The sequence below is a fragment of the Mycobacterium sp. 050128 genome (assembly GCF_036409155.1).
Classification (GTDB): Bacteria; Actinomycetota; Actinomycetes; order Mycobacteriales; family Mycobacteriaceae; genus Mycobacterium.
This window is the reverse complement of the sequence record NZ_JAZGLW010000001.1, coordinates 2,567,745-2,682,309: the sequence shown is the minus strand read 5'-3', so window position 1 is coordinate 2,682,309 and position 114,565 is coordinate 2,567,745. Positions and strand designations below refer to the sequence as shown.

109 protein-coding genes, 1 tRNA gene and 2 pseudogenes (2 of these 112 only partly in view) are annotated in these 114,565 nt (G+C 66.6%); 58 read left to right on the top strand and 54 right to left on the bottom strand.

Annotation, left to right across the window (positions count from 1 at the left end):
* Positions 1–861 carry the 5' portion of a hypothetical protein gene (locus SKC41_RS13025; RefSeq protein WP_330977961.1) on the bottom strand. Its footprint begins 696 nt before the window's first position, so 861 of the gene's 1,557 nt are visible here — the first part of the coding sequence; it begins with the start codon at positions 859–861; its stop codon lies beyond the left edge, outside the window.
* A 159-nt stretch (positions 862–1,020) separates the two neighbouring features.
* Between SKC41_RS13025 and SKC41_RS13020 the strand changes: the two genes are divergently transcribed.
* The 3 genes from SKC41_RS13020 to SKC41_RS13010 are packed head-to-tail and all read left to right on the top strand — an operon-like array spanning position 1,021 to position 4,412.
* Positions 1,021–2,211, top strand: a complete 1,191-nt coding sequence (locus tag SKC41_RS13020) for an NAD(P)/FAD-dependent oxidoreductase (RefSeq protein ID WP_330977960.1) — start codon at positions 1,021–1,023, stop codon at positions 2,209–2,211.
* Positions 2,208–3,101 (top strand): RNA polymerase sigma-70 factor, encoded by an 894-nt coding sequence (locus SKC41_RS13015; RefSeq protein ID WP_330977959.1) that lies wholly within the window; start codon positions 2,208–2,210, stop codon positions 3,099–3,101. Before SKC41_RS13020 ends, SKC41_RS13015 begins: the two co-directional genes overlap by 4 nt.
* Before the next feature lie 48 nt (positions 3,102–3,149).
* Positions 3,150–4,412: an aminodeoxychorismate synthase component I gene (locus SKC41_RS13010; protein ID WP_330977958.1), complete on the top strand. Its 1,263-nt coding sequence runs from the start codon at positions 3,150–3,152 to the stop codon at positions 4,410–4,412.
* Here SKC41_RS13010 and rsmI read toward each other — a convergent pair.
* Positions 4,409–5,248 (bottom strand): 16S rRNA (cytidine(1402)-2'-O)-methyltransferase, encoded by an 840-nt coding sequence (gene rsmI, locus SKC41_RS13005; RefSeq protein ID WP_330977957.1) that lies wholly within the window; start codon positions 5,246–5,248, stop codon positions 4,409–4,411. The genes SKC41_RS13010 and rsmI overlap by 4 nt on opposite strands.
* 24 nt (positions 5,249–5,272) lie before the next feature.
* Between rsmI and SKC41_RS13000 the strand changes: the two genes are divergently transcribed.
* Together SKC41_RS13000 and SKC41_RS12995 are read left to right on the top strand one after the other, a co-directional pair.
* Entirely contained in the window at positions 5,273–6,844 is a 1,572-nt protein-coding gene (locus tag SKC41_RS13000; protein WP_330977956.1) for a dolichyl-phosphate-mannose--protein mannosyltransferase, read from the top strand.
* A gap of 104 nt (positions 6,845–6,948) precedes the next feature.
* Positions 6,949–7,797, top strand: a complete 849-nt coding sequence (locus SKC41_RS12995) for a DUF559 domain-containing protein (protein WP_330977955.1) — start codon at positions 6,949–6,951, stop codon at positions 7,795–7,797.
* A 53-nt stretch (positions 7,798–7,850) separates the two neighbouring features.
* Here SKC41_RS12995 and arcA read toward each other — a convergent pair whose 3' ends face one another.
* Entirely contained in the window at positions 7,851–9,062 is a 1,212-nt protein-coding gene (gene arcA / locus SKC41_RS12990; protein ID WP_330977954.1) for an arginine deiminase, read from the bottom strand.
* A gap of 108 nt (positions 9,063–9,170) precedes the next feature.
* Between arcA and SKC41_RS12985 the strand changes: the two genes are divergently transcribed.
* Complete coding sequence (locus SKC41_RS12985; RefSeq protein WP_330977953.1) at positions 9,171–9,788, top strand: alpha-ketoglutarate-dependent dioxygenase AlkB; 618 nt, start codon at positions 9,171–9,173, stop codon at positions 9,786–9,788.
* On the opposite strand, the gene SKC41_RS12980 is transcribed toward SKC41_RS12985, so the two are convergent.
* The 3 genes from SKC41_RS12980 to SKC41_RS12970 are packed head-to-tail and all read right to left on the bottom strand — an operon-like array spanning position 9,785 to position 12,122.
* Positions 9,785–10,447: a DUF5642 family protein gene (locus tag SKC41_RS12980; RefSeq protein ID WP_330977952.1), complete on the bottom strand. Its 663-nt coding sequence runs from the start codon at positions 10,445–10,447 to the stop codon at positions 9,785–9,787. The two genes, SKC41_RS12985 and SKC41_RS12980, sit on opposite strands and share 4 nt — an antisense overlap.
* Positions 10,448–10,475: 28 nt before the next feature.
* Entirely contained in the window at positions 10,476–11,144 is a 669-nt protein-coding gene (locus SKC41_RS12975; protein ID WP_330977951.1) for a DUF5642 family protein, read from the bottom strand.
* Positions 11,145–11,171: 27 nt separating this feature from the next.
* Complete coding sequence (locus SKC41_RS12970; protein WP_330978868.1) at positions 11,172–12,122, bottom strand: GNAT family N-acetyltransferase; 951 nt, start codon at positions 12,120–12,122, stop codon at positions 11,172–11,174.
* Positions 12,123–12,290: 168 nt separating this feature from the next.
* Between SKC41_RS12970 and SKC41_RS12965 the strand changes: the two genes are divergently transcribed.
* The gene (locus SKC41_RS12965; protein ID WP_330977950.1) at positions 12,291–13,058 is read left to right on the top strand and encodes a WecB/TagA/CpsF family glycosyltransferase; all 768 of its coding nucleotides are present in this window, start codon (positions 12,291–12,293) and stop codon (positions 13,056–13,058) included.
* Here the strand turns inward: SKC41_RS12965 and SKC41_RS12960 are convergent.
* The 5 genes from SKC41_RS12960 to SKC41_RS12940 form a co-directional block, all read right to left on the bottom strand.
* Complete coding sequence (locus SKC41_RS12960; protein ID WP_330977949.1) at positions 13,045–13,569, bottom strand: D-glycero-alpha-D-manno-heptose-1,7-bisphosphate 7-phosphatase; 525 nt, start codon at positions 13,567–13,569, stop codon at positions 13,045–13,047. The two genes, SKC41_RS12965 and SKC41_RS12960, sit on opposite strands and share 14 nt — an antisense overlap.
* A 2-nt stretch (positions 13,570–13,571) precedes the next feature.
* Positions 13,572–14,189, bottom strand: coding sequence for a D-sedoheptulose-7-phosphate isomerase (locus SKC41_RS12955; protein WP_330977948.1), 618 nt, complete (start codon positions 14,187–14,189; stop codon positions 13,572–13,574).
* Positions 14,177–15,193 carry a GHMP family kinase ATP-binding protein gene (locus tag SKC41_RS12950; protein ID WP_330977947.1) on the bottom strand — a complete coding sequence of 339 codons (1,017 nt, stop codon included), beginning with the start codon at positions 15,191–15,193 and terminating at the stop codon, positions 14,177–14,179. The genes SKC41_RS12955 and SKC41_RS12950 overlap by 13 nt, the downstream gene beginning before the upstream one ends.
* 80 nt (positions 15,194–15,273) lie before the next feature.
* Entirely contained in the window at positions 15,274–15,975 is a 702-nt protein-coding gene (locus SKC41_RS12945) for a TIGR03943 family putative permease subunit (protein ID WP_330977946.1), read from the bottom strand.
* Positions 15,972–16,967: a permease gene (locus tag SKC41_RS12940; RefSeq protein ID WP_330977945.1), complete on the bottom strand. Its 996-nt coding sequence runs from the start codon at positions 16,965–16,967 to the stop codon at positions 15,972–15,974. Before SKC41_RS12940 ends, SKC41_RS12945 begins: the two co-directional genes overlap by 4 nt.
* Before the next feature lie 118 nt (positions 16,968–17,085).
* Between SKC41_RS12940 and SKC41_RS12935 the strand changes: the two genes are divergently transcribed.
* Positions 17,086–17,844, top strand: coding sequence for a class I SAM-dependent methyltransferase (locus tag SKC41_RS12935; protein WP_330977944.1), 759 nt, complete (start codon positions 17,086–17,088; stop codon positions 17,842–17,844).
* Positions 17,845–17,858: 14 nt separating this feature from the next.
* On the opposite strand, the gene SKC41_RS12930 is transcribed toward SKC41_RS12935, so the two are convergent.
* Both SKC41_RS12930 and SKC41_RS12925 read right to left on the bottom strand, forming a co-directional pair.
* Positions 17,859–18,110 (bottom strand): hypothetical protein, encoded by a 252-nt coding sequence (locus SKC41_RS12930; protein ID WP_330977943.1) that lies wholly within the window; start codon positions 18,108–18,110, stop codon positions 17,859–17,861.
* Positions 18,111–18,219: 109 nt separating this feature from the next.
* Complete coding sequence (locus tag SKC41_RS12925) at positions 18,220–18,573, bottom strand: ArsR/SmtB family transcription factor (protein WP_330977942.1); 354 nt, start codon at positions 18,571–18,573, stop codon at positions 18,220–18,222.
* A 99-nt stretch (positions 18,574–18,672) separates the two neighbouring features.
* Between SKC41_RS12925 and SKC41_RS12920 the strand changes: the two genes are divergently transcribed.
* The 7 genes from SKC41_RS12920 (at position 18,673) to SKC41_RS12890 (ending at position 26,317) form a co-directional block, all read left to right on the top strand.
* Complete coding sequence (locus SKC41_RS12920; RefSeq protein WP_330977941.1) at positions 18,673–20,622, top strand: heavy metal translocating P-type ATPase; 1,950 nt, start codon at positions 18,673–18,675, stop codon at positions 20,620–20,622.
* 75 nt (positions 20,623–20,697) lie between these two features.
* A complete protein-coding gene (locus SKC41_RS12915) occupies positions 20,698–21,195 on the top strand; it encodes a DUF732 domain-containing protein (RefSeq protein WP_330977940.1) in 498 nt (165 codons plus the stop codon).
* 75 nt (positions 21,196–21,270) lie between these two features.
* Complete coding sequence (locus SKC41_RS12910; protein WP_330977939.1) at positions 21,271–22,116, top strand: mycofactocin-coupled SDR family oxidoreductase; 846 nt, start codon at positions 21,271–21,273, stop codon at positions 22,114–22,116.
* A 59-nt stretch (positions 22,117–22,175) separates the two neighbouring features.
* Complete coding sequence (locus tag SKC41_RS12905; RefSeq protein ID WP_330977938.1) at positions 22,176–22,574, top strand: ArsR/SmtB family transcription factor; 399 nt, start codon at positions 22,176–22,178, stop codon at positions 22,572–22,574.
* A complete protein-coding gene (locus SKC41_RS12900) occupies positions 22,571–23,614 on the top strand; it encodes a cation diffusion facilitator family transporter (RefSeq protein WP_330977937.1) in 1,044 nt (347 codons plus the stop codon). The genes SKC41_RS12905 and SKC41_RS12900 overlap by 4 nt, the downstream gene beginning before the upstream one ends.
* Before the next feature lie 19 nt (positions 23,615–23,633).
* Positions 23,634–24,716 (top strand): NAD(P)H-dependent amine dehydrogenase family protein, encoded by a 1,083-nt coding sequence (locus SKC41_RS12895; protein ID WP_330977936.1) that lies wholly within the window; start codon positions 23,634–23,636, stop codon positions 24,714–24,716.
* A 59-nt stretch (positions 24,717–24,775) separates the two neighbouring features.
* Entirely contained in the window at positions 24,776–26,317 is a 1,542-nt protein-coding gene (locus SKC41_RS12890; RefSeq protein WP_330977935.1) for a molybdopterin-dependent oxidoreductase, read from the top strand.
* A gap of 4 nt (positions 26,318–26,321) precedes the next feature.
* Here the strand turns inward: SKC41_RS12890 and SKC41_RS12885 are convergent, their stop codons facing one another.
* From SKC41_RS12885 to SKC41_RS12875, 3 genes are all read right to left on the bottom strand, one after another.
* On the bottom strand, positions 26,322–26,522 hold the full coding sequence (locus SKC41_RS12885) for a hypothetical protein (RefSeq protein WP_330977934.1): 201 nt from the start codon (positions 26,520–26,522) through the stop codon (positions 26,322–26,324).
* Positions 26,523–26,595: 73 nt separating this feature from the next.
* The gene (locus SKC41_RS12880; RefSeq protein WP_330977933.1) at positions 26,596–26,952 is read right to left on the bottom strand and encodes a nuclear transport factor 2 family protein; all 357 of its coding nucleotides are present in this window, start codon (positions 26,950–26,952) and stop codon (positions 26,596–26,598) included.
* Positions 26,949–28,163 (bottom strand): cytochrome P450, encoded by a 1,215-nt coding sequence (locus tag SKC41_RS12875; RefSeq protein WP_330977932.1) that lies wholly within the window; start codon positions 28,161–28,163, stop codon positions 26,949–26,951. The genes SKC41_RS12880 and SKC41_RS12875 overlap by 4 nt, the downstream gene beginning before the upstream one ends.
* Positions 28,164–28,356: 193 nt before the next feature.
* Between SKC41_RS12875 and SKC41_RS12870 the strand changes: the two genes are divergently transcribed.
* The gene (locus tag SKC41_RS12870; protein ID WP_330977931.1) at positions 28,357–28,941 is read left to right on the top strand and encodes a TetR/AcrR family transcriptional regulator; all 585 of its coding nucleotides are present in this window, start codon (positions 28,357–28,359) and stop codon (positions 28,939–28,941) included.
* Positions 28,942–29,060: 119 nt separating this feature from the next.
* On the opposite strand, the gene SKC41_RS12865 is transcribed toward SKC41_RS12870, so the two are convergent.
* Positions 29,061–29,705 carry a S1 family peptidase gene (locus tag SKC41_RS12865; RefSeq protein WP_330977930.1) on the bottom strand — a complete coding sequence of 215 codons (645 nt, stop codon included), beginning with the start codon at positions 29,703–29,705 and terminating at the stop codon, positions 29,061–29,063.
* 606 nt (positions 29,706–30,311) lie between these two features.
* Here SKC41_RS12865 and SKC41_RS12860 point away from each other — a divergent pair.
* From SKC41_RS12860 to SKC41_RS12840, 5 genes are all read left to right on the top strand, one after another.
* Positions 30,312–31,007 carry a class I SAM-dependent DNA methyltransferase gene (locus SKC41_RS12860; RefSeq protein ID WP_330977929.1) on the top strand — a complete coding sequence of 232 codons (696 nt, stop codon included), beginning with the start codon at positions 30,312–30,314 and terminating at the stop codon, positions 31,005–31,007.
* Between the two features lie 96 nt (positions 31,008–31,103).
* Positions 31,104–31,763 carry a TetR/AcrR family transcriptional regulator gene (locus tag SKC41_RS12855; RefSeq protein WP_330978867.1) on the top strand — a complete coding sequence of 220 codons (660 nt, stop codon included), beginning with the start codon at positions 31,104–31,106 and terminating at the stop codon, positions 31,761–31,763.
* A gap of 267 nt (positions 31,764–32,030) precedes the next feature.
* Entirely contained in the window at positions 32,031–32,969 is a 939-nt protein-coding gene (locus SKC41_RS12850; protein WP_330977928.1) for a haloalkane dehalogenase, read from the top strand.
* A 7-nt stretch (positions 32,970–32,976) separates the two neighbouring features.
* Positions 32,977–34,494, top strand: a complete 1,518-nt coding sequence (locus SKC41_RS12845; RefSeq protein WP_330977927.1) for a molybdopterin-dependent oxidoreductase — start codon at positions 32,977–32,979, stop codon at positions 34,492–34,494.
* On the top strand, positions 34,461–35,066 hold the full coding sequence (locus SKC41_RS12840; protein ID WP_330977926.1) for a hypothetical protein: 606 nt from the start codon (positions 34,461–34,463) through the stop codon (positions 35,064–35,066). Before SKC41_RS12845 ends, SKC41_RS12840 begins: the two co-directional genes overlap by 34 nt.
* A gap of 121 nt (positions 35,067–35,187) precedes the next feature.
* On the opposite strand, the pseudogene SKC41_RS12835 reads toward SKC41_RS12840, so the two are convergent.
* From SKC41_RS12835 to SKC41_RS12810, 6 genes and pseudogenes are all read right to left on the bottom strand, one after another.
* Positions 35,188–35,319 (bottom strand): annotated as a pseudogene (locus tag SKC41_RS12835) (haloalkane dehalogenase); the annotation flags it as partial.
* Positions 35,320–35,500: 181 nt separating this feature from the next.
* Positions 35,501–35,573 (bottom strand) — tRNA-Ala (locus SKC41_RS12830).
* A gap of 49 nt (positions 35,574–35,622) precedes the next feature.
* Positions 35,623–36,648 carry a divisome protein SepX/GlpR gene (gene sepX, locus SKC41_RS12825; protein ID WP_330978866.1) on the bottom strand — a complete coding sequence of 342 codons (1,026 nt, stop codon included), beginning with the start codon at positions 36,646–36,648 and terminating at the stop codon, positions 35,623–35,625.
* 234 nt (positions 36,649–36,882) lie between these two features.
* On the bottom strand, positions 36,883–37,536 hold the full coding sequence (locus SKC41_RS12820) for a GNAT family N-acetyltransferase (RefSeq protein ID WP_330977925.1): 654 nt from the start codon (positions 37,534–37,536) through the stop codon (positions 36,883–36,885).
* Between the two features lie 21 nt (positions 37,537–37,557).
* A complete protein-coding gene (gene glp / locus SKC41_RS12815; protein WP_330977924.1) occupies positions 37,558–38,850 on the bottom strand; it encodes a molybdotransferase-like divisome protein Glp in 1,293 nt (430 codons plus the stop codon).
* Positions 38,851–38,944: 94 nt separating this feature from the next.
* On the bottom strand, positions 38,945–39,859 hold the full coding sequence (locus SKC41_RS12810) for a UTP--glucose-1-phosphate uridylyltransferase (protein WP_330977923.1): 915 nt from the start codon (positions 39,857–39,859) through the stop codon (positions 38,945–38,947).
* Between the two features lie 76 nt (positions 39,860–39,935).
* Between SKC41_RS12810 and SKC41_RS12805 the strand changes: the two genes are divergently transcribed.
* The 4 genes from SKC41_RS12805 (at position 39,936) to mscL (ending at position 42,254) form a co-directional block, all read left to right on the top strand.
* Entirely contained in the window at positions 39,936–40,526 is a 591-nt protein-coding gene (locus SKC41_RS12805) for a 5-formyltetrahydrofolate cyclo-ligase (protein WP_330977922.1), read from the top strand.
* 89 nt (positions 40,527–40,615) lie between these two features.
* Positions 40,616–40,984, top strand: coding sequence for an FmdB family zinc ribbon protein (locus SKC41_RS12800; RefSeq protein ID WP_330977921.1), 369 nt, complete (start codon positions 40,616–40,618; stop codon positions 40,982–40,984).
* Positions 40,985–41,050: 66 nt separating this feature from the next.
* Positions 41,051–41,728 (top strand): SAF domain-containing protein, encoded by a 678-nt coding sequence (locus tag SKC41_RS12795; protein WP_330977920.1) that lies wholly within the window; start codon positions 41,051–41,053, stop codon positions 41,726–41,728.
* A 64-nt stretch (positions 41,729–41,792) separates the two neighbouring features.
* Positions 41,793–42,254, top strand: coding sequence for a large-conductance mechanosensitive channel protein MscL (gene mscL, locus SKC41_RS12790; protein WP_330977919.1), 462 nt, complete (start codon positions 41,793–41,795; stop codon positions 42,252–42,254).
* Between the two features lie 33 nt (positions 42,255–42,287).
* Here mscL and SKC41_RS12785 read toward each other — a convergent pair whose 3' ends face one another.
* The 5 genes from SKC41_RS12785 to rpmF form a co-directional block, all read right to left on the bottom strand.
* A complete protein-coding gene (locus tag SKC41_RS12785) occupies positions 42,288–42,848 on the bottom strand; it encodes a MogA/MoaB family molybdenum cofactor biosynthesis protein (protein WP_330977918.1) in 561 nt (186 codons plus the stop codon).
* Positions 42,848–44,386: a S1C family serine protease gene (locus SKC41_RS12780; RefSeq protein ID WP_330977917.1), complete on the bottom strand. Its 1,539-nt coding sequence runs from the start codon at positions 44,384–44,386 to the stop codon at positions 42,848–42,850. The genes SKC41_RS12785 and SKC41_RS12780 overlap by 1 nt, the downstream gene beginning before the upstream one ends.
* Before the next feature lie 73 nt (positions 44,387–44,459).
* Positions 44,460–46,028: a HAMP domain-containing sensor histidine kinase gene (locus SKC41_RS12775; RefSeq protein WP_330977916.1), complete on the bottom strand. Its 1,569-nt coding sequence runs from the start codon at positions 46,026–46,028 to the stop codon at positions 44,460–44,462.
* A complete protein-coding gene (locus tag SKC41_RS12770) occupies positions 46,028–46,711 on the bottom strand; it encodes a response regulator transcription factor (protein WP_330977915.1) in 684 nt (227 codons plus the stop codon). The genes SKC41_RS12775 and SKC41_RS12770 overlap by 1 nt, the downstream gene beginning before the upstream one ends.
* A gap of 120 nt (positions 46,712–46,831) precedes the next feature.
* On the bottom strand, positions 46,832–47,005 hold the full coding sequence (rpmF, locus tag SKC41_RS12765; RefSeq protein ID WP_066821168.1) for a 50S ribosomal protein L32: 174 nt from the start codon (positions 47,003–47,005) through the stop codon (positions 46,832–46,834).
* Positions 47,006–47,253: 248 nt separating this feature from the next.
* Between rpmF and SKC41_RS12760 the strand changes: the two genes are divergently transcribed.
* The 9 genes from SKC41_RS12760 (at position 47,254) to SKC41_RS12720 (ending at position 59,654) form a co-directional block, all read left to right on the top strand.
* Entirely contained in the window at positions 47,254–48,984 is a 1,731-nt protein-coding gene (locus SKC41_RS12760) for an acyclic terpene utilization AtuA family protein (protein WP_330977914.1), read from the top strand.
* Positions 48,981–50,129: an acyl-CoA dehydrogenase family protein gene (locus SKC41_RS12755; protein ID WP_330977913.1), complete on the top strand. Its 1,149-nt coding sequence runs from the start codon at positions 48,981–48,983 to the stop codon at positions 50,127–50,129. The genes SKC41_RS12760 and SKC41_RS12755 overlap by 4 nt, the downstream gene beginning before the upstream one ends.
* 55 nt (positions 50,130–50,184) lie before the next feature.
* On the top strand, positions 50,185–51,774 hold the full coding sequence (locus SKC41_RS12750; protein WP_330978865.1) for an acyl-CoA carboxylase subunit beta: 1,590 nt from the start codon (positions 50,185–50,187) through the stop codon (positions 51,772–51,774).
* A 5-nt stretch (positions 51,775–51,779) separates the two neighbouring features.
* On the top strand, positions 51,780–53,795 hold the full coding sequence (locus SKC41_RS12745) for an acetyl/propionyl/methylcrotonyl-CoA carboxylase subunit alpha (RefSeq protein ID WP_330977912.1): 2,016 nt from the start codon (positions 51,780–51,782) through the stop codon (positions 53,793–53,795).
* Positions 53,796–54,962: an acyl-CoA dehydrogenase family protein gene (locus tag SKC41_RS12740; protein ID WP_330977911.1), complete on the top strand. Its 1,167-nt coding sequence runs from the start codon at positions 53,796–53,798 to the stop codon at positions 54,960–54,962.
* Positions 54,962–55,759, top strand: coding sequence for an enoyl-CoA hydratase family protein (locus SKC41_RS12735; RefSeq protein WP_330977910.1), 798 nt, complete (start codon positions 54,962–54,964; stop codon positions 55,757–55,759). The genes SKC41_RS12740 and SKC41_RS12735 overlap by 1 nt, the downstream gene beginning before the upstream one ends.
* Positions 55,760–55,833: 74 nt before the next feature.
* Positions 55,834–56,436, top strand: a complete 603-nt coding sequence (locus SKC41_RS12730) for a DUF1707 SHOCT-like domain-containing protein (RefSeq protein WP_330977909.1) — start codon at positions 55,834–55,836, stop codon at positions 56,434–56,436.
* A 359-nt stretch (positions 56,437–56,795) separates the two neighbouring features.
* Positions 56,796–58,274: a condensation domain-containing protein gene (locus tag SKC41_RS12725; RefSeq protein WP_330977908.1), complete on the top strand. Its 1,479-nt coding sequence runs from the start codon at positions 56,796–56,798 to the stop codon at positions 58,272–58,274.
* A gap of 3 nt (positions 58,275–58,277) precedes the next feature.
* Positions 58,278–59,654, top strand: coding sequence for a hypothetical protein (locus tag SKC41_RS12720; protein WP_330977907.1), 1,377 nt, complete (start codon positions 58,278–58,280; stop codon positions 59,652–59,654).
* Here SKC41_RS12720 and SKC41_RS12715 read toward each other — a convergent pair.
* The 6 genes from SKC41_RS12715 to SKC41_RS12690 all read right to left on the bottom strand — a co-directional run bounded on the left by SKC41_RS12715 (position 59,631) and on the right by SKC41_RS12690 (position 67,640).
* Positions 59,631–61,625 carry a vWA domain-containing protein gene (locus SKC41_RS12715; protein ID WP_330977906.1) on the bottom strand — a complete coding sequence of 665 codons (1,995 nt, stop codon included), beginning with the start codon at positions 61,623–61,625 and terminating at the stop codon, positions 59,631–59,633. The two genes, SKC41_RS12720 and SKC41_RS12715, sit on opposite strands and share 24 nt — an antisense overlap.
* Positions 61,618–63,003 carry an ATP-binding protein gene (locus tag SKC41_RS12710; protein WP_330977905.1) on the bottom strand — a complete coding sequence of 462 codons (1,386 nt, stop codon included), beginning with the start codon at positions 63,001–63,003 and terminating at the stop codon, positions 61,618–61,620. Before SKC41_RS12710 ends, SKC41_RS12715 begins: the two co-directional genes overlap by 8 nt.
* 53 nt (positions 63,004–63,056) lie before the next feature.
* On the bottom strand, positions 63,057–64,640 hold the full coding sequence (purH, locus tag SKC41_RS12705; RefSeq protein ID WP_330977904.1) for a bifunctional phosphoribosylaminoimidazolecarboxamide formyltransferase/IMP cyclohydrolase: 1,584 nt from the start codon (positions 64,638–64,640) through the stop codon (positions 63,057–63,059).
* A 7-nt stretch (positions 64,641–64,647) separates the two neighbouring features.
* Positions 64,648–65,277, bottom strand: coding sequence for a phosphoribosylglycinamide formyltransferase (gene purN, locus SKC41_RS12700; RefSeq protein ID WP_330977903.1), 630 nt, complete (start codon positions 65,275–65,277; stop codon positions 64,648–64,650).
* Positions 65,278–65,387: 110 nt separating this feature from the next.
* Positions 65,388–66,749, bottom strand: a complete 1,362-nt coding sequence (locus SKC41_RS12695) for a cell division protein PerM (RefSeq protein ID WP_442931599.1) — start codon at positions 66,747–66,749, stop codon at positions 65,388–65,390.
* Between the two features lie 39 nt (positions 66,750–66,788).
* Positions 66,789–67,640, bottom strand: coding sequence for a DUF5336 domain-containing protein (locus SKC41_RS12690; RefSeq protein ID WP_330977902.1), 852 nt, complete (start codon positions 67,638–67,640; stop codon positions 66,789–66,791).
* A 284-nt stretch (positions 67,641–67,924) separates the two neighbouring features.
* Between SKC41_RS12690 and SKC41_RS12685 the strand changes: the two genes are divergently transcribed.
* Positions 67,925–68,773 carry an LLM class F420-dependent oxidoreductase gene (locus tag SKC41_RS12685; protein ID WP_330977901.1) on the top strand — a complete coding sequence of 283 codons (849 nt, stop codon included), beginning with the start codon at positions 67,925–67,927 and terminating at the stop codon, positions 68,771–68,773.
* 28 nt (positions 68,774–68,801) lie between these two features.
* Here SKC41_RS12685 and SKC41_RS12680 read toward each other — a convergent pair whose 3' ends face one another.
* The 3 genes from SKC41_RS12680 to sucC all read right to left on the bottom strand — a co-directional run bounded on the left by SKC41_RS12680 (position 68,802) and on the right by sucC (position 72,545).
* Positions 68,802–70,325 (bottom strand): acetyl-CoA acetyltransferase, encoded by a 1,524-nt coding sequence (locus tag SKC41_RS12680; protein WP_330977900.1) that lies wholly within the window; start codon positions 70,323–70,325, stop codon positions 68,802–68,804.
* Between the two features lie 141 nt (positions 70,326–70,466).
* Positions 70,467–71,369, bottom strand: a complete 903-nt coding sequence (gene sucD / locus SKC41_RS12675; RefSeq protein WP_330977899.1) for a succinate--CoA ligase subunit alpha — start codon at positions 71,367–71,369, stop codon at positions 70,467–70,469.
* 12 nt (positions 71,370–71,381) lie between these two features.
* Entirely contained in the window at positions 71,382–72,545 is a 1,164-nt protein-coding gene (sucC, locus tag SKC41_RS12670) for an ADP-forming succinate--CoA ligase subunit beta (RefSeq protein WP_330977898.1), read from the bottom strand.
* A gap of 264 nt (positions 72,546–72,809) precedes the next feature.
* Here sucC and SKC41_RS12665 point away from each other — a divergent pair, with 264 nt between their 5' ends.
* Both SKC41_RS12665 and SKC41_RS12660 read left to right on the top strand, forming a co-directional pair.
* Positions 72,810–73,901 carry a M23 family metallopeptidase gene (locus SKC41_RS12665; RefSeq protein WP_330977897.1) on the top strand — a complete coding sequence of 364 codons (1,092 nt, stop codon included), beginning with the start codon at positions 72,810–72,812 and terminating at the stop codon, positions 73,899–73,901.
* A gap of 1 nt (position 73,902) precedes the next feature.
* Complete coding sequence (locus SKC41_RS12660) at positions 73,903–74,466, top strand: hypothetical protein (RefSeq protein WP_442931598.1); 564 nt, start codon at positions 73,903–73,905, stop codon at positions 74,464–74,466.
* A gap of 77 nt (positions 74,467–74,543) precedes the next feature.
* Here SKC41_RS12660 and pcrA read toward each other — a convergent pair whose 3' ends face one another.
* Positions 74,544–76,883, bottom strand: a complete 2,340-nt coding sequence (gene pcrA / locus SKC41_RS12655) for a DNA helicase PcrA (RefSeq protein WP_330977896.1) — start codon at positions 76,881–76,883, stop codon at positions 74,544–74,546.
* 298 nt (positions 76,884–77,181) lie between these two features.
* Between pcrA and SKC41_RS12650 the strand changes: the two genes are divergently transcribed.
* Positions 77,182–77,505, top strand: a complete 324-nt coding sequence (locus tag SKC41_RS12650; protein WP_279304562.1) for a chorismate mutase — start codon at positions 77,182–77,184, stop codon at positions 77,503–77,505.
* 109 nt (positions 77,506–77,614) lie between these two features.
* Positions 77,615–79,279, top strand: a complete 1,665-nt coding sequence (gene pgi / locus SKC41_RS12645; RefSeq protein ID WP_330977895.1) for a glucose-6-phosphate isomerase — start codon at positions 77,615–77,617, stop codon at positions 79,277–79,279.
* Positions 79,280–79,285: 6 nt separating this feature from the next.
* Here pgi and SKC41_RS12640 read toward each other — a convergent pair whose 3' ends face one another.
* Positions 79,286–79,861: a TetR/AcrR family transcriptional regulator gene (locus SKC41_RS12640; RefSeq protein ID WP_330978863.1), complete on the bottom strand. Its 576-nt coding sequence runs from the start codon at positions 79,859–79,861 to the stop codon at positions 79,286–79,288.
* A gap of 91 nt (positions 79,862–79,952) precedes the next feature.
* On the opposite strand from SKC41_RS12640, the gene SKC41_RS12635 reads away from it, so the two are divergent.
* A complete protein-coding gene (locus tag SKC41_RS12635) occupies positions 79,953–81,272 on the top strand; it encodes an oxygenase MpaB family protein (protein ID WP_330977894.1) in 1,320 nt (439 codons plus the stop codon).
* A gap of 2 nt (positions 81,273–81,274) precedes the next feature.
* Here the strand turns inward: SKC41_RS12635 and SKC41_RS12630 are convergent, their stop codons facing one another.
* From SKC41_RS12630 to cobF, 4 genes and pseudogenes are all read right to left on the bottom strand, one after another.
* Positions 81,275–82,024, bottom strand: coding sequence for an SDR family oxidoreductase (locus tag SKC41_RS12630; protein ID WP_330977893.1), 750 nt, complete (start codon positions 82,022–82,024; stop codon positions 81,275–81,277).
* Positions 82,025–82,065: 41 nt separating this feature from the next.
* Entirely contained in the window at positions 82,066–82,536 is a 471-nt protein-coding gene (locus SKC41_RS12625) for a zinc finger domain-containing protein (RefSeq protein WP_330978862.1), read from the bottom strand.
* Positions 82,537–82,686: 150 nt separating this feature from the next.
* Positions 82,687–82,929: pseudogene (locus SKC41_RS12620) on the bottom strand (DNA-formamidopyrimidine glycosylase family protein); the annotation flags it as partial.
* 43 nt (positions 82,930–82,972) lie between these two features.
* The gene (cobF, locus tag SKC41_RS12615) at positions 82,973–83,734 is read right to left on the bottom strand and encodes a precorrin-6A synthase (deacetylating) (protein ID WP_330977892.1); all 762 of its coding nucleotides are present in this window, start codon (positions 83,732–83,734) and stop codon (positions 82,973–82,975) included.
* A gap of 125 nt (positions 83,735–83,859) precedes the next feature.
* Between cobF and SKC41_RS12610 the strand changes: the two genes are divergently transcribed.
* From SKC41_RS12610 to SKC41_RS12595, 4 genes are all read left to right on the top strand, one after another.
* Positions 83,860–84,765, top strand: a complete 906-nt coding sequence (locus SKC41_RS12610; protein WP_330977891.1) for an AurF N-oxygenase family protein — start codon at positions 83,860–83,862, stop codon at positions 84,763–84,765.
* Positions 84,766–84,998: 233 nt separating this feature from the next.
* A complete protein-coding gene (locus SKC41_RS12605; RefSeq protein ID WP_330978861.1) occupies positions 84,999–85,991 on the top strand; it encodes a DUF4873 domain-containing protein in 993 nt (330 codons plus the stop codon).
* Positions 85,992–86,260: 269 nt separating this feature from the next.
* Complete coding sequence (locus tag SKC41_RS12600; protein ID WP_442931597.1) at positions 86,261–87,025, top strand: STAS domain-containing protein; 765 nt, start codon at positions 86,261–86,263, stop codon at positions 87,023–87,025.
* Between the two features lie 97 nt (positions 87,026–87,122).
* On the top strand, positions 87,123–87,989 hold the full coding sequence (locus SKC41_RS12595; protein WP_330977889.1) for an LLM class flavin-dependent oxidoreductase: 867 nt from the start codon (positions 87,123–87,125) through the stop codon (positions 87,987–87,989).
* A gap of 58 nt (positions 87,990–88,047) precedes the next feature.
* Here the strand turns inward: SKC41_RS12595 and SKC41_RS12590 are convergent, their stop codons facing one another.
* From SKC41_RS12590 to SKC41_RS12580, 3 genes are all read right to left on the bottom strand, one after another.
* Positions 88,048–88,848 carry an enoyl-CoA hydratase/isomerase family protein gene (locus tag SKC41_RS12590; RefSeq protein ID WP_330978860.1) on the bottom strand — a complete coding sequence of 267 codons (801 nt, stop codon included), beginning with the start codon at positions 88,846–88,848 and terminating at the stop codon, positions 88,048–88,050.
* Positions 88,849–88,937: 89 nt separating this feature from the next.
* Positions 88,938–90,869 carry a fumarylacetoacetate hydrolase family protein gene (locus SKC41_RS12585; protein ID WP_330977888.1) on the bottom strand — a complete coding sequence of 644 codons (1,932 nt, stop codon included), beginning with the start codon at positions 90,867–90,869 and terminating at the stop codon, positions 88,938–88,940.
* The gene (locus SKC41_RS12580) at positions 90,866–93,124 is read right to left on the bottom strand and encodes an ATP-dependent DNA ligase (protein WP_330977887.1); all 2,259 of its coding nucleotides are present in this window, start codon (positions 93,122–93,124) and stop codon (positions 90,866–90,868) included. Before SKC41_RS12580 ends, SKC41_RS12585 begins: the two co-directional genes overlap by 4 nt.
* Positions 93,125–93,254: 130 nt before the next feature.
* Between SKC41_RS12580 and SKC41_RS12575 the strand changes: the two genes are divergently transcribed.
* The 5 genes from SKC41_RS12575 to ku all read left to right on the top strand — a co-directional run bounded on the left by SKC41_RS12575 (position 93,255) and on the right by ku (position 99,111).
* Complete coding sequence (locus SKC41_RS12575) at positions 93,255–94,778, top strand: mannitol dehydrogenase family protein (protein WP_330977886.1); 1,524 nt, start codon at positions 93,255–93,257, stop codon at positions 94,776–94,778.
* Complete coding sequence (locus tag SKC41_RS12570) at positions 94,775–95,632, top strand: HAD-IA family hydrolase (RefSeq protein ID WP_330977885.1); 858 nt, start codon at positions 94,775–94,777, stop codon at positions 95,630–95,632. The genes SKC41_RS12575 and SKC41_RS12570 overlap by 4 nt, the downstream gene beginning before the upstream one ends.
* A gap of 59 nt (positions 95,633–95,691) precedes the next feature.
* Positions 95,692–97,101, top strand: coding sequence for a mannitol dehydrogenase family protein (locus SKC41_RS12565; protein ID WP_330977884.1), 1,410 nt, complete (start codon positions 95,692–95,694; stop codon positions 97,099–97,101).
* On the top strand, positions 97,098–98,000 hold the full coding sequence (locus tag SKC41_RS12560) for a carbohydrate kinase family protein (RefSeq protein ID WP_330977883.1): 903 nt from the start codon (positions 97,098–97,100) through the stop codon (positions 97,998–98,000). Before SKC41_RS12565 ends, SKC41_RS12560 begins: the two co-directional genes overlap by 4 nt.
* Before the next feature lie 205 nt (positions 98,001–98,205).
* Complete coding sequence (gene ku / locus SKC41_RS12555; protein WP_330977882.1) at positions 98,206–99,111, top strand: non-homologous end joining protein Ku; 906 nt, start codon at positions 98,206–98,208, stop codon at positions 99,109–99,111.
* A 16-nt stretch (positions 99,112–99,127) separates the two neighbouring features.
* Here ku and pstA read toward each other — a convergent pair whose 3' ends face one another.
* From pstA to pstS (SKC41_RS12535), 4 genes are all read right to left on the bottom strand, one after another.
* On the bottom strand, positions 99,128–100,051 hold the full coding sequence (pstA, locus tag SKC41_RS12550) for a phosphate ABC transporter permease PstA (RefSeq protein WP_330977881.1): 924 nt from the start codon (positions 100,049–100,051) through the stop codon (positions 99,128–99,130).
* Positions 100,048–101,019, bottom strand: coding sequence for a phosphate ABC transporter permease subunit PstC (gene pstC / locus SKC41_RS12545; RefSeq protein WP_330978859.1), 972 nt, complete (start codon positions 101,017–101,019; stop codon positions 100,048–100,050). The genes pstA and pstC overlap by 4 nt, the downstream gene beginning before the upstream one ends.
* Before the next feature lie 30 nt (positions 101,020–101,049).
* A complete protein-coding gene (gene pstS / locus SKC41_RS12540) occupies positions 101,050–102,165 on the bottom strand; it encodes a phosphate ABC transporter substrate-binding protein PstS (protein WP_330977880.1) in 1,116 nt (371 codons plus the stop codon).
* A gap of 185 nt (positions 102,166–102,350) precedes the next feature.
* On the bottom strand, positions 102,351–103,463 hold the full coding sequence (gene pstS / locus SKC41_RS12535; protein WP_330977879.1) for a phosphate ABC transporter substrate-binding protein PstS: 1,113 nt from the start codon (positions 103,461–103,463) through the stop codon (positions 102,351–102,353).
* A gap of 239 nt (positions 103,464–103,702) precedes the next feature.
* Between pstS (SKC41_RS12535) and SKC41_RS12530 the strand changes: the two genes are divergently transcribed.
* From SKC41_RS12530 to SKC41_RS12495, 8 genes are all read left to right on the top strand, one after another.
* Positions 103,703–104,494 carry an SDR family oxidoreductase gene (locus tag SKC41_RS12530; RefSeq protein WP_330977878.1) on the top strand — a complete coding sequence of 264 codons (792 nt, stop codon included), beginning with the start codon at positions 103,703–103,705 and terminating at the stop codon, positions 104,492–104,494.
* 105 nt (positions 104,495–104,599) lie between these two features.
* Entirely contained in the window at positions 104,600–105,676 is a 1,077-nt protein-coding gene (locus SKC41_RS12525; protein ID WP_330977877.1) for an NAD(P)H-dependent amine dehydrogenase family protein, read from the top strand.
* Between the two features lie 101 nt (positions 105,677–105,777).
* Entirely contained in the window at positions 105,778–107,007 is a 1,230-nt protein-coding gene (locus SKC41_RS12520) for an Nramp family divalent metal transporter (protein ID WP_330977876.1), read from the top strand.
* A 129-nt stretch (positions 107,008–107,136) separates the two neighbouring features.
* Entirely contained in the window at positions 107,137–107,457 is a 321-nt protein-coding gene (locus tag SKC41_RS12515) for a DUF732 domain-containing protein (protein WP_330977875.1), read from the top strand.
* 103 nt (positions 107,458–107,560) lie between these two features.
* A complete protein-coding gene (locus SKC41_RS12510) occupies positions 107,561–108,625 on the top strand; it encodes a poly-gamma-glutamate hydrolase family protein (RefSeq protein ID WP_330977874.1) in 1,065 nt (354 codons plus the stop codon).
* A 25-nt stretch (positions 108,626–108,650) separates the two neighbouring features.
* Positions 108,651–109,475 carry an LLM class F420-dependent oxidoreductase gene (locus SKC41_RS12505; protein WP_330977873.1) on the top strand — a complete coding sequence of 275 codons (825 nt, stop codon included), beginning with the start codon at positions 108,651–108,653 and terminating at the stop codon, positions 109,473–109,475.
* A 78-nt stretch (positions 109,476–109,553) separates the two neighbouring features.
* Positions 109,554–109,964, top strand: coding sequence for a type II toxin-antitoxin system TacA family antitoxin (locus SKC41_RS12500; RefSeq protein ID WP_133056264.1), 411 nt, complete (start codon positions 109,554–109,556; stop codon positions 109,962–109,964).
* A complete protein-coding gene (locus SKC41_RS12495) occupies positions 109,961–110,458 on the top strand; it encodes a GNAT family N-acetyltransferase (RefSeq protein ID WP_023363547.1) in 498 nt (165 codons plus the stop codon). The genes SKC41_RS12500 and SKC41_RS12495 overlap by 4 nt, the downstream gene beginning before the upstream one ends.
* Before the next feature lie 395 nt (positions 110,459–110,853).
* Here the strand turns inward: SKC41_RS12495 and SKC41_RS12490 are convergent, their stop codons facing one another.
* Positions 110,854–111,750 (bottom strand): pyridoxamine 5'-phosphate oxidase family protein, encoded by an 897-nt coding sequence (locus tag SKC41_RS12490; protein ID WP_046191501.1) that lies wholly within the window; start codon positions 111,748–111,750, stop codon positions 110,854–110,856.
* An 8-nt stretch (positions 111,751–111,758) separates the two neighbouring features.
* Complete coding sequence (locus SKC41_RS12485) at positions 111,759–112,328, bottom strand: TIGR03086 family metal-binding protein (RefSeq protein WP_023363549.1); 570 nt, start codon at positions 112,326–112,328, stop codon at positions 111,759–111,761.
* A gap of 100 nt (positions 112,329–112,428) precedes the next feature.
* On the opposite strand from SKC41_RS12485, the gene SKC41_RS12480 reads away from it, so the two are divergent.
* A complete protein-coding gene (locus SKC41_RS12480) occupies positions 112,429–113,025 on the top strand; it encodes a CGNR zinc finger domain-containing protein (protein ID WP_023363551.1) in 597 nt (198 codons plus the stop codon).
* A 189-nt stretch (positions 113,026–113,214) separates the two neighbouring features.
* On the opposite strand, the gene SKC41_RS12475 is transcribed toward SKC41_RS12480, so the two are convergent.
* Both SKC41_RS12475 and SKC41_RS12470 read right to left on the bottom strand, forming a co-directional pair.
* Positions 113,215–113,847, bottom strand: coding sequence for a class I SAM-dependent methyltransferase (locus SKC41_RS12475; RefSeq protein WP_023363553.1), 633 nt, complete (start codon positions 113,845–113,847; stop codon positions 113,215–113,217).
* A gap of 212 nt (positions 113,848–114,059) precedes the next feature.
* A protein-coding gene (locus SKC41_RS12470) for an arabinosyltransferase domain-containing protein (protein WP_023363415.1) crosses the window boundary here: on the bottom strand, positions 114,060–114,565 show its final stretch. Its footprint extends 2,470 nt past the window's final position; the window shows 506 of its 2,976 coding nt (coding positions 2,471–2,976); its start codon lies beyond the right edge, outside the window; the stop codon is at positions 114,060–114,062.

The window sequence follows — 114,565 nt, the reverse complement described above, 5'->3', positions numbered from 1 at the left end:
GACGTACTGGGAGTCACCGGACTCGGCCCAGGCGGGCAACGGCGATGCGACGCCGAGGCAATCCGAGCGGATGCCGACCGGGGCGGACAGCTTCTTGGTGACGTCGTCGGAGAGCAGTTCGCGCACGATCTCCGGGTTCTGCGGCGCGACCACTAATTGCGTGTGGCCGAAGGCGTTGACGTTCGCCGCGACCAGCTGCCGGATCGACGCGCCGCTGATGCGCTGGTCCCGAAACTGGTTGTATCCGGAGAATTCGAAGATGCTGAGCCGCTCGTCGCCGTCGTAGCGGCGGCCCAGCGCGGCGACCAGCTGGCCGAATGCGTCGAGATAGTGCGGGTCGTCCCAGTTCGGCACCACTTGCGGCACCCCGGGGCTGTTCGGCGGCGGGGGGTAGCTGGTGGCCAGCGGCCGCGCCCATTCGGGAACGGCGATGCCGGTGCCGTGCGGGTCCGGGTTGTAGACGTAGATGCGCAGGGCGAGCCGCATGTTGCGGCTGGCCAGCTTGTTCAGCGCGTCGTCGATCGCGCTGAAGTCGAACTTGCGGTCATCGGGCGCATCGGGCGGCAGCGTGGCCGGATCGGTGGGCTGCAACTGCCGCCACGAGATCTGCATGCTGGCGTCGTAGGACGCCGGCCACGCCGGGTAGCGCTGCTGGGCGGGATTGCCTTGCGGGAAAAGCGGATTCATCAAGTCTTCGTACTGGCCGCGCAGCGGGTTCGGGATGTCCGCGACGCTGGGCGGGATGGCCGGGCTGACCATGGCCGACAGCGGCCCGGGGCTGTTGTGACCACCACAGCCGCTCAACACGAGTACCGCGCCGGCGCCAACCGCCGCCGCGCTTCTCCTCAATGTCCGGACCATCGTTGCGATGCTAGAGGGATGCGCGCCTCGGTGTGAGTGGCGGCTTCGCCCCCTACCCGGCATCGAGTGATACAGCTCACAATCAACGGCCGAATTGTCACGCCCCGCGGTCCTGCGGTGTCTCCAGGGCACAAGTCCGAAAGAGAATGGGAGACAGCAATGACCAACAGCACTCGTGTCGTGATCGTCGGCGGCGGATACGCCGGCACCCTGGCGGCCAATCGGCTGCGGCAGCGGCCAGACCTCGACATCACGCTGGTGAATCCCCGTCCGGTCTTCGTCGAGCGGATTCGCTTGCACCAGCTGGTGGCCGGCACGGGCGCCGCGACAGCCGACTACGGTTCGCTGCTGGGTGACGGGATCCAGTTGGTCGTCGACGCGGCCGAGCGGATCGACACCGCTGCCCGTCGCCTGGAGCTGACGTCGGGCAGCGCGCTGGATTACGACTACCTGATCTACGCCGTCGGTAGCACGGGCGCGGTGCCGGCCCAGCTTTCGGTGCCCGGTGCCGCCGAATTCGCCCATTCGATCTGCGACCTCGAAAGCGCACAGCGGCTGCGCTACGCGCTGACCGACCTGCCGCTCAATGCTCCGGTCACCGTGGTCGGCGGCGGGTTGACCGGCATCGAGACGGCTTCCGAGCTGGCCGAGCAGGGCCGCCCGGTGACCCTGATCTGCGGTGGCACGCTGGGGACGTCACTGAGCGCACGGGGCCGGCGTTCGGTGGCCAAGCAGCTGCGCCGGCTCGAGGTCACCATCGCCGAATCCGTCGCCGCGAGCGAGGTCCGATGGGACAGCGTGGTACTCAGCGACGGCGCCGTGCTGCCCAGCGCGGCGACGGTGTGGACGGCCGGGTTCGCCGTGCCGGATCTGGCCGCCCGCAGCGGCCTGCGCACCGACGGGCTGGGGCGGCTGCTCACCGACGAGACGTTGACCAGCGTCGACGATGCTCGCATCGTCGCCGCCGGTGACGCCGCCGCGCCCTCGGGCCAGCCGCTGCGGATGAGCTGCCAGGCCGCCGAGCCGTTGGGCGCCCAGGCCGCCGAGACCGTGCTGGCCCGGCTCGCCGGCGACACCCCCGCGGCGCTCAACCAGGCGTTCGTCGGCCAGTGCATCAGCATCGGCCGCACCCTCGGCACGCTGCAGTTCGCGCGCACCGACGACACCCCGGTGAACGTGGCTGTGGGCGGCCGAGCCAGCGCCGCGATCAAGGAAAGAATCTGCCGGGGCACGCTGTGGGCCATCCGGCGCGAGGCCGCCAAACCGGGCTCGTACTTCTGGCTGAAGGGCGGTAGCCGGCCCGCTCAAGCAACCGGGCAATCGGCCGACGAGCAGGTCGCGATCAAATGATCGCGACCGGCGAGCATGCGCAACGTTTCACGCTGCTGCGCCCGCTGCTGTTCACCATCGCCTACGAAATCCTCGGCTCGGCCACCGAGTCCGACGACGTATTGCAGGACAGTTATCTGCGGTGGGCGGCCATCGACTTGTCGACCGTGCACGACACCAAGTCGTATCTGGCCCAGCTGGTGACCCGGCAGGCGCTCAACGCGTTGCGGGCCGGTGCCCGTCGCCGCGAGGAGTACGTCGGGCCGTGGCTGCCCGAACCGTTGCTGCTCGACGACCAGGACCCGTCGACCGATGTCGTTCTGGCGGAATCGGTTTCGATGGCCATGCTGGTGCTGCTGGAAACGCTGAGCCCGGACGAGCGAGCGGTGTTCGTGCTGCGCGAGGTGTTCGGTTTCGACTACGGCGAGATAGCCGACGCGGTGGGCAAACCGGCGCCCACGGTCCGCCAGGTCGCACACCGGGCCCGCGAGCACGTGCGGGCGCGGCGCAAGCGCTTCGATTGTGACCCGCACCGCAACGCCGAGATCACCGCGCAGTTCCTGGCCACCGCGGCCAGCGGCGACGTGGAAGGGCTGATGGCGATGCTGGCGCCGGACGCCACCTGGATGGCCGACAGCGGCGGCAAGGTGTCCGCGGCCCGGCGGCCCGTCGTCGGGGCCGACCGGGTGGCCCGCGCCGTCGCGGGGCTGATGCGCAAGGCCGCGGCGGTGCTGCGCGCGGAAATGGTGACCTGCAACAGCGCCCCGGCGGTGCTGCTGTACCTCGGCGACCACCTCGAGGGCGTGATCACGGTGGAGATCGCCGATGCCTTGATCACCAACTTCTACGTGATGCGCAACCCGGACAAGCTGGCCGCAGTGGCGACCGCGCGCGACATCAGCCGCGGCTGAGCCGCGGAGCTCTGGGCGCGAAAATTCACCTTCTGTCAAGCTAGGACGGTGCGGATTGACCGGCTGCCCAACCTCGGCGAGGCACCCGGTGTGCTGCGCGCGATCGGGGATGCCGCCCGCCGGCTCGGGTTGCCCCCACCCGCGGCACTGACCGGCGAGTGGTTCGGCGCGCTGGCGGTGATCGCGCCGAGCCTGGCGGTTCAGCCGGTGGATCCGGCGGGCGCCTTTGCCGTCCCGATGAGTTCGCAGACCCACGAGTCGCCCGCGGTGGGCGGTGGCTGGGTCGGCTACCTGTCCTATCCGGACGCCGGCGCCGACGGGCGGCCGCATCGCATCCCCGAGGCCGCCGGCGGCTGGACCGACTGCGTGTTGCGCCGCGACCGCGAGGGCCGGTGGTGGTACGAGAGCCTGTCCGGGGCGCCGATGCCGCAGTGGCTGACCGCCGCGCTGGCCGCGACCCCGGGGCCGGCGCGTGAATGCCGGATCGACTGGGGCGTAGCCGACCGCGAGGCGCACCGCGGCGCGGTGCTGGCGTGCCTGGAGGCGATTCGGGCGGGCGAGGTCTACCAGGCGTGCGTGTGCACCCGGTTTACCGGGACGGTCACCGGGTCCTCGCTGGACTTCTTCGTCGACGGCGTCGCGCGCACGTCGCCGGCCCGCGCGGCCTACGTCGCCGGCCCCTGCGGTGCGGTGGCGTCGCTGTCGCCGGAACTGTTCCTGCGCCGGCACGGTAACGCCGTGATGTCGAGCCCGATCAAGGGCACCCTGCCGCTGGACGCCTGGCCGTCGGCGCTGCGCGCCTCGCCCAAAGAGGTGGCCGAGAACATCATGATCGTGGACCTGGTTCGCAACGACCTGGGCCGGGTGGCAATCACCGGCTCGGTCAAAGTGCCCGAGCTGCTGGTCGTGCGGCGCGCGCCGGGCGTGTGGCACCTGGTGTCGACGGTGTCGGCGCAGGTGCCTGCCGAGCTGCCCACGTCGGTACTGCTGGATGCCGCCTTCCCGCCCGCCTCGGTCACCGGCACCCCCAAACATCGTGCCCGCCAACTGATTTCGCAGTGGGAATCGCATCGTCGCGGGATATATTGCGGCACAGTCGGTTTGGCATCGCCGATCGCCGGATGTGAGCTCAACGTCGCGATCCGCACCGTGGAGTTCGACGCCGCCGGCACCGCGGTGCTGGGCGTCGGCGGCGGGATCACCGCCGATTCCAAGCCCGACGCCGAATGGCAGGAATGCCTGCACAAGGCCGCACCCGTCGTCGGGCTGACGTGCACCCCGGCGACGGGAGCCGCGGCCGGCGTGGGCTAGTCCTCGCGACGCGAGCGCAGCACCTCGTCGTACAGCTGTCGCGAGCGCACGCCCGGGTGCGCCGCGGCCACCTCGTTGCAGGCGTCCTTGACGCGAACACCCCCCGCGACGAGGGTTTCCACCCGGGCCAGCAGCGACGCCACGTCGGCGGGCGGCGTCGCGCCACCGAGCACGACGGTGATCTCGCCGAGCACGCCGTTACCCGCCCAGGCCGCCAGCTCCTCGAGCGATCCGCGCACCACTTCCTCGTGCACCTTGGTCAGCTCCCGGCAGACCGCCGCGGGACGCGCACCGCCGAGCTGCTCGACGGCATCGCTCAGACACGCCGCCAGCCGGCGCGGCGACTCGAAGAACACGCAGGTGCGCCGCTCGTCGGCCAGCGAGGCCAGCCACGTTTTGCGCGCCCCGCTCTTGCGCGGCGCGAAGCCCTCGAAGCAGAACTTTTCCGACGGCAGACCGGACAGGGCCAGCGCGGTCGTCACCGCGGACGGCCCGGGCAAGCATGTCACCGCGACGCCGGCGTCGACACACGCTGCGACCATCCGGTAGCCGGGGTCGCTGATCAGCGGCATTCCGGCGTCGCTGACCACCAGCACCGTCGCACCGGCCTTGATCTCGTCGACCAGCGCCGGCACCCGGGCGGCCTCGACTTGATCGAACATGCTGACCACCTTGCCGGTGATACCAACGCCGAGCGCCTTGGCCAGCGTTCGCACCCGCCGGGTGTCCTCGGCCGCCACCACATCGGCCTCGCCGAGCGCCTTGATCAGCCGCGGCGAGGCATCCGACGGCTGACCCAGCGGGGTCGCACCGAGCAACAGGCGACCGTGGGACATGACGGACAGCCTACGATCGAGCTGATGACCGCCCCGCCCAGCAATGCCACGTTGAACGTGGCGGCCGCCGTCCAGGAGCGCTCCGTGCCCGTCGTCAGCCCGGGGCCGTTGATCCCGGTTGCGGATTTCGGGCCGGTCGACACCATCCGCGGGTGGGTGGTCACCGGCATCATCACCCTGCTGGCGACCATCACCCGATTCGTCAACCTGGGCTCGCCGACCGATGCCGGCACCCCGATCTTCGACGAGAAGCACTACGCGCCGCAGGCCTGGCAGGCGCTGCACAACCACGGCGTGGAGGACAACCCCGGGTTCGGCCTGGTGGTCCACCCGCCGGTCGGCAAACAACTGATCGCGATTGGCGAGGCGATCTTCGGCTACAACGGGGTGGGCTGGCGGTTCACCGGCGCGTTGCTGGGCGTCGTGATGGTGCTGCTGGTGATGCGTATCGTGCGCAGGATCAGCCGCTCGACGCTGGTGGGCGCGATCGCCGGGGTGCTGTGCATCTGCGACGGCGTCAGCTTCGTCGCCTCCCGCACCGCACTGCTCGACGGCATCCTCGTCTTCTTCGTGGTCGCCGCGTTCGGCGCGCTGATCGTCGACCGCGATGAGGTGCGACGGCGCATGCACGTCGCGCTGCTGGAAGGCCGCAACACCGCAACCGAGTGGGGCCCGCGCCTCGGTGTGCGCTGGTGGCGGTTCCTGGCCGGCGTCATGCTCGGATTGGCTTGCGGGACAAAGTGGTCCGGCCTCTACTTCGTGGTGTTCTTCGGTTTGATGTCGCTGGCGTTCGACGTGGCCGCACGTCGGCAGTATCAGGTGAACCGGCCCTGGCTGGGAATGCTGCGGCGCGACCTCGTCCCCACCGGATACGCGCTGGGGCTGATCCCGATCGCGGTGTACCTGGCCAGCTACGCGCCGTGGTTCGCGTCCGAGACCGCGATCGACCGGCACGAGGTGGGCCAGACGATCGGCCCGCACAGCGCCTTCCCGTTCCCCGACGCCCTTCGCTCGCTGTGGCACTACAGCGCGAAGGCGCTGGAATTCCATGCGGGCCTGACGAATTCGGCGGGCAACTACCACCCGTGGGAATCCAAGCCGTGGAGCTGGCCGATGTCGTTGCGGCCGGTGCTGTACGCGATCGATCAGCAGAACGTCGGCGGCTGCGGCGCGCAGTCGTGCGTGAAGGCGGAGATGCTGGTCGGCACGCCCGCGATGTGGTGGCTGGCGGTGCCGGTGCTGCTCTATGCCCTTTGGCGAGCGGTTATCCGGCGCGACTGGCGTTACGCCGTCGTCCTGGTCGGCTACTGCGCCGGGTGGCTGCCGTGGTTCGCCGACATCGACCGGCAGATGTACTTCTTCTACGCGGCGACGATGGCGCCGTTCCTGGCGATGGGCATCGCGCTGATCTGCGGTGACATTCTCTACCGCCCTCTTAGCCAGAGCTCGGAACGCCGGACGCTGGGCCTCATCGTGGTGTCCGGCTACGTCGCCTTGGTGGTGACCAACTTCGCCTGGCTGTTCCCGGTGCTCACCGGCATGCCCATCTCGCAACAGACCTGGGACATGGAGATCTGGCTGCCCAGCTGGCGCTGATGGCTTTCTGCGTCGAGATTGCCGCTATGGCTGTGATTTCGCGTCATCCACAACCCTGGCGGCAATCTCGCTGAGATGTCGGTCGATGGCCGCATCATCAGCACGTGGTGGGGGTCTTTCTCGGAAGCGAAGCAATAGCGCGCGGCAAGCTGACTCGCGGTCAATTGCGTTGGAACTACCGGCAAATCCATCGCGATGTGTACCTTGCGAAGGAGGCCCGGAGGTCTCTGTGGCACAACATCCACGCGGCCTGGTTGTGGTCAGGCCGTTCGGGAATCATCACCGGTCGCGCGGCCGCCGCACTCCACGGAGCCAAATGGGTCGACGATTTCGCACCTGTCGAAATCCTGGGGCCGTTCAACCATCCACCGCCGGGGATCATCGTTCGCCGCGAGCGGATCGAGTCCGACGAAATCGTAGAAGTGAACGGCCTCCGTGTGACCGGTGTCGCGCGGACGGCTTTCGATCTGGCGCGACATCTGCCACGCGGCGTTGCAGTCGCCAATCTCGACGCGTTGTCAGCTGCGACCGGTGTCATCGCGTCGGACGCAGCGGCGTTGATCGCCCGCTACGTGGGTGCAAGGGGTGTGCGCAGGTGCAGAGAGGCTCTCTCCCTGATGGACGGCGGGGCGCAATCGCCCAAAGAAAGCTGGTTGCGGCTCGTCCTCATCGACGCTGGACTACCGACGCCCGCCACACAGCTCAGAGTCTCCGATGGGCGTCTCATCGCATACCTCGACATGGGTTGGGAAAAGCCGATGGTGGCCCTCGAATACGACGGTGACCAACATCGCAGCGATCGACGCCAGTACGTCAAAGACATCCGCCGCGCCGAGATGGTGCAACGCGCCGGTTGGCACGTGATCAGGGTGGTCAACGAAGACCGGCCGAAGGCCGTCGTTGACCGGGCGCGTGACGCGCTCGCGCGCCGAGCCGCGTCGAGATTGCCGTGACGGCTGTGATTTCGCACCGACCGCGACCATGGTCGCAATCTCGACGCGAAAACTCAGAGCGCGTCGCGGGCGACCGGGCAGGACATGCACCGCGGACCGCCGCGGCCGGTGCCCAATTCTGAGCCCGCGATCGTCAGCACCTCGATTCCGGCGTCCCGCAGCCGGGTGTTGGTCTGCACGTTGCGCTCGTAGGCGACGACGACGCCGGGCGCCAGCGCCAGCGTGTTGTTGCCGTCGTCCCACTGCTCGCGTTCGGCGACGACGGGGTCCAGGCCGGTGTCGATCACGCGCAGCTTGTCGATGCCCATCGCCCTGGCCGCCGCTTCCAGAAATGGCGTCTCGTCACCGATGTTCACGCCATCCGGGGACGGCTGGATCGTGAACGCCGACAGCTTGTCGATGACGTTGGCGTACATGACCACGGTCTCGGTGTCGACCATCGTGCACACCGTGTCCAAGTGCATCTGCGCGCGCTGCTGCGCGATCGGCACGGCCAGCACGGTGTGCGCCAGGTCGTCGTCAAAGAGACTGCGCGCCAATGCTTCCGCGCCGGCCGGGGTAGTCCGCTCCCCCACCCCGACCGCGACCACGCCCGGGGACAGCAACAGCACGTCGCCGCCCTCTACGGGTGCGGATCGCGATTCGTAAGCCTTGCGCACCCCGGTAAACCGCGGGTGATGGGCGTAGATCAGGTCGGTCAACGACGTCTCGCGGATCCGGGCCCGCAGCGCCAGCGACGGGATCACCACCCGCGCGCCGATCCAGATCGACGAGTCCCGAGTGAACACCAGGTTCGGCAAGGGATCGATCACGAAATCCGCGCCGTGATGCATGCGAAGTACCAGCGACACGTCGCTTCGGGTATCCGGCGGCAGCTCGTTGAACGTCATACCGGCCATCAGGATGTGCGCCAGCCTGGCGGGGTCCAGTCCACGCAGGTAGGCCGAAAGCTCTTGCGCCAGCGGCGCTCCCAGTCGGCGCGCATCCACGGCGGCGGCAACGCCTTGCATCCGGGCGGCGCCGCTGTGGTTGAGCGCCTCGGTCAAAAGGTCGGACAGCAGCAGCACTTCCACCCCGCGCGACCGCAGCAGCTCGGCGAACTGATCGTGTTCGTCCTGCGCACGGTCGACCCACGGCAATCCATCGAACAGGAGCTGGTCGTTGTTGCGCGGATTGAGTCGCCGCAGCTCCGCGCCGGGACGATGCAGGATCGCCACCCGCAGCGCGCCTACCTCGGAATTCGTGCTGAGCTCAATATCACCCACAGCTAAACCGTAGCCGCGCGAAACAGGGCCGTCGCGTCACACCCGGGGCCGCGCTGGTAGCCCGGCGAGTCCCGGGCAGTCGAACGGATGTGCGATAGACTGTGCGGCGTGCGGACCCAGATATCAGGGGTACAGGGCTCGCTGTTCGAGCAGACCCAACGACGACACCTCGGCGACGGCGCCTTCATCGAGATCCGCGCCGGCTGGCTCAGCGACGACCCGTCCGGTTCTCAAGACCTGCTCGACGCGCTGCTGAACACCGTCGCGTGGCGGGCCGAACGCCGCCAGATGTACGACCGGGTGGTCGACGTGCCGCGACTGGTGAGCTTTCACGACCTGACCGTCGAAGACCCGCCCCACCCGCTGCTGGCGCGGCTGCGCCGCCGGCTCAACGACATCTACGCGGGCGAACTCGGCGAGCCCTTCACCACGATCGGACTGTGCTACTACCGCGACGGCGCCGACAGCGTCGCCTGGCACGGCGACACGATCGGTCGCAGCAGCAGCGAGGACACCATGGTGGCGATCATCAGTCTCGGCGCCACCCGGACATTCGCGATGCGCCCGCGCGGGGGCGGGCCGTCGCTGCGGCTGCCGCAGGCGCATGGGGACCTGCTGGTGATGGGCGGATCCTGCCAGCGCACCTGGGAGCACGCCGTTCCGAAGACCGCGCTGCCCAAGGGCCCGCGCATCAGCATCCAATTCCGGCCGCGCGACGTGCGCTAGGACGTGCGGATCGCGGCGACCGCTTTGACGAGCAGGTCGCGGGCGCGCTGCGTGTCGACCTTGGCGACGGGCTGGTCGGGCAAGACGAGCGGGTTGGCGATCACGATCACCTGGTAGTCGCCGAATTGCGCGGAGTAGTCGTAGAGCTCGCCGGTGCGGGGACCACTGGCGATCAGCGCCTGCAGGACGCGGTGCACGCCGAACGTATGCGTCCCGTCGATGTTCGGCGCGTCGATGACCTCGAGGCCGCCGCGCACGCCAGTCCCGGAGAACGCGACCTTGGTGCAGTCCTTACCCGGATCGTTGACCGGCAGCGGTTTGGAGGTTTCCACCGCGATCACGACATAGCGGTTCCCGCTACCCTCGGCGGATACCGCGGCCATGTTGCCCTGAACGTCCGGGGGCATGTCGGGTCCCGCCGCCAACTTCGCGCAGTTGGCGGGGTCGAACTTCAGCCCCTCGGGCAGCTTGCGGGCCGACAGTAGCTTGGGATCGATCGCCCGTTCCGAGATGTCGGTGACCTTGAACTCGGGCCCGAAGTCCGACTTCACACCGACGATCTTGGCGATGTCGGCGATGTCGGCGTTGGTCGGGGTGGCCTTCGATGAGCAACCGGCGAGCACGCACACCGCTGCGATCGCGCATACCAGTTTGGACACCGTGGCTAATCTACCCAAAGCCGGGCGTTCAGCCCCGCAACGTGGACACCGTTTTGACGAGCAGATCGGCGGCGAATTGCGGCGGCAACGCCGGCAGCGCCGACCCCGGATCGGTGGTCACCGTGGTGAAGGCGTAGTAGCCGCCCAGGTAGGCAATGAATGTGTATGCCCGCGAATCGATTTCGGTGCCCGACTCGACAGCGGATTTGATGTCGACGATCATGCCGAGGGTTTGCGCGTCGTCGATGCGCGGAGGGTCGGTGAGCTGGACGCTGGCGGTGGTGTGCTCGGCGGTCATGGCCCACTGGCCGCAGGCCTCGACGACGCCGCGGTCCAGGTCAATGTCTGGCAAAGTCACCACAGCCACGTTGATGATGCCGCCCGGACCCGAGGCGGACAGGCCCTGCGCGGATTGGTCGCGCCCCTTGCCGGGATCGGCGAGTACGGCGCATGACGCGGGCTTGGACGTCGCGTCCGGGTCAAGGCCCCAGATCACCCGCGGCGAGGCGCCGCTCGGAATGCCGGGCGTGGCCTCGTAATTGGGCGGCAGGTCACGAACGACTCGCTTGACGTTGGCGGGGTTGACGGTGGTGGAGTGCGCCGACGGCGTGGGCGTGACCGAGGGCCGGTGTGCCGGCGCGTGGCCGCATGCGGCCACCAACACCGTGAGCACCGCACCAAACCAGAACGGCCGCATGCGAAGTTGATATCACGAGACGCCGGATCAGCCGAGCGCCTCGATCACCTGTCGGGCAACGCGTTTGATTTCGTCGGCCAATCCACGCTTGATGCCCAGGTCGCGCCGGCGCGGCACGTCGATGACGGTGGTGATGACCCCGACGTCTTCGCGTTGCCAGATCGCGCCGTAGCGGTCCATGATCGTGCGCATCGGCAGATTGTCGGAAAGCATTCGCGCGGAGAACCTTTCGACTCCGTCAACCTCGGCGGCGATCGACAGCGCGCCGATCAGGAAGCTCCCGATCCCCCGGCCCTGGTAGGCGTCAGCGACGGTGAACGCGATCTCGGCGACCGTCGGATCCTTTTCGTCGCGGACGAAGCGCGCGTCGGCCACCGGGTCGTCGCCGTCGGTCACCACCCACACGAAATGGTCGACGTAGTCGACCTCGGACAGGTAGTGCATCAGCGCCGGCGAGGGCAGCCGGGCCGTCATGAACCGCCGATACAGCGTTTCGCTGGAGAACTGAATATGGCCGTGCACGGTGCGCACGTCGTCGCCCGGCAGCACCGGGCGCAGCAGCAGGTGGGTACCGTCGCGCATCCGTATCGGCAGGGGTGTGATGAAAGCGGCCAGCCGCTGGCGCACCATCCGCAGCAGCCGGGGCATGATGCCCGGGATGTGCACCAGCCGGGTGAACGCATCGTTGTCGCCGATCCAGCCGGTCAGCGGTTCGAGCGTGGTGACGGTCGCGATCCGGGGGCTGTCGCGCAGCAGGGCGATCTCGCCGATGATCGCGCCGGCGGAAGTCTCGCCGATCGCCACCGCGCCGTCGGCCCCGACGTGTCTGATCTCGGCGGCGCCCGAGGAGATCAGCAGAAACGACACGGCCTGCTCGCCCTGCTGCATCAGGACCTGTCCGGCCGCGGCGCGCAGCGGCTGCAGGGTGGCCGCCAACGGCTCCAAGTCTTCGATGGCGCATCCCTCGAAGATGTCCATCGCGGCGAGTTCTTCCGCCCGCGCACCGATCAGTTCGGCCACGGCGGCCCATCTTGCGGTCCGATTCGCTCAGGTTATGGCGTCGGCGGGCGGTGCAGCAACAACCGGACGAACCGATGTCGGGAGTTCGATGGAAGTTCGGCGCCAATCCGGTGAGAATCACGAGTCATGCAGCCAGCCAGGATCCGGGTGGGCGATCTTTGGTTCGACTCCCTCACCCTGCGTGACGCCGTCGACGTCGTGCGCAAGGCCTGGGCCGACGGCCGGGGCGGCTCGATCATCCCGGTGAACGTCGACGTGGCCGTCGCGGCCAGCCGCGACGGCGCACTCGCCGAGCTGATCGCGCGCGGATCCCTGGTCGTCGCCGACGGGATGCCGTTGGTGTGGGCGGCGCGGCTGCGGGGTGAGCCGCTGCCGGAGCGGGTGGCCGGTTCGTCGTTGATCCATCCGCTGAGTGCGGCCGCGGCCGCCGACGGCAAGTCGATCTATTTCTTCGGCGGCGCCGAGGGCATTCCGGAGCAGGCGGCCGCCGCGCTCGCCGCGCAATTTCCCAACCTGCGCGTCGCCGGCGCCCAGTCGCCGGCGTTCGGCTTCGACAAGACGGAGGACGGCACGCGGCAAGCGGTCGCGGCGGTGGTCGCCGCCAAACCCGATCTGGTCTTCGTCGGGTTGGGTTTCCCGCGGCAGGAACGCCTGATCGAACGGCTACGCGAAGAGCTGCCCGACGTATGGTGCCTGGCCTGCGGCGGCGGCATCGGCATGACGGCCGGCGCAGTCCGCCGGGCGTCCCCGCTACTGCAGCGACTCGGATTCGAATGGGTGCACCGGCTGATGCTCGAACCGCGCCGGCTGGCTCGCCGATACCTGCGCGACGATCTGCCGTTCGCGCTCGCGCTGGTGATCCGGTCGATCGTCGCCCGGTTCAGGCGAGGATGAGCCGCACGGCCGCGGCGAGGTCGTCGACGACGAAGTCGGCGTCCTCGCCGCCGCCGGCGCGCAGCAGGACGGTCGTCGCGCCGGCCGCTCGGCCGGCCGCCACGTCGGCGGCGCTATCGCCGATCATGACCGACTCGGCCAGATCGAATCCGTGTTCTGCCGCCGCACGAATCAGCATGCCGGCCAACGGTTTACGGCAGTCGCAGCTGTTCGCCGCGTGCGGGCAGTGATATTCGGCGTCCAGCCGGGCGCCCTGATCGGCGAGCAGTTGCCGCAGCCGGTCCTGGATGGTGTGGAAATGCGTAGGTTGAGCTGGCGGTTCGGACAGCCAGCGCTGGTTGGTCACCAGGACGGTGCGCAGGCCGGCCGCATTCAGCGCCGCGATCGCCTGGGCCGCGCCGGGCAAGAGAACCAATTCGTCGGGCGTCCGGATGTATTCGCCCTCGTCGGCCTTGACGTTGATGGTTCCGTCTCGGTCCAGGAAGACAGTACGGACGTTCTCCCAGCCCATCGTCAGGACGGACGGCGGAACAACGCGGCTTCGACCATTTCGCAAATGGTGTGGCCCAGGTGCAGGCACGCTTCCTGAATCCGGCCGGTGTCGGCACTGGGCACCCGAATGCAGATCTGGGCCACGTCGGCGACCTTGCCGCCGCGGGCGCCGGTCAGCGTCACGGTCGTCATCCCGGCCTGTCCGGCCGCCTCGAGCGCGCGCACCACGTTGGGCGAGTTGCCCGACGTGGTCAGGCCGACCACTACGTCGCCGGCCCGGCCGGCGGCCAGCACCTGGCGGGCGAACACCTCGTCGTAGGAGTAGTCGTTGCCGATCGCGGTGATCGCCGCGGTGGCGTCGGGAAGGCTGAGCGCGGCCAGGCCCGGTCGGTCGAACGCGAAGCGGCCCATCAGCTCGGCGGCCAGATGCCCCGCGTCTTGGGCGGAGCCGCCGTTGCCGAAGAAGATCACCTTGCCGTCGGCGCGCAGCGCGTCGATGATTACCCGCGCCACCTCGACGGTCTGCGCGGCGAATTCGCCCGACTGCAGCTGCTGCTTGACGGCGATCGTGTCGGCCAGCCGGGCCTGGACCGTCTCCACACTCGGCGCGACGACATCCGACCTACTCATGCCTGCCATGTGGTCAATCCCTTGCTCTCGAAAGCGAATTCGGTGATTCCGGCCCCCGCCCCCTCGAGGGCCTCGATGAGGCGGTGCTTCTTGGTGAAATCGCAGAACAGCAGGATGTAACCACCGCCACCGGCGCCGGTGATCTTGCCGCCGAGGGCGCCGTTATGCAACGCGAGGTCGTACAGCTCGTCGATGCGCGCGTTGGTGATGTAGGGCGACATCCGCTTCTTCTGGGTCCACGCCTCGCCGAGCAGGGCGCCGAAATCGTTGAGCTTGCCGGTCAGCAGTGCGGCCTTCATGGCCACCGCCAGCTCCTTCTGCGCGCGCAGCCCGGCAAGCGTGTCGTCGGCACCCGTGGTGGCGCGGCGGGTTTGGTCCTCGATCACGCGTGCGGAGTCCCGCGTGATGCCCGTGTAGCAGAGCAGCAGGCTGAGCTCGAGTTCGAACGCGATCTCGTCGCGCACGCGCAGCGGGTTGACGATCACCCGGTCGCTGAACTCGATGAAGTTGAATCCGCCGAATGTCGCGGCGTACATGTCCTGCAGGCCGCCCGCGATGCCGAGGTCGTCACGTTCGATGGCGCAGGCCAGCTGGGCGGTCTCGTATTCGCCCATCGGCGCGCGGTAGTGCTCGGCGAGCAGCCCGGTGAGCGCGACCATCATCGTCGACGACGAGCCCAACCCGGATCCAGGCGGAGCGCTCGACCGCAGCACCAAGTCGTAGCCGTCCGTCCCGTCGCGGCCGAACCGCCGTACCGCGGCCTTGATCAGGTCAAGGCTGCCGTCGTAGAGGATTTCGCTGTCGAGCGTCATCTCGTGGGTGGTCTTGAAGTCCACCGACTCGATGCTCACCTTGCGATCGGTACGCGGGGTCAGCGATCCGTAGGCGAAGCGGTCGATCGTCGCCGAAAGAACACAGCCACCTTCGAGCTCCGGGAAAGGCGGGACGTCGGTGCCGCCGCCGGCGAACGAGATCCGCAGCGGCGCACGGGCGCGGATCCGTGGGCGTGTCATCCAGAGTCCCCTCCGACGTGAATCGCTGAGCCGACCGTCGCGAGCCTAACAGGCTAACCAGCAGGTTTGTCCTGTTTGCGCTACGCGTAGGGGTTTGCCGGAGCGGGCACGGGCGTGACCGAGACGGCCCGCAGCGTCGGGATCGGCGGCGTATGGGGCTGGCGCTGTGCCGGCGTTATCACGCCCTCCACCCGCAGCCAGGTGTTGTCGGCGAAGTGCACCGTGTCACCGCCGTCGTGGTCGCGCAGGTGAATGCGGGCCAACTGGGCGTCGGCTGCGCAACAGATGATGACGATGCGGGCCAGGTCAACGCCGCCGGGTTCGTTGAGGGCGAAACCGGTGACGGTGATCAGCCGGTTGTTCAACGAGCCCGTGCTGTCGTTGGCCGAACGCACCACCGCCTCGGCCAGCGAGATCTCGGGCGCACGCCCTGGCGGTAACGGCGGAAATGCCACGCGCAGAGCGTCATTGGAGACGTTTGTCACCGTGGCGGCCTGCGGTCGCAAGGCCGGGGGCGTCACAAAGCACAGCACCACGATGGGCACCGCGAGCAACCACACCACGCCGCCGCGGTGGGCATGCCCGTCGTCGTGATCGCGGCCGCCGCGGCGGACGTCGCCGACGATGGACACCAGCGCGAGCGCGATCAGCAGCGCGGCGGTGAGAACCAGCCACGGCAACAGCGACGGCTTGACGTAGCGGGTGAACACGCCGGTGGCCACGATCAGGGCGATGCTCAGCCCGACCAGCAGCAGGATCGTGTTCTCGGTTTCGCGCTTCATCGAGAACCGCCCAGCAGCAGCACGCCGACTCCGGTGGCCGCCATCGTGGCCACGACGAAAGTCGCCGGGCCGAAGCGGGTGGCGAACGCCCGGCCGAACATGCCGGACTGCATCGCCAGCAGCTTGACGTCGACGGCGGGCCCGACCACCAGGAACACCAGCCGCGGAATCAGCGGCACCATCGTCAGGCTGGACGCCACGAACGCGTCGGCCTCCGAGCACACGGCCAGCGTGACGGCCAGCGTCGCCATCACGATGACGCCGAGAACCAGATGCGCGCCGACGTTTTCGAAGATCCACGGCGGCACCAGCACGTGCAGGGCCGCCGCGGCGGCGGCTCCCACCACCAGGTAGGCCGCCGCCTGCAGAAAGTCGTGCCGGGCCACTTCACAGAACACCAGCCACTTCGAGTCGGTCTCCGGGCTGTGCGAGCCGTGCTGCGGGAGCCGGCGGGTGATCCATTCGGTGCGCCCCCACCGCGACCACGCCCAGCCCATCACCACCGCGGTCAGCAGTGACGCGGCGACCCTGGCGATGACCATCTTCGGCTGACCCGGGAACGCGACGGCCGTCGCGACCACTACGACGGGGTTGATCGCGGGTGCGGCGAGCATGAACGTCAACGCCGCCGCTCCGGCCGCGCCGCCGTCGCCGAAGAGCCGCCGAGCCACCGGCACCGAGCCGCACTCGCAGCCCGGCAGCGCGGCCCCGGCCACGCCGGCGACGACGACCGCCGCGGCGGGTCGCCGGGGCAGCCAGCGCACCAGCCGTTCGGGTGACACGAACACCGCGATCAAACCGCTGACCACCACGCCCATGCCCAGAAACGGCACGGCCTGGACGAAGACACCGCAGAACACGGTGCCCGCGGTGGACAAGGCGGTGCTGTTGACGACGACGGCGCGCAACCACGTCCCCGCGATCGCGAACCCCACCAAACCGAAGACCAGGACTTCCATGGACCCGAAACGTGGTCGACGCTCGGCCCTCATCTAACGCACCCGACCCGAAATCTCATGATCATTGATGAAAATGATTATCACTATGACGGATCTCCGCCCGCACCCGGGCCGCGGGCGCGGCGGGGCTGTCCACTAGCGTCGGAACACGATGAGCCAGGATCCGGTCGAGACGACCCGCAGCCTGATGAGCCAGACCGCCCAGCTGCGACACGGTTTTCTCGACGTGCTGGGCGAATCGACCAGTGCGCCGGTGCCGACCGTCGCGCAGCGCGCCATGAACAGCCCGTTCGTCGCGACGGTCTACGAACGGCTGTGGCGACCGACCGCCTTCTACGCCGCCAGCGGCCTCACCCACCGGGCCGAACAGCGCCGGGCGGCGTCGGCCCTGCAGCTGCCGACCGCTCACCGACTGCTCGATGTTGCTTGTGGCCCAGGCAATTTCACCGCTCCCCTGGCCGCCGAACTGCCCGACGGCGGCCTGGCGGTCGGGTTCGATATCTCCGAGTCGATGCTGACGCGCGCCGTCGCCGACAACAGCGGGCCGCACACCTGTTACGTCCGCGGCGACGCCCGCGTGTTGCCGTTCGGCGACGAAACCTTCGACGCTGTTTGCTGTTTCGGTGCGCTGTACCTGATGCCCGAGCCGTTCCGGGTGGCCGCCGAGATGGTGCGGGTGCTGCGGCCCGGTGGCCGGATAGCGATCCTGACCAGCTATGCCCCCGACGTGGCCGCGGTGCGGCACCTGATGACCGCCGTCGCGCGCAGCATCGGTCTCACGGTGTTCGGCCGGCGCGACTTTGTCGACCTGTTCTCGTCGGCCGGGCTCGTCGACATCGAACAGCAGACGCAGCGCGCGGTGCAGTTCGTCGTCGCGGCCAAGCCGGCGGCAACGACCCAGGAGGCCTAGGAGGCCTGGGAAGCCTAGGACGCCGCCTTGGCGACGCCGAGAATCCGCACGACCGGCGTGCCCTCTTCGCACTCCAGGACCCAGGGATCGCCGCCGTTGACGGGCTCGGAGATCAGTGTGTACATGATGGGGGTGCCGACCCGATGCAACCTCTGGGTGCATTCGACCTGGAACAGCCGGTAGTCGCCGTCTTCATCGATGGCCAGCGAGAAACCCGGCTCAACGGATTCGACGGGAACCTTCTGCAGGTAGTACTCGATACTCATCTCCATCACATTAGAGCCGACAGCGTCTCTAATCCCGTGCCGAAACACTGTCTTATCAAATGTTCAGCTAAATTTTTCCGACCGCATCGCCAATTGCGGCCCTGACCAGCTAAGCCGTCGTGTCGGTGGCGCCGAGGCGCAGGTGCTCGATGTGGTAAACGGCCTCGTCGAGCAGGGAAGCGACGTGGTTGTCGTAGAGGCGATAGACGATGTTGCGGCCGTTGCGGTCGCCGGCAACCAGCCCGAGGGCGCGCAGCAGCCGCAATTGGTGAGACACCGCCGGCTGCTCCATGCCGACCGCCGTGGAGAGTTCGCCGACCGAGCATGGCGATTGCCGCAGCCGGGTGAGGATCATCAGTCGGTTGGGTGAGGCCAGCGCTTGGAGTGTCTCGGCGATTTTGATGGCAGAGACCGAGTCGAGCGTGGCCGGTGGCGTCACCCTGCCGTCGACTCCGTGTCCCATCGATCAATTGAAGCACGCGCCACAAACTGATGTGACATATGTAGAGCTGTACATGTATACATGGATGGGTAAGTTGCCGCCGGGGAAAGAGCCGCTTCGATGACGTGCACCACCGCGCAGCCGACGCGCACGCCCTTGTCGGACAGCGGGCCCGCCCGCATCTCGGGTCTGTGGTCGGTCGCATCCGTCCGATGGGCGACGGTCGCTTTGGTCCTGTTCATGGCCGGGCTCGCGACGCAGTTGCTTGACGCTCCTAGTTGGACCTGGTGGGTCTTGTACCTAGCCTGCTACCTGACCGGCGGCTGGGAACCTGCCTGGGAAGGCTTGCAGGCGTTGCGTTCTCGCACGCTGGATGTCGATCTGCTGATGGTGGTTGCCGCCATCGGCGCCGCAAGCATCGGCCAGATCTTCGACGGCGCACTGCTGATCGTCATTTTCGCCACGTCCGGCGCATTGGAAGACGCGGCGACCAAGCGCACCGAGGATTCGGTCAAGGGATTGCTAGACCTTGCACCCGATCGCGCCATCCGCCTCGACGCCAACGGTATCGAAGAATCGGTCAACGCCACCGACCTTCGTGTCGGCGACCTCGTCAGCGTGCGCCCCGGCGAACGCGTCGGCGCCGACGGTGTCGTTGTCGACGGCGTCTCCGATGTCGACCAGTCGTCGGTGACCGGGGAGCCGATGCCGATCGCAAAGTCGGCCCGCGACGAGGTTTTTGCCGGAACCCTCAATGGTGCTGGGGCACTTCGTATTCGCGTCACCAAAGACCCCTCCGACACCGTCGTCGCCCGCATCGTCGCCCTGGTCGCGGAGGCGTCGGCCACCAAAGCCAAGACGCAACTGTTCATTGAGAAGGTCGAGCAGCGCTATTCCGCGGGCGTCGTCGTGGCGACGCTCGCCCTGTTCGCGGTGCCCCTGATCCTCGGGGCCGACCTACGGTCCACGCTGCTTCGTGCGATGACGTTCATGATCGTGGCATCGCCGTGTGCGGTGGTGTTGGCGACCATGCCGCCGCTGCTCTCGGCGATCGCGAACGCCGGCCGGCGCGGTGTGCTGGTCAAGTCGGCGGTCGCGATGGAGCACCTGGCCGATACCACTGCGGTGGCCATCGACAAGACCGGCACACTCACGACGGGAACACCACAACTCACCGCCATCGCCGTGATCGAGGACCTCTGCTCCGATGACGATGTGCTGCGAATAGCGGCCAGCGCAGAGCAATTCAGCGAACATCCGCTCGGGCGCGCGATCGTTGCCGCCGCGCGCGCACGCGAGCTGCCCGTGGCGGAAGCCACCGATTTTCAGGCCCTTCCCGGTCGTGGCGTACGCGCACGTGTCGCGGACCGCAACATCGAAGTGCTGAGCCCGCGCGCATTTCACAGCAACCCGGCCGCGGCGGCCGACCTGGAACGCCAGGGCACCACGGCGGTTCTCGTCGTCGTCGATGGTGCGCCGCTGGGCGTTCTCGGACTCGACGACACCGTGCGCGAGGGAAGCGATGTGGTGGTCCGCGCCATCGCCGCGATCACCGCGGGACCACCGATCCTGCTGACCGGTGATACCCGCCCGGCAGCAGAGCATCTGGCCGCGCAGGTCGGGATCACCGATGTCCGCGCCGACCTGCTGCCCGATGACAAGGTCGCCGCGGTGCGCCAGCTCCAGGCCGACGGCCACCGGGTGTCGTTGGTCGGTGACGGCATCAACGACGCTCCCGCGATGGCCGCCGCGCACTCCTCGATTGCCATGGGCCGCAACGGAGCCGACCTCACCTTGGAAACCGCCGACGCCGTCACCGTCCGCGACGAACTCGCCACCATCCCGGCCGTCGTGGCGCTGGCCCGTCGGGCGCGCCGGGTCGTGATCGCCAATTTGGCCATCGCCGCGGCCTTCATCACCGGACTCGTCGTCTGGGACCTGTTCGGCCACCTGCCGCTGCCCCTCGGCGTCGCGGGCCACGAGGGGTCGACCATCATCGTCGCGCTCAACGGATTGCGACTCCTGAGCGGTCGGGCCTGGCCGACGGCTCCCGATGCACCCGGATCGTGATGTAACGGATTGACGATCGTTACCGAAGACAGGGGCAGTGCATGGTTGTGCACTCGCCTGACTCCTAGGAGCGATATGACCGCACTGACGATGTTCCGCCCATGGACTACCCAGACGGTTCGTCGCTCCCTTGCGGTTCGCCAACCGACGGCATGGGCAGGTTTCATCGATGCGGCGTCGGGGGTGGTTCGCCCACTGGCGGTTGCGGCCGGCATCCTCGCGGCCGGAGCAACGCTGCCTGCGCTCGCCCAGGCCGACACGTCCGGCGACGCGATCACCACCGCGCTGAACGGCGCGGGAATCGGCAACAACGGCTCGCAGAGCAACGCCATTGCCGGACTCGGCCAGTCAATTTGCCCGGCCTTGGTAAAGCCGGGTGCGACGGTCGCGACCGTAGCATCGCAACTGTCTGGGAAAACTGGGCTTTCGGCGACCATGGCCGGGCTGGTCACCAGCATGGCCATCCAGATGGAATGCCCGGGCGTGCTGACCTCGCTTGCCAACGGGAAGATGCCGTTCCCGCTGATGGGCGCCGGCCCCGCGCCCAGTCCGTTTCAGTTTCCCGGCCACTAACCCCGCAGTGGCCTGGCGGGCCACGATCAGGGCTATCGTCTCGGTGAAAGTTATCGATCGGTAGGAAGGGTCACGATGACGAAGGCCGTTGGCAGAGTGGCCGGCAAAGTCGCGTTCATCACGGGTGCGGCGCGCGGCCAAGGTCGAGAACATGCCGTCCGCCTCGCCGAGGAAGGCGCCGACATCATCGCCGTGGACATGTGTGGCGACATCGAGGGCGTGAGCTATCCGGGAGCCACGCAGGACGATCTCGACGAAACCGTGGCCCTGGTCGAGAAATTGGACCGGCGCATCGTGGCCACCAAGGCCGATGTCAGAAACCTCGTGAGCCTGCGCGAGGCGTTGCAACGAGGAATCGACGAATTGGGCCGGCCCGATGTCGTGATTGCCAACGCCGGCATCAGCGGCAGTCCCGCGCCCGCCGCGATGATCGAAGAAGCCGCCTGGCAGACGATGCTCGACATCAATCTCACCGGGGTTTGGCACACCGTCAAGGTGGCGGTACCGCACATGTCCGACGGCCGCGGCGGCTCCATCATCCTGGTGAGCTCCATGTTGGGACTCCGCGGCGGCGGGTACATGGCGCACTACGCCTCGGCGAAGCACGGCGTCGTCGGCTTGATGAACTCGCTCGCGAACGAGCTTGCGCCTCAGTTGATTCGAGTCAATTCGATCCACCCCGGCAACATACGGACGCCGATGATCGACAACGAGCAATTCCACCGCATGCTGCGGCCCGACCTCCCCAACCCCACGATGGACGACACGGCCGCCGTGCTCGGCCACTTCCATATGCTGCCGGTGCCGGTCATCGAGGCGAGCGCGGTCAGTAACGCCGTGCTGTTTCTCGCCTCCGACGAGTCGCGGTACATCACCGGCGCCGCGTTGCCGATCGATGCCGGGGCTGTCGCGAAGTTCTGACGGCCGCTCAGGGCGCCTTCGCGAAGGCGGCGCCGAGCCGGATAAGCTACTATCTACGTATGCATGCAGATAGTGGCGCAGCGGACCTTGCCGAGGATCAGGTCAGCCTGATCGTCGAGGTCTTCCGAATGTTGGCCGACGCCACCCGCATTCGGGTGTTGTGGGCGCTGACCGAGGGCGAGTCGTCGGTCAACGACCTGGCCGAAAAGGTGGACAAGCCCGCGCCGTCGGTGTCCCAGCATCTGGCCAAGCTGCGGATGGCTCGGCTGGTGCGCACCCGCCGGGCCGGCACCACGATCTTCTACAGCCTGGAAAACGAGCACGTCCGTCAACTGGTCATCGATGCGGTGTTCAACGCCGAACATGCCGGTCCCGGCGTGCCGTCGCACCACCGCAGCGACCCCAAAGTTCGGGCCATCACGACCGATCGACGGCCCCGAAAGGCCAACGCGCGATGAGCGATCACGGGCACGACCACTCGCACGGACACGATCACGATCATCCGAAGGGATTGCGGGGCGCGATCAAGGAGATTTTCGCGCCACATTCGCACGACGCCGCCGACAGCTTTGACAGCGAGTTGGAATCCAGCGCCGACGGTATCCGCGCGGTCAAGATCAGCCTGCTGGTGCTGGGCGCCACCGCCGTCGCGCAGATCGTCGTGGTGATCCTGTCCGGCTCCATCGCCTTGGCCGCCGACACCATCCACAACTTCTCCGACGCTCTGACCGCCGTGCCGCTGTGGATCGCGTTTGCGTTGAGCACCAAGGCCGCAACGCGCCACTATACCTACGGCTTTGGCCGGGCGGAAGACCTGGCCGGACTGTTCGTGGTCGCGATGATCACCCTGTCGGCGATAATCGCCGGGTACGAGGCCGTCGAGCGGCTGATCAATCCGCGGCCCATCGGGCACGTCGGCTGGGTCGCGGTGGCCGGACTGCTCGGGTTCATCGGAAACGAATGGGTGGCGCTCTACCGCATCCGGGTCGGACGCCGTATCGGCTCGGCGGCGCTCGTCGCCGACGGCCTGCACGCGCGCACCGATGGCTTTACCTCGCTGGCGGTGCTGGTCGGCGCCGGCGGCGTGGCTTTGGGCTTCCCCCTCGCCGATCCGATCGTCGGCCTGGCGATCACGGTGGCCATTCTGGCCGTGCTGCGCACGGCGGTGCGAGATGTGTTCCGTCGCCTGATGGACGGTGTCGATCCGAAGCTCGTCGACACTGCCGAGGCCGCGCTGGCCGCCCGGCCCGGCGTGCGCTCGGTGCGCAGTGTGCGGATGCGCTGGATCGGACACCGGCTACACGCCGATGCCGAACTCGACATCGATCCGGCGCTGAGTTTGGCTGCGGCACATCAGATTGCGCACGAAGCCGAACACGACTTGATCCACGCGGTGCCCAAGCTGACCACCGCGATGATCCATGCCTATCCCGCCGGCGGCACCAATGCGGCTCAGGAACATCGCGAGAGCGTCGCGTCGCACACTCATCACCACTGACGAGCCGGAAGGGACACCGATGACAGAGCCGCTGCGCATCATCCCGTGGGGCACCGGAACGGTGGGCTCCGAGATCGTCACGACCATCATCGATCACCGGCCCGACTTGCAAATCGTCGGCGCACGCGTCTATTCCGACGCAAAAGACGGAGTCGACGTCGGCACCCTGGTGGGTCGCGACCCGATCGGCGTCGCCGCGACCACTGATGTCGACAAGGTCATGGAGCTCGCCGCGGACTGCGTGCTCTACACGCCGCGAAACACCAACCTCGACGAGGTGTGCGCATTGCTGCCCAGTGGGAAAAACGTTGTGACAACGGCATTCCTGTTCCATCCGCGCCGCATCACACCTGCCGATCGCCATCGGGTGCTGGAGGCCTGCCGGGCCGGCGACACGACGGTTCACGGCAGCGGGTTGAACCCCGGGAACCTCTCCGGCGCACTACCGCTGACGCTTTCGGGCATGTGCCGCACCATCGACAAGATCACGCTCCAGGAACGCGCCGACTGGTCGGTCTACGAAAGCACGTCAATCACGTTCGACAACATGCGCTTTGGCCAACCGGTCGAGGAGATCAGTCCACAAGCCAGCGAGTTCCTCGCCTTCAACAGCGGTATCTTCACCGAACAGGTCTGGTTTCTGGCCGACACACTCAATGCCGACATCGACGAGGTCACCGCGACGGTGGAGGCGGTTCCCGCCCGCGAGGATCATCAGATATTCGATCATGTGCTGCGCGCGGGAACCACTGCGGGGCAACGGTGGAGGTGGTCGGGCCGGCGCCACGGCGAGGTGCTCGTCGAGATAGAGACGCTGTGGACCGTCGGTGGCGAGTACCCGGAGAACTGGCCCAAACCCCAGGACGGGTGGACGCTGACGATCGAGGGCGACCCCTCGATGCGGACCCACTTCTTCTGCCTGGCGAGCTTTACCCGCGCGGCGAGCATGGCAGAGCACGTCCGCTCGGCAAGCGTGGCCACCGGCATGCAGGTGCTCAATGCCGTCCCCGCGATCTGCGCAGCCCCACCGGGCTTCGCCACCGCGGCAACGCTGCCCCTGATTCGCAGCCATGTCGGATTCGGTAACACGGCCAAGGCGTGATTGGCTGCCCGGCAAGCTTTTTGCGGTGGCTTAGCTGACGCGCGAGTACAGTGATTCCGATGGCTGCCGCGACGTCGAATGAGCGGATGATCGCCGGGGTTGCCGCCGCGGCCGTCTCGCTCGGGGTAGCTGCGCTGGTGGGCATCCCGTTCGGCGCGCGGGCGGATGCTCGCGCCGCGACCGGCTCGGTGATCGTGGACCTGACCCCGGGGCCCGTCAAAGAGTGGGCGATTCAGACCCTGGGCTCGCTGGACAAGATCTTCTTGGCGATCGTCGTGCTCGTGGTGATCGCGACGATCGCGGCGGTCGCCGGCAGCTTCGAAACCAAGCGCCGTCCCGTGGGCAGCGCGGTAATCGCCGCGGCGGGCTTCCTCGGCTGCGCGGCAGTGCTATCGCGGCAGGGCGCGGCGTTGCCCGACACGATCCCCACGGTCGCGGGCGCCGTCTGCGGCGTGGCGGCCCTGCGCTTTCTCACCCGCCGGGTCCGGCCGAAAGAACCAACCGCCGATGCCGACGGCGACGAGCCGGACGCACGCAGACGCGCGCTGGTGGCGTACGGATTGCTCGGATTCGGCGTGGTGAGCGGTGTCGTGGGTGCGGTCCTCACACGGTTGGTACATTCGGTGGCCGCCGACCGCAACGCCGTCACGCTTCCCACCCCGCGGGTACCGGCTGCACCCATACCCGCCGATGTGCAACCGAAAGGCGTCGCGCTCCCGAGCTTCGTCACCGCTAGCGGCGACTTTTACCGGGTGGACACCGCGCTAAGTGTTCCGCAACTCAGCCACGGCGACTGGCGGTTGCGCATCCACGGCATGGTGGATCGCGAGGCTACCTACAGCTTCGAGGACCTGGCCCGTTTCGAAGTCGTCGAATCAGCGACGACGTTGACCTGTGTGTCGAATCCCGTTGGTGGAAAGCTGATTTCGACGGGCGTGTGGACGGGCTACCGGGTGGCCGACCTGCTTGCGGCAGCCGGTGTGCACGCAAACGCCGATATGGTGCTCTCCACCTCGATCGACGGATTCACCGCGGGTACGCCGGTGCAGGCCCTCACCGATGGCCGCGACGCGCTGCTGGCGGTGGGCCTGAACGGTCAGCCGCTGCCGGTCGAGCACGGTTACCCGGCTCGGCTGGTGGTGCCCGGGCTCTACGGGTATGTGTCCGCCACCAAGTGGGTCGTCGACTTGGAGCTGACTCGATTCGACAAAGCAAAGGCGTACTGGACACGGTTCGGCTGGGCAGCGCAGGCGCCGATCAAGACCGAGTCGCGCGTCGACGTGCCGACAGACGGCCAGAAACTGCCGAGAGGATCCGTCGTGTTCGGTGGGGTGGCGTGGGCACAGAATCGGGGGGTGCGGGGCGTGGAGATCCGCATCGACAACGGTGAATGGCAGCCCGCCGAACTGGGCGCCAGCTATTCCAACGCGACGTGGCGATTGTGGAGCTTCCCATGGCAGGCGAAAACCCCTGGGAATCACAGCATTACGGTGCGCGCCACCGACAACTCCGGAGCCACCCAAACAGCGGATCAGGTTGGCAGCATCCCCGACGGCGCCACCGGCTGGCACACGGTGGAGTTCACCGTGACGGAGAACTAGCGAACTATTTCGACTTGAGTTTGCGCCAACTGAATACCGCGATCCCGATGCCGATCACCACCGTGATCGGACCGATGATCGACCAGGTGGTGGTGTTGCTCATCGGGCTGCCACCCAACACCCCGAATCCCTGCAGTGCCCAGATCAGACCGAACACCGCGACGAGCAATCCGAACGCGAATGTGACAACGAAAGCCCTACTCATACGAGAAGCCTAGGCGCCGCAGCCCAGATGGCCCACCCTCCGGCCCGAATGAGCCGGCTGGCGTTCGTTGCAATCATGAACACGGGGCCGCTTGGCCAGGCGCACTACCGCCCACCCTCTTCATTCGCGATGTGGGCTCCCGCTCCGGCCTGATGATCACTTGCGCCTCATCTTCGTTGAGGTCGATCTCGGGTGTATGGACCTGGTGAGCGGTCTTTGACCCGGCCACAAGGGATTGCAGCAGCGCCAGTGTCTCGTCGCGTCCCACGGTCATTTGCGGTTCGGAATGTCCGTCACCCATCCCGAATTCGATGTCTTCGGTCATCAATGCCGCTAGGCCGTTCCAGTCCCGCGTGTCGAGGGTTCGGCAGTACTTGGCCTTGGCTTGGGTTAGCTCGTAGCAGGCGATCAACTCTGCTTGCTCGGTCATCTGACCGCCAGTTCGAGATGGTCGAGTCGGCGGACGAGGATGCTGGGCAGCCAGTGTCCGACGTCGGTTGCCTCGATCCAGGTCGTCTGTTCCAGCAGCGTCCGCAAGACGATCTGGGCCTCCAAACGTGCCAGTGCGGCCCCGACGCAGAAGTGTGCGCCCTTGCCGAAGGTGATGTGCCCTTTGGCGCCGCTGCGGTCCAGCCGGAACTCGTTGGGGTTGTCGAACTGCCGGGGGTCGCGGTTGGCGGCCCCCCACATCAACAGCAGGCGCGAATCGGCGGGCACGTCGACGCCGCCCAGCGTGGTGTCTCGTATCACGTGGCGGTAGTGGCCGCGAAACGGCGACTCGTAGCGCAGTGTCTCTTCGATGAAAGCACCCAGCAGGTCGGGATGGGCGCGGACCTGTTCTTGAATATGGCTCTGGGTCACCAGGATCCAGGCGGCGCTCCCCAGTAGCGACGCGGTCGATTCGCCCGCCGCGCTGAACAAGGTGAGCATGATCCCAAGCGCCGGGAACTGCTCCAGTTCGCCAGAGGCGTGGCGGGCGGCGAGGTCGCCGATGAGGCCCGGCGCAGGGCGTTCCCCGGCACTCGCGAAGTGCTCCATCACATACCCGGACAGCTCCATCGCGGCCACGCCCGCGGCTTCGAGTTGGGTCGGGCTCACGACGCCGTCGAGCAGAGTGGTGGTGGCATACCCCAGTCGGATCAGCATGTCGACGTCGTCGTCGGGCAGCCCAAGTAGGCGGGCGACCACCATCATCGGGAGCCGATTGGCCATGGCGCTCATCCACTCGATCCGACCGTCGACCAACCCGTCGGACCACAGTTTGATCGCCGTGGCTTCGGCGAACCCCTCGATGACACGTATTCGCCTGGCCGAGAGGTGGGGCAGCAGCATCTTGCGGTGCGCGTCGTGCACGGGATCGTCCGCGGTGGCCAGGGCGTGCATCGGACCGCCGAGTGGGCCCATGTCGAACGGGGTGACGGTGCCGTCGTCGTGGTAGACCATCGTCGCGGTGAGGTTCGACGAGAAATCCTCGACCCGGTTGACGGCCTCGGTGACGGCGTCCCAGCCGCATACCGCGTGGAAGACCGAATCCCCGATGCGATGAACCGGTGCTTGGTCGCGCATCCGGTCATAGAGCGGGTAGGGGTCCTGCAAGGCCGCGGTGCCGAAGAAGTCCGTCGCGTCCGCCAAGAGCGTCATGCGCTCAGGGTGAATGCGGCGTGCACCTGCGTCAACGGTGTACAGCGAACATGCAAACCGAGTCGATACGGGCGCCGCCGCGCGCTTCTCAGGCCGATCAGCCGACCAGCGACTTCCCTGATAAATCGACTGGAATTCTTCTCACAGTGATAAAACAACTTCATGGGTTCTCGGCTCTGGATGAACTGAAACGATGGCGGGTCAAGACTGGCTGATCGGGCGGGAGCGACATGACGAAGCCGCGGAACGCATCTACGCCGCAGCCGCCAACTTGATGTTGCGGCACGGCTACGACGCCTTCAGCATCGACGCCGTGGCCGCCGAGGTTCACTGTTCACCGGCGACCGTCTACCGCCACGCCGGAAGCAAGGCCGCAATCCGCGACGTCGTCCTGCGCCTGCAGGCCGAGCGCATCCTCGACTCGGTTCGGGAAGCCATCGCCGGGCTCACCGGTCCGGAGCGAGTCGTCACCGCCACGACGGTCGCCTTGCAGCGCCTGCGGGCTGATCCGCTCGCGAAGACCATGCGTTCGATGGCCGCACTCCCGGCAGAGGGCCTCACCGACTCACCCATCATCTCCCGCTTCGCGACCGAAATGGTGGGGCTGAGCGCGCCCGATCCCCTTGCCGCACAATGGTTGGTCCGTACATTCCTGGCTCTGTGGTACTGGCCGCTCAAAGACGCCGATGCCGAGAGCGAGATGGTGCGGCGGTTCCTCGGGCCGCCCTACGCCGTCGACACCATCGACTCGGCGCCTAGCTCGTCGCCGGCTACGTAACACTGAACCGATACGACAAAAGTCGGCATATTCGCGGGTGACTACGCTCCGTGACTTCACCACACCAGGGACGGCGTTCGTCAAACCTCAGTTCGTGCAGTCGGTTTGGTCGTCGCAATTCAGGGGAGAACGTGGATTCCCCACTTACCGAGCAACGGCTGCACAAGGGTGAAGTACGTCGTATGGTCGTCACCCTCCGGTGAAGACATCAAAATGCCAACGGCACTCACGGTGCCGTCATCGTTCTTCACGAAGCCAGGACTCCCACTGTCGCCATGGAGGCTGTACACGCTGGCTTCGATCACATCGTTGTCGATTTCTGTAATCGCGCCGCATGTCTCGCCAGTGACTGCGCCCAGCTTGCAGAACGGCATGCCAGCCTTAATTTGGGTGCGGCTCAACACATCTCGAACCAGCTTGCCACCGACATCACCAATCGGTGCGCCGACGCCGGGATCAAGGCGGATGATCGCAGCGTCCTTATTGTCGCCTTCATTCTCGCTGGCGGTAATAATCCCGAGCGGGACGTTCTGACCGTAAGTCCATACCGAACCGTCGTGGGCGTCGCAATGTCCACTGGTCAGCAAGTAGTAGTTGGCGTCGTTGCCTTGAGCCGCGAAACCCGCTGTGCACCTGCCGGTTTCATCATCGACTTCCACGCCGGGCATCGGCGGTCCTTCTGCCAGCGCCGAACTCGCGAACCCCGAGGCGGCCAGCACCACGGCACCGAATACCCCCAGGCCCCGCAACCACCGTATGGCCATGCCACTCTCCTCTGCGCATGTCGGCCCAAATGTTACCAGCCAGCAAACGCCTCATAGTGGACAAGAACAAGCTGCAGCAAATGTGCAGGCGGTGCCAGTAAGGCGACGGTCGGTCGGAGCACCCGTTGGGCCGCGTGCCGTGCAGTGGATCGCGGCGCACGGCTTCTTAGAGCTCCCACGCTGGCTGGTGGTGGCCGCGAGAGGAGACTTGTCGCCGGCCGATACACATCCAACTTCAGACCAACAATGACGCCTCTCATGTACTGTCCGGTACAATGAGTTCTCTGTGGCCACCGGGGCATCTGTGATTGGCCGCGAAGCAGCAGTGGATTGGGACCGAGTCGCAATTGTTCAGACGAGAGGACGTTCTGTGCCCGCGCAGGAAAAAGCAATTCGCCCTACAACACCCGACGATCGCATTCCTGCGGGGCGTCTGTATCCGTCGTAACCCAGCTCCAGTAGCGGCCCCCGCACGGCCGGCATATGCGGGCGCTGGCAGCTCGAAACGACCGCCGTTACGAGCGACGTTCGTCTGAGGTGCACCGATCCGCCACAACCGACCCGCCCTTGACCGGTATCGGTGCCGGTAAGTGAGACGAGGACCGCATGACTCCCGAGGACATCCGGACGGCTACGGGACCGGTGGACCTCATCTATCGCGCAGGCGCAGCTGGCGCCGTGTGCTGGGCTCGCGACTATCGCGGGCACGTACGGGAGCTGCCCATGGCCCGTTGGATCGGAGGCCCGCACGCCAGCCACCGCGATCGGCTCGCCGATGGGCACGTTCTGCGGCACTGCTCGGCGCGGCCAACCCTCGACCTCGGATGCGGCCCCGGACGATTCACCGCGTCGCTGAGACAGCGCGGCTGGGCTGCATTGGGCGTGGACGCCTCACGCGCCGCCGTCGACCTGACACGTGATCGTGGTGGAACCGCGATTCACGCTGACCTTTTCGCCCCGTTGCCCGCCGAAGGCTGTTGGGAACAGATTCTGCTCACCGACGGCAACATCGGCATCGGCGGAGACCCCGTCCGCATACTCAGGCGCGCCGTTGAGCTGCTCGCGCCCGGCGGAATCCTGGTTGCCGAGGTCGACCCGCCGACGACAGCGGCGTGTCACGAAGTACTGCGCTGGGAAACCGAACATCATGTCGGGCAGTGGTTTCCCTGGTCACGGGTCAACGCAGCCGCACTCGGCGACCTCGCCAGCACCGCCGGATTACTGGTCAGCAGTATCGTCGATTTCGATCACCGTGTGATCGCCGTGCTGCGGGCGGTAGCGCCTGGCGGGAGTAGTAGTTAGTGCACAGACATTGGTTGGAAGGCCGTTTGTGATTGCCCTGGTCAGTGGCGGCGGCGCCGCTGCTCGGCGCTGATTCGCAACTCTTATAGAGTGGCGATTGTGTCTGTGTCGGCGCGCTCCTCGACGGCACGCCCCCTGCCGGTAACGGAACGGGGGAGGCGCAGCCGTGCCGCAATCATCGACGCTGCGGCCATGCTGATGTATCAGCGCGGTGTGGGGCTGACCACCCTTGATGATGTGTTGGCCGCCGCCGGTGCAGGGAAGTCTCAGCTATACCACTACTTCGATAGCAAAGCCGACCTGGTTGCGGCGGTGATCGACAGGCAATTGGAGTTGGTTCTCGCCCAGCAGCCCACTTTGGAACACATCGACTCGTGGGAGGGAGTCGATGGTTGGGTCCAAGGCATTCTGGCTGTACACAGCGCGCCGGGAGGCCCATTTGCCTGTCCCCTAGGGACGATGGCCTCAGAACTGAAGAACGACAAAATCTTTGCGCCGCTACTGGATGCCGCATTTCGCCGGTGGGAAGCCGCGTTGGCGAGGGGGCTGCAGAGGATCCAGGACCGCGGTGGCCTAGTCGCCGAGGCCGACCCTACTCGGCTTGCGACCGCGGTGATCGCCGCGTTGCAGGGCGGTATGCTCCTCGCCCGGGTCCGCGGCGATGTCGCTCCCTTGCAGGACACGCTCTCCAGCGCCGTGGTGCAGCTGCATCAATGGGAAGGCAAAGCCACCACGAGAAATCGGCGGGCACGCTAACTGGTCAAGGAACATGCCGCCCGGTGAAGGTTCTGTCGGCGCGGTGTTAAACCTACCCAGAGCTTCCTGACGGCGTTATACCGTGCGGTACAGTCTGGGTGTGGTGCACGGGATGTTGGAAGCCCTACCAACGGCGCAGCCCGCGGCAGCCATGCGAGATAACGAGTTGAGGCGGCCGAAGTGCCGTGTCAGCTTTTCGCGGGCGGCTTCTGCTCCACATCAGCACGTGGCGGCAACAGCCCAGGACGGCCGCGAAAGGAGCCGACCATGCAGATCTTGCGGACCCCCGATGAACGATTCAAAGCGTTGCCCGACTACGGATTTCAACCGCGCTACGTGGAGGTAGCTGCCACCGATGGAAGCATGCTGCGTGTGCACTACGTCGATGAGGGCCCACGCGACGGTGAAGTGATCTTGTTGCTTCACGGCGAGCCGTCGTGGTCCTACCTATACCGTTGGATGATCCCAGTGCTCACCGATGCGGGGTTACGGGCAGTCGCTGTTGATCTGATTGGTTTTGGGCGCAGCGACAAGCCTGCCAGTCGCGACGACTACACCTACCAGGCGCATGTGGACTGGACGTGGGCGGCCCTTGAGGCGATCGGCCTTGATGCGATCACCCTGGTGTGCCAGGACTGGGGCGGACTAATTGGCTTGCGCCTGGTTGGTGAACACCCCGACCACTTCGCCCGGGTTGTGGCTGCGAATACATTTCTGCCGACTGGTGACATACATCCGGGAAAGGCATTCCTGGCTTGGCAACGGTATAGCCAGGAGGCACCTGTGCTCAATGTCGGCCGGATTGTCAACGGCGCCTGCGTGTCCGAGCTGAGTGCCGAGGTCATCGCCGCCTACGACGCCCCGTTTCCTGATGAATCCTTCAAGGCAGGCGCCCGACAATTCCCCTTGCTTGTTCCGACCACCCCCGAAGATCCCGCCTCCCCGGCAAACCGGGCTGCCTGGGAATCGTTGCGCCAGTTCGATCGGCCGTTTCTATGCGCCTTCTCCGACTCGGACCCCATCACCCGCGGCGCCGATGCGGTGTTCCGCGCGCAAATCCCCGGTGCCGCAGGGCATCCCCCGGTAACCATCGCAAACGCGGGACACTTCCTCCAAGAAGACAAGGGTGCTGAACTCGCCGCCGCTGTGGCCCGGTTCGTCGAGGCCACTCCCCAATCGAGTCCCCAAGCGAGCCGGTGCGGCTGAATACGAGATGACGTCCTCCATACCGTCGGCAGACGAACCTTGTCCGCCGTCGCGCCCGGTGCAGGCAGGACCCGACGACGCGACCGTGGATCCGGTTGCCGCGGCCGATGTGCCGGTGCCTGGTGGGCCATCCTCGGATCAGCTGCCCGAGGTGGATGCACAGGTGCCTGGTGGCACCAGCCATGGGACGGTCGCGGAAACCGACTCTTCCCTCGCTGGGCCGAGGGCCGGCTATGGATTCCCGGCGGCGTTGTGGCGTGCCCTGGACGATCATCCGCCGCCGGGTCTGTCGCGGATACGGTGGCGCAGTCCGCTGCGCGGGCCGTGGCTGACTTCGGTGTTCGGGGCAACGCTGCTGGTGGTGTTGCCGATCGTCATCGTGACCGGGCTGCTGTCGTACATGGCCTATGGGCCGAAGTACGGGCAGGCCATCCCGTTTGATGTCGGGTGGCTCAAGTTGCCCAGCTTCGACTGGCCGAGCAGCCCCTCGTGGCTGTACCGCCTGAGCCAGGGCCTGCACGTGGGTCTGGGACTGGTCATGATCCCCGTCGTGCTGGCCAAGCTGTGGTCGGTAATTCCCCGGCTATTCGCTTGGCCGCCGTCGCGGTCGCTGGCTCAGGTACTCGAGCGGGTGACGCTGCTCATGGTGGTCGGCGGGATCCTGTTCGAGATCGTCACCGGAGTCCTCAATATCCAATATGACTACATCTTCGGATTCAGCTTCTACACGGCGCACTACTTCGGGGCGTGGGTATTCATCGCCGGATTTGTGTCCCATGTCTGCCTGAAGCTGCCGACAATGGTGCGCAGCCTGCGGTCGCGGTCGCTGCGCTCGGTGTTCGGCACCTCGGTGGCCGATACGGTGCCCGAACCGCTCGACCCCGGCGGCCTGGTGGCACCCGACCCCGATCCCGCGACCCTGAGCCGGCGCGGTGTGCTGGCAGTCGTGGGCGGCGGCAGTTTGCTGGTCGGGGTACTCACCGCTGGACAAACCCTGGGCGGGTTCACTCGCAGCGCGGCCCTGTTGCTGCCCCGTGGTCGCAGCTACGGTAAGGGGCCCAACGACTTTCAGATCAACCGCACCGCTGTTGCGGCGGGCATCGACGCGGCCTTCGCCGCAGAACAGTGGCGCCTGCACCTGTTGGGCGGCCCCGAACAGGTGACATTGGACCGCGCCGCGCTCGACGCGATGCCACACCACACCGTGGAGCTGCCCATCGCCTGCGTCGAAGGGTGGTCGACTACTCAGACCTGGTCCGGTATCCGGCTTTCCGATCTGGCCGCCGCAGCCGGGACCCCCCACCCGGCTTCAGCTGTGGTGTCCTCGCTGGAACGCTTCGGCGCTTTCAACCGCGCGATCTTGCAAAGCAACCAAATCCTGAACCCCGACTCGCTGTTGGCGTTTCAGGTCAACGGCGCCGACCTCTCGCTGGATCACGGCTATCCAGCTCGGATTATTGTTCCCGCGCTTCCGGGTGTGCACTGCACTAAATGGGTGTCCGCAATCGAGTTCCGGGGGACCTGATGCGAGCACTCGGACAACGGGCGTCCCGTTTGTACGGAGATCGCCTGTTTCATCTCCTCGTGGTGCTGGCCGCATTGGCGTTAGGCGCCTACACGATCTCGGTGTTAGGGGTGCGAAACCTGTTTAACCCGACGGTGTGGTGGCAATCCATCGCCGTCTGGTTCGCGGTGGCCGTGATCGGCCACGACCTCATCCTGTTTCCGCTCTACTCGCTGGCTGATCGGCTCCTATCCGTGTCGCGACGCTCACCGGTAGACCACCGCGACCGCGCCGCCGTAAATCCGTCGCGGCGCATCCCGATTACGAATTACCTTCGGATGCCGACCCTGGCGGCGGCGCTGTTGTTGTTGATATTTTTGCCGGGGATCATCGAGCAGGGCGCACCCACGTATCGGGCCGCCACCGGGCTAACCCAGACGCCCTACCTGTCCCGTTGGCTACTACTCACCGCCAGCTTCTACGGTGCCAGCACAATGTGCTACACGATCAGAATGCTGCTACAACAACGACGCTCGAATGAGGCTCGTAGACCGCGTCACCCCGAAGCATCGAACCCGCCGCCCTGCAACTGACCTAGATCCCCTGCGCTATCGGCTCCCCGTTGCGGCCTCGCGCTCTCGGAAACAAAACGACAGCATGCGCGCCATTCTGTACTTGACAGTACGAGCCGTCCGCATCGCTGGCTTATGTGTTCTAGTCGTGCGACGTGGGACGCAGCTGCCGCACGAAATCAGCGACTGCGGTGCCGATCTGGTCGGGACTGTCCTCTTGAAGGAAATGCTTTCCTGGAACGGTGATTTCGCTTTGGTTGGGCCAGCAGCGGACGAGCTCGTGTGGGCGCCCGTGTAGGGGCCTCCTGGAGCCGGCAGCTCTTGATGGCCACCGCCTGCTTATCGCCGCCACGTCGGATTGGTTTCGCCCGGTGGGGCATTGCCCCGGCTGGGACACAGTTGACGCCGAATTGTGATTACTCCGATTTATCGGCCTTTAACCGCGATTTTGCTTGTGGAGCTAAGGGGAATCGAACCCCTGACCTTCTCGATGCGAACGAGACGCGCTACCAACTGCGCTATAGCCCCTTGACCGATAGAGGCTACCAGTTCCGCAACGGCGCCAGCACCAACGGCACTACTGGCCGACGGCGCGGGGCAGGTCCCGGGGCCAGCCGTAGTTCTGCTGCGGCATCGCGTAGTCCAGGTGCTCGAAGATCGGGTCCTCGTCGTCGATCTCGAGCACCACCGCGCCGGGCCGGCGCAGCCGCGACGGGACCACGTCGTGGTCGCGGTCGCGGGTGTTCTCCACGCCCATGCGCGCGCGGGCCATCCGCTGCGTGCGGCGGCGACGGACCTGCTCCTCGATCTTGGTCTGCCGGCGCAGATAACCCAGGTAGAGCACGGTGATCACGGTGGCGACGCCGCATACCCACCAAGCGGTCGGGCTGATCTCGAACGCCGCCGTCGCCGTGCCGACCAGGATGACGGCCATCACCATCAGCACCTTCTTGCGGAAGGCGTACTTACGGGCGGTGACGGCGGCCGCGGTCTTGGTGTCGAAGCGGCGGCGGCGACGGGCGCTCGACGGGACCACCCGCTCGCGCGGACCCGGGTCCTCTTCCTCGGCCTCCGGCTCCAAACCGGACGAATCCTCGACGTATTCGTACTCGTCGTCGAGGTGATCCTCGTCGGCTTCCTTATGCTCGTCCTCGTCCACCGGGGCGAGCACGGGTTCGGCGGTCGCGGCGCCGGCGCCCACCGGCAGCGCGTCGGAATCTTCGACGACGTCGACGTCCAGGTAGTCGGGCTCGGCCGACTCGGCGGCCGCCATCCTCATCACCACCGGACGGGCGGGGCGCAGTTCCTCGGTCTCGGCATCGTGTTCGTCGTCGGTCTCGGCGAGGTCGTCGAGGTGCTCCGCGTCGTCAATGTCGTCGTCCGCCGCGTCTTCCGGCGTCCAGTGCGGATCGCTGCGGTGACCCGAGGCCGGACCGCTGCGCCGCAGCAGGCGGGACCCGGCGCCATTGAGCACCCTGGTCGCCAGCGCCACGTCGCTGGTGCGTCGCACCGCGTCACGCTTACTGATCAGCATCGGTACCAGCACGAACAGCCAGAGCACCACGAGCGAAATCCACAACAACGACTGCGGGATGCTTGGCATGATGACCTGCTCCTTCTGGTCGGAATCCCCCACGAGGCCGATCGTTGACCTGCGCGGCCGGGACCTGCGACCAGCGCAATTACACACCTGTAATTTGCCTCAATCAAGCATCACACGCCACATATGTCACGCGAGCCACAGAAATATTGCGATTTGTCTACGGCGACGCGTCGTCGAGCACCGAAATTGCAGCCCGGTTCGCGGCCACCAATCTCAGCGAACGGCGCCGCGCGGTTATGCCCAGCGCGCGTATCCGGCGCGGACCAGCTTCGATGCCACCGATCCGTAGACCTCCTCGGCCGTGATGGCCATCAGGAGATGGTCGCGCCACGCCCGGTCGACCTCGAGGTAGCGGCGAAGCAGGCCCTCCTCGCGAAAGCCGACCTTGGCCAACACGGCCCGGCTCGCGACATTCTCCGGACGCACGGTGGCCTCCACCCGATGCAGCATGACCGGCCCGAAGCAATGGTCCAGGCCCAGCGCCAGCGCACCGGTGGCCACTCCCCCGCCGGTCGCCGAGCTCGGCACCCAGTAGCCGATCCACGCCGACCGCAACGCGCCATGGGTGACGTTGCCGATCGTCAGCTGCCCGCAGAACTGGCCGTCGAGCTCGATCACGTACGGCAGCATGCGGCCGTTGCGGGCCTCGGCACGCAGGCCGGAACACAGCGCCGGCCAGGCCGCGACGGTGTGCCGGATCGCCCAGTCACCGTCCGAGGTGGGCTCCCACGGCTCCAGATGCGCCCGGTCGGCCAACCGGTGGCGGCTCCACTGAGCGCCGTCGCGCATCCGGACCGCGCGCAGCCGGACCACACCGGCCGCGACCCGCAGCGGCCCCACCGACGACGGCCAACCGGGGTGACGGGCGCTAGAGCGCAAGAGGTTCACGGGCGTAGGCAGTCGGGTGAGTCAGCCGCGCTGGGCCAGGAACGCGACGTCGACGATCTCACCGGTGCGAATCTGTTCGGCACCACTCGGAACCACAACTAGACAGTTTGCCTCAGCCAGCGTCGCGAGCAAATGCGACGACGCCCCGGGGGCGCCGCCCAGCGCCTGCACCAGATACTCGCCGCTGTCCTGATCGCGCATCAGCTGGCCGCGCAGGTAACCCTTGCGCCCGGCCACCGACGTGATCGGCGACAGCGTGCGGGCCTGCACGATCCGCCGCATCGGCTGGCGCTTGCCCAGCGACAGCCGGATCAGCGGCCGCACCATCACCTCGAAGACCACCAGCGCGCTGACCGGGTTGGCCGGCAGCAGGAAGACCGGCACACCGTCGCGCCCGAGCTGCCCGAAGCCCTGGACGGATCCAGGATGCATGGCGACCCGGACGACCTCCATGTCACCGAGCTCGGACAGCACCACCCGCACCGCTTCGGCGGCCGCACCCCCAACCCCGCCGGCGATCACCACGACCTCGGCGCGATTGATCTGTCCCTGGACGATTTCGCCGAGCTCCTGCGGGTTGTTGGGCACGATGCCGATCCGGTTGACCTCCGCGCCGGCATCCCGGGCCGCGGCCGCCAACGCATAGGAGTTGACGTCGTAGACCTGCCCGTTGCTCGGCGTCCGCGAGATGTCGACCAGCTCGCCGCCCACCGCCATCACCGACACCCGCGGGCGCGGGTGCACCAGGACCCGCTCCCGGCCGACCGCGGCGAGCAGGCCCACCTGCGCCGCGCCGATGATCGTCCCGGCCCGCACCGCGACATCGCCGGGCTGGACGTCGTCGCCGGCGCGCCGCACGTAAGCCCCCGACGGCGCGCCGCGCAGAATCCGCACCTTCGACGTGCCGCCGTCGGTCCAGCGCAACGGCAGCACCGCGTCGGCCAGCGTGGGCAGCGGCGCCCCGGTCTGCACCCGGGCGGCCTGGCGCGGCTGCAACCGGCTCGGCGTCCGGGCCCCGGCCTCGATGGTCCCCATCACCGGCAGGACCAGGCCCCCGGCGTTGTCCTCGTCGGCCATCGGCTCGCCGGTTTCGTCGAGCGAAAGCTCGCTGCCCACCTCGCCGATGCCCAGCACGTCCACGCTGCGTACCGCATAACCGTCGATCGCGGCCTGGTCGAAGCCGGGCAGCGGCCGCTCGGTCACGACTTCCTCGGCGCACAACAATCCCTGCGCCTCCGCTATGGCAACCCGTATCGGGCGCGGGGCCACCGCGGCCGCCGTTATCCGGGCTTGCTGCTCCTCAACCGAACGCACTGGCCGCGCCTCTCTGCCGTCACCCTGACGGGCGCGCCGTATCGGGCGTTCGCCCGATCGCCCGGTCGTTCTCCAGGCCCGGCATGGCGGCCGGCTACTGCTCGTTCAGGCCCAATCGCGCTACCAACCACCGCCGCAGTTCCGGGCCGTAGTCGTCACGATCCAATGCAAAGTCAACCGCAGCCTTGAGGTAGCCGCCGGGATTTCCCAAGTCGTGTCGAGATCCGCGATGCACGACGACATGAACCGGATGGCCCTCTTTGATCAGCAGCGCGATCGCGTCGGTGAGCTGTAGCTCGCCGCCGGCACCGTGGTCGATGCGGCGCAGCGCGTCGAAGATGGCGCGGTCGAGCACGTACCGGCCGGCCGCCGCATACAGCGAGGGGGCCTCGGAGGCCTTGGGCTTTTCCACCATGCCGTTGACCTTGAGGACGTCGGAATTGCCCGCGCCGGGGATGGCCTCGACGTCGAAAACACCGTAGGCACTGATCTCCTCGGGCGTGACCTCGATGGCGCACAACACCGTGCCGCCGTACTCGGCGCGCACCTTGGCCATCGTCTCCAGCACGCCGGTCGGCAGCACCAGGTCGTCGGGCAGCAGCACCATGACGGCGTCCTCGTCGGGCGTCAGCGTGGGCTCCACGCAACTGATCGCGTGTCCCAGCCCGAGCGGCTCGGCCTGCACCACCGACTCGACCTTGATCAGCGCCGGCGCGCGACGGACCTTGGCCAGCATCGCCTTCTTGCCGCGGGCTTCGAGCGTGCCCTCCAGCACCAGGTCCTCGACGAAGTGCGCGACGACGCCGTCCTTGCCCTCGGAGGTGATGATCACCAACCGCCCGGCGCCGGCCGCGGCCGCTTCCTCGGCGACCAGCTCGATTCCGGGCGTATCGACGACGGGCAGCAACTCTTTGGGCACCGTCTTAGTGGCCGGCAGGAAACGGGTGCCCAGACCGGCAGCGGGGACGATCGCCGTGTACGGGATCGGGATTTCATCTGGCCGTGACATCGTTCACACCATAGCGCTCAGAGGGGTTGCCGCCGCTGCATGGCAGGCCGAATACCCGGGCTGTCATCGTTGATGCATGACGACTTCGACCAAGGCCGCACTGCGCGAGCAAGTGCTGGCGGCGCGAAGTCTGGTTGCCGACGACGTGCGCGCCGCGCAGGCGCGAATGCTCGACGAACAGCTCGCCCTCGCGGTGAGCAGCGGCAGCACCGTCTGCGCCTACGTTCCGGTGGGTACCGAGCCGGGTTCGGTCGCGATGCTGGACATGTTGCTGCAGCACGCGCGGCGGGTGCTGTTGCCCGTTGCGCGCACCGCCGGTGACGGCACGCCGATGCGGCTGCGCTGGGCCGAGTACCGGCCGGGTGAACTCGTCGTCGGCCGGTGGGGCCTGCTCGAGCCGCCGGAGCCGTGGCTGCCGGAGTCGGTCCTGGCCGAGGCGGAGATGGTGGTCGTCCCGGCGCTGGCCGTGGACCGCCGGGGCGTGCGACTGGGCCGGGGCCGCGGCTACTACGACCGCTCGCTGGACGCCACGAACCCGCAGGCACGGCTGATCGCGATGGTGCGCGACGAGGAGTTCGTCGAGGAGTTACCGGCCGATCCGCACGACGTGCCGATGACCCACGTGATCACCCCGGGGCGCGGCGTCGTGGCGCTGCGCGCGGGGTGAAAACGCCCGGGAATGAGACGGATTTCATGGCTGTTTTAGCACTCGGGCACTGTAGAGTGCTAACAAGCTTATCTAACGGAGGTTTTGGAGTGCCGACCTACAGCTACGCGTGCACGGAGTGCGACGACCGCTTTGACGTCGTACAGGCCTTCACCGACGACGCCCTGACCACGTGCGAGAAGTGCTCGGGCCGACTGCGCAAGTTGTTCAACTCCGTCGGCGTCGTGTTCAAGGGCAGCGGCTTCTACCGCACCGACAGCCGCGAGTCGAGCAAAAAGTCGTCGTCGAGTTCGAGCAACGGGTCGTCGACCAACGGCTCGGGATCTTCCGAGAGCTCCGGCTCGAGCGACAAGTCCTCGTCAAGCGACAAGTCCTCGTCGAGCGAGAAATCCAGCTCCAGTGACAAGTCCTCGTCCAGCGAGAAGTCGACGACGTCGGCCGCGGCCGCTTCCAGCTAGCGGGTTATCCACAGCACACATCCCGTTCGGGAGCTTCGCGCTGACCGCTGCGCCTACCGTTGCGGCGTGGGCGAACCATCGCTGAACCCGGCGCTGCTGCACCGGATATCGGTGTCGCTGCGGCCGGACTGGACCCGCACCGTACTGGCCCGCCGAGTGGCGGCGGCCGGACTCGTCGTGTTGGCCGGGATCGCGGCGGTGCGTTCGAACCCGGACGGCGATCGCGTCGACGCGGTGGTGGCCACCCGTGACCTGGCTCCCGGCGCGGCGTTGACCTCCGACGATGTTCGAGTCGAAAAGCGTTTGGCGACAACGCTTCCCGATGGCTCACAAGCAGACCTGGGCGCGGTGATCGGTTCGATGCTGGCCGGTCCGGCGCGTCGGGGTGAGGTGCTGACCGACGTCCGCCTGCTGGGCAGCCGGCTGGCCGAGGCCGCGATCGGATCGAACGCGGGGCCGGGCGCGCGCATCGTGCCGCTGCACCTGGCCGACAGCGCGCTGATCGACCTGGTGCGCGCCGGCGACGTGGTCGACGTGCTGGCCGCGCCCACCGATTCGCAGCCGGGCACCCGGGCGGCCAGCTTGGTGGTGGCCACCGATGCCGTCGTGGTGCTCGTGTCGCCGAAGCAGAAAGTCCAAGCCGCCGATGGTGACCGCGTAGTCTTGGTTGCGCTGCCAGCTCGCGTGGCGAACACGGTGGCAGGCTCGGTGCTAGGGCAGACAATAACTTTCACCCTGCACTGAGTGCCTGACCGCCGCTCGCCACAGAACCCGCAGCAAACTATGTCCAGCCCAGAAAGGACGTCGAATGCTCAAGGGGTTCAAGGAGTTTCTCGCGCGGGGCAACATCGTCGACCTGTCGGTCGCGGTGGTCATCGGTACGGCATTCACCGGCCTGGTCACCAAGTTCACCGACAGCATCATCACGCCGTTGATCAACCGGATCGGCGTCAACCAGCAGTCCGATGTCAGCATCCTGAAAATCAGCATCGGCGGCGGCCAGACGATTGATTTCAACGTGCTGGTATCCGCCGCGATCAACTTCGTCCTGGTCGCCGCGGTGGTGTACTTCCTGGTCGTGCTGCCCTACAACACTTTCCGCAAGCGCGGCGAGGTCGAGCAGGCCGACGACGCCCAGATCGTCTTGCTGACCGAGATCCGCGACCTGCTCGCGCAGACCAACGGAGGATCTTCGTCCGGAAGGCACGGCGGGACGGGCACCACGCCGCCGCCCGAGTACGGGCCGCGCGCGGACGCCGAATCGCGGTAAGTTCCCGCGGCTAAAACGAAGCGACGCGCGACGTTAGATCTCGAGGCTGGATAACTGCCCGATGATCTGCGCGGCGAGGGGATTCAGCGTCGCCATGCCGTCGCGCACCGCGTACCGGGAACCGGCAAGGTTGACCACCAACGTGCTTCCGGACACGCCGGCCAGACCGCGCGACAATCCGGCGTCGATGATTCCCGCCGACAGCCCGGACGCCCGGACGGCCTCGGCGATGCCGAGGATTTCCCGGTCCAGAATCTCGACCGTGGCCTCCGGGGTGACATCGCGCGGGGTCACTCCGGTCCCGCCCACCGACACCACCAGATCCACCCCACCGATCACCGCGGTGTTCAGCGCGTTGCGGATCTCGACCTCGTCGGCGGCGACCGCCACCACACCGTCGACGACGAATCCCGCCTCGGTCAGCAGCTCGGTGACCAGCGGCCCACTGTGGTCTTCTTCGTCCCCGTGGGCGGTGCGATCGTCGACCACCACAACCAGAGCCCGGCCGACTACCAATTCCGCACCCGTTTCCATGGGTGCCACCGTATATCCGAGCTCGGACAGTGGCTCGTTCAGAGGCTCGCCGACTCTCATCACTGATCCGCCTTGCCGAGGGTGACCTGCACGGTCCGGCTGCCACCGCCGGGATCGGAGAAGGTCAGCGATACCTTGTCGCCCGGCGCCTTGGACCGCACCGCGGCAACCAACGCGTCGGCGCTGCTGATCGGACGGTCGTCGACCTTCGTGACGACCACGTTCTTGGGCACGCCCGCGTTCGCGGCCGCGCCGCCGGTCACGACGTCGACGACCTTGGCACCCGGCGTGCTCTTGTCACTGGTCACCTGCACGCCCAGCGACGCATGCGACGCCTTGCCGGTGCTGATCAACTCGTCGGCAATGCGCTTGGCCTGGTCGACCGGAATCGCGAAACCGAGCCCGATCGAACCACTTTGGGCGTCCGGCGAATCCGAACCCAGGGTGGCGATCGCGGAGTTGATGCCGACCAGCTGCCCCTGCAGGTTGACCAGCGCACCACCGGAGTTACCCGGGTTGATCGCGGCGTCGGTCTGAATCGCGTCCAGCACCGTGTTCTGGTTGCCCGACTCGCCGGTGGTAGACACCGGCCGGTTCAGGGCACTGATGATCCCGGTGGTCACCGTGCCCGACAAGCCCAGTGGGGAACCGATCGCCATCACGGGCTGGCCGACCCGCACATCCGACGAGGAACCCATCGCGATGGGGGTCAGGCCGGAGACACCCTGCACGCGGATGACGGCGATATCGCTGGTGGGATCGGCGCCCACCACCGTGAACGGCGCGGTGCGGCCGTCCGAGAAGGTCACGGTCGTTTTCGGTGCCGGACCACCCGGCCCGCCGGGCGGCGGGCTGCCGGGCGGCGGGCTGCCGGGCGTCGGGCTGCCGGGTGTCGGTCCACCGGGACCCTTCGGCGGGGCGGCGGCCGCGGCGATGACGTGGTTGTTGGTCAGAATCAGCCCGTCGGACGACAGGATGACGCCGGAGCCCTCTTCGGATGCTCGGCCGAGGTCGGTCTCCAGCATCACAACGCTGGGCACCACCTTCGCGGCGACTTGTTCGACCGTGCCGGGCGGCATGTTGGCCGCCGGAACACCGGGTGTGGCACCCGACGGTCCGCTGCCACCGCTGGCGATGGTGGAGTGCGTCCCCAGTTCGACGACCGTGGCGGCGGCGCCGCCGATGCCCGCCGACACCACCGCGATCGCCAGCGCACCCGCCACCAGCAGGCCGGCGCGGCCGCGCTTCTCCGGGCGCGGGGGCCCCATCGGCGGCAGCATGCCGGGAATCGGCCCTACTCCCGTGCCTCCGGGAATCGGGCCCGCGCCGGTACCGCCGGGGATGCGGCCCGGCCCGGTGCCGCCGGGGATCGCACCGGCCCCGGTGTCCCCGAACGGCTCATAGGGCCGACGGTATTGCGAGGTCTGCGACGGTGGTGACTGCTGGCCTTGCTGGTACCGCCAGTCGTAAGCCGGGTTGTACGGTTGCTGATGCCCTTGGGCATACCCGGGAGCTCCACCTGGCTCAAAGGGCTGGTTAGGCGCGCTGGGGTATCCCGGCTGCTGCGGCGGTGGCGAATACCTCGGGTCATTCGTCATGGCGCTAAGTCGCTCTTCCTCTAATGGGGTGCGATCGAGCTCGACTTGGCTCGATTTCCAACACTAACTGCATCTACCTTGCGCGTGCGGACTGAGAGTCAACTGAGATAACGTTCGTCGATTCCCGAGAGTTCGCTGCGTCGTCATCTGTGGGAACGGTGGGGTCGGTCTCGGCTGCGCCGGCGGCTCCACCGACCCAGGCCCCGCTCTCGGTCCCGGCCGTCGGATACGTCGACACCGGCAGTGGCCGGCCCGGAAGCAGCACGTAGATCGATGTCCCCGGAGGATGGCCTCCCGCAACAGTGTCTTCGACGCGCAGCAGCCCGCCGTGGTTGAGCACCACCTGCTTGACGATGGCCAACCCCAGCCCCGAACCGGGCAGGGCCCGCGCCGTCGTCGACCGGTAGAACCGCTCGAATACCAGGCGACGCTCGTGCGGCGGGATACCCGGGCCGAGGTCGGAGACGATCAGCTCGGCGTGCGACGGGTCGAGCTGACGCATCCGGACCCCGACGTGGCCGCCCGGCGGACTCCATTTCGCGGCGTTGTCCATCAGGTTCAGCGCCGCCCGCGACAGCCCGGCGTTGTCGCCGTAGACCTGCCATCCGATCACGTCGACATCGAAGTGAATGTCGTTGCGCCGCCGCTTGACTCGCTCCAGGCAGCGGTCGATGACCTCGGACATGTCGACCGGCTCGTGTACTACCTGGCCGGCGTCGTCGCGGGTAAGGTCCACCAAATCGCCCACCAGAGTAGACAATTCCTCGATCTGCGCCAGCACATCCGACCGCAGGTCCACCATCTCCTGCTCGGGCAGCCGCGGCGCCCCCGGTTCCATGGACGCCATCAGAAGTTCGACGTTGGTCCGCAGCGACGTCAGCGGGGTGCGCAATTCGTGTCCGGCGTCGGTGACCAGCCGTGCCTGCCGTTCTCGCGACTCGGCTAGCCCGCGCAGCATCAAGTTGAATGCCTCAGTGAGCCTTGCCAATTCGTCACTGCCGAACACCGGGATCGGGCGCAGGTCGTCGGTGCGCGCGACCCGCTCGGCCGCCTCGGTCAACCGGGCGACCGGCCGCAACCCCGCCCGGGTGACCATGCCGCCGGCCACGGCGGCGACCGCGACGCCGATGCCGCCGACGATCAGCAGCACCCAGCGCAGCTTCGTCATCACCGCCTCGGTCGGGCGCAGGCTCTTGGAGATGATCAACGAACTGCCGTTGGGCAGGTGGATCGCCAGGATGCGCTGGTCGGAAGCGGTACGACGGGACATGAACAGGTCACCGCGGATGACCGCCTTCTCCGGCGCATCGACGGGCAGCGTCTGGCCCGGCTGCTGGGCGGTGTAAATCGAGTGGCCCGGGTTCACCAGCATCGCGTTGACGTCCGAATACGCCGTGCCCTCGATGGCCTTGGCCGGGTCGGCGGCCAGCGAACCGCTGGCGATCAGCAGCTGCGCGCGGCTGTCCAGCTGGTTGTCGATGTCGCTGTAGAGCGCCGCCGCGATCACCGCGTAGACGGCGAACGCCATCAGCACGACAACCATCGCCACCATCGACATCGCCAGCAACATCACCCGCCACCGCAGCGACAACGAACTGGGGGCTCGCAGTGGTGCGCGCCGACGTCGTTGGAACCGGATCATCAGGGCGGCGTCTCCCGAAGGACGTAGCCGACGCCGCGCACCGTGTGGATCAGGCGGGGTTCACCGTCGGCTTCGGTTTTGCGGCGCAGGTAGCCGACGTAGACCTCCAGCGCATTGCCCGAGGTGGGGAAGTCGAATCCCCACACCTCTTCGAGGATGCGGCTTCGGGTGAGCACCCGGCGCGGATTGGCGATCAGCATCTCCAGCAGCGCGAATTCGGTGCGGGTCAGGCTGATCCGGCGGTGCCCTCGGGTGACTTCACGGGTCACCGGGTCCAGGGCCAGGTCGGCGAACGTCATCGCGACCGACTCGGCGTCCTCGGGCTTGGTGCGGCGCAGCAGCGCCCGCATCCGGGCCAGCAGCTCTTCGAGGGCGAACGGCTTGGGCAGGTAGTCGTCGGCGCCGGCGTCCAGGCCGGCGACCCGTTCGGACACCGAATCGCGGGCCGTCAGCACCAGGATCGGCAAGTCGTCGCCGGTGCTGCGGAGGTGCCGGCACACCTCGAGACCGTCCAGCCGCGGCATCATCACGTCGAGCACGACGGCGTCGGGGCGGTCGCTGGAGATGAGCTCCAGCGCCTCCACCCCGTCATGAGCCAACTCGACGGAGTAACCGTTGAAGGAAAGCGATCTGCGTAGTGATTCGCGGACCGCGCGATCGTCATCGACGACAAGAATGCGCACGGCCACTAGTTTCGTCCTAGGGCCTGAGAGCGGCCTGAGAGGCGCGCCGGGTATTTGCCGAGATGTGTGCCCGACGACGATGCGGGCCAGCAGGGCCCGTTGAGGAGTTGGGCAATCCAGCTAGCGTCGGTCGAGATCGATCAGGCCCAGGCGAGCCGCCTTGAGCAGTCGACGCGGCACCTTGTGCTTCTGCCCGGCCACGGTCACACCGACGAGCTCGGTCTTTTCGGCCTTCCACTGCGAGCGGCGGCTACGGGTGTTCGAGCGCGACATTCTGCGCTTGGGTACGGCCATGGTCGGGCCTTCTCCTCGATTTGGGTTTCGGGTCGGTGCGTCGCGCGGCATGACCGCTGGGGCCGACGGCGACGATTGCCCTAAAGAATAGTCGGTGACCTGCTGGTGGCCAAAACGGGCGGCGCGGCCTGCGGGACTATGACACCGGCGCCGAGGCAGGCATCCTTGACGTGACACCGGCGGTACCCGCTAACCTACCGGGTGGTTGGTTGGTTGGAGCACCGGTAATTCCCGAATGGAGGACGCCAATGGCCTCTGGTTCTGGCGGGTCCGGTGCTGTCCGGATCGCGAACTGCTCGGGGTTCTACGGCGACCGGCTGGCGGCCATGCGCGAGATGCTGACCGGCGGCTCAGGCGATCCTGTCGACTACCTGACCGGCGATTACCTGGCCGAGCTCACCATGCTGATCCTGGGCCGCGACCGGATGAAACACTCCGAGCGCGGCTACGCCAAGACCTTCCTGACTCAGCTCGAGGACTGCCTGGGCGAAGCCCGTGACCGCGGGGTGCGCATCGTCGCCAACGCCGGTGGCCTCAACCCCGCCGGACTGGCCGACGCGATACGCGCCCTGGCGCAGCGGCTGGGCATCCCCGCCCGGGTCGCCCACGTCGAGGGCGACGACCTGGCGCCCCGCGCGGCCGAACTCGGGCTGGGCACGCCGCTGACCGCGAACGCTTACCTGGGCGCATGGGGCATCGTCGACTGCCTGACCGACGGCGCCGACATCGTCGTCACCGGCCGGGTCACCGACGCCTCGGTGATCGTCGGCGCGGCGGCCGCGCACTTCGGCTGGGGCCGCACCGACTACAACGAACTCGCCGGCGCGGTGGTCGCCGGACACGTCATCGAATGCGGCGTGCAGGCCACCGGCGGCAACTACGCGTTCTTCACCGAAATTCTGGAGTCCTCCGGCCTCGTCTACGCCGGCTTCCCGCTGGCCGAGGTGTACGCCGACGGATCCTCGGTGATCACCAAGCACCCCGGCACCGGCGGGGTGGTCAGCGTCGACACCGTCACCGCGCAGCTGCTCTACGAGATCACCGGCGCCCGCTACGCCAACCCGGACGTCACGGCGCGGATGGACTCCGTCGAGCTCGCTGACGATGGTCCGGACCGGGTCAGCATCACCGGTGTGGTCGGTGAGCCGCCGCCGCCCACGTACAAGGTGTCGCTGAACAGCATCGGCGGATTCCGCAACGCGATGACCTTCGTGTTGACCGGGCTGGACATCGAGGCCAAGGCCGAGCTGGTGCGCCGCCAACTCGAGGCCGGGCTCACCGTCAAGCCCGCCGAGCTGGAGTGGACGCTGGCGCGCACCGATCACCCCGATGCCGACACCGAGGAAGCCGCCAGTGCGCTGCTGCACTGCGTGGTCCGCGACCCCGACCCCGCCAATGTCGGACGCCAATTCTCCTCGGCGGCGGTCGAATTAGCGCTCGCCAGCTACCCGGGCTTCCACGTCACCGCCCCGCCGGGCGAGGGCCAGGTCTACGGCGTCTTCAACGCGGGTTATGTCGACGCCACCCTCGTACCGCACATCGCGGTGCACACCGACGGTACGCGCGTCGATATCCCCTGTGCCACCGATACTTTGGAGTTGGCGGCCGCCGCTGCGCCGGCGTTGCCGCAACCTCTGCCCGACGGTCCGACCCGACGCGCGCCGTTGGGTCGCATCGCCGGTGCCCGCAGCGGCGACAAGGGCGGCTCGGCCAACGTCGGAGTCTGGGTGCGCACCGGCGACCAATGGCGTTGGCTGGCAAACACATTGACGGTCGACCTGCTCAAGGAGCTGCTGCCCGAGGCGGCGGACTGCGACGTCACCCGTCATGTACTGCCCAACCTGCGCGCGGTGAACTTCGTGATCGAGGGCATCCTCGGTCAGGGCGTCGCCTACCAAGCGCGGTTCGATCCCCAGGCCAAGGGGCTGGGCGAATGGCTGCGCAGCCGTCACGTCGACATCCCGGAAAGCCTGCTATGAGCATTTGGACCACCCCGGAGCGCGAACAGCTGCGAAAGACGGTGCGCGCGTTCACCGAACGCGAGATCCTGCCGCACGTCGACGAGTGGGAACGCACCGGCGATCTGCCGCGCGACTTGCACCGGCGCGCCGGGGCGGCCGGACTGCTGGGCGCGGGACTGCCCGAAGCGGTCGGCGGCGGTGGCGGCGACGGCGCCGACGCGGTGCTGATCTGCGAGGAGTTCCACCAGGCCGGCGGCCCGGGCGGCGTCTTCGCCTCGCTGTTCACCTGTGGCATCGCGGTGCCGCACATGATCGCCTCGGGTGATCAGCGGCTGATCGAGGAGTTCGTCCGGCCGACGTTGGCCGGCGAGAAGATCGGATCGCTGGCCATCACCGAACCCGGCGGCGGTTCGGACGTCGGGCATTTGCGCACCAGCGCGGTCCGTGACGGCGACCACTACGTGGTCAACGGCGCCAAGACCTACATCACCTCCGGGGTGCGCGCCGACTATGTCGTCACGGCGGTGCGCACCGGAGGACCTGGCGCAGCGGGGGTTTCGCTGCTGGTTGTCGAGAAGGGCACACCGGGCTTCGAGGTGAGCCGCAAGCTGGACAAGATGGGCTGGCGGTCGTCTGACACCGCCGAGCTGTCCTACGTCGACGCCCGGGTGCCCGTCGCCAACCTGGTCGGCGCCGAGAACAGCGGCTTCGCCCAGATCGCGCAGGCGTTCGTCTCCGAGCGGATCGGCCTTGCCGCACAAGCGTATTCGAGTGCGCAGCGGTGCCTGGACATCACCGTGCAGTGGTGCCGTGACCGCGAGACCTTCGGTCGCCCACTGATTTCGCGCCAGTCGGTGCAGAACACCCTGGCCGAGATGGCCCGGCGCATCGACGTCGCCCGCGTCTATTCGCGCAATGTGGTGGAACGCCAGCTCGCCGGCGAGACGAACCTGATCCCGCAGGTGTGCTTCGCCAAGAACACGGCCGTCGAGGCCGGCGAATGGGTGGCCAACCAAGCCGTTCAGCTGTTCGGCGGGATGGGCTACATGGCCGAATCCGAAGTCGAACGCCAATATCGGGACATGCGAATCCTGGGCATTGGCGGCGGTACCACCGAAATCCTGACCGCACTGTCCGCCAAACTGCTTGGATTCCAATCATGATTGCACCGCCTTCTTCTCATCGCTCCGCTCTGCATCGTCGGCGGTGGTCATGACCGTGCTGCAGTCCACCCTCGACCCCAAGGCGTCCACCTACGCCGACGCGGCCGAAACCATGATCGCCAAGCTCGCCGAGATCGACGTCGAGCACGGCAAGGCGTTGGCCGGTGGCGGAGAAAAGTACACCGAGCGCCACCACGCCCGCGGCAAGTTCACCGCCCGCGAACGCATCGAACTACTGCTGGACCCGGATTCGCCGTTCCTGGAGCTGAGCCCGCTGGCCGCCTACGGCAGTTCCTTCACCCTCGGGGCGAGCGCGGTGGTGGGCATCGGCGCCGTCGAGGGCGTGGAGTGCCTGATCGTCGCCAACGACCCGACCGTCAAGGGCGGCACCAGCAACCCCTGGACGCTGAAGAAGATCCTGCGGGCCAACCAGATTGCGCGGGAGAACCGGCTGCCGGTGATCTCGCTGGTCGAGTCCGGCGGCGCGGACCTGCCCACCCAAAAAGAGATCTTCGTCCCCGGCGGGCAGATGTTCCGCGATCTGACCCGGCTCTCGGCGGCCGGCATTCCGACCATCGCGCTCGTCTTCGGGAACTCCACCGCCGGCGGTGCCTACATCCCCGGCATGTCCGATCACGTCGTGATGATCAAGGAACGCTCGAAGGTGTTCCTGGCCGGTCCTCCGCTGGTGAAGATGGCCACCGGCGAAGAGTCCGACGACGAGTCCCTCGGCGGCGCCGAAATGCACGCCCGCACTTCGGGTCTGGCCGACTACTTCGCCGTCGACGAACTCGACGCGATCCGCATCGGTCGCCGTGTGGTGGCCCGGCTGAACTGGCGCAAGCTCGGGCCGGTGCCGCGGCCCGTGACCGAGCCGCTGTTCGACGCCGAGGAGCTGATCGGCATCGTGTCGGCGGATCTGCGCATCCCGTTCGACCCGCGCGACGTGATTGCGCGCATCGTCGACGGCTCCGAATTCGACGAGTTCAAGCCGATGTACGGCTCGTCGCTGGTGACCGGCTGGGCGACGCTGTGCGGCTACCCGATCGGGATTCTGGCCAACCATCGCGGTGTGCTGTTCAGCGAGGAATCGCAGAAGGCCACCCAATTCATTCAGCTGGCCAACCGCTATGACACACCACTGTTGTTCTTGCACAACACCACCGGATACATGGTCGGCAAGGACTACGAAGAGGGCGGCATGATCAAACACGGGTCGATGATGATCAACGCCGTGTCCAACTCGACCGTCCCGCACATCTCGCTGCTGATCGGCGCGTCCTACGGCGCGGGCCACTACGGCATGTGCGGGCGGGCGTATGACCCCCGCTTCCTGTTCGCCTGGCCCAGCGCCAAATCCGCGGTGATGGGCGGTGTCCAGCTGGCCGGCGTGCTGTCGATCGTGGCCCGCGCGGCCGCCGAAGCCCGCGGCCAGCAGGTCGACGAGGACGCTGACGCCGCGATGCGGGCCGCCGTCGAGGGCCAGATCGAGGCCGAGTCGCTGCCGATGGTCTTGTCCGGGATGCTCTACGACGACGGGGTCATCGATCCCCGCGATACCCGCACGGTCCTGGGAATGTGTCTGTCCGCCATCGCGAATGGCCCGATCAAGGGGACGTCGAACTTCGGCGTCTTCCGGATGTGAGCCGCATGGGAATCACTCGGGTACTCGTTGCCAACCGCGCCGAGATCGCCCGCCGGGTCTTCGCCACCTGCCGGCGACTCGGCCTGGGCACCGTAGCGGTCTACACCGAACCGGACGCCGAGGCGCCGCACGTCGCCGAGGCCGACGCCCGGGTGCGGCTGGCGAAGACCAATGACTACTTGAATGCCGAGGCCATCATCGCCGCCGCCCGGGCCGCGGGTGCGGACGCCATACATCCCGGCTACGGGTTCCTTTCGGAGAACGCCGACTTCGCGGCCGCTGTCGCGGACGCGGGCCTGATCTGGGTCGGGCCGCCGGTGGACGCGGTGCGGGCGATGGGCTCCAAGATCGAGTCCAAGAAGCTGATGTCGGCGGCCGGGGTGCCCGTGCTCGACGAACTCGACCCCGATTCGGTCACGCAGGCGCAGTTGCCGGTGCTGGTCAAGGCTTCTGCGGGAGGCGGCGGCCGCGGCATGCGGGTGGTCCGCGAGTTGTCCGCTCTGGCAGGCGAAGTCGCCGCGGCCCAGCGCGAAGCGCAGTCCGCCTTCGGCGATCCGACCGTATTCTGCGAGCGCTACCTGCCGACCGGCCGTCATGTGGAGGTTCAGATCCTCGCCGATAATCACGGCACGGTGTGGGCGCTCGGAGAGCGGGAATGCTCGATTCAGCGACGTCACCAGAAGATCATCGAAGAGGCCCCGTCGCCGTTGGTGGAACGCATTCCGGGCATGCGCGCCAAGCTTTTCGACGCCGCCCGGCTGGCCGCCAGCGCCATCGGCTACGCCGGGGCGGGGACGGTGGAGTTCCTCGCCGACCCAGACTCTCAAGACGGTGAGTTCTTCTTCCTGGAGATGAACACCAGGCTGCAGGTCGAGCACCCGGTCACCGAAGAGACCACCGGGCTCGACCTCGTCGAACTGCAGCTCGCGGTGGCCGACGGCGACCGCCTCGATGTCGAACCCCCTGCCGCCCACGGTCATTCGATCGAAGCGCGGCTGTATGCCGAAGATCCCGCGCGCGGCTGGCAGCCGCAAGCCGGCCTGGTGCACACCTTCGACGTGCCCGGTACCCGGGCGCAATTCGCCTCGCTGGGGCAGCGCACCGGAATCCGGCTGGACTCCGGCATCGTCGACGGATCGGTGGTGTCGATCCACTACGACCCGATGCTGGCGAAGGTCATCTCGTATGCGCCGACCCGCCGGCAAGCAGCGCTGGTGCTGGCCGACACGTTGGCCCGGACACGACTGCACGGGCTGCGCACCAACCGCGAGCTGTTGGTGAACGTCTTGCGGCATCAGGCGTTCCTCGACGGTGCGACCGACACCGCATTTTTCGACAGGCACGGCTTGGCGCAGCTGTCGGCACCGCTGAGCGACGAAGGCGTGGTGCGTTTGTCGGCAATCGCCGCGGCACTGGCCGACGCCGCGCACAATCGCGCATGCGCCGCGGTGTTCGGCTCGCTGCCCAGTGGCTGGCGCAACCTCACCTCGGGCTATCAGGTCAAGACGTACACAGACGACGAGGACAACGAGCACCGGATCGAATACCGGTTCACCAGACCCGGATTGGTGCTTGCCGGAGACGAGGCGGTGCACCTGGTCTCGTCGGCACCCGACGAGGTGGTGCTGGCCGACGCCAGCGGCGTGGCGTGCCGCTTCGTGGTTGCGCGCTACGGCCACGACGTCTACGTCGACTCGGCGCGCGGGCCGGTTCATCTCAACGCGGTACCCCGGTTCCCCGAGCCGGGATCGTCGGTCGCCAAGGGATCGCTGGTGGCACCCATGCCCGGCAACGTCATCCGGCTCGGTGCACAGGTGGGTGACAGCGTCACGACCGGCCAGCCGCTGATCTGGCTGGAAGCGATGAAGATGGAGCACACCATTACCGCGCCGTCCGACGGCGTACTCAGCTCGCTCAACGTCACGACCGGCCAGCAAGTCGAAGTCGGCGCCGTCCTGGCAATAGTTGAAGCGCCCGGCGACACCCTGCCAGAAAATGGCCAAGCAAAAGGAGATTCGTAAATGACGGATACCAGCTTCATCGAAAGCGAGGAGCGCCAGGCGCTGCGCAAGTCGGTGGCCGCCTGGGCGTCCAACTACGGCAGCGAGTACTACCTGAAAAAGGCGCGCGCACACGAGCACACCGATGAATTGTGGTCCGAAGCAGGCAAACTCGGCTTCCTCGGCGTGAACCTGCCAGAGGAGTACGGTGGCGGCGGCGCCGGAATGTACGAGCTGTCATTGGTCATGGAGGAAATGGCCGCCGCGGGCAGCGCACTGCTGCTGATGGTGGTCTCGCCGGCGATCAACGGCACCATCATCAGCAAGTTCGGGACGGAAGAGCAGAAGAAACGCTGGATTCCGTCCATTGCCGACGGCACGCTGACGATGGCGTTCGCGATCACCGAGCCCGACGCCGGGTCGAACTCGCACAAGATCACCACCACCGCGCGCCGCGACGGCGGCGACTGGATTCTCAAGGGCCAGAAGGTCTACATCTCCGGCGTCGATCAGGCGCAGGCCGTGCTGGTGGTGGCACGCTCCGAGGAAGCCAAGACCGGCAAGCTACGTCCGGCGTTGTTCGTGGTGCCTACCGACGCACCCGGCTTCAGCTACACCCCGATCGAGATGGAGCTGATCAGCCCCGAGCGCCAATTTCAGGTCTTCCTGGACGACGTCAGGCTGCCCGCCGATGCACTCGTCGGGGCCGAAGACGCCGCGATCGCACAGCTTTTCGCGGGCCTGAACCCCGAGCGGATCATGGGCGCGGCGAGCTCGGTGGGCATGGGCCGCTTCGCGCTGGAGAAGGCTTCCGACTACGTCAAGACCCGCCAGGTGTGGGGAACCCCGATCGGCGCGCACCAGGGTCTGTCACACCCGTTGGCGCAGTGCCACATTGAGGTCCAGCTCGCCAAACTGATGATGCAGAAGGCCGCGACGCTCTACGACGCCGGTGACGACTTCGGTGCGGCCGAGGCCGCCAACATGGCGAAATACGCTGCGGCCGAGGCTGCTACCCGTTCGGTGGATCAGGCCGTGCAGTCGATGGGCGGCAACGGTCTGACCAAGGAGTACGGCGTCGCCGCGATGCTCACCTCGGCCCGGCTGGGGCGGATCGCGCCGGTCAGCCGCGAGATGGTGTTGAACTTCGTCGCGCAGACCTCCCTGGGCCTGCCCCGAAGCTACTGATGGACACCCTCGTCGAATACGCCGTCGCGGGACCGTTGGCTCGGCTGACGCTGAACTCACCGCACAACCGCAACGCGCTATCGACCACTCTGGTCAGCCAATTGCACCAGGGCCTGCGCGACGCGGCAGCGGATCCGGCGGTGCGGGTGGTGGTGCTCGGGCACACCGGCGGCACGTTCTGCGCCGGCGCGGACCTCGGCGAGGCGGGTGCCGGCAACCCGTTCGACATGGCCGCGGCGCGCGCCAAGGAGATGACCGCATTACTGCGCGCCATCGTCTCCTCGCCGCTGCCGGTCATCGCCGCGGTCGACGGTCATGTGCGTGCGGGTGGATTCGGTTTGGTCGGTGCCTGCGACATCGCCGTGGCGGGACCGCGCAGTACCTTCGCGCTGACCGAGGCGCGCATCGGTGTGGCCCCGTCGATCATCTCGCTGACGCTGCTGCCGAAGCTGTCCCCGCGGGCGGCCGCGCGTTACTACCTCACCGGCCAGACTTTCGATGCCGCCGCGGCGGCGGAGATCGGACTGGTCACTATCGCAGCCGACGATGTCGAGGCCGCGGTGGCCGAACTCGTCGCCGATATCGGCCGCGGATCACCCCAGGGCCTGGCCGCGTCAAAGGCGCTCACGACGGCCGCGGTGCTCGAAGGATTCGACCGCGACGCGCAGCGGCTCACCGAGGAGTCCGCCCGGCTGTTCGTCTCCGACGAAGCCCGCGAAGGCATGCTCGCATTCCTGCAGAAACGTCCACCCAGTTGGGCCCCGCCAGCCGCCACCGACGACGCCGACCGCAATTAGGCATGCCCAGGAGGATGGTTGCGATTTAGCCAACCCTCTTGCAGCAATAGATGGACGTCGTACGCTCGTGGATGATGAGCGATTCAGCGCAGCACGATGCGAAGGACGGGCGCGAGGAATTCTCGCGTGCGGCCGATACCGATCGCATACAAATTGCGCAATTACTCGCCTATGCGGCCGAGCAGGGTCGCCTGCAGCTCAAGGACTACGAAGAGCGTCTGACCAGGGCATATGCGGCGACGACCTACGAAGAATTGGATCAGCTCCGGGAGGATCTACCGGGCGCACCGATAAGCCCACGCCGCGGCGGAAAGCAGAATCCGGCGCCCTCCACCCTGCTGCTCGCCCTGCTGAGTGGATTCGAGCGGCGCGGGCGCTGGAACGTCCCGAAGAAGTTGACCACGTTCACGCTGTGGGGCAGCGGGGTGGTTGATCTGCGCTACGCCGACTTCACGTCGACCGAGGTCGATATCCACGTGGTCTCGATCATGGGTGCGCAGAACATCCTGTTGCCGCCGGAGGTCAATGTCGAGATCCACGGCCGCGGGGTAATGGGCGGCTTCGACCGCGATATCGTCGGCCAAGGGACGCCGGGCGCGCCGAAGGTGAATATCCACGGCTTCTCGCTATGGGGCGGTGTGGGCATTAAGCGCAAAGCCCGCCGACCCCACGGGTAAATCAACGCACGCATACCGGTCGGCCACAGCGCACCCAGCTACGTCCGCGAGTGCGCGTATGCCCACCGCTGGACCGGCTGGGGCGTTAAGGCTACTGGCACCGTTCTGAAAATGCGTGGGATTGCGTATCTTCGCAAAACCACGAAAACGTGACGCCCGTCGACTAGCGTCCAGAACAGCGGCTCAGGGGGTGCAAGCGACGCCACAGGGTTGGGCCCCGACATATCGGGGAAGCGCGTCGCAAGAATTCCAGCGCGAAGGGTGTATTAAGGCTGGGCGAAAAACGCTGTGCCAACCGCATTTCCGCCCCTCCCGTGCCGTCCACGAAATGTCGGCATTACGCACAGCGAGGCTGAAAAATGGTCGCACTGGGGAACATCAACGAATGGCAACCGCCGCATGGTCCGCTGACTATGTGGACCGCCGTACCGACTGCGCATGAGGCGGCCCGCACCGCCCCGCGAAGCGGTCTTGGGCCGAGTTACCAGCAGGCCCAACACCTCTGGGCCGCGTTCCACGGCAAGGCCATGGACAGACAGCTACCCCGGCTGATGGTCGTGGCGTGGGACATCGCGGGTACGTGCGACATTGCGGTCATGACGACGGCGGTCAACTCCCACGTCCGTCGGCACGACACCTACCACAACTGGTTCGAATTCGACGACGGCGTGATCGTGCGCCGCCCCATCGAGGACCCGGAAGCCATCGATTTGGTGCCCGTGTCGTGGGGACATATGACCCCCGACCAGGTGCGCACCCATGTCCTGACGGCGACCCGCGGAACGCTCGAATGGGGTTGCTTCAACTTCGGCATTGTCCAGCACACCGACTACTTCACCTTCTATGCCAGCGTCGACCATCTGCACATCGACGGCCTGTCCGCCGGGGTCATCTTCTTCGACATCCACCTGACCTACCTTGAAATGTCGCAGGGCGCGGCGCACCAGCCCGCGACGCCTCCCCAGCTCAGAAGCTACCGCGACTACACCACGCGGCAGCGCGAGAAGGTTGCGGACCTGACCCTGGAGTCGCCGGAGATCAAGGACTGGATCACGTTCGCACGCGACGCCGATGGTAACTGGCCGAGTTTCCCGCTGCCGCTGGGCGACACCTGGGCCAGCACCGCCGGCGACTTGGTGACCGTCGAATTGCTGGATGCCGCTGGAACGGAGGCGTTCGATGTCGCCTGCATCGCGGCCGGCGCCCGGTTCCTCGGCGGCGTTCTGGCGTGTACCGCGTTGGCCGAATATATCTTGACCGGCAACGAGATTCATCGCGGGTTCACCGCAAGGGACACCCGGACACAGGGCATCGACACGATGACGGTGGGGTGGTTCGCAAGCATGGTTCCGATCGTCGTGCCGACCGCCGGCGGCTCGTTCCCCGAGGCGGCCCGGGCCGCCCAGAAGTCGTTCGATGCTGCCAAAGATCTTGCTCATGTGCCGGTCGAGCGGGTCTTGGAGCTCGCGACACCGGATGAACTGGGCATCAAGCTGCCGTCGCAGCTGCCGATGATGCTGTCCTTCCTCGACTTTCGTAAGATTCCTCTGGCCGGGTTGTGGGCGGAGACCAACTTTGGTACCTACGGCGACAGCCTGTCCCATGGCGGAATCAACGTCTGGATCAACCGGCACGCCGAGCGAACTACGGTCACGATGTCGTTCCCGGACAACGAGATAGCCAGGGAGTCGGTGCATCAGTACATCGCGACCTTGAATCGGATTTTCGCCCGCATCGCGGGCAAGGCCCTTGAGCAGTCGAGCATCGTTGCGGCTGAAGTTAATTCGGATGGCCTGTATGCCCTTTCGCCGACGGAAGACGACGGCGAGGCGGCTTAGAATATGAGCAATGTGCTGGACTTGGCCGACCAGACGCTCTTTCTCGGCGAGCGGGCCACCGCGACCACCAGTGTGTTGCAGTGTATCTGGGTGTACGACCACGCCATCGACGTCGACGGGCTGCGGCGCTTCCACCAGCATCTAGGCCGGGGTCGGCTGTCGCGCCGGATCGAACGGTCGCCCTTGCCGTTCGGCCGGCACCGCTGGGTGTCGCCGGGCGACCGTCCCAGCCTCGAGATCGCCACCACCGCCCGGCCGCGTGACGAGATCGACGCGTGGCTCGAGACGCAGGCGAGCTACCGGCCCGACGCCGAACACGGACCCGGCTGGCACCTGGCCATGCTGCCGCTGACCGACGGTGGTGCGGTAGTGAGTTTCGTTGTCACACACTGCCTCACCGACGGCGTCGGGCTCTGCGAGGCGTTGGCCAACGCGGCATCCGGGCGCGACGACGCGATCACCTGGCCGGCCGCGGCGTCGCGGCGACGGTGGCAGGCGCTGCGCCAGGATGCACGCCAAACCGCTTGCGATACAGCGGATATGGGCCGTGCCGTCGTCGCCGCCGTGCGGATGGCCCGGCAAGCCGGCGACGGATCGCCGGCCCCGTCATCCAAAAAGCGTCCCGCTCCGCCCAGCGGAGGGGACCAAAGCATCTCGTTGCCCATGGCGATGCTCTTCTTCGACGCCGACGAGTGGGACGCCCGCGCAAAGGCGCTCGGCGGAACCAGCAACGCGCTCCTCGCCGGCTTGGCCACCTATCTCGCCCAGCGCGTGGGCCGGGTCGCGGCGGACGGCTCGGTCAACGTCGGGATGCCGCTCAACGAGCGCGCTGTGGGCGATACGCGGGCCAACGCGGTGATCAACGTCGACGTCACGGTCAGACCGGCGACCGCGGCGACGGGTCTGGGCGAGATCCGCGCCGCGATCAAGCAATCGCTGATCCGCAGTCAGGAGCTGCCCGACGAGCGCTGGGCGTTGCTGCCGCTGATCCCCCTGATACCAAAGCCCGTCTTCCGGCGGCTGATCAGCGTGGTCACCGGCGGCGCCACCACGGTCGTGTCGTCCAACCTCGGCGCGATCAACCCGGCGGCCAACCGGCCGGACGGCACCGACGCCGACTACTTCGCGATGAAGTCGGTGTACCCGGGCGTCACCGCCGCAACGATGTACAAAACGAACGGCGCGCTGGCGTTGTTGTCGGGGCGAGTGCATGGACAGGTGTTCGTCTCGTTCCTCGCCTATGAGCTGGGCCGCCACAACTCGAACGACGATCTCAGAGAGCACATTTCGAGCGCGTTGAGCGAATTCTCGCTGACCGCCACGGCGGGCTGGCACACCGCCCGCGCGACAACCGCGCTAGCGGCGGCGCCGAGCCCGTAGATAATCGCCGACCACCGCGGCACCCAGGCCGTCGAGATCGGGCACCACGACGCGTCCCTCGACCCGTCGCGCGACCTGGTCGATGAATCGCGCCAGACCGGGGTCACTGCCCAGCCGGAAGATGGTGATCTGCGCGCCCAACCGCGCCATGTCGTCGAAGCCGCGCACGGTGTGCGCGATGGTCCGCGGGTGTGGCGGGTAGTCAAAAAACACCGACGACCCGTCGCCGTCGACATCCTCGAGGTGTGCGGTCGGCTCGCCGTCGGTCACCACCAGCACCACGGGTTGCGCATTGGGATGGCGCCGCAGATGACGGCCCGCCAGCGCCAACGCGTGATGCAGGTTGGTGCCCTGCTCGTAGACCCCCTCCAGGCCGGTGAGCTCGGCGGCCGTCACGGTTCGGGCGTATCGGCCAAAGGCGATGATCTGCAAGGCATCCGAGCGAAACCGGGTAGTCACCAGGTGGTTGAGCGCGAGCGCCGTCTGCTTCATCGGCAACCAGCGATTCTCCATCACCATCGAAAACGAGGTGTCGACCAGCAGCGCCACCGCGGCCTGGGTGCGCGTCTCGGTCTCGGACACCTCGACGTCGTCGACGGTGATCTTCAGCACCGGGTTCGCGCTGTCCAGCGTCGCGGTCCCGGCCTGCCGCAGCACCGCGTTGGTCAGCGTGCGGGGAATGTTCCACGGCTCGGTGTCACCGAACTGCCACGGCCGGGTCGCGCCGGTCAGCTCGCCAGCCGCCCCGGCGCGCCGCAGCTCACGGTCGCCTCGACGGCTCGAAAGCTGTTGTGCCACATCGCGTAACGCGGTCTCACCGAGCCTGCGCATGGCCTTGGGCGACAACCGCCACTGGCCGTCGGAGCCACGGTCCAAAAAGCCCTGATTGACCAGCGCCCGTTCCAGCTCCGACAGCGTCCGCGCGTCGATCGCGGCCTGATCGCCGAGCTGGCGCGCCAGCGCGTCCAGATCGACGTCGTCCATCGTGGCGCCGGGATAGCTCTGCGAAAGCTGGTCGGCCAGCTGCTCCAGCTCGGCGACGTCGGCCAGAGCCTGGGCGCCTTCGCCCATGCCGAACGGGTTGTCGCCGGAGAACTGCTCCGAACCCATCCAGTCCTCGCCCGGCCGGGCGGCCTGCAGGTTCGCGTCGAGGCGGTTCAACGCGTTCATCAGCGACGGAGAGCCAAATGCCTGCTGCGCCAACGCATCCAGCTCGGCGCGCTGGTCGGGGCTGAGGCTGTTACGGAACCGTTGCGCCGCGGCGGCCCGCTTGGCCAGCGAGTCCATCAGCTCGTCGATGTTGCGCGGGTTCTCCGGGAAGAACTCCCCATGCTTGTCCATGAAGTCGTCGAAGTCCTGCTGGCTGTCTTCGCCGCGGTTGTGCTTGTCCAGCAGGTCGTTGAGGTCGTCCAGCATGTCGTTGACGCGCTGGCGATCCTCGTCGGTGGCACCCGCCAGCGCCTCCTTCATGCCCGCGAAGCGCTGATCCAGCATCTCGCGGCCCAGCAGATCCTTGATCTGGTCGTACTTTTCGCGAGCCTCAGAACTGCGCCAGTTGTACTCGGACAGTTCCTGGACCGCCTTGGCCGGCGAAGACGGCAGGGCGTCGAGCTGCAGCTCGCCGAAGCGGGCGTCGTCGTCGAGCGCGCGGGCCAATTCCTTACGCTCGGCCAGCACCGCCTCGTCGAGCAGTTTTTTGATATCTTGCAGTGTTCCGTCTAAGTTGTTGCGGCGCAACAGGTCCCGTCGGCGCCGATTCGCTTCTGCCGCCAACCGGTCGGCGCCGCGCATGTTCTCGGTACCACGGCGGAGCAGCTCGGACAGCGCCCGGCGCGGGGAGGTCCCGCCCATGACGTCCTGCCCGATCTGCTCGAGCGCCTCGCGCAGATCCACCGGCGGCGCCAACGGGTCCGGCCCGCCGGTGTACGCCGAGTAACGGGAGGAGTGCCCTGGCGAAATAGGCTTAGCCATAAACGGTTTGGCCCTCCCCGGATACCTTGTCGATTCTCTTGGCCAGATATAACGCTTCGAGCGCCAGTTCCAATGCCGCGGCCCGTTCGCCCTCGGATTCCGCATTCAGCCGGTCGGCGATCTCTTCCACGACGGGCAGGCCCGGAACGGCGGCCAGCACGTCCTTGGCGGAGATGCGCTCGCCGGTGGTCACCGCGGAACCGGCTTCCACCGCGGCGACCAACGGGCCGACGTCGATGCCGCCGAGCGCGCGCGACGCGGTGTCGGCGGTCGCACGACGCAACAGGTGCTCGAGCACCGCCTGTTCGCGGCCTTCCTCACCGGATTCGAATTCCAGCTTGCCGCGCAGCACGTCGATCACCGTGCCCAGGTCGACAACCCGTGCCACCGGGTCGGTCTCACCGAGCATGGCGCCACGGTGGCGGGCCGATGCCGCGACGGTTTCCGCCGCGGCGATGGCGAATCGCGCCGAGACGCCGGATCGCTGGTCCACCGAGTTGGACTCCCGCAGGTAGCGGGCGAACCGCGCGATCACCTGCGTCAGATAATCGGGCACCTGTGCGCTCAGGTGTGCTTCCTGAACGATGACGCCGACCTCGGCGTCCAGCTCCAGCGGGTAGTGGGTACGGATCTCGGCGCCGAACCGGTCTTTGAGCGGGGTGATGATGCGACCGCGGTTGGTGTAGTCCTCGGGGTTGGCGCTGGCGACCACCAACACGTCCAGCGGCAGGCGCAGCGTGTAGCCGCGGACCTGGATGTCGCGTTCCTCCATCACGTTGAGCATCGACACCTGAATGCGCTCGGCGAGGTCGGGCAGTTCGTTGACCGCGACGATGCCGCGGTGCGCACGCGGGATCAGCCCGTAGGCGATGGTTTCCGGGTCCCCGAGGCTGCGACCCTCGGCCACCTTGATCGGGTCGATGTCACCGACCAGGTCGGCGACGCTGGTGTCGGGGGTGGCCAGCTTCTCGGTGTAGCGCTCGCTGCGGTGTCGCCACTCGACCGGCAAGTCGTCGCCGAGGGTGGCGGCCCGGCGGATCGACTCCGGCGTGATCGGGGTGTAGGGGTGCTCACCGAGCTCCGCGCCCCCGATCACCGGCGTCCATTCGTCGAGCAGCCCGGTCAGCGCGCGCAGCAATCGAGTTTTGCCCTGGCCGCGCTCGCCGAGCAGAACGAAGTCGTGACCCGCGATCAACGCCCGCTCCAGCTGGGGCAATACGGTGTCCTCGAATCCCAGAATGCCCGGCCAGATGTCGTCACCCTCGGCCAAAGCGGTCAGTAGATTCTCGCGGATTTCCTGCTTGACTCCCCGCTCACGATGGCCGGCGGCACGTAGCTCGCCGACGGTTCGGGGCAAGTTGCTCGGTGATGTCACCACTCCACGCTACGTCGCGTCCCTAATGTGCGTCATGCGCACCGGGTTTAGTGCTGTCAGTGAGCGAAGTGACGCGCCCCGGTGAGGTACAGGGTGACCCCGGCCGCGGCGGCCGCGGCGGTCACTTCGTCGTCACGTACCGAGCCTCCGGGGTGCACGATCGCCTTGACGCCGGCGCGCGCCAGCGTTTCCAGTCCGTCCGGGAAGGGGAAGAACGCGTCGGAGGCCGCGACCGCACCACCGACTCGGTCTGCACCGCGTGCATTCCCTCTTTCAACGGCCAGCCGCGCCGCGTCGACCCTGTTGACCTGACCCATACCGACGCCGACGGTGGCGCCGTCGGAGGCGATCACGATCGCGTTCGACTTCACCGCGCGACAGGTGCGCCACGCAAACACCAGGTCGCTCAACGTCGCCGGGTCCGCCGGCGATCCGGCCGCCAGCGTCCAGTTGGCCGGGTTGTCGCCGTGCGCGTCGAGCTGATCGCGCTGTTGCATCAGCAGTCCGCCGCTGATCGGTTTCAGCTCGGAGCCACCGGCCAGCGGCTCGGAGGCCGCCAGCACCCGGATGTTCTTCTTGCGCGTCAGTACATCGAGGGCATCGGGCGCGTAGGCCGGGGCGACGATCACCTCGGTGAAGATGGTGCTGACGTACTCCGCCATCTCAACGCTCACTTCGGTATTGGTGGCGATGACGCCCCCGAAGGCGCTCAGCGGATCGCACTCGTGGGCCTTGCGATGTGCGTCGGCGACCGACACCGACGAGATGGCGATCCCACACGGGTTGGCGTGTTTGATGATTGCCACACAGGTCTCTTCGTGGTCGAAGGCCGCCCGCCAGGCCGCGTCCGCATCGGTGAAGTTGTTGTAGGACATCTCTTTTCCGTGCAGCTGCTCGGCCTGCGCAAGACCCGGCCACGCCGCCGGGTCGACGTAGAGCGCGGCCTGCTGATGGGGGTTCTCGCCGTAGCGCAGCATCGCCGAGCGGCGCCAGCTGTGGCCGAACCACCGCGGGAAGGTGGTCTCCGGATGCTCGGGCGCCAGCGTCGACTCCATCCAGCTCGCCACGGCGATGTCGTACTCGGCGGTGTGCGCAAATGCCAACGACGCCAGCTTCTTGCGCTCGGCGAGAGTGAATCCGCCGTTGCGCGTCGCCGCGAGCACCCCGTCGTAGCCGAGCGGGTCGACGACCACCGCCACACTCGGATGGTTCTTCGCGGCCGCCCGGACCATCGACGGCCCGCCGATGTCGATCTGCTCAACGCATTCGTCGAGGCCCGCGCCGGAGTCGACGGTCTGGCTGAACGGATAGAGGTTGACGACGACCAACTCGAAGGCGGCGATCCCGAGCTCCTCGAGCGCCGCGGCGTGTTCGGGCTTGCGCAGGTCGGCCAGCAGTCCGGCGTGCACGCGCGGGTGCAGTGTCTTTACCCGACCGTCGAGCACCTCGGGAAAGCCGGTCAGCTCCTCCACCGGTGTCACCGGAATCCCGTTATCTGCAATGGTTTTCGCGGTCGATCCGGTCGAGACGATCTCGACGCCGGCCTCGCTCAGGCCCTGAGCGAGTTCGATGAGGCCGGTCTTGTCGTAGACGCTGATCAACGCGCGGCGAATCGCTCTTCTCGACTCGTCGGTGCTCATGCTGCGCTCATCCCAGGGTCGCCTTTCGTCCGGTCCAGGTCACGCCGCGGGTCGCGATCGCGGCCACCACGTCCACCAGCAGTCTCCGTTCGATGACTTTGATGCGTTCGTGCAACGTCTCTTCGGTGTCGCCGTCGAGTACCGGAATGGGCTCCTGCGCCAATATCGGCCCGGTGTCCATGCCGGCGTCTACCAGGTGCACCGTACAGCCCGTGACCTTCACACCGTAATCCAGCGCTTCGGGAACGGCATGCGCTCCCGCGAATGCCGGCAACAGCGCCGGATGCGTGTTCAGTGTGCGGCCGACGAATCGTGAAAGGAATTGCGGTCCAAGGATTTTCATGAAGCCGGCCGACACGATCAGATCGGGCGAGTGCGCGGCGGTGGCCTCGGTGATCGCAGCGTCCCAGGCATCGCGATTGGGGTGGTCACCGAGGCGGACGGTGAAGGTCGGCACCGAAGCGGCCGCGGCGATCTCGGTGGCCCGGCAGTCGCGATCCACGCCGACCGCGACCACCCGGGCCGGGTAGTCATCGACGGCGGCGGCCAGCAGGGAATTCAGAAGCGATCCGGTGCCCGACGCCAGCACCACGAGTCGCGCCGGCGCACTCGGGGGCACGCGGAGCGGTTCGACCACATCGCGAGCCTACTAACGACGACGCCGCGTCGACCCTGCGCCCAGCGCTAAATCGCCGGCGTGTCATGCGCGCTGAGCGCAGACTCGACCAGATGCGGCGGGGTGGGAGGTTAGCCGGGCGGGGGCTCGCGCTGCTCGGGCGGGGGCTCGCGCTGCTCGGGCGGCGACCCGTCGTCGTCAACCATCTCGTGAGCGGCGGCCTCGTCGGTCGGCTCCTCATCCGGCTCGTCGAATAGACCCACGAAGTCCGCCGGCTCGTCGACGGCTTCGTCGGCCGGCGGTGCGGACGCGCGTTTCTGATTGGGCCGCCGGGGCCTTCTGAATCTGATGGGCCGGATCCCGCCGGTCATCACCACCGTGACCCAGCCGACGACCGCGAACCAGAAGAAGGTGCCGATCCACAGGGCGCCCTGGTCCACCCCGACGTCGCCGAAGTTGCCCAGCCGACCGCCGCTGCCGAATGCCAGCAGCGACATCACCAGCGCCCCGACCACCGCGGCGACCAGCAGCTTGGCCAGCGCCGGAAGCAGCGGGAGCGGACGCCGGGCACATTGCTGGCCGACCGCCACACCCGACGAGGCCCCGACGATCAGCAGCGCTACCCACACCGGTCCCAGCGGCGGCGTCGGCGCCGCAGCCAAGACGGGCAGCGCCGGAATGTCACCGCCGAAAACGGTGAACGAACTGAACGTCGCAAAACCGATATGTGCACTGGAGCCCACCGCGACCGCCGAGGTTCCGACGATGACGTTGGGCGCGTAGAGCATCGAGAGCACGGTGAGGCTGAACTCGCCGAAGATGGAATCGGTGATCCCGTAGAGATCCTGCATCGTCGCCCAGTGCACAACCAGCGATCCGGCCGTCACGAAGCCGGAGAGTCCGACCAGCGCCAGCACACCGGCGACCGCGGCACGCAACGAATCGGCCAGCCAGAAGGGCAATGACGCCGCCGCCAGCGCGCGCCGGCCGACCCGGGATCCCACTCCGATCGCGGCGCCGATGGCGTGCACCGCCACGACGCTGGTGAAGGCGCGCAGGGCGCTGGGTGTCTGCAACTCGGTGAGCACCGTGGACGCGTCGTGGATGACGGCCAGCGCGATCGCCGCGATCAGCACGGGCCCGCCCAACGCCGACGCGACGACCCAACGGACCACCAGCCAGGACGAATAGCGGCTGGTGGCCCGCGCGGTGGTACGCGCGGTCGCCCACACCATGAACAGGATCGGCAGCAGCGGCAATACCCCGAGCTCGCGGCCGCCGATCGAAATCGGCACCTTGTGCACACCCAGCCAGATGCTGGCGATCGCCCCGAGCGCGCCGGTCATGTCGCTGTTGGCGATCAACAGCTGTAGCAGCGTGACCGCGGCGATGACGACCAACGCCAGCACTGCCGGGCCGAACGCGACCCGGACGAGGTCGCGCGCCTGGCGAGCGCCCGCTGCCCGCTCCCCGCTTTCTGACACCCTCTTCACTCTTGGCGCACGTGCCCTACGAGGCGCGAGAACCTGAGGTTAGGACGGGGCCGGTCCAGAGGGCGACTGCTCCCCGCGCTGCTCGGCACCAGTACCGCCGACCGACGGGGGCGGGCTGAAGCTCGGGAAGCCGGTGGGCGGTGTCGAGGGGCCCTGCTGCGCGGCGGGCTGCGGCCCGGACTGCGGAGACTGCGCGCCGAAGCCGCCGGTCGGGATCGCACCCTGGGTCGGGGCCTGGCTCGAGGGGTTGTAGCCGCCGTATTGCGATCCGTATCCCGACTGCGGGTTGGGCTGCTGCGGGGTCTGCTGACCGTAGTACCCGCCGTGCTGTTGACCGCCGTATTGCCCGTACTGACCGTATTGGCCGTACTGCTGCGCGTAGGGGTCGTACTTGGGCCGCGGCGGCGGCGCGGTGATAACGCCGGCGTCCAGCAGCAGCGCGACGGCCGCGGCGACCGCCTGCAGCACGCTGGCCGCAACCAGCGGCCACATCGCCCAGCCGACGGCGAATCCGGACGGGGTGTTGATGACCTCGGCGATCGCCAGCAGCGCACCCAGGACGGCGACGGCCGCCACGACTCCCGAGTAGTTCTTGGCCTTCGGCAGCAGGCTCAACCCCGCGAGCAGCGCGGCCAACACGGCGACGAGCACCGCGGTGCCGGCGTCACCGGCGCGTCCGCCGGCAGCCGGACCGAGGTCGGAGCTGAGCACGAAGGTCGGCGCGAAGTTCAGCAGGTACACCGCCAGGCCGAGCACGACAACCGCGATGTTGACGTACAGCGGCAGCTTGCTCTCGCCGTCGTCGGTCTTCGCGAACGAAGGGGTGGCACCCGGGTAGGAGCCACCGGGCTGCGCTTGCGGATAGCCGGGACTCCCGGGCGAGTAGGTCATGACTCCTCCTGTTGCTTCCAGTGCCTTCAAGACCTCGACAGGCGCCACCCCGCCGTTGCGGTGCGACGCTGTGCTTCCAGGGCCCGCCGTACTCAACTACCAAGACGTGCCCGCGCCTGCGTTGCGCGCGATCGATCAACCACGCTAGCGCACGTTCGGGCGGGCGTGCCGGAGCGACCGGCCGCCGCGCGCGACCAGGGCGGATCGCCGCGGCACCCCGTCTTCGAGGCACTCCGCGGGGGGCGGGTTGCTCGGCACAGGTAGAACACGTTCTAATTCTGTCCATGGATTACGGGCTAGTGCTTTTCACCAGTGACCGCGGCATCTCGCCGGCGGCCGCCGCCAAACTTGCCGACGACCACGGCTTCAAGACGTTCTACGTGCCGGAACACACCCACATCCCGGTCAAGCGGGAGGCGGCGCACCCGACCACAGGTGACGAGTCGCTGCCGGACGACCGGTACATGCGCACGCTAGACCCGTGGGTGAGCCTGGGTGCCGCGTGCGCGGTGACGTCGCGGGTGCGGCTGTCCACCGCGGTGGCGCTGCCCGTCGAGCACGACCCGATCACGCTGGCGAAAAGCATCGCCACGCTGGACCACCTGTCCGGTGGCCGCGTCAGCCTGGGTGTCGGATTCGGTTGGAACACCGACGAACTGGCCGACCACGGCGTGCCGGCCGGACGCCGCCGTACCTGCCTGCGCGAGTACCTCGAAGCGATGCGCGCGCTGTGGACACAAGAGGAAGCCTCCTACGACGGCGAGTTCGTCAAGTTCGGCCCCAGCTGGGCGTGGCCCAAGCCGGTGCAGGCGCACGTTCCGGTGCTGGTAGGCGCCGCGGGCAACGAGAAGAACTTCAAGTGGATAGCGCGCAGCGCGGACGGCTGGATCACCACGCCGCGCGACTTCAACATCGACGAACCGGTGAAGCTGTTGCAGGACACCTGGGCGGCCGCCGGTCGCGATGGCGCCCCACAAATCGTGGCGCTGGACTTCAAGCCGGTGCCCGAGAAGCTGGCGCACTGGTCCGAGCTCGGGGTGACCGAGGTGCTGTTCGGCCTTCCGGACAAGTCCGCCGACGAGGTCGCCGCCTACGTCGAACGTTTGGCGGGCAAACTCTCGTCGATGGTGTGAGCGGGCCCGAGGGGCTCTAGCCCAGCCGCTATCCCAGGGAAGCCCGGTTCCCGTTGTCGGTCGACCACACCGAGATCTGGGCACCGAGCGGATCGTCGTTGCTCATCAACGCGACGAGATCCTCGTCGTCGGTGGTGGCCATGAAGCGCGTGTCGTCCGCCGCGAGCCGGCCGACGATGATGCCCGTGCAGATCGGCCAGTCGTAGCGCACGGAGTACGTCTCGATCGTCGCCGCGCCGTCGGGCTCCTTCGTGACCGCTACCTTCGGCAGCGCCTCGATCTGCTTCTTCAGCGCCGCGCAGTTGTCGGTGCGCCAGTTCACCGGTGTGGTCGAGTAGATACCGACCGAGTACTTGCTCATGATGCCGCCGTTGGCACCGACCAGGCCGAATTCCCCCGGCCTGTCCCGCATCTGCGCGACCGTCTCGGCGATACCGTGCAGCGAGTAGCTGTTCCCGGGACCGCCGAAGTACGGCAATCCGCCGGTCAGGGTCAGGCCGCGTGGATCGTCGGCGTCGATGCCGAGGGCTTCGCAGATGACGAACACCGGGAACGGAAAGCAGCTGTACAGGTCGAAGGTGGCGATGTCGTCGATGCCAATTCCGGCTACCCGCAACGCTTCTCGGGCCGCATGAACCGCGGCCGGGCTGGCGCCGAGGTCGACGCGATCGAGCATCGCCTGCTCGATCATGTCCGAGTGGCCGTGCAGATAAACCCACTTGTCCTGCGCCACACCGAGGCGCGTCGCCGCCTGCACCGACATCAGCACCGCCGCGGCGCCCTGGTTGACTTGATCGCGGGCGACGAGCAGCCGAGGGTAGGGGTCACAGATCATCCGGTTGTCGTCGGTCACGGTAATGATCTCGTCGACCGACCGCTCGAGCGGCGATGACGAAAACGGGTTCTTGGCAGCCACTTTCGACATCGGGGCGAACAACTCGGCCATCTCGCGCCGATAGTCGGCCACGCTGTGACCGAGGCGGGCCCGACGCGCGTTCTCCATCAGCCCGTACTGAACCGGCGCCCCGGTCAAGCCGTGCTGGATCGTGTAATCGTCGATGTAGCTGAAGATCTGGTGGCCGCGATCCTCCAGCTGACCCTCGATGTGTTCGGTGAAGTTGGGCTTGTCATCACGATTGGCGAAGTAGCGAGCCGTCGATCCGGGCTCCGAGCCCATGATCAACACGACGTCAGCGTCGCCCGCGGCGATCGCGTTGCTCGCCTCGGTGACCAGCTTCTGCGGACCCTGTCCACCGACGGGTTCGAGGACCACGCGGGCCGGGTCGCCGCCGAGACGGTTCATTACCGAACGCGGGTAGTTGTTCGACTTGCCGAGCGTCGCCGGCATCGGTCCCGAGATCTCGAACTGCCGCAGCGCAAATACCGTGTCGACGGCCCGCGCAACGCCTTTGGCGCCGGTGTCGGCAAGCGCTTCCCGCACGGCCGCCGTCGCGAGGTCGACCGCCGACATGCCCCGATAGTCGGGATCGTCGATGCGCTCGGTGAACTGGCCGACGCCGACGAGCACCGGAGTACGCGGATCCACCGACATGACAAAACCTCCTGGCAACTGTTAGTTCGACAGGCTAACCGATGCCTGGGACCAAAACGAAACTGCGGCCAGCCCGCGGATTCTCCTGAAATCGCGGCCTGACCGGGGCCCCACCGGAGGTAGGGGACAGTCTCGGAGAAGCTAGAGGTTCTGCAGGATCTCCCGGGCGAGCGCCGCGGTCTCCGACGGCGTCTTGCCCACCTTGACCCCCGCGGCCTCCAAGGCTTCCTTCTTGGCGGCCGCCGTGCCCGACGAGCCGGACACGATCGCGCCCGCGTGGCCCATCGTCTTGCCTTCCGGCGCAGTGAATCCCGCGACGTAGCCGACGACCGGCTTGGACACGTTGGCCTTGATGTAGTCGGCCGCCCGCTCCTCGGCGTCACCGCCGATCTCGCCGATCATCACGATGACCTTGGTGTCGGGGTCCTTCTCGAAGGCCTCGATGGCATCGATGTGGGTGGTGCCGATCACCGGGTCTCCACCGATACCGATCGACGTCGAGAAGCCGAAATCGCGCAGCTCGTACATCATCTGGTAGGTCAGCGTGCCGGACTTCGACACCAGCCCGACGGGGCCGGGGCCGCTGATGTTGGCGGGGGTGATGCCGGCCAGCGCCTCACCCGGAGTGATGATGCCGGGGCAGTTCGGGCCGATGATCCGCGTCTTCTGCCCCTTGTGGACGTTGTAGGCCCACGCATATGCGCTGTCCTGCACCGGAATTCCCTCGGTGATGACCACCAGCAGCGGAATCTCGGCGTCGATGGCTTCGATGATGGCGTCCTTGGCGAACTTCGGCGGCACGAAGACGACCGACACGTTGGCGCCGGTCTCCTTCATCGCCTCCGCGACGCCGGCGAACACCGGAAGTTCGACGTCCTTGCCTTTCGCGTCGACGTGCGACACGGTGGTGCCGGCCTTACGGGCGTTGACGCCACCGACCACCGCAGTGCCGGCCTTCAGCATCAGGGCGGTGTGCTTGGTGCCCTCACCGCCGGTGATGCCCTGGACGATGACCTTGGAGTCCCTGTTCAGGAAGATCGACATTGCTTGGCTCCCTTACTTATTCGCCAGCTCGGCGGCTTTGTCGGCACCGGCGTCCATGGTCTCGGCCTGGATCACCAGCGGATGGTTGGCTTTCGCCAGAATCTGGCGGCCTTCGTCGACGTTGTTGCCGTCGAGCCGGACCACGAGCGGCTTGTTGGCCTCGTCGCCGAGCATGTTCAGCGCGGTCACGATGCCGTTGGCGACGGCGTCGCAGGACGTGATGCCGCCGAAAACGTTGACGAACACGCTCTTGACCTGCTTGTCGTTCAGGATGACGTCGAGACCCGCGGCCATCACTTCGGCCGAGGCGCCACCACCGATGTCGAGGAAGTTGGCGGGCTTGACCCCACCGTGCTTCTCCCCGGCGTAGGCGACGACGTCGAGCGTCGACATCACCAGACCCGCGCCGTTACCGATGATGCCGACGGCGCCATCGAGCTTGACGTAGTTGAGGTCGTGCTCCTTGGCCTTGAGCTCCAGCGGGTCGGTCGCGTCGCGGTCCTCGAACTCGGCGTGGCCGGGCTGGCGGAAGTCGGCGTTGGCGTCGAGGGTGACCTTGCCGTCCAGGGCGAGGATTTGGTCGTCGGGCGTGCGCACCAGCGGGTTGACCTCAACCAGCGTGGCGTCCTCGGCGACGAACAGCTCCCACAGCTTGGAGATGGTGTTCGCCGCGGCGTCGAGCACCTCGGCCGGCAGGTGTCCCCGCTCGGCGATGGACCGGGCGGTCGCCAGGTCGACACCGGTCACGGCGTCCACCGGCACCTTGGCCAGCCGCTCGGGCTTGGTGGCGGCGACTTCTTCGATCTCCATACCGCCCTCGACCGAGCACATCGCCAGGTAGGTGCGGTTGGCGCGGTCGAGCAGGAACGAGATGTAGTACTCCTCGGCGATGTCGCTGGCCTCGGCGACCAGCAGCTTCTTCACGATGTGGCCCTTGATGTCCAGGCCGAGGATGTTCTTGGCGTGCTCGTACGCGTCGTCGGGTGTCGCGGCGAATTTCACGCCGCCCGCCTTGCCGCGGCCACCGACCTTGACCTGCGCCTTAACCATCACCGGCGCGCCGACCTCGGTCGCGATTTCCTTCGCACCCTCGGCGGTGTCGGTTACACGACCGGGCGTAGTAGGTACGTTGTGCTTTACGAACAGTTCTTTCGCTTGATACTCGAAAAGGTCCATGAACTCACTGTCTTCGCTCGAGTTAATTGCAAGGCCTACAGCTCGGCGGTGCCGGAATCGGCAACTCGCACGGTGGAACTGTATCCACACTCAAGATGGCCGCTACCGCCGCATCCACCCATGTGGCACAGGTCACGACACGCCGGGAGTGCTCAAACGTGATCCAGTTCACAATCCGCCTCCGAGGTTGCCAGTCGGATCGGTAAACGGATAACGTCCTAAAGTCCAGATAACGTTATGGTCACGATACGAGGACATTTCAGCTTGTCCCAACACCGTCTCGCGCGTACTCCTGCGTTGTCAGGAGCCGGTCGCCGTCATCGCGACCAGTGGGCGCAACCCCACCAGAACGAAGTCACCGAGATCCTGCCGTTGGACGGCTTCGATTTCGACGACTTGGACTTCGCGGACTCCGGTGAGCTCGACGAGCTGGACCTCAGCAACGACTCGACGTTCGATTACGAAGCACAAGTGCTGCTCGCTCCCGAGCTCGACGACCTCGATGAGGTCGACGATCTAACCCCACTGCGATTGGCGGCCCCCGCCCCCCTGGCCTCCGCTGCTCCCGTGAACGAAGGCCTCGCCCAGCTCGCCCTCAAGCTCGGCGCAGACCCCGGCTCGGCCGACATCGACGTCAGCGGTATCCGCCGCAGCGGGCAGCACCGCAAGCAGCCGACCAGTGCGACCAAGGGCCGCGTGCTGATCTCGGCGATGGCCGCGGGCGCGGCGGCGGCCGCGGCACACACCGCGACCAGCCAAGCCGAAACCACCAAGGCCGAGACGGTGCTAACCGCCACCGCATCGGCACTGACCGGCGGATCGAGCGGCAACGCGACCCGCGGCGCCCAGGTGATCGCGGTCCAGCCGGCGGCCAACGCCGTGCACAACCAGGAGCTCGCCAAGGGCGTCGCTTTCGCCAACGACCGCGCCCAGCGCGAGGCACGACTGCAGCAGCCGCTGTACGTCATGCCCACCCACGGGATCTTCACCTCGAACTTCGGCTATCGCTGGGGCGTGCTGCACGCCGGCATCGACCTGGCCAACTCGATCGGAACGCCGATCGTGGCGGTGTCCGACGGCGTTGTGATCGACGCCGGCCCGACCGCCGGCTACGGCATGTGGGTCAAGCTGCTCCATGCCGACGGCACCGTCACGCTGTACGGCCACATCAACACCACCCTGGTCAGTGTCGGCCAGCGCGTGCTGGCCGGCGACCAGATCGCCACGATGGGCAACCGGGGTAATTCCACCGGCCCACACCTGCACTTCGAGGTGCTCCAGGGGGGCACCGAACGCATCGACCCGGTCCCGTGGCTGGCCAAGCGAGGAATTTTCGTCGGCAATTACGCTGGTTGAGGTGACCGCGCCGAACGACCCCGGATCAACTGAGCCGCCCGCCGAATCACGAACACGGATCATTCGACGTGCCCCGAGCGGGCCGATGCCCTCGATCCCGGACAACCCGACCACGCACCTGCCGCGCCAAGCTACACCCGATCAGGGAGCCGTTCGCGCGGCAGCGCCCAGTGGCCATCCGGACCGTCCGGTCGATGAGCCGACTCCCCGGACGGTCGCCGCGGCCGCCGCGGTCAGCATCGTCAGCGGCTGGGCCACGTCGGTGGTCGCTACGGATTTGATCGCCGGCTGGTGGCGGACCGATCGCCTGTTCTGCATCGCGATCGCCTTCCTGGCGCTGGTGTTCGCGACCGCCACCATCACCGGCGTGATCATGCTGCTGCAGCGTCGCGCGTTGGGCCGCTACCTGGTCATCACCGGAGCCGTGGTCGCGGTGCTGACCTACGGCGGCGTTTTCATCGCGGGCGCCCGCGTCGCCTGGATCGTGCACGCCTTCCCGGTGCTGCCGATCGCCAGCGTTCTATTGGCGATGCACCCACAGACCAAACGCTGGCTGCAGGAGTAGGTCCGTTTCGGCGAACGTGCTCTGATGGCGAAACCGCGGCCATTTTTTCGCAATGACTGCACGCTCGGCGAAACGGTTCAGAGCTTGCTGACCGGAGCGTGGTTGTGCATCAGCTTGACCCGCCCGGAGCTGCCGAAGTCGATCAGCGACATCGCCGATTCGCCGACGCCGGACACTTCCTCGACGCGGCCCAGCCCGTACTTGTCGTGAGTCACGCGATCGCCGGGCTCGAGCACCAGCAGCGGCCGTTTGCCCGCCCCGGAGCGGGTGGGCGCCACCCGCGGCGTGCCGAACCGTCCGGCACCGCTCACCGGCGCGCTGTACGAGGGGGCCGGCGCGGTGCGTCGCCAATCCATCAGTTCTTGCGGAATCTCTTGCAGGAAACGCGATTCCGGGTTCAGCATCGGCTGCCCCCAGGAGGAGCGGACGATCGCCCGGCTCAGATACAACCGTTGTCGGGCGCGGGTGATGCCCACATAGGCCAGCCGCCGTTCCTCGGACAGTTCGGTCGGGTCGTCGAGCGCGCGCATGTGCGGGAACATCCCGTCCTCCCAGCCGGTGACGAACACCACCGGGAACTCCAGACCCTTCGCGGTGTGCAACGTCATCAGCGTCACCACGCCGGCCGCATGCTCGGGAATCTCATCGGTATCGGCGACGAGCGACACCCGTTCCAGGAATTGCGCCAGCACACCGGTGTCGGGCACGTCTTCGTCCTCAGGAGCCTCGTCGAGCGGGCCGGCTCCCCCGGTTTCTAAGGCCTCGTCGATGCTGAATTCGTGTGCAACGCTGACGAGTTCGTTGAGGTTGTCCAGCCGGGCCAACTCCTGCGGATCGGTCGAGGACTCCAGCTCCCGACGGTATCCGGTGCGTTCCAGCACCGCCTCGACCAGATCGCCGAGGTCGTCGTCGAGGTGGCCCCGCAGCTCGTCGAGCAACTCGACGAATCCCGAAATCGCCTTCTCCGCACGGGAATTGAGCATCGGGACTTTGCCCTCGGCCGCGGCGACCAACGCGTCGGCGAAGCTGGCGCCGGTGTTCTCCGCGTAGACCGCCACACACGCCTCGGCGCGGTCGCCGATACCCCGGCGCGGGGTGTTGAGGATGCGCCGCATGCTGACCGCATCGCCGGGGTTGTCCAGCACCCGCAGGTAGGCGACGATGTCGCGGATTTCCTTGCGCTCGTAGAACCGCACTCCCCCGACAACCTTGTACGGGATGCCGGCGCGGATGAACACCTCCTCCAACGACCGCGACGAATTGTTGGTGCGGTAGAAGACGGCTACATCGTTATAGGTAATTTCGCCCTGCTCGGCGAGCGCGTCAATTTCTTGAGCAACGAACCTGGCCTCGTCGTGCTCATTGTCGGCGACATAGCCGACGATCAACTCCCCTTCGCCGGCGTCGGTCCACAGCCGCTTCTCCCGGCGCCCGGAGTTGCGCGCGATCACCGAATTGGCCGCCGAAAGAATGTTCTGTGTCGAGCGGTAATTCTGCTCCAGCAGAATGGTGGTGGCGTCGGGGTAGTCGCGTTCAAACTCCTCGATATTGCGAATGGTGGCGCCCCGGAAGGCGTAGATCGACTGATCCGCGTCGCCGACTACACATAACTCCGCGGGTGGCACGGCGTCGTCGGTCGAATTGGCGTCCTCACGCCCGACCAATTCCCGCACCAGGACGTACTGGGCGTGGTTGGTGTCCTGGTATTCGTCGACCAGGACGTGCCGGAACCGACGGCGGTAGTACTGGGCGATCTGCGGAAAGGTCTGCAGCACCGCGACGGTCTCGCCGATCAGGTCGTCGAAGTCCAGCGCGTTGGCCGACCGCAGCCGCCGTTGGTATTCGGCGTAGACCGAGGCGACGGTGTGAGCCAAGTCATCGGATCCGTCCGTGAGGTTGGACACAGCTTGGTCCGGATCGATCAGTTCGTTCTTCAGGTTGGAGATCGCGACGGACAGCAGCCGCGGCGAGTACCGCTTGATGTCCAAACCCATGTCGCGCCCGATCATCTGCAGCAGGCGTCGCGAGTCGTCGGCGTCGTAGATCGAGAAGTTGGAATTGAGGCCCTTGATCAGGGAGGCCTGGTTGCGCAGGATGCGAACGCACGTCGAATGAAAGGTGGACACCCACATCGCGCGGGCGCGATTCCCAACCAGCCGCACCACCCGTTCACGCATCTCAGCGGCGGCTTTGTTGGTGAAGGTAATCGCGAGGATCTGGCCGACCCCGACGCCGCGTGCGGCGATCAGGTAGGCCACGCGACGCGTCAGCACCGCGGTCTTCCCGGAGCCCGCGCCCGCCACGATCAGCAGTGGCGAGCCCTCGTGTACGACGGCCTGGCGTTGTTGCGGATTGAGTCCGTCGAGCAGCTGGTCTATCTCGGCGGCGAGCTTGGCATCGGTTGCGTGCACAGTCATGTCCGCCTCAATTTACCGCCCACCACCGACGGCATGTGCCCAGGCCACGGCACCATTGCGGGGCTAAACGGGATCAACTTTTCGTTTTGCTCCCGGGTGTCCGCGGGTGTGGCACACTCGTTACATGGACAATACGCAGCTCCATCGCCGCCTCTCGATCCTTGAGTGGCGTCGCCGATTTTTCTGTGGGTACCGGCCCGCGGTGCCCACGGTCTAGCTGCGATTGCTAGAGCCCTGTGGTCCGCTTCCGGATTCAGGGCTCGAACTTTTTCCAGAGCGAGAAACGTTTTCCAGCCCAATAGCGAACAAGACGAAAAGAACAACACAAAACAACACGGGGGTAGCAGGGATGAGCGTCGAGATGATCGACATTGAACAGTTGGCGAACATTGAAGAGTTGCGCCTTGAGATCGACCGGCTGGATGCCGAGATTCTTGCGGCCGTCAGACGACGTGCCGAAGTTTCGCGGGAGATCGGCCGCGCCAGGATGGCGTCCGGGGGGACGCGCCTGGTTCACAGCCGTGAAATGAAGGTCATCCAGCGTTACAGCGAGCTCGGCCCGGAGGGCAAGGACTTGGCGATGCTGCTGCTGCGCCTGGGCCGGGGCCGGCTCGGCCACTGACAATCCTCGATACCGAGGATTATTTACCGCGAATTTCTGTATTCCCGCGGCGAATTGTGCTGCCCGCTAGCGGTGGCTGTGGCCCGTAACCGCGCACTAGGGTCGAACCATGACCTCCGTGCTCACCATCCCCGACATCACCGCCACGCCGGCGTGGGACGCCCTGCGTAGGCATCACGAGCAAATCGGTGAAACCCACCTGCGCCAAATCTTCGACGACGACCCCGATCGCGGTCGCGATCTGGCGGTGACGGTCGGCGACCTCTACATCGACTACAGCAAGCACCGCGTCACCCGTGAGACGCTGCGGCTGCTGGTCGACCTGGCGCGCGCTGCCAATCTCGAAGAGCGCCGGGATCAAATGTTCTCGGGCGTGCACATCAACACCTCGGAGGATCGCGCGGTTCTGCACACCGCGCTACGGCTGCCCCGGGATAGCGAGCTGGTTGTCGACGGCCAAAATGTCGTCGAGGACGTCCACAGCGTGCTCGATGCGATGGGCGATTTCACCGATCGTCTGCGCAGCGGCGAATGGACCGGCGCCACCGGGGAGCGAATTCGCACCGTCGTCAACATCGGCATCGGCGGTTCGGATCTGGGTCCGGTGATGGTGTATCAGGCATTGCGCCATTACGTGGACGCCGGAATTTCGGCACGTTTTGTCTCCAACGTCGACCCCGCGGACCTGGTCGCAAAGCTTGCCGATTTAGACCCCGCGACAACCCTTTTCATCGTCGCGTCCAAGACGTTCTCGACGCTGGAAACGCTCACCAACGCGACCGCCGCACGCCGCTGGCTGACCGACGCGCTCGGCGACGCCGCGGTGTCGAAGCATTTCGTGGCGGTCTCGACGAACAAGCGCCTGGTCGACGAGTTCGGTATCAACACCGACAACATGTTCGGGTTCTGGGATTGGGTCGGCGGACGTTACTCCGTCGATTCGGCGATCGGGCTGTCGGTGATGGCTGCGATCGGCCGGGAGGCCTTCGCCGATTTCCTGTCCGGATTTCACCTCGTCGACGAGCACTTCAGAACCGCGCCGCTGGAGTCCAATGCGCCTGCCCTGCTGGGCTTGATCGGGCTGTGGTATTCGACCTTCTTCGACGCCCAATCGCGCGCCGTACTGCCGTACTCCAACGACTTGGCCCGCTTCGCCGCCTATCTGCAACAGCTGACCATGGAATCCAACGGCAAGTCGGTGCGTGCGGACGGCACGCCGGTCACCACCGATACCGGTGAAATCTATTGGGGCGAACCGGGAACCAATGGTCAGCACGCCTTCTATCAATTGCTGCATCAAGGCACCAGGTTGATACCGGCCGACTTCATCGGCTTCAGCCAGCCCACCGACGACCTGCCCACCATCGAGGGCACCGGCAGCATGCACGACCTGTTGATGAGCAACTTCTTCGCGCAGACCCAGGTGCTGGCGTTCGGCAAGACCGCGCGGGAGATCGCCGCCGAGGGCACACCCGCCGAAGTGGTGCCGCACAAGGTCATGCCCGGCAACCGGCCGTCGACTTCGATTCTGGCCGAACGGCTTACGCCGTCTGCGGTGGGACAGCTGATCGCACTGTACGAGCATCAGGTGTTCACCGAGGGCGTGGTGTGGGGCATCGATTCGTTCGATCAGTGGGGTGTGGAGCTGGGCAAGACGCAGGCCAAGGCGCTGCTTCCGGTGCTCACCAGCGACACCTCCCCGGCGCCACAGTCGGACAGCTCGACCGACGCCCTGGTCCGTCGTTACCGGGCCGAACGCGGACGAGTCAGCTAGGGGCTCTCAGCCACTCGGGCTCATCACGTCGGCCCCGAGCCGCCGCACAAAGGTGCGAAGGCGTTCCACGGTCGCGGTCTGCGGGTCGGACAGGTGCAGCCGCAGCAGTTCGCGGCCGGAGGCGTGCAGGATTCGGGCGGTGTATTCGGGATCGTGCACGTGCGGGTTGATGCGCAGCAGTTCGCGGACGAAGAACTGGAGCACGACGGCTTCGGACTGGGTCAGCCGGGCATACAACTCCGGTGGCGCGCCCTGCGGCGGGAACATGAACAGCCGCCACGTCGCCGGGTGGGCGTCGACGGCGGCCAGCACCCCGTCGAACGCGAGCACGAAGGATTGGTCTTCGGCGACCCCGTCCAATCCGGAGATCGCCTCGGCGAACTGGGCGCCGGCCCGCGCCGCCTCGCGGTCGATCAGTTCGACGAACAGCCCGGCCAGGTCGCCGAACTTCTGATAGATCAACGACCGGTTGATACCGGCTTGCGCGGCGATGCGTTGCGGCGTCGCCGCGTGGAAGCCTTCGGCGTCGACGATCGCGTGCGCGACGTCGAGGATCTGCTCGCGGCGCTCCTCGGCAGTCATGCGTCGCCTGGGGCTGACCACAGTCACGCTTGACAGCATAACTAACAACTTGTGAGTATTACTCACTGACTGTTAGTTAGCGGAGGGTGTGATGGTCACGTACTACCCCGAACTCGCGAAGAGAGTCCGTAGCCAGCGCGAATTGCAGCCCGACCTCTACGGCAACTTCGACTTCGACCAGCGCCCGGATCGCCTGGCCATTGAGCCCGACGTCGACACCGCCCTGCCCACGTGGGTCGCCGACCGGGCGCCCATCCTGGCGGACGACCGCGTCGTCGAGTTGATGAGCACGGCCACCCTGCTCGGCGATGTCGTCGCCGATCCCTATGCGGCGCTGATGACGACGCACAGCGTCACCCACCTGATCGACATGCTCAAGACGGCCTGCCGCCACGGGCTCGAGGCGGTGCCCGACGCACCCCCCGAGCTGGTGTCGTTCATCGCCGCAATGGAGGCGACCCCGCCGTGGATCGACTTCGATCTGGTGCGCGAGGGTGCTCGGCAGGAACGCATTCCGGCGGCGCTGCTGGCCCCATTCATCACCCGCGGCGCCTTCGTCGCAACCTTCACCAACACCTACGCCGCGCTGCCGATGGCCCTGACCGGAGCCCTCTCCGGCAAGCGGGCCGCCCGCCGGGTCAACGAGACGGCCAGCTTCTTCGCCGTCACCACCCTGCCCGGTGCGCTGGACCGCTACGGCCCCGGATTCGAAGCCGCGGCGATGGTGCGACTGATGCACTCGATGGTCCGCTACAACGCGTTGAAGAAATCCGACAAGTGGGACGTCGCGATCTACGGTATGCCGGTGCCGCAGGTCGACCAGATGCCGGCCGGGATGATCGGCCAATATCTGTTGGCACGCAAGGCAAGTCAGCAGGGCCGCACCGAATTCACCGCCGAAGAGCGTGCCGTCGTCGAATTCGCCCGGTATCGCTGCTTTCTGCTGGGCCTGCCGGAAGAACTGCTGCCGTCCGAACCCGCCGACATCATCCACGTCATGCACGCGCGCTCGGCATTGCTGCGGCACGGGTTCGACAAGATCTGCCGAGAGCTGGTGCGCGGCACCATGGCGGCCTATCTGCGCCCCGATACCACGCTGTTCGACCGTTGCGCCGACGCGGTCGAAAAGAGTTTCAGCAAGTTCACTTTCGTGCGCACGTTCTGCGGCGGCAATCGGGACGTCGCCGAGGCCATGGGCGTCTCACTCGACCCGACGGATCTGCTGCGCATCGCGCTGACCGCACCGTTCATCATCGGACGCTTCACCGCGGTCAGCCACGCCAGTCGCATCCCCGTGCTTCGGGACATCACCGATGCCTACGTGATCGGGCTGCTCAAGCTCCGGCTAAAGACCTACGGCAAGCCCGAATTCACAAGCGACGCAACCCATTACACACCGGTTCCGCACTGAGGTCAGGCGAACGGTTTGGTCAGCGGCGGCGGCAGCACCCGCATCAGCTGCACCAGTGGCGCCCACGGCCAACGCGGCACCACCGCCCGGCCGGGCTCGCGCTCGATCGCCGCGACCAGTGCCCGAACGCCAGTTTCGTTGTCCACCATCAACATTGTGCTCGACGATTTGGCGGTCATCTCCGACTCGATGTAACCGGGCTCGATCGACGAAATCTTGATGGGACCCTTGGCGTATTCGGCGCGCAGCGATTCGCCCAGCGACGTCAGTCCGGCTTTGCTTGCGCAGTAGGCGGCTTTGACGCCGGGGACGCCCTTGTTGCCGAGGACCGACGAGATCAGCACCAGGTGGCCCGAGCCGCTCTTGTTGAACATCTCGAGAGCCGTTTCGATCTGCACGAGCGCGGCCAGCAGGTTAGTCTCGATGGTCTTCTTGTTCGCCCAGAGCTTGCCGCTTCCCAACGGGGCTCCGCTGCCGATTCCGGCGTTGACAATGATGCGGTCGATGCCGCCCAATTCATCGCTGAGCTCGGCGAACACCTTCGGCACCTGCTCGTGCTCCCGGACGTCCAGCGCGGCCACCGCGATCTTGATCGACGGATACTGCTGCGAGAGCTCGGCTTTCAGCTCATCGAGCCGGTCGGTGCGACGGGCGCACAGCGCCAGGTCGCGCCCCTTGGCGGCGAAAGCACGCGCCATGCCGGCGCCCAGGCCGGAACTGGCGCCGGTGATGAGGATCTTCTGGCGAGTCACCCGGGCAGCATATCGACAGGTGTCAAGTTCGCTACGATCGGCTACTTGAGCAGCCGTGACATCCGCCGATCGGCCAACACCTTGCCACCGGTCTGACACGTCGGGCAGTACTGAAAAGACTTGTCCGCGAACGACACTTCCCGCACGGTGTCCCCACACACCGGGCAGGGCAGCCCGGTGCGCGCGTGCACCCGCAGCCCGGAGCGCTTCTCCCCTTTGAGCATCGCCGCGCCTTGGCCGACGGAGCGGTTGACCGCGTCGGTCAGCACCGAGATCATCGCGTCGTGCAGGGTGACGAGCTGTTCGCGCGTCAGCTTTCCGGCCGTGGCGAACGGCGACATCTTGGCGACGTGCAGGATTTCGTCGCTGTAGGCGTTGCCGATTCCGGCGATCACCTTCTGGTCGGTGATGACGGTCTTGATCCGCCCGGTATTGCCGGCCAGCACCCCGGCCAGGTCGTCGACACCCAGATCCAGGGCGTCCGGGCCCAGCGCGGCGATGCCCGGCACCAGCTCCGGGTCGTCGACAAGCCACACTGCCAGCCGCTTCTGGGTGCCGGCCTCGGTGAGGTCGAAGCCCGGCGCCTCACCCGGCGTGCCCAGGTGGACGCGCAGCGCGATGGGTCCCTTGCCGGGACGCAGCGGGGCCGCGGCCAATTTGTCCGACCAGCGCAGCCAGCCCGCGCGGGAAAGGTGGGCGATCAACAACAGATTGCCGGCCTGCAGCCCCAGATACTTACCCCACCGGTTGGCTCCGGTGACGGTAAGGCCGTGCAGCACGCTGATCGGCGGATCGAAGGTTTTCAGGACCGACAAGGCCCCGACATCGACGCGGCCGATCGTCGAACCGACGGCATGGCGCCGCAGATGGTCGACCAGCGCTTCGATCTCGGGCAGTTCGGGCACCTATCCAGTTTGCCGATCGCAGCTGTGAAGTGTCCATCGAGGCTCAGGACCGCCGTAATAAGTAGGTATCCATGATCCAGCCGTGCCGTTCGCGGGCCTGCGAACGCAGCGCCACGATGCGCGACCCCACCTCACCGACAGTGCCCGCGACCAGCAGCTCGTCGTCGGTACCCAGGTAGGCGCCCCACCAGATCCGGGTGTCGGCGGGGCAGGCCGCAAACGAGCAGTCCGCGTCGAGCATCACTATGACTGAGGGGCCCGAGCCGTCCAGCCCGTGCATGCGTAGCTGGCGGCCGGTGGTGATCAGCACGGGTTCGCCGACGTCGTTGAGCGGGATGCGGTGCCGGGCGGTCAGCGCCTGGACGGCCGTGATGCCCGGGATGACGTCGAAGGTGAAGTCGATCTCGGCCGCGACCGCGTCGAGGATCCGCAGCGTGCTGTCGTACAGCGACGGGTCCCCCCAGGCCAGGAACGCCCCGACGCCGTCGGGGCCCAGCTCGGTGGCAATGGCCTGCGCCCAGATCCGGGTGCGCGCCGCGTGCCAGTCGGCGACCGCGTCCCGGTAGTCGCCCGGCTCGTCGCCCGGGCTGGACCGCTTCGGATCGGGCAGTTCGACGAAGCGATAGCCGGGTTCGCGGATGAACCGCGCGCAGATATCGCGTCGCAACGCCACCAGGTCGCTTTTCACCTGGCCCTTGTCCATCGCGAAGAACACCTGGGTGTCGTTGAGCGCCTCGATCGCCTGCACGGTCACGTAGTCGGGGTCGCCGGCGCCGATGCCGATCACGTGGATATGCCGACTCACCCGCTACCTCCTCATGCCTCGTTCCCCGTCACATTGCCGAATCGCAACCCCGAACACCTAGTCGGGGTCGCAAGTACCCAGTACCATGGGTACCGTCTGAAGCACCCAATGAAGGGACGCCAGCGATGACTACTGCGGTGCGGCCGGGCGGGCCGAGTCGTGAAGAGTTCTCGGAGCGGCTACTGAAGGGCTCGGTCAAGAAGTCCTACGAGCCGATCGTCGACATCGACTGGGATGCCCCGCTGGACCCGGACAAGTTCTATCTGCCGCCCCGGCTGGTCTCGCTGTACGGCACGCCGATGTGGGACGAGATGACCCGCGAGCAACAAATCGAGCTCTCCCGCCAGGAATTGGTCAACGAGTTGTCGGCCGGCATCTGGTTCGAGAACATGCTCAACCAGACGCTGCTGCGCACCATCCTGCACGAGGACCCGACGAGTTCGTCGACGCATTACAAGCTGACCGAGCTGGGCGACGAGACCCGGCACATGGTGATGTTCGGCAAAGCCATCGAACGCATCGGCGCCAAGCCGGTGCGCCCACGGCTGCTGCACCGGTGGATCATCAACGCCCTGCCGCTGGTGTTTCAGCGCGGCTCGATGCTGTGGGTCGCCGCGCTGATCGGCGAAGAGATCTTCGATTCGCTGCAACGGCAGATGATGGACGACCCGGAATTACAGCCAATCATCCAGCGGCTCATGCGGATTCACGTCACCGAGGAGGCCCGTCACATTCAGTTCGCTCGCGATGGCGCCCGCAAGCGGGTACAGACGATGCCGCGACTGAACAGATTGTTCATGGCCAACATCAACGGGCTCGGCGGGTACTTCTTCCGCTACCTGTTCAGCAATCCGATCCCCTACGCGCGCACCGGCCTGGACCCGAAGCGGGCGCGCGCGACCGCGCGCAGCAGCGCGCACCGCCACGAGATGCAGGTCGCCGGATTCGCCCCGCTCGCAGCGTTTTTGACCGAGATCGGCCTGCTGGGCCCGATCGCGCGTCGCGGCTGGAAGCGCACCAACTTTCTGTGAGCCCCACGCAGGTCATCGTTGTCGGCGCGGGAGCGGGGGGCCGGGGTGTCGCAACCGAACTGCTCGCTGCGGGCATCACCGATGTCGTTCTTCTCGATAAATCCCCGGTAGTCAGTTCGCGGTTCGACGACGGCACCCACACCTGGGAGTTGCGTACCGCCGTGGGCGAGACGCTGCACGGCCGGGCGGTCGTCACGACCGATCAATCGATACTCGTCGCATGGACGCCAGAGCTGGCCGGCCGCAATGACTTTCGCGGTATCTCGTTTCATGCGGCGCAGTGGGACGCCGATTTCGATCCGACCGGCAAGCACGTCGCGGTCGTCGGCGCCGACTCCGGCGCCGGTCACTACCTGCCGCGGCTGACCGCGGCGGCGGCCTCGGTCACCGTTTACGCGCACCCGCCGCGCCGGATCGTGGCCGAATTGCCGCTGCCGCCAACCCGTGTCAAGCGCTGGCTGCGCCGCAAAGCCCTGGCGTCCCTGGGCCGCAACCAATCTCGTCCCGCACGCGTAGCATCGCCGATCGCCGCGATCACCGCATCGGGCATTCGCACCAGCGATGGTGTCGACCACCGCGCCGACGCGATCATCTACGGCACCGGGTTCACGATTACCGATCGGGCATCTGAGCTGATCGGTAGCGGCGAATTATCACTCGAGCAAACCTGGGCCGACGGCACCGAGCCGTTCCTGGGCATCGCGATCCACGGTTTCCCTAACTACTTCTCGATCACCGGGCCCGATGTCGTCGCGCAAACTCGCCGTGTCGTCGAATGCCTTGTGTTGCTGAAACACAGCGGCAGCACCCGTATCGAGGTATTGCGCAGCAGTCAGCAAGTCTTCAACGAGCGCGCCCATTTCCAATCCACCCCGCCATTACGGGTGGCTCGGATTTCCAAGGCGTTCGACTTGTCATCCGGCGCGCCCACCGACGATTCGATATATGACGGCAGCGCGACGCTGACCATCGCCGGCACGTCCCTTCCGGTACGGGTGCGGCTGGCCGGACGCCTCGATCCGGTCGACGGCCGTTACCACTGGCAGGGAACGCTCTTCGGCTCCCCGGCCCAACCCCTACCGGACGAAGCGCTCAAGCAGATCCGTACGGCGACGCTGACGGTCGGCGAACGCAGCGCGGCGGCCCGCATCGTCGAGCAGACGCCGTGGGGCACCCACGCGGTCGCCGGCGTGGGCGCTCCCCCCTATGCGATGACGGAATCCTGACCGGCTCCGGATTCTCTCGTCTGGTGGCATCGATGCCACTGAACTAACGTGAGAAGTCTCTGCCGCCGGGGGGGCGGTTCCTCATTCGGATCTCCGGATGGGAATTCGAGGGAGGAGGTGATGGAATGTCCGATCGATACGTTCGGTTACTTTCCGACCGCGCAAGGATTCGTGTGCCCTGACCGCCACTAGGACACGCGCCCACAAACCGCTGCATCGCGAAGCGCGATAAGCAGGGATAATGTCCTAGACGGAAAGGAGTGCCTCTCGTGAGTGCGGTAGCTGAGTCGCCGAGCTCGCTGGCCGTTGCGACACGGACGGACGACTCGATCGCCGTCCTGACCGTCGGCGGTGTGCTTGACGCCAGCAACTTCGGGGCGCTGCGCGAGAGCATCTCAAAGGCAACGCTGGACGAGCCGACGGCGGTCATCGTCAACATCAGCGAACTCAAGGTGCCCGCGGAGTCGGCATGGTCGGCCTTCATCAGTGCCCATTTGCAACTCGGCACTCAGACCAGAGTTCCGATTGTGCTGGTCACCGCGCATCGCGCGACGCGCGACGCGCTCACCCGCAGCGAGGTCGCGCGCTTTATGCCGGTCTACTCGACCGAAAAGGCGGCCATTAAAGCGCTCGGCAAGCTCACCCGTCAGACCATCCAGCGGGCCGATTCCGTGTTGCCCGCGAACCTGACGAGCCTGCGTGAATCACGCCGGCTGGTCCGCGAGTGGCTAACCGAGTGGAAGCAATCCGGGCTCATCCCGGTCGCGCTGGTGGTCGTCAACGTGTTCGTGGAAAACGTGCTGGAACACACCGGCAGCGTCCCGAAGATGCGGATCGAGACCGACGGCGAAACCGCGACCATCGCGGTATCCGACGAGAGCACTTCGGCCGCCGTGCGGCTGCCGTCGCCGGACAAAGGCATCGACGTGTCCGGGCTGGCGATTGTCGACGCGCTGTCCCGCGCGTGGGGCAGCACCCCGACGGCGTCGGGCAAGACGGTTTGGGCCGTGATCGGCCCCGAGAATCAGCTGTAGTCGGGTCGCTCCATCCCGCTATGTGGGACCCGCCCGCAAGCCAAACTAGAACACGTTCTAGTGTCGTGTGACGGCCCCCACAAGGAAGGCGGATGACGTGCGGTTCACCTACGCAGAGGCGATGACCGACTACCGGTACTACATCCCACTGGCCCAAGCCGCCGAGGCGGCCGGGTACCACGCGATGACGATCGCCGACAGTATCGCCTACCCCTACGAGTCCGACTCGAAGTATCCGTACACGCCGGACGGCAACCGCGAATTCCTGGACGGCAAGGAGTTCATCGAAACCTTCGTGCTGACAGGGGCATTGGGCGCGGTGACGACGAAGCTGCACTTCAACTTCTTCGTCCTCAAGCTGCCCATCCGACCGCCGGCGCTGGTAGCCAAGCAGATTGGCTCGCTGGCCGCGTTGACCAACAACCGGGTGGGCTTCGGGGTCGGTACCAGCCCGTGGCCGGAGGACTACGAGCTGCTCGGTGTCCCGTTCGCCAAGCGCGGCAAGCGCATGGACGAATGCATCGAAATCATCCAGGGACTCACCAGCGGCGACTACTTCGAATTCCACGGCGAGTTCTACGACATCCCCAAGACGAAGATGACGCCGGCTCCCACCGAACCGATCCCGGTCCTGATCGGTGGCCACGCCGACGCCGCGCTGAAACGCGCCGCCCGCCTGGACGGCTGGATGCACGGCGGCGGCGACCCGGAGGAACTCGACGGGCTCCTGGCCAAGCTCAAGCGGTATCGCGAAGAGGCCGGCAAGACCGGCCCGTTCCAGATTCACGTGATCTCGGTCGACGCCTACACCGTCGACGGCATCAAGCGGTTGGAGGACAAGGGCGTCACCGACGCCATCGTCGGCTTCCGTATCCCCTACATCAAGGGCAACGACACCGAGCCGCTGGAGAACAAGATCCGCAACCTCGAGATGTTTGCCGAGAACGTCATCGCGAAGGTCTAGCGGAGGTCGCAAGCGCGGCGAAACCGGGCGAAGCGGGCCGTCGCCCAAATTTCAAGCCTCATAGCGGATCCCACTTGGGAGCCCGCTTCTCCATGTGCGCCGTGGCCGCCTCGACCGGGTTGTTCGTGAAGCCGCTGAGGATCTGAGTGCGGTTCTCGATTTCGATGGCATGCCGCAAACTGGGCGCGTCGAGCGCGGCGTTGAGCCCAATCTTGGTCTGCCACACGCCATAAGCATTGTTTTCGGCGATCTCGCGGGCCTTGCGCAACGCCGCCGGCATCAGGTCGTCGGGCGCGACCACCTCGTGCACCAGTTTGATGCGGTACGCCTCGTCGGCGTCGATGATCCGGCCGGTCAGCATCAGCTCGCGCGCCACGCCCGCACCGACGATTTTCGGCAGCAGGTAACTGGTGCCCATGTCCATCGACGAGAAGCCGGCCTTGATGAACACCGAACCGAACCGGGCCTGCTGTGACGCCACCCGGATATCGCTGACCAACGTGAACGCCAGGCCGCCACCGACCGCGACGCCGTTGACCGCCGCGATCACGGGGATGTCCAGTTCGTAGATTCGGGTGTAGAGGTTGGCCAGCCGCACCTGAGCGTCGTAGTTGACCTTGAACGCCGGGGTTTGGCGGCCGGCCGGCTGGGTCCAGGCCTGGCCGGTGCCGCTCAGATCGGCGCCGGCGCAGAATCCGCGTCCGGCACCGGTGATGATCGCGACCCGGTACTGGCCGCTGCCGAGCACGTTCAGGGCGGCGTCCATACCGTCGATCAACGACCCGTCGATCGCGTTGAGACGCGCCGGGCGGTTCAGGGTGATACAGGCGATGTTGTCCTCGAGAGTTTCCAATTCCACGGCAGGCATATCGAAACCGTAGGCGACGTCGTTGTTCACCGAGTGGGCGCATCGCGGTTTCGTTTCGACGGGCAAGGAGTAGCACCGGCTCAGTCGCGTTTGGCCAACCACTCGGCCTGCATCACCAGCAACGCCATCGTCTCCAATTGTGGTGTGTCCGGGTCGAGTTCGCGATAGCGCTGGTAGACATTGACTACCACTCGCTCGGCGTCCAGCCAGCTGGCGTACTCGCCGAGATCGATGGTGTCCGCGGCCTGGGCCCACGACAGACCCTTGTCGTAGGCGGCCCTGGCTTGCTCGGCGACGTGCACGAGATAGCCACGGACGGCACGGATCCCGTCCGGGTCGGTCACCGGACCGTGCCCGGGAACCACCGTCGGAGCGTCCAGCGCGATCATCGCATCGCAGGCCGCGATCCAGTTGTCGATCGGGCCCGCCCACACGATCGGGGTGCAGCCGATGAACAGCAGGTCGCCACCGAACAGCACCCCGGCGTCGGGCACATGCACCACCGAGTCCGCCGCGGTGTGTGCCGGACCGAGGTTCAGCAGCTCGATCCGCCGGCCGCCGACCTCGATGGACAGGTCACGGTCGAAGGTCTGGTCGGCGTTGCGCACCCGGATGCCACTGAAGTCGAAGGGCCCGAACCGGTCTCGCGTATATGGCGTCGCGACCGGGCCGAGATTGGCGGTCTGCACCATGGCCAGCATTTCGGGCGCCATCCCGTGCTCGATCTCGTCGGCCGTGCCCTGCGCGGCGATGATCCGCACCGACGCGTCGAGCAGTTGGTTGCCGTGGGTGTGGTCGCCGTTGGAGTGGGTGATCAGCGCGTCGTTGATCGGCGCCCGCTCGGTGAGCGAGCCCATGGCGGTGAGCATTTCGCGGGTCAACGCCAAGTCGAACAGGGTGTCGACCAGTAGTGAGGCGCCGTCGCCGCTGACCAGACCGGCGTTGCTCCAGCCGTAGCCCCCGTCCGGCAATGTCCACGCCCACACCCGATCTCCGACCTCGTGCAGCCCGCGGGTGTAGGGCACCCGCGCCGGCGCGCGGTTGACCCGGTTCGGTGCGGGCGCGGCGTCCGGATTGGGCCGGGGAGCCAACCGGTGCGGCGGCCTACTCGCCCGAACGGTTTGCCGGGTCTCCCCCAAACCCTGCACGCGCAGCGTGACGACATCACCGTCGCGCAGCCACCCGGGGAAGGACTCCAGTTCCGCCATGCTGAGGTGTTCGACCAGCGTGCAGGTGGGGACCGTGCCGGAGCCGATGACGTCACCGGGCGTGAGCTGGACACCGCGCGAGACGTAGGAGATGACTTCGCCGAAGCTCCAATCCATTTGGGCGGTCGAGCCCGATCCGATCACGTGATCGTTGACCAGCGCGGTGACCTGCAGGTCGAGCCTCCCGTCTCGGCGATACTCCTCGAGCTCGTCGGGTGTCACCAAGTAGGGCCCCAGCGTGACTCCGCTGTCCTTGCCCTTGCCCTGTCCGATCGCGAGTTGGGTTTCCAGCTGCTGCAGGTCTCGCGCCGACCAGTCGTTGAAGATGGTGTAGCCGATGATGGCCTGTTCGGCCTGCTCCACCGTCAGATCTTTGCCGCGGGTCCCGATGACCGCGGCGATCTCCAGTTCGAAGTCCTGCCAAGCACTTCCGGGCGCCATCGGTGCATCGTCGTAAGGCCCCAGAACGGTTGCCGGACAAGCGAAGTAGAAGGCCGGGATGCGATACCAGGTATCGCTGAGGACCCGTGGACCGCCCACCGCTGCCTGGCAGTTGCGCATGTGGTCCAGGAAGCACAGGGAATCCCGGATCGACGGCGGCCGCGGGATCGGCGCCATCAGCGTCACGTCGTCCAACCGCAGCGGATCCGAACGGCTGGCCTCTACTCCCGCTTCGCGCAACCCTTCGGCACCGTGCCCGACCAGGTCGAGCAGCGTCACCCCCGGCTGCATCGGGTGGATCACGTCGCCGGAGAGCACCCCGGTCCGCTCACCGTCGGCTCCTCGAAAAGTCACCCATTTCATTCCCGCACCACCTCACTTGGCTTCTTGTCTGGTCGCAGTCCACGCCAACTCGGTTGGCGCAAGCGATCATCCGGCGTCCATTCGCTGTAGCGCACCTCGCCGACCAGGACCGGCTCGACGAACGTCACACCCTTGGCGTCGCGGGTGGGCAGCCTGGCATCGAACGGGGATTCGTCGGTGTGCAGCGGAGCCAGCATCTTTTTGAGGTTGGCCAGGTCACGCTCGGAGAAGCCGGTGCCGACCCTGCCGACGAAGTGCAACCCGCCGCTGCCCGGAATACCGACCATCAGCGAGCCGATGCCGCTGGTGCGCCCGCCTTCTCCGGCCTTCCAGCCGCCGATGACGACTTCCTGTGTGCTCCAATGCTTGTCCTTGACCCAGGACGCCGAGCGCCGGCCCGGCTGGTAGGTGGAATCGCGCTTCTTGGCGACCACCCCCTCCCAGCCGTGCTGGTGGGAATACTCGAGGGCCTGCGCGCCGTCGTTGCCGGGGACCAGCTCGGGAACGATGAGACTGCTTGCGCTGGCGAGAGTTTCCAGGAGTTTGCGGCGGTCGGAGTACTTCGCCCGCAGCAGCGAGCGACCGTCCAGGTAAACCAGGTCGAACGCCCAGAACTCGATGCGGGTGGCGCGGTTACGGTTCTGCATCTCGTTGAAGCTGGGCACCCCGGATTTGTCCAGTGCCACGATCTCGCCGTCGAGCACCACATGATGGTCGGCCAGATCTTCTGCCAGCGAAGCTAATTGCGGATACTCCTTGGTGACGTCACGGCCGCTTCTGGACCGCATCCGCACACTGCCGCGATCCGCCTCGATCAGCAGCCGGTAGCCGTCCCACTTTCCCTCGAAGGCCCACTGGCCGGACTTGAGCGTGGCCACCGAACCATGCGTGGCGAGCATCGGCGCGATCTCGTCGAACTCGAAGACCTTCTGGTCTTTCATCCGGTGTGCCAGCCATTGGTCACCGTTGGTCTGGATCAGGGCGTAGCGTCCGGAAATTCGGCTGCCGTGCAGATTCACGATCACCTCGTCGTCGCGAAACTTCTCGGTGTCGTAGGTCCCGGAATCCCAGATGACCACCTTGCCGGCGCCGTATTCCCCTTTGGGAATGTCGCCCTCGAACATGCCGTATTCCAGCGGATGATCTTCGGTGTGCACCGCGAGATGATTCACCGACGTCGTCTCAGGGAGGTTTTTCGGTATCGCCCACGACACCAGTACGCCGTCTCGCTCCAGCCGGAAATCGTAATGCAGCCGGCGGGCATGATGCTCCTGGATGACGAATGTATTTCCTTGTCCTGCAGTGGGTTTTGCTTGAGGAACCGGCTCCGGGGTCTTCGCCGCGTCGCGCATGCTGCGATACTTCGTCAGCCGGTCCGCGACGGGTGCATCGGCGTCCAACGGCTCCAGCAGATCTCCGTCGCGGGCGACGCGGGTCAGCACCTCGTCGTAGCGCAGCTGGGTCAACCCCGGGTCGTCGAGTTCCTCCCAGCTACGGGGCGCCGCGGCGGTCGGATGCTGCCGGCCCCGTAGCGAGTACGGCGCGATCGTGGTCTTGGATCCGCTGTTCTGGCTCCAATCCAGGAACACCTTGCCGGCCCGCAGGCTCTTGGTCATCGTCGATGTGACCAGCTTAGGCATCGATGTTTCCAATTGCTGCGCAACGCGTTTCGCCAGTACGGTGGCCCCGTTGCTGCTCACCGGCTCCTGCAGTGGCGCGTAGAGGTGCAGTCCCTTGCTGCCGCTGGTGAGGGGGAAGGTGGTCAGCCCGATATCGGCGATCAGGTCCCGTACCGCGCGGGCCACCTCGGCCAGCTGCGCCATCGTGACGCCCTCGCCCGGGTCCAGGTCGAACACCAATCGTGTTGCGGGACCGGGCTTGAGTTCTTCAGCTTTACTGCGGGTCCACTGCGCGACGAACCTCCACTGCGGCACGTGCACTTCCAGCGCCGCCTGCTGCGCGATCCAGGCCAGCCCGTCGACACTGTCGATGATCGGATACGTCGTCGTACCGGACCGGTGCGTAATGCTGGCGCGCGGCAACCACTCTGGAGCCGAGGCCGCCAGCTGCTTTTCGAAAAACGATGACTGCTCAACGCCATTGGGCCAACGCTTACGGGTGGCGGCACGCCCGGCGATGTGCGGCAGCATCACTTCGGCGATGGCGGTGTAATACGCGAAGATGTCGGCCTTGGTGGTGCCGGTCGCAGGGTAGAGCACCTTGTCGGGGTTTGTCAGCTTCACCCGTGCTGCCATGAGAGTCAACCTACGCGTTTCTACCCTGTTAACTCCTTTGACCTCCGATTATCGCTCGGTGCCGTCGATTTCTTTGTGACATCAACCACGAGGCGGTTAGACCCGCGGTCAGCTCGGGCACAGACGGACAATGTTTGATGTCACTGCCCCCTGGCGTCCAAAAAGCGGCGTCCCCCTCAGCGACGCGACCCTACAACTGCATTCGCACCGCGTTGACGTGCCCACCTATGACAGGTCGGCGCTGCAGCGGGGTGTGGTTCACATCGGTGCGGGCAACTTCCACCGCGCACATCAGGCCGTCTATTTCGACGACCTTGCCCGCTCAGGCATTTCCGATCGGTGGGGCGTGACCGGCGTCAGTCTCAACTCCCCGACCGCCAAAGACTTGCTGTCCGCCCAGGACGGGCTGTACACCGTCGTACAGCGCGGCCACGACCGCCAAACCGCACGCGTGGTCGGCTCGATCGGCTCCGTTCACTACGCACCGAATGATGGTGCGGCGGTCCGCGCCGCCCTGGCAGACCCCCAAACCTGCATCGTCAGCCTGACCATCACCAACAACGGATACTTCCTCAACCCAGTCACCGACGAATTCGACGCCGACCACCCGGACGTGCGCGCCGACCTCGTCGCGTCCGACGGGTACGCCACCGCCTGGGGGTATCTGACCGAAGCCCTCGACCGTCGTCGCCGCGCGGGCATCGCGCCGTTCACCGTGCTCTGCTGCGACAACATTCCCGGCGACAGCCAGCCGGCGAGAACCGCGCTGGTGTCGTTCGCCGCGTTGAAGGACCCCGCGCTCGCCCGGTGGATCGACACCTATGTCGCGTTCCCGTCGACCATGGTCGACCGCATCACCCCGCAGACCTCGACGTCGGAGTGCAAATTCGTCGAGCAGACGTTCGGTGTGGCCGACAAATTGCCGGTGGTGACCGAGCCGTATCGCCAATGGGTGATCGAGGATTCGTTCTGTAATTGGCGTCCGCCGCTGGACCTGGTCGGCGCCGAATTCGTCGCCGATGTCCGCGACCACAAGCTGATCAAGACCCGTCTGCTCAACGGATCCCATATCGCGCTCGGATGTTTGGCCACCCTGGCCGGGTATCGGCGCACCGACGAGGCGATGCGGGACCGCGTCATCTTCGACTACGTCGAGAAGCTGCTGCGCGACGAGATTCAGCCGCTGCTGCCCGCCGTCCCCGGGATGAACACCCCCGAATATCGCACCACCCTGCTCGATCGGCTCAGCAATCCCCGAATGAGCGACCAATTGTCGCGGCTGGCTCGACGGGGCACCAGCAAGATCGCGCAGTTCGTGATGCCCTCGCTGGAGGAGGGGATCGCGCAGGCCAGGCCGCACACGCTGTTGATGTTGGCTGTCGCCGGGTGGGCTCGCTACATGCGCGGCCACGACCTCAACGGGCGCAAAATCAGCCTCGAGGATTCGCAGGCGATTCCGGTGGCTAGGTTGGCCAACATGGCAAGCAACAACCCCGATCCGCTGCTGGGCCATGAGATGTTCGCCCAGGTGCGCGGGGTTCCCGGTTTTGCCGAGCGCCTGGGCGAGATGATTGCCGATATCGACGAGCGCGGTGTGGTGCCCACGCTGCGGGACGCGATGCGCAATGACGAGCGGGAGTTGGTGTGGCGATGAACAGCGGACTGACGCTTGTGCACACCTTCGACCCGGCACCGATCACGACCTTGCTCTGCGACGCCGACGACAACCTGTTCGCCTCGGAACGGCCCGCGTTCGAGGCATCGACCGAGGTGGTGAATCGTTTCCTGGCCAGGTTCGGCGTGACGGCTCCGCTCAGCTCGGAGGAGTTGCGTAAGCGGGCGGTCGGGAAGAACTTCCGTACCACCGCGCTCGACCTGGCGGTGCAGTGCGACGTCCCGCTCGAACAGACGTTGGCCCAGGGCCGTCCCGCGGCGGTGGTCGCCTCGGCCGGCGACTTGGCCGGCGGCAACGCGTTGTCCGTCGACGAACTCGAGGAGTGGGTGCGCGAGGAGCGCGAACGGGTCACGGCTCATCTGGCCCGCACCCTGACACCCGATCCGCAGGTGCTCGAACCGTTGCGCGACCTCGCGGCGCACTACGCCGTCGCGGCGGTCAGCTCGAGTGCCACCAAGCGCCTGGGTGCCTGTTTCGCTGCCACCGGCCTCGATGCGCTGATATCGGAATCGGTGACCTTCAGCGCGGAGGATTCGCTTCCGGTGCCGACCAGCAAACCCGACCCGGCGGTGTACCTGCATGCCGGCCAGGCGCTGGGCGTCGCATCCGAACAGGGGCTGGCCATCGAAGACTCCGTGGCCGGCGTGGCTTCCGCGGTCGCGGCGGGCTACCCCACCGTCGGTAACCTGATGTTCCTACTACCTGACGAACGGGATTGCCGCCGTGCAGAACTAATCGATGCCGGTGCGATCGCGATCACCGAGTCGTGGCGTGCGCTGGCCGATTTCCTGTTGCTGTCGGCGGTGCCGGCCGGGGGTTCCCCGCTCGCGTAGGGGGCATCGGCCCCCGCAGTAGCGATCCGGGCGGTGGCCCGGGGAGGAGGTGGCCAACGATGGCCAGCGCAATCGATCTGAACAATGCGTCGCTCTCCCGGCTGCCGATCGACGCGCCGAAATACGATCGTGACAGCGTCAGCGTCGGTATCGCGCACATTGGCGCCGGTCACTTCCATCGGGCGCATCAGGCTGCCTACATCAACCTGCTGCTGCAGCAGGGCCTGGCGCACGAGTGGGGCATCTGCGGGGTGGGCGTCATGCCCGCCGACTGGACCATGCGCGATGTCCTGACCGATCAGGACGGGCTGTACACGCTGATCTTGGAGAACCCCGACGGCAGCCGGGATGCCCAAGTGATCGGCTCGATCGTCGACTACCGCTACGCCCCGGACGATCCGGAGTCGGCGCTGGAGGTGCTCGCCGCGCCGTCCACCCGGATCATTTCGCTGACGATCACCGAAGGTGGATATCGCGATCCCGATGGGCCGGCGTTCACGTTGATCACCCGGGCGCTGGCCCGGCGACGCGATCGAGGAATCCCCGCGCCGACGATCGTGTCCTGCGACAACATCGAAAACAACGGTGAGGTCGCCCGGCGTACGGTGCTCACAAGTGCCGAACGCATAGACCCCGAGTTGGCCGCGTGGGTGGCGGCGCACAGCCGGTTTCCGAGTTCGATGGTCGATCGCATCACCCCGGCAACGACTTTGGAGATGGCCGCGGAAGTGCGGCGCGACTTCGGCGTCAACGACCGGTGGCCGGTGGTGGCCGAGCCGTTCACCGCGTGGGTGCTCGAGGACGACTTCGCCGACGGCCGACCGCCGCTGGAGAAAGCGGGCGTGCTGGTGGTCGACGATGTGCGCCCATACGAGCTGATGAAGCTTCGCATGCTCAACGCGGGGCATCAGTGCCTGTGCTACTTCGCCCATCTCTGCGGCTTCGAGTTCGTGCACGAAGCGGCGCAGGATCCGTTGTTCGCCAAGTACCTGCTCGCCTACTTCGACACCGAGGCCATCCCGACGCTGCCGCCGGTGCCGGGGATCGACCTGCATGACTACGGACGCACCCTGATCGAGCGGTTCGCCAACCCCGCGGTGCGCGATACCGTCGCCCGGCTGTGCGCCTACTCGTCGGACCGCATACCGAAGTGGCTGTTCCCCGTCATCTGCGACAACCTGGCCAACGACGGGCCGGTTCAGATGGCTTCAGCGGCCGTGGCCAGTTGGGCCCGTTACGCCGAGGGCGTCGACGAGTGGGGCGAGCCGTACGAGGTGCTCGACCAGCTGTCGGATTCGCTCATCCCGATCGCCCGGTCGCACCGCGAAAACGCATGCGCGTTCATCGAGATCACTGCGGTATTCGCCGACCTGTCCCATCAGCATCGGTTTGTCGAGGCATACCGCTGGGCGCTGGATTCGTTGCACAGCAAGGGAGCTCGCGCGACATTGGAAGCGTTGGCGCAATGAGGGGCTTGGTGATCGGCGAGTCGCTGATCGATATCGTCGAGGGCGACGAACATGTCGGCGGCAGTCCGCTCAACGTCGCCATCGGACTCGGCCGACTGGGCCGCGACGTCGACTTCCTGACCCACATCGCCGACGACTCGCGTGGGCGGCGGATCGCGGACTACATCAAATCCTCTGGTGCACAGCTGGTTCCGGGAAGCATGACTGCCGCTCACACACCGACGGCGACGGCGACGATCGCCGAGGACGGGTCCGCCACCTACGCCTTCGATCTGGACTGGCAGCTCTCCGGCACACCCGAGGTTCCGCCGCCGTTGTTCGTGCACACCGGGTCGATCGCGGCGGTGCGCGAACCGGGATGCTTGGCGGTCGCGGCGCTACTTGACGCCTACCGGATATCGGCCACGATCACGCTGGATCCCAACGTCCGGCCGTCGCTGATCGCGAACCGGGATCTGGCGCGTCAACGCATCGAGCGTCTCGTCGAACGCAGCGACATCGTCAAGGTCAGCGATGAGGATCTGCGCTGGATCGATCCCGACTGCGAGCCGCAGCACACCGCTCGCGCCTGGTTGGCGCGCGGGCCCGCGATCGTCGCCGTGACGATGGGTGAAAACGGTTCGCGGGCGTTCTGCGCGGCGGGCGAGGCACACGTGGCCGCAAAGCAGGCAGAAGTGGTCGACACCATCGGCGCCGGCGACGCATTCATGGTTGGCCTGCTCGACGCACTGTGGGAAATGAACCTATTGGGCGGCGACCGGCGGGCCGCCCTGGCCAAAATTCAGCTCGACGAATTGACCACGGCATTCGAGGCGGCGGGGCTGGTGTCGGCACTGACCGTCGGCCGCACCGGCGCCGATCTACCCGATCGTGCGGCCCTGCGCTCAATCGCCCTGTAGCCCCGGCGGTTTCACGTACGTACCGCGGTACCCGAACTCGGCCGAATTCCGGCGTAAAGTCGGCTCGTTTCGCTTTTCTTCGGTGGCGGCCGGCGGCCGCCGCCCAGGACATCCACCCTGCGGCGACCCCGGTGAAACCTGCTCAATCCCAGCTCACGGGCCTGTCAGGCTGTTTTGCCGGCGGCGGTATGGGCATACTGACAAGATGCGCTCCATCTGGAAGGGTTCGATCGCGTTCGGGCTCGTCAACGTGCCGGTCAAGGTGTACAGCGCCACCGAAGACCACGACATCAAGTTCCATCAGGTGCACGCCAAGGACAACGGCCGCATCCGCTACCAGCGGGTGTGCGAGCTGGATGGCGAGGTTGTCGAATACCGGGACATCGCCCGTGCCTACGAGTCCGACGACGGGCAAATGGTGGTGATCACCGACGACGACATCTCCACCCTGCCCGAAGAACGCAGCCGCGAAATCGAGGTGCTGGAGTTCGTCCCGGCCGGCGACGTCGACCCGATGATGTTCGATCGCAGCTATTTCCTCGAGCCGGACTCCAAGTCGTCCAAATCGTATGTACTGCTGGCCAAGACACTGGCCGAGACCGACCGCATGGCAATCGTTCATTTCACACTTCGCAACAAGACACGGCTTGCGGCCTTGCGGGTCAAGGACTTTGGCAAGCGTGACGTTATGGTGGTCCACACCTTATTGTGGCCGGACGAGATTCGCGATCCCGACTTTCCGGTGCTGGACAAGAAGATCGAGATCAAGCCCGCGGAGCTGAAGATGGCCGGGCAGGTGGTCGAGTCGATGGCCGAGGACTTCAATCCGGACCGCTACCGAGACACCTACCAGGAGCAGCTGCAGGAGCTCGTCGATGCGAAACTCCAAGGCGGAGAGGCGTTTACCGCCGAGGAGAAGCCCAAAGAGCTGGACGAGACCGAAGACGTGTCCGATTTGCTCGCCAAGCTGGAGGCCAGCGTGAAAGCGCGCTCGGGCGACGGAAAGGCACCGGCCAAGAAGACAGCCGCCAAGAAAGCGCCCGCCAAAAAGACCGCCGCAAAGAAGGCGCCGGCCAAGAAGTCGCCCGCCAAAGCGGCGTCACGATCCTGATCTCTCAGGATCGCAATCAAGCCCGGGCGAAACTCTCTCCGCGCGGTCGCCCGGTCAAGAAGCGGAACCCCGCGGCAATGAGGTTGATGGCCGCCACAATAATGATCAAGGTCAGCGCGGCGCCCCAGATCCGCAGGAAGCCCGCGTGCTCCGGATTCGTGAGCTCGGTGTAGATCAACAGCGGCAGCGAAGCCATGTTGCCGTGGAAGACATCGAGATTGATAGCCCGGCTGTAACCGACCAAGACCAGTACCGGGGCGGTTTCGCCGATGACGCGCGCGACGGCGAGCAGAATGCCCGACACGACGCCCGGCATCGCGATCGGAAAGACAATCCGCACAATCGTTTTCCATTTGGGAACGCCCAACGCGTAACTCGCCTCGCGAAGTTCGTCGGGTACCAGCCGCAGCATCTCCTCGGTGGACCGCACCACGACCGGCAACATCAGCAGGACCAGCGCCAGCGCCACGGCGAAGGCGCTCTGCTGGAAACCCAAAGTGGCAATCCAGAGGCTGAAGATGAACAGCGCCGCCACGATCGAGGGAACCCCGGCGAGCACGTCGACCATGAAGGTGGTGACCCGCGCCAACCGTCCCGAACCGTATTCCACCAGGAACACCGCCGTCATCAAACCAAGCGGCACGGCCAGCAGGGAAGCCACCCCGGCCTGCACCAGCGTCCCATACAAAGCGTGGTAAACCCCTCCGGCGAACTCCTCCGGCAACACTCCGCGCAGCGAGTTGGTCCACCAATGCGACCGAGTGACGGCATACCCGCCCCGCTCGATCACCACCCAGAGCACCCAGAGCAGCGGCATCAGCGCGACACCGAACGAAGTGAAGAAAAGCGTTGTCGCGACGTGGTTTTTGATCTTGCGCCGCATACTGACCGGCTCGACTAGCGTAGCTTTGACCGGCTCACGCAGTGTCTCGGTGCTCATGCGTTGACCTTCCCGCCGGCGATCGCGCGGGCAGCAGCGTTGACCACGAACGTGATCACGAACAACGCGAACCCAGCCGAGATATAGGCCCCGGTCGGCAGCGGTTCGCTGAATTCGGATGCCGCGGAGGCGATCTTCGAGGCAAACGTGTAACCGCCGTCGAACAACGACCAGTTACCGGGGCGGGCCCCCGCGCGCAAGATGATCAGCACCGCAACGGTTTCGCCCAGCGCGCGGCCGAGTCCCAGCATCGAGGCCGCGACCACACCGCTGCGGCCGTAGGGCAGCACGGTCAATCGCACCACCTCCCACCGGGTGGCGCCGAGCGCCTGGGCCGCTTCCATCTGGATGCGCGGGGTCTGGCGGAAGGCTTCTCGTGAAACGGACGTGATGATCGGCAGGATCATCACCGAAAGCACGATCCCGGCGGTGAAGATCGTCCCGCCACCCGCCAAGGACACGTTGCCCTGCTTGAACAGAAAGATCCACCCCAGGTTGCGATTCAGAAATTCGGCCAACGGCTCCAGTTTGGGCGCCAGCACGAATATTCCCCACAGTCCGAAGATGATCGAGGGCACCGCTGCCAGCAGATCAACCATTGCGGCGAACGGGCGCGCCAGCCGCGCCGGCGCATATTGGGTGAGGAAGACCGCGATGCCGATCGCAATCGGCACGGCCAGCACCAGTGCGCTGGTCGCACTGAGCACGGTGACCATCAGCAAGTCGTGGATACCGAACGCCAATTTCGCGGGGTCGCTGGTATCGAATTCGTTGCTGGTGAAGAAATTCGCGTGGTTGGCCCGCAGCGCTGGGATAGCGCGAATCAACAGGAATATCGCGATCAACGCGATCGCGAACACGATGGTGGATCCGGCGGCGGCGGCGACCAACTTGAATATTTGGTCGCCCCGCTGCACCACGCGTCGATTCACCGCCCCCGGGACAGGCTTTGTCGCGGGCGGACTCACACGCAGCGTTTCGGACACCACAACCTCAGGTCACGTGATGGCATTGACGGCGGCCGACAGCCTCGATCCGAACGTGTCCGGAATCGGGATGTATCCGTTGTCCGCCAAACCGTTCTGGCCGGGACCGATGGCGCTCTGCAGGAATGCCTTCACTGCCGAGCCGACCTGGGAGTCGGGGTACTTCGAGCAGACAACCTCATACGTCGCCAACACGATCGGGTACGCGCCGGACTGTTTCGGCCGGTAGAACGAAATCGTATCGAGGACCAGGTCGTTGCCCTGCCCGACGATCGAGGCCCCGGCAATCGTCTTGCCCACCGAGTCGCTGCTGATCGCGACCGGATCCGGACCCGCCGACGTGACGACCTTGGCCATGTTCAGGTGCTGCGCCTGGGCGAAGGACCATTCGTTGTAGGTGATGGACCCCTCGGTGCTTTTGACGGCGGCACTGGTGCCGTCGTTACCCTTGGCGCCCTCGCCGACACCCCCGTTGAACTTCTTGCCGGCGCCCTTGCCCCACCCTCCGTTGGAAGCGGCGTCGAGATACTTCTGGAAGTTGTCCGTAGTCCCGGACTCGTCACTGCGGAAAACGACGTGAATGGGCTCGCTTGGCAAAGTTGCGCCGGCGTTGATCGCTTGGATCGCCGGATCGTTCCACGTGGTGATACCGCCGTTGAAGATCTTCGCCAGGGTGGGTCCGTCGACGTTCAGCGAAGTCACCCCGTTGATGTTGAAGGTGACCGCGATCGGGCCGAACACCGTAGGCAAGTTCCACGCCGGCGAACCGCCGCAGCGGGTTTGAGCCGCCGCATACTCATCGTGGCTCAACGGCGAGTCCGATCCACCGAAATCGGTTTGACCGCCCGTGAATTCGCGGACGCCAGCACCCGAGCCGTTGGGCGTGTAGTTCAATGTCTGACCCGGGCAGGCCTGTTCGAACGCCTTTACGAAACGCGTCATCGCGTTCGCCTGGGCTGTCGAACCGCTTGCCTTCAGCGTCTTGGTGCCACCGCAGGTCACCTTGCCCGACGGCGCACCCGACGTGGTACTGCCCCCGGTCGCATTGTTGTCGCTGCCACATCCCGCGATAGCGAATGTTCCAGCAGCCAGCACCCCGACCAAGCCGCCAAACCGGTTGAGTTTCAATTCAGTTCCTCACCTTTACGATTGAATGCCGCAGCACTAGCCGCAGCTTACAAAACCAACCGTCATCCTCGCGACCGGGAAGCTACAGTAAGAACAGGTTAACGTTCGGCAAAATTTGTCCCCGCCATCGCCTTTCGGCTCGGTGCCCCACCCCGCTCGCGGTCGCAAATTCGAACCGCCTAGGATTACGAGATCGCGTTGACGGCAACCGACAAACGGAATATGAATGTATCCGGAACGCGGACATATCCGTTGTCCCCCAAGCCATTCTGGCCAGCGCCGATGGTGCTCTGCAGGAACGCCTTCACCGCCGCACCGACCTCGGGATCGGGATACCTCGAGCAGACGACCTCATAGGTCGCCAACACGATCGGGTAAGCGCCAGGCTGATTCGGGCGATAAAACGAAATCGTGTCGAGCGCCAAGTCGTTGCTCTGCCCGACGATCGAGGCTGCGCCAATCGTCTTGCCCACCGAGTCGGCGCTGATCGCCACCGGATCCGGTCCCGCCGACGTGACAATCTTGGCCGTGCCCAGGTGTTGCGCTTGCGCGAACGACCACTCGTTGTAGGAGATCGACCCGTCGTTGGCCTTGACCGCCGCGCTGGTGCCGTCGTTGCCCTTGGCGCCCTCGCCGACTCCGCCGTTGAACTTCTTTCCCGCGCCCCTACCCCACGCGCCCTTGGACGCGGCGTCGAGATACTTCTGGAAATTGTCCGTCGTCCCCGACTCGTCACTGCGAAAAACGACCTGAATCGGCTCGGCGGGCAGGCTGACGCCGGGGTTGAGCTCCTGGATCGCGTGATCATTCCACTTGGTGATGCCGCCGTTGAAGATCCCGGCCGCGGTCGGACCATCGAGGGTCAGCGAAGTCAGGCCGTCGACGTTGTAGGTGATCGCGATCGGCCCGATCACCACCGGCAGCTGCCACGCCGGCGAGCCGCAGCGACGCTGTGCGGCGGCGTACTCGACGGGCGACAACGTCGAGTCCGAGCCCGCGAAATCGGTTTGATCGCCCGTGAATTCGCTGATTCCCGCACCTGAGCCGTTGGATGTGTAATTCACCGTGTGACCCGGGCACGCCTGCTCATAGGCCTTGACGAACCGCGTCATCGCGTTGGCCTGGGCCGTGGATCCGCTGGCCTTGAGTTTTGCTTTGCCGCCGCAGGCCACCTTCACCGGCGCCGCCGGTGTGGTCGTCTTGTCACCAACCGCGCTGTCGTCATTGCCACACGCCGACAACATCACGGCAGCAGTCACCAGAACACACAGGACGGCACCAAATCGGTTGATTCTCAATTCAATCCTTCGTCGGTACGGACGAGACGATATTCGGCGAATTCGTCAGCCATCGTCGCAGGCCATCGCGAGCGTGTGCAATTTCCGTCGCAATTCCCGGGCGGCCACACCGACCCGGTATGCGGACGCCGCAACGCCACTACCGTATGCCAAACTAGAACCTGTTCCAGAAATGCCGCGATCCGAGACGGTCAGTCTTGCTTCCGTTTCGGCCGACAACTCAACGAAGAGAGGCCGTAATGATCCTTGACAGGTTCCGTCTCGACGATAAAGTCGCCGTCATCACTGGTGGCGGCCGTGGTCTCGGGGCGGCCATCGCGGTGGCGTTCGCCGAAGCCGGCGCCGATGTGCTCATCGCCTCGCGCACGGAATCGCAACTAGAGGCCGTCGCCGAACAGGTCCGCGCCGCGGGCCGCAAAGCCCACATCGTCGCCGCCGACCTGGCCCATCCCGAGGCCACCGCGAAGCTCGCCGAACAGGCCGTCGAGGCGTTCGGGAAACTCGACATCGTCGTCAACAACGTCGGCGGCACCATGCCCAACACGCTGCTCACCACGTCGACGAAGGACCTCAAGGACGCGTTCACCTTCAACGTCGCCACCGCGCACGCGCTCACCATCGCGGCGGTGCCGCTGATGCTGGAGCACTCCGCCGGCGGCAGCATCATCAACATCACCTCGACCATGGGCCGACTGGCCGGGCGTGGTTTCGCCGCCTACGCCACTGCCAAAGCCGCGCTGGCTCATTACACCCGGTCGTCAGCGCTGGATCTGTGCCCGCGCATCCGGGTCAACGCGATCGCCCCCGGCTCGATCCTGACCTCCGCGCTGGACGTGGTGGCCTCCAACGACGAATTGCGCGAGCCGATGGAGAAGGCGACACCCATGCGCCGCCTCGGCGATCCAGTCGACATTGCCGCTGCCGCAGTGTATTTGGCGTCGCCAGCCGGCAACTTCCTGACCGGAAAGACCCTCGAGGTCGACGGCGGCCTCACCTACCCCAATCTCGACATCCCCGTCCCGGACCTGTGATCCGATGACGCGCGAGCAGCGGCGCGATTTTGCCGGGGTACCCCCCCGCTTGCGTGGGACCGCTCGCCGTCTCAACCCTCACCTTTGACCGCTAAGGAGCCAGTAATGCCCATCCCCGTCGTCCAGTTAGGCACCGGCAATGTCGGTATCCACGCACTGAGAGCGCTCATCACCAACCCCGAATTCGAACTGCGCGGCGTCTGGGTCTCGTCCGACGCCAAGGCCGGCAAGGACGCGGCATCACTTGCCGGACTTCCGGATTCGACCGGCGTGCTGGCCAGCACCGACCTCGACGCCGTGCTCGCCACCGGTCCGCAGTGCGCGGTGTACAACGCACTGGCCGACAACCGGCTGCCCGAGGCGCTCGAGGACTACCGGCGCGTGCTCGCGGCCGGAATCAACGTCGTCGGCAGCGGCCCGGTCTTTTTGCAGTACCCGTGGGAGGTGATTCCGGAGGATCTCATCAAGCCACTGGAAGATGCTGCCCGCGAAGGTAATTCGAGCCTGTTCGTCAATGGCATCGACCCCGGCTTCGCCAACGACCTGCTACCGCTGGCGCTGGCCGGCACCTGTCAGAACATCCAGCAGATCCGGTGCATGGAGATCGTCGACTACGCGACCTACGACAGCGCCGCGGTGATGTTCGACGTCATGGGATTCGGCAGGCCGATGGACGACCTCCCGATGCTGCTGCAGCCCGGCGTGCTGAGCTTGGCGTGGGGCTCGGTGATCCGGCAGATCGCGGCGGGCCTGGGCATCACGCTCGACGCCGTGACCCAGGACTATGTCCGGATTCCAGCGCCCGAGGACTTCGACATCGCGTCGGGGCATATCGCCAAGGGCACCGCCGCCGCGCTGCGCTTCGAGGTGTTCGGCATGGTCGATGGCAAGGCCGCCGTGGTCTTGGAACACGTCACCCGGTTGCGCCCCGACCTGCAGCCCGAATGGCCGCAGCCCGCCCGGGAGGGCGGTTCGTATCGCATCGAGATCACCGGCGAACCCTCGTACGCCGTCGACGTCTGCCTGGGCAGCCCGAACGGCGACCACAACCACGCCGGCCTGGTGGCCACCGCGATGCGGGTGGTCAACGCGATCCCGGCGGTGGTGGCCGCCGCGCCGGGAATCGTGACGACTCTCGACCTGCCACTGGTCACCGGCAAGGGGCTCTACCTGCCCGCGTGATCGGTCGCAGCTGCGGGCGGGAAAGGGGCGCAGTTCGCGGGCCCGCGTTTATCGGATACCCTCACTTTTTTATTCGGTAATACGCATCGAAGGTCGATCAGTTGGCGCAGGGCACCAGGGCCTCGTTCACGACAAGCTGGTATCTCCTGGGGCCGGCCTTCGTCGCGGCGATCGCCTACGTCGATCCGGGAAACGTCGCGGCCAACGTCAGCTCCGGTGCGCAGTTCGGCTACCTGCTGCTGTGGGTCATCGTCGCCGCCAACGTGATGGCCGGTTTGGTGCAGTACCTTTCGGCCAAACTCGGGCTGGTGACCGGGCGCTCGTTGCCCGCGGCGATCGGCAAGGAGATGAGCCGCTCGCTGCGGGTTACCTTCTGGGCGCAGGCTGAAATCGTCGCGATAGCAACCGATGTCGCCGAAGTCATCGGTGGGGCGATCGCGCTGCGGATCCTGTTCGGTCTGCCGCTGCCGCTGGGCGGGGTCATCACCGGGGTGATCTCGTTGCTGCTGCTCTCGATCAAAGACCGTCGGGGTCAGATCATCTTCGAGCGCGTCATCACGGGCCTGCTGCTGATCATCGCGGTCGGCTTCGCGGCGAGTTTCTTCGTCGCCACCCCCCCGTCCGACGGGGTGCTCGGTGGATTGGTGCCGCGCTTCCACGGCGCCGAAAGCGTGCTGCTGGCCGCCGCCATCCTGGGGGCCACCGTGATGCCGCACGCGGTGTACATGCACTCGGGCCTGGTCCTGGATCGGCACGGGCATCCCGAGCCCGGCCCGCAGCGACGCTGGCTGCTGCGGGTGACCCGCGTCGACGTGGTGCTGGCGATGGCCGTCGCCGGGACGGTGAACGCGGCCATGCTGCTCGTCGCCGCGATCAACCTGCAGGGCCACGACGACGTCGCGACCATCGACGGTGCCTACAACGCGATCCACCACACGTTGGGCCCGGTGATCGCGGTGCTGTTCGCGGTCGGGCTGCTCGCGTCCGGCTTGGCGTCGTCGTCGGTGGGTGCCTACGCCGGCGCGATGATCATGCAGGGCCTGCTGCATCGGTCGATACCGATGATGGTGCGCCGCTTGGTCACGTTGTGCCCGGCGGTCGCGCTGCTGGCGATCGGTCTCGACCCGACGCGCTCACTGGTGATCTCGCAAGTCGTGCTGTCGTTCGGAATCCCATTCGCGGTGCTGCCGCTGGTCAGACTGACCAGCAATCGCAAGCTGATGGGCGACGACACCAACCACCCGATCACCACGGCCATCGGCTGGGCGGTCGCGATACTGGTGACCCTGTTGAACGTCGTGCTGATCTACCTGACCCTGAAAGGGCACTGACAACCGAACGCTCACGGTTCAGCCGTTCCGCGTGATTTGTCCAACGTTTCTCTATTCTTCATATTTGCGCCGCTTTGGGCCCGCACACTTACGCGGCCTAAAACGTGAATACGGAAGGAAACGCGTCACATGCCTTCACCTCGCTGGCTGGCCAGACTTTCCGCCCCGCTCATCGTTGGCGCCGCCCTGGTTACCACCGCTACGGTTGCGGCCGCCGACACCGCCGACACCAACTTCCTGGCCCAAATGCGCACCCTGGGATTCACCTGGCCGCCGAACGAGGACGCCGACATCCTCTTTATGGCGCACCACATTTGCTCCGACCGGTGGAATGGCTGGTCGTCACAACAGATTGCCGACGACATCCACAACACCCTGGGCCCGCGCGGTATCAACTTCGGCGACACCACCGCCATGGTGAACCTCGCGGTAGCGACCTACTGCCCCTAGGGCCAGCCGACCCAGGTCCGGCCGACTTCGGAGCTTGTTTTACATAGCTATACGAAGCACATAGGCTCACCTGGTGCCAGTTTGTCTGACGGTGAGCCGCTGAATGCAGGCGCGCCGGCATTTTTACTTCGCATATGGCTCCAACCTGTGCGTAAGGCAAATGGCTCGGCGCTGTCCCGATGCCGCGGATCCGCGGCCGGCCGTGCTGTCCGATCACGATTGGCTGATCAATGAGCGCGGTGTGGCGACCGTCGAATCCTTCGCCGGCAATCAGGTGCACGGCGTGCTCTGGCAACTCTGCGACCATGACCTGGCCACCCTGGACAGCGCCGAGGGCGTTCCGGTGCGCTATCGGCGCGCCGAGTTGACCGTGCACACCGACGACGGTCCGGCACCGGCCTGGGTCTACATCGATCACCGGGTGACCCCGGGACCGCCCCGCCCCGGCTACCTGCCCAGGATCATCGACGGCGCAGTCCATCACGGGCTTCCGCAACGCTGGATCGACTACCTACGGCGTTGGGATCCCACGCACTGGCCGCGCCCGGCATCCAAGAGATCGGCGTCCGGGCCTGGGCCACAGTCACTTTCGGAGCTGCTGATCCAGCCGGGGGTGCTCGAGGCCAGTGCGCTGCGGTCGCGTTTCGGCTTCTTGGCCATCCACGGCGGCGGCCTGGAAGAGATGACCGACGTCATTGCCGAGCGCGCGGCAGAGGCCGCCGGCGCGTCGGTATACGTGGTACGACATCCCGACCGCTACCCGCATCACTTACCCTCGGCGCGGTTCGATCCCGCCGAGTCGCCACGGCTCGCCGAGTTTCTCGACCATGTCGACGTCGCGGTCTCACTGCACGGCTACGGCCGCATCGGGCGCAGCACACAACTACTGGCCGGGGGCCGCAACCGCACGCTGGCCGCCCACCTCGCCAAACACATTCAGCTCAGCGGCTATCAGATCGTCACCGACCTCGACGATATCCCGCTCGAACTACGGGGGTTACATCCTGACAACCCGGTAAACCGGGTACGCGAAGGCGGCACGCAACTCGAATTGTCCGTTCGCGTCAGGGGTCTCAGTCCGCGCAGCCCGCTGCCGGGATCTGATGGCCTTTCGTCGGTCACCTCGGCCCTGGTTCATGGGTTGGCGGCCGCGGCTCGCTCCTGGTAATTTTTCCGAACTCATTTAACGGAGGTTGTTGGTGGCCAAGGATTTTCGATTTGGCATGAGCATGCGGTTCTACAAGTCGCGCGAGGCGCTCCTCGACAAGGCCAAGCGCGCTGAAGATTCCGGGTTCGACATTCTTTGTGTGCCTGACCATTTGGGTGCCGCCGCGCCCTTTCCCACACTGACCGCGGTCGCAATGGTCACCACGACACTGCGGCTGAGCATGTATGTGCTCAACTCCGCGTTCTACAAGCCGGCGCTGCTCAGCCGGGACATGCAAGGCCTGGACCTACTCAGTGACGGCCGCCTCGAGATCGGGCTTGGCACCGGCTACGTCCGGGAAGAGTTCGAGGCCGCGGAGATCCCCTACCCCAGCGCCGGTGCGCGGGTCGACTACCTCGAGCACATGACGAAGTACCTGAAGGAGCACCACCCCTCGACACCGCTCATCATCGCCGGCAACGGTGACCGCGTGCTGCGGATCGCGGCCCGCAACGCCGACATCATCGGGCTGACCGGCTCGAAGGTTAACGACGTCGAGGACCCGTTCGCCGAGCGAGTCGACTTCGTCCGCCAGGCCGCCGGCGATCGGTTCGACTCCCTCGAGCTCAATCTGGCGATCACGGCGATGCCACGCGACGGCGAGACCGAGCCCGACCTCAAGCTCACCCGCGCCTACGCACCGGAACTCTCCGATGAGGAGATCCTGTCCCAGCCGTCGGTGCTCAGCGGTTCTCCCACCGAGATCGCCGACACGCTGCGCGGCTACCGGGAGAAGTACGGCGTGTCCTCCTTCACCGTGCAGGACAACAACATCGCAAACTTCGCTAAGGTGATCGCCGAACTGCGCTGACGCTCGTCGCGGCCCACAGGCCTGAGCCTGCCGTCACGGTAAGCTCAGGCCCGTCCGCCCTCGGGGACCTGACGAAAATTGGTTGAGGCCTGGTCTCTTATGGTGACGTCCGATGGCCGAGAACGCGCTGCCGCGGATTTGGGAACGCCGCCGCGCGCCGAACTGCATCGTTCCGCGCTTGCCGACGGTATGTACACCAATTCGGCGTACACTTCTGGTGTGGAGACGAAGAGTGGTCGCTGGCACCTGCGCGTGACCGCGGCGCAAGATGCGGTGGTGCGACGTGTGCTCGACGTCACGGGCGAGTCGCTCAACGACTATGTGGTGCGTCACGCCGTTCAGGCCGCCGAGGCCGACCTCGCTGATCGGAGAGTGTTCGTCCTCGATGACGCCGCCTGGACCGATCTTCAGGCGCTGCTCGACCGTCCGCCAAGCCCCAAGCCCGAGTTGGCGCGCCTGCTGGCGAATCCGTCGATTTTGGAACGGTGAGCTACGAGGGGCCCGTCCTCTTCGGTGCCGATCACATCGTCGACGACTTCGACTGCGGCAACGACGTGCTCAACGAGTGGCTGCGGACGAAGGCTCTGCACAATCAGCGCGAAGGAGGCAGCCGCACCTGGGTGGTGCTGGACGGGCGACGGGTGGTGGCCTTCTATGCCTCCAGCACGGCGGTGCTCATGCGCAGCCGGGCGACGAAACGCGCTGCTCGCAATCAGCCGGACCCGTTACCTGCGGTCCTGCTCGGCCGGCTGGCCGTCGACGCGAACCATCAAGGGCGTGGTCTCGCTGCAGCACTTCTCAAACATTTCATCCTCAAGTCACTTGAGGTCGCGGAGCTGACGGGGGTTCGGCTGCTGCTGGTCCACGCAAACAACGACACCGCCCGGCGCTTCTACTTGCGCTACGGTTTTGAGCCTTCTCCTGTCGACGACCTAACACTGATGCTCCTCGTAAAGGACGTCCGGCCCAGCCCATCTGCGTAACGAAGCCGAGACGGTGCTGGATCGCGTCGACACGGCCGTCGCCGCCCGGCTTGATCATCGCGAGCAATAAAACTCGCGCTGAGCGCAGACCTCCCCTGGGCGGTGGCGAACCGGTAGCGATATCGGGATGTCCGTGGCGCTGACGAAAATTGGTTGAGGCCTGGTCTGTGGCGGTGGGCTCGAGGGTTGGGAAACGTGACCTAGCGGATTTGGGAACGTGCACACTGTCGGCTGGGGAATCAGCTCGCGGATAGTGCAACTTTTGGGCGCGTCAGGACGACGCAGAGTCCAGTTCGTGCAATTCGGGCCCGGACGGGTCCCACAACGCAGCCGGTACTGAGCGTTCGTCGGGTGTCCCTCAGGTAACGGATTGGAACGGATGCCGTGCACTGTCGTCAGTGCTCGGCACGCAACGCCGCGATGCCGGTCACGACGACGCGCTGGGGTGTGAAGGTGACTCGTCGTCCGGTTTGACTTTCGTCGCGCGGCCTTTCGTCCTCCCACACTAACGTGGCTGTGCCGGTTAGTTGCAGCGTTGTCCCCGTGGGGAAGTCGATGAAGAGCAAGGCTGTGGTCGGGTCGACCGTCACATTGCCCAGGCTGTTGAACAGGTTGTTGCCCGGGTAGTCCGGCCACCAGAGGCGATCGTGCTCGATGTGGACGAAGCCGGTCGGCCCGCCTCGATGGGAGGCGTCGTTGCCTGACGTCGGATGGCTGGTGCCCAGGAAGAATGTGTCGGCGTGTTCGATCAGCCGACCGTCCTCCGGTCGCAGAAGTTCGCCGGTGAAAACCGGTGTGCGGTCTGGGCCGGAAGCGTTGGCGGGGAGGCGCAGGTGGCGGTTCCGGATGAATTTCGGGCAGTTGCCGTATGCCTGGTCGACATCGATTGTCAGACCGCCGGAATCAGCCTGGGCGAGAACGCCGTTGATGCGCACTCGGCGGCGGGTGGCGAAGTCGATCACGATAAGCCCCGCGGGCTGGCGGGCCGGTAGGTCGTGGAGCGGGTCGGCGTCGAGAAAGGGGTCCTCGATGTGCAGTGTGGTCGGTGTCGCCGCCCGGAGGAAGCCGGGTTGTCCCAGCAGCGGTGAGGTCCACAGTCGGCCTGCGGCGTCGCGTGCGGTCAGGACCGCCAGCTGCGCCGCCGCCACGAAGTCAGCTGTGGCGGTGCGGAGCTGGCCGCGGGCCGCCATCGGGGCCAGCCGCTCGGCACGCGTGCGCACTCCGGCGCGTGTCTGGACGGCCAGCTCGCCGCTGTGGAATCCCACAGCGGCGGGCCGGTTTTCGTTCGTCATCTGCAGGGTCACAGGGGGTTACGACCGGCGAAGGCGACGACTCGCTGGGTGGGGGTCGCGTCCGCGCCGGCCGCGACCTCCGGACCGAAGAGATCTTGAGGTCGCAGCGCCGGGACGAGCTGCGATCCGACCGCTTCGGCCAGGGTGGCCTCGGCCTCGTCGAAGTGGATCGGCTTGCCGATGGCCACCGCCAGGTCCCAGCTGTGGATCAGCGTCGAGTAGGTGATGATGCCGATGGCCTGGCGGGCCGGCATCTCCCCGATGACGGTCAGGATGGGACGCTCCCAGTCGGTGATGGTGGTCCACGCTTGCTGTGAGCGGTCGACGGACTTCTCGACGACCGTGAGCGGCGCTGAACCGAGGATGTCGGCCCCGCTGAAAAGTTCCTGCTCGGTCGGGCCGCCCTGTCCGTCGAGGGCCGCCGCAAAGGCGTCGATCGTGGCGACAGTGTGGCTGAGCAGCGACCGCACGCTCCACCCTGAGCACGGACTGGGGGCGTCCAGATTCGACACGCTCAGAGTGGAGACCAGGTCGACCAGGCGCTTATCGGCCTGTTGCAGCAGGTCCAACGAGTTCATCCGAGTTCCTTTCGTCAACTAACGTTTGACAGCAATGTTTACCGTTAGATTTTGTACTCGCGCTGCCTAACGTTGTCAACATCTTGATAGCATTAGTTAAATGAATACCGGGTCACGGCTCCAAAGGGCGCAGGCGGCGGGATTCGTCGTGGCGGGAGAGCCCTTGGCTGTGGACTTGGCCGACACGATCATCACCAGTCGGGATCCAGTCGTCGATCTGCTTGCCGACGAGGCGGCGTGTCGGTTCTGGTGGGGCCTGCAGCAGGATCGACTACCCGACGGGACGCCGGCTCCGTCACTTGCGCTCACCATTGAGCTGCGTCAAGCAGTTCGCGAGATACTCGACGCACACATCGCCGGGATCAGTCCCAGCGCAGCGGTCGTCAATCGCGTCAACGACATCGCATCAAGCGTGGCCTGCACCCGGCAGCTGGTGCAGACCCCAGCCGGGTGGGCCGCCCTGACCACTCGCCATCCACCGGCCGACCGGTTGTACGAACTCGCGCTAGCTGCCGTCGCCGAGAGCCTTATCGATCTGCTGGTCGGGCCTGCGCACAATCGCCTGCGCAGATGTGAGAACCCGACCTGCAGCATGCTCTTCGTCGCCTCCGACCCCCGCCGCAAGTTCTGCACCCAGAACATCTGCGCCAACAGGACACGAGTGGCCCGGCACTACCACCGCCACCACCGCAACTGACCCGGGCCCCGGCCAACCGCGCCGATGCCAACTTCGCCGGCCGCGCATGCCGAGACGCCACCGCGAACACACTGCTTGTGCTCAACACGAAGTCTCGATGACTCATCGGGCGGCCGATAGCAACCATATCGTGAGAACCCGCGATGTCCGCCCGCGCCGGTCTTTCGTCCGTCGCGGGTTGTGGGCCGATCATCGCGGCTTGGACACCTGCGCCACCCATCGTGCGCCCACGCGGTGGGTATGGGTCAAGGTCAGGCCCGCTCGCTCGGTCAGCTCCGAGGCGCTGTCGAGGCCGACCGAGGCCCAGTCAAACCAGCGACCCATCCCGCTGTCGGATTCCAGGCGAACCCGTCGCTGCTTGACACCCGATGTCGCCGGGTCGAACTCGACAAGGCATTGCCCGCCGGGAGCGAGCAACCGCGCGGCGCGGGCCAACACCCGCACGGGATCGCCAGCGAGGCCGATGTTGCCATCGACAAGTAGCACGGTGCCCCAACCACCCTCGCCGGGCAACGCACTGAACACGTCGCCGCGCAGGGCAGGCGCGCCACGCTGGTTGGCGATCCGCACGGCGGTCGCGGATTGATCGATTCCCAGTGCGGGTAGCCCGCGTCGAATCAGTTGTGCGACCAGACGTCCAGGTCCGCAGCCGAGGTCGATCGTCGGACCCGTGCACAAAGACACCACCGTTTCGTCGAAGGAGTGGTCCGCGCCGTGATGGCCGAGCCAGAGATCCACCGGCAGCTCTACGCGTTCACCGTCGTCGTGGCGAAGCCAGCAGCGCTCCCCCAGAAGCGCGCGCTCGTACTGCGGTCCCAGCATCCACCCTCCAGGTACGAGTAGAGGGCGTGGCACGCCCGTGGTGTTGAGTCGCCGATCGGTCGTCGGCTCGGGATGCGTCTGCACCCAATCGCGGTGCCTGACGCGCACGGTCATTGTTATGTCCGGGTGGCGTTGGTTGCCTGGCGAGCGCCGGGCATGTGAGGATTCCGTCAGCAACGGTCGGTATCGCGCGCGGGCGGCAGTCTGCGCGCTCAGCGTTCGGGTCGTTGATGCGCGACACCTCCGCTGCCGGGGACGATCACCTCGGTGACGGTGCGTTGGTAGGCGTCGCGGCTGGCTGTGTCCCCTGAAACCTTCACCGTTCCCCAGTCGACCTCTGGGTGCCCGACCAGACGGCTGGGGATCTCGTAGAGGTTCCCGAACTGGGCGAGCTCGGTGAAGGTGCCCCCGACGTCGGGGTCTCTGTCCTCGGTGAGCCAGGGTCGTGGTGACTCGATCACCACGACGGGTGTCTGGGCGACGCCGCCAGAGATCGTGGCGATGTCGCGCACGCACGGAAACACGAACGACTGCGGCCAGCTGAGCAGAACCGGTCCGTGGCCGGCAAGAAACCGGTTCAAGGGCACGATCGAACGCAGCCGCGGTCCGGTGAACGCCAGCCAACCGAAGGCGTCGGTGCGGGCGTCGACCGCCCGGATCCGTACCCGGTCAGCGCCGCGGGGCACCTCGGCGGCATCGACACCGATCGTGCGCCACA

Coding starts and splice junctions, on each gene's coding strand:
- SKC41_RS13020 (WP_330977960.1), top strand. CDS start 1,021: ATGACCAACAGCACTCGTGTCGTGATCGTCGGCGGCGGATACGCCGGC.
- SKC41_RS13015 (WP_330977959.1), top strand. CDS start 2,208: ATGATCGCGACCGGCGAGCATGCGCAACGTTTCACGCTGCTGCGCCCG.
- rsmI (WP_330977957.1), bottom strand. CDS start 5,248: ATGTCCCACGGTCGCCTGTTGCTCGGTGCGACCCCGCTGGGTCAGCCG.
- SKC41_RS13000 (WP_330977956.1), top strand. CDS start 5,273: ATGACCGCCCCGCCCAGCAATGCCACGTTGAACGTGGCGGCCGCCGTC.
- SKC41_RS12975 (WP_330977951.1), bottom strand. CDS start 11,144: ATGCGGCCGTTCTGGTTTGGTGCGGTGCTCACGGTGTTGGTGGCCGCA.
- SKC41_RS12970 (WP_330978868.1), bottom strand. CDS start 12,122: ATGGACATCTTCGAGGGATGCGCCATCGAAGACTTGGAGCCGTTGGCG.
- SKC41_RS12965 (WP_330977950.1), top strand. CDS start 12,291: ATGCAGCCAGCCAGGATCCGGGTGGGCGATCTTTGGTTCGACTCCCTC.
- SKC41_RS12960 (WP_330977949.1), bottom strand. CDS start 13,569: ATGGGCTGGGAGAACGTCCGTACTGTCTTCCTGGACCGAGACGGAACC.
- SKC41_RS12955 (WP_330977948.1), bottom strand. CDS start 14,189: ATGGCAGGCATGAGTAGGTCGGATGTCGTCGCGCCGAGTGTGGAGACG.
- SKC41_RS12950 (WP_330977947.1), bottom strand. CDS start 15,193: ATGACACGCCCACGGATCCGCGCCCGTGCGCCGCTGCGGATCTCGTTC.
- SKC41_RS12945 (WP_330977946.1), bottom strand. CDS start 15,975: ATGAAGCGCGAAACCGAGAACACGATCCTGCTGCTGGTCGGGCTGAGC.
- SKC41_RS12940 (WP_330977945.1), bottom strand. CDS start 16,967: ATGAGGGCCGAGCGTCGACCACGTTTCGGGTCCATGGAAGTCCTGGTC.
- SKC41_RS12935 (WP_330977944.1), top strand. CDS start 17,086: ATGAGCCAGGATCCGGTCGAGACGACCCGCAGCCTGATGAGCCAGACC.
- SKC41_RS12930 (WP_330977943.1), bottom strand. CDS start 18,110: ATGAGTATCGAGTACTACCTGCAGAAGGTTCCCGTCGAATCCGTTGAG.
- SKC41_RS12925 (WP_330977942.1), bottom strand. CDS start 18,573: ATGGGACACGGAGTCGACGGCAGGGTGACGCCACCGGCCACGCTCGAC.
- SKC41_RS12920 (WP_330977941.1), top strand. CDS start 18,673: ATGACGTGCACCACCGCGCAGCCGACGCGCACGCCCTTGTCGGACAGC.
- SKC41_RS12915 (WP_330977940.1), top strand. CDS start 20,698: ATGACCGCACTGACGATGTTCCGCCCATGGACTACCCAGACGGTTCGT.
- SKC41_RS12910 (WP_330977939.1), top strand. CDS start 21,271: ATGACGAAGGCCGTTGGCAGAGTGGCCGGCAAAGTCGCGTTCATCACG.
- SKC41_RS12905 (WP_330977938.1), top strand. CDS start 22,176: ATGCATGCAGATAGTGGCGCAGCGGACCTTGCCGAGGATCAGGTCAGC.
- SKC41_RS12900 (WP_330977937.1), top strand. CDS start 22,571: ATGAGCGATCACGGGCACGACCACTCGCACGGACACGATCACGATCAT.
- SKC41_RS12895 (WP_330977936.1), top strand. CDS start 23,634: ATGACAGAGCCGCTGCGCATCATCCCGTGGGGCACCGGAACGGTGGGC.
- SKC41_RS12890 (WP_330977935.1), top strand. CDS start 24,776: ATGGCTGCCGCGACGTCGAATGAGCGGATGATCGCCGGGGTTGCCGCC.
- SKC41_RS12885 (WP_330977934.1), bottom strand. CDS start 26,522: ATGAGTAGGGCTTTCGTTGTCACATTCGCGTTCGGATTGCTCGTCGCG.
- SKC41_RS12880 (WP_330977933.1), bottom strand. CDS start 26,952: ATGACCGAGCAAGCAGAGTTGATCGCCTGCTACGAGCTAACCCAAGCC.
- SKC41_RS12875 (WP_330977932.1), bottom strand. CDS start 28,163: ATGACGCTCTTGGCGGACGCGACGGACTTCTTCGGCACCGCGGCCTTG.
- SKC41_RS12870 (WP_330977931.1), top strand. CDS start 28,357: ATGGCGGGTCAAGACTGGCTGATCGGGCGGGAGCGACATGACGAAGCC.
- SKC41_RS12865 (WP_330977930.1), bottom strand. CDS start 29,705: ATGGCCATACGGTGGTTGCGGGGCCTGGGGGTATTCGGTGCCGTGGTG.
- SKC41_RS12860 (WP_330977929.1), top strand. CDS start 30,312: ATGACTCCCGAGGACATCCGGACGGCTACGGGACCGGTGGACCTCATC.
- SKC41_RS12850 (WP_330977928.1), top strand. CDS start 32,031: ATGCAGATCTTGCGGACCCCCGATGAACGATTCAAAGCGTTGCCCGAC.
- SKC41_RS12845 (WP_330977927.1), top strand. CDS start 32,977: ATGACGTCCTCCATACCGTCGGCAGACGAACCTTGTCCGCCGTCGCGC.
- SKC41_RS12840 (WP_330977926.1), top strand. CDS start 34,461: ATGGGTGTCCGCAATCGAGTTCCGGGGGACCTGATGCGAGCACTCGGA.
- sepX (WP_330978866.1), bottom strand. CDS start 36,648: ATGCCAAGCATCCCGCAGTCGTTGTTGTGGATTTCGCTCGTGGTGCTC.
- SKC41_RS12810 (WP_330977923.1), bottom strand. CDS start 39,859: ATGTCACGGCCAGATGAAATCCCGATCCCGTACACGGCGATCGTCCCC.
- SKC41_RS12805 (WP_330977922.1), top strand. CDS start 39,936: ATGACGACTTCGACCAAGGCCGCACTGCGCGAGCAAGTGCTGGCGGCG.
- mscL (WP_330977919.1), top strand. CDS start 41,793: ATGCTCAAGGGGTTCAAGGAGTTTCTCGCGCGGGGCAACATCGTCGAC.
- SKC41_RS12785 (WP_330977918.1), bottom strand. CDS start 42,848: ATGAGAGTCGGCGAGCCTCTGAACGAGCCACTGTCCGAGCTCGGATAT.
- SKC41_RS12780 (WP_330977917.1), bottom strand. CDS start 44,386: ATGACGAATGACCCGAGGTATTCGCCACCGCCGCAGCAGCCGGGATAC.
- SKC41_RS12775 (WP_330977916.1), bottom strand. CDS start 46,028: ATGATCCGGTTCCAACGACGTCGGCGCGCACCACTGCGAGCCCCCAGT.
- rpmF (WP_066821168.1), bottom strand. CDS start 47,005: ATGGCCGTACCCAAGCGCAGAATGTCGCGCTCGAACACCCGTAGCCGC.
- SKC41_RS12760 (WP_330977914.1), top strand. CDS start 47,254: ATGGCCTCTGGTTCTGGCGGGTCCGGTGCTGTCCGGATCGCGAACTGC.
- SKC41_RS12755 (WP_330977913.1), top strand. CDS start 48,981: ATGAGCATTTGGACCACCCCGGAGCGCGAACAGCTGCGAAAGACGGTG.
- SKC41_RS12745 (WP_330977912.1), top strand. CDS start 51,780: ATGGGAATCACTCGGGTACTCGTTGCCAACCGCGCCGAGATCGCCCGC.
- SKC41_RS12740 (WP_330977911.1), top strand. CDS start 53,796: ATGACGGATACCAGCTTCATCGAAAGCGAGGAGCGCCAGGCGCTGCGC.
- SKC41_RS12735 (WP_330977910.1), top strand. CDS start 54,962: ATGGACACCCTCGTCGAATACGCCGTCGCGGGACCGTTGGCTCGGCTG.
- SKC41_RS12730 (WP_330977909.1), top strand. CDS start 55,834: ATGAGCGATTCAGCGCAGCACGATGCGAAGGACGGGCGCGAGGAATTC.
- SKC41_RS12725 (WP_330977908.1), top strand. CDS start 56,796: ATGGTCGCACTGGGGAACATCAACGAATGGCAACCGCCGCATGGTCCG.
- SKC41_RS12720 (WP_330977907.1), top strand. CDS start 58,278: ATGAGCAATGTGCTGGACTTGGCCGACCAGACGCTCTTTCTCGGCGAG.
- SKC41_RS12715 (WP_330977906.1), bottom strand. CDS start 61,625: ATGGCTAAGCCTATTTCGCCAGGGCACTCCTCCCGTTACTCGGCGTAC.
- purH (WP_330977904.1), bottom strand. CDS start 64,640: ATGAGCACCGACGAGTCGAGAAGAGCGATTCGCCGCGCGTTGATCAGC.
- SKC41_RS12690 (WP_330977902.1), bottom strand. CDS start 67,640: ATGACCTACTCGCCCGGGAGTCCCGGCTATCCGCAAGCGCAGCCCGGT.
- SKC41_RS12685 (WP_330977901.1), top strand. CDS start 67,925: ATGGATTACGGGCTAGTGCTTTTCACCAGTGACCGCGGCATCTCGCCG.
- SKC41_RS12680 (WP_330977900.1), bottom strand. CDS start 70,325: ATGTCGGTGGATCCGCGTACTCCGGTGCTCGTCGGCGTCGGCCAGTTC.
- sucD (WP_330977899.1), bottom strand. CDS start 71,369: ATGTCGATCTTCCTGAACAGGGACTCCAAGGTCATCGTCCAGGGCATC.
- sucC (WP_330977898.1), bottom strand. CDS start 72,545: ATGGACCTTTTCGAGTATCAAGCGAAAGAACTGTTCGTAAAGCACAAC.
- pcrA (WP_330977896.1), bottom strand. CDS start 76,883: ATGACTGTGCACGCAACCGATGCCAAGCTCGCCGCCGAGATAGACCAG.
- pgi (WP_330977895.1), top strand. CDS start 77,615: ATGACCTCCGTGCTCACCATCCCCGACATCACCGCCACGCCGGCGTGG.
- SKC41_RS12640 (WP_330978863.1), bottom strand. CDS start 79,861: ATGACTGCCGAGGAGCGCCGCGAGCAGATCCTCGACGTCGCGCACGCG.
- SKC41_RS12635 (WP_330977894.1), top strand. CDS start 79,953: ATGGTCACGTACTACCCCGAACTCGCGAAGAGAGTCCGTAGCCAGCGC.
- SKC41_RS12610 (WP_330977891.1), top strand. CDS start 83,860: ATGACTACTGCGGTGCGGCCGGGCGGGCCGAGTCGTGAAGAGTTCTCG.
- SKC41_RS12585 (WP_330977888.1), bottom strand. CDS start 90,869: ATGAAATGGGTGACTTTTCGAGGAGCCGACGGTGAGCGGACCGGGGTG.
- SKC41_RS12580 (WP_330977887.1), bottom strand. CDS start 93,124: ATGGCAGCACGGGTGAAGCTGACAAACCCCGACAAGGTGCTCTACCCT.
- SKC41_RS12575 (WP_330977886.1), top strand. CDS start 93,255: ATGTTTGATGTCACTGCCCCCTGGCGTCCAAAAAGCGGCGTCCCCCTC.
- SKC41_RS12570 (WP_330977885.1), top strand. CDS start 94,775: ATGAACAGCGGACTGACGCTTGTGCACACCTTCGACCCGGCACCGATC.
- SKC41_RS12565 (WP_330977884.1), top strand. CDS start 95,692: ATGGCCAGCGCAATCGATCTGAACAATGCGTCGCTCTCCCGGCTGCCG.
- SKC41_RS12560 (WP_330977883.1), top strand. CDS start 97,098: ATGAGGGGCTTGGTGATCGGCGAGTCGCTGATCGATATCGTCGAGGGC.
- ku (WP_330977882.1), top strand. CDS start 98,206: ATGCGCTCCATCTGGAAGGGTTCGATCGCGTTCGGGCTCGTCAACGTG.
- pstA (WP_330977881.1), bottom strand. CDS start 100,051: ATGAGCACCGAGACACTGCGTGAGCCGGTCAAAGCTACGCTAGTCGAG.
- SKC41_RS12530 (WP_330977878.1), top strand. CDS start 103,703: ATGATCCTTGACAGGTTCCGTCTCGACGATAAAGTCGCCGTCATCACT.
- SKC41_RS12525 (WP_330977877.1), top strand. CDS start 104,600: ATGCCCATCCCCGTCGTCCAGTTAGGCACCGGCAATGTCGGTATCCAC.
- SKC41_RS12515 (WP_330977875.1), top strand. CDS start 107,137: ATGCCTTCACCTCGCTGGCTGGCCAGACTTTCCGCCCCGCTCATCGTT.
- SKC41_RS12510 (WP_330977874.1), top strand. CDS start 107,561: ATGCAGGCGCGCCGGCATTTTTACTTCGCATATGGCTCCAACCTGTGC.
- SKC41_RS12490 (WP_046191501.1), bottom strand. CDS start 111,750: ATGACGAACGAAAACCGGCCCGCCGCTGTGGGATTCCACAGCGGCGAG.
- SKC41_RS12485 (WP_023363549.1), bottom strand. CDS start 112,328: ATGAACTCGTTGGACCTGCTGCAACAGGCCGATAAGCGCCTGGTCGAC.
- SKC41_RS12480 (WP_023363551.1), top strand. CDS start 112,429: ATGAATACCGGGTCACGGCTCCAAAGGGCGCAGGCGGCGGGATTCGTC.
- SKC41_RS12475 (WP_023363553.1), bottom strand. CDS start 113,847: ATGCTGGGACCGCAGTACGAGCGCGCGCTTCTGGGGGAGCGCTGCTGG.